The sequence below is a fragment of the Vicinamibacterales bacterium genome, assembly GCA_036496585.1.
Taxonomy (GTDB): Bacteria; Acidobacteriota; Vicinamibacteria; order Vicinamibacterales; family 2-12-FULL-66-21; genus JAICSD01.
This window is the reverse complement of sequence record DASXLB010000010.1, coordinates 1-87,955: the sequence shown is the minus strand read 5'-3', so window position 1 is coordinate 87,955 and position 87,955 is coordinate 1. Positions and strand designations below refer to the sequence as shown.

Annotated in this window: 75 protein-coding genes; 30 read left to right on the top strand and 45 right to left on the bottom strand. The window is 68.1% G+C overall.

Going from position 1 to position 87,955, the window contains the following annotated elements; translation table 11 throughout:
- Positions 1 to 1,330 (top strand): ABC transporter permease (locus VGI12_03400; protein HEY2431694.1); only part of this gene is annotated, 1,330 nt, incomplete at its 5' end.
- Between the two features lie 114 nt (positions 1,331 to 1,444).
- Here VGI12_03400 and VGI12_03395 read toward each other — a convergent pair.
- Both VGI12_03395 and VGI12_03390 read right to left on the bottom strand, forming a co-directional pair.
- The gene (locus VGI12_03395) at positions 1,445 to 2,017 is read right to left on the bottom strand and encodes a hypothetical protein (protein ID HEY2431693.1); all 573 of its coding nucleotides are present in this window, start codon (positions 2,015 to 2,017) and stop codon (positions 1,445 to 1,447) included.
- A 103-nt stretch (positions 2,018 to 2,120) separates the two neighbouring features.
- Complete coding sequence (locus tag VGI12_03390) at positions 2,121 to 2,930, bottom strand: hypothetical protein (GenBank protein HEY2431692.1); 810 nt, start codon at positions 2,928 to 2,930, stop codon at positions 2,121 to 2,123.
- 126 nt (positions 2,931 to 3,056) lie between these two features.
- On the opposite strand from VGI12_03390, the gene VGI12_03385 reads away from it, so the two are divergent.
- Positions 3,057 to 3,557, top strand: coding sequence for an isoprenylcysteine carboxylmethyltransferase family protein (locus VGI12_03385; protein HEY2431691.1), 501 nt, complete (start codon positions 3,057 to 3,059; stop codon positions 3,555 to 3,557).
- Between the two features lie 84 nt (positions 3,558 to 3,641).
- The gene (locus VGI12_03380) at positions 3,642 to 3,968 is read left to right on the top strand and encodes a hypothetical protein (protein ID HEY2431690.1); all 327 of its coding nucleotides are present in this window, start codon (positions 3,642 to 3,644) and stop codon (positions 3,966 to 3,968) included.
- On the opposite strand, the gene VGI12_03375 is transcribed toward VGI12_03380, so the two are convergent.
- From VGI12_03375 to VGI12_03360, 4 genes are read right to left on the bottom strand one after another with little or no spacing between them, the layout of a single operon-like run.
- Positions 3,965 to 4,501: a spore coat U domain-containing protein gene (locus VGI12_03375; protein HEY2431689.1), complete on the bottom strand. Its 537-nt coding sequence runs from the start codon at positions 4,499 to 4,501 to the stop codon at positions 3,965 to 3,967. The genes VGI12_03380 and VGI12_03375 overlap by 4 nt on opposite strands.
- Positions 4,489 to 6,822 (bottom strand): fimbria/pilus outer membrane usher protein, encoded by a 2,334-nt coding sequence (locus VGI12_03370; GenBank protein ID HEY2431688.1) that lies wholly within the window; start codon positions 6,820 to 6,822, stop codon positions 4,489 to 4,491. The genes VGI12_03375 and VGI12_03370 overlap by 13 nt, the downstream gene beginning before the upstream one ends.
- A gap of 3 nt (positions 6,823 to 6,825) precedes the next feature.
- A complete protein-coding gene (locus VGI12_03365; GenBank protein ID HEY2431687.1) occupies positions 6,826 to 7,587 on the bottom strand; it encodes a fimbria/pilus periplasmic chaperone in 762 nt (253 codons plus the stop codon).
- 11 nt (positions 7,588 to 7,598) lie between these two features.
- Positions 7,599 to 8,153 carry a spore coat U domain-containing protein gene (locus VGI12_03360; protein ID HEY2431686.1) on the bottom strand — a complete coding sequence of 185 codons (555 nt, stop codon included), beginning with the start codon at positions 8,151 to 8,153 and terminating at the stop codon, positions 7,599 to 7,601.
- 145 nt (positions 8,154 to 8,298) lie between these two features.
- Between VGI12_03360 and VGI12_03355 the strand changes: the two genes are divergently transcribed.
- A complete protein-coding gene (locus tag VGI12_03355) occupies positions 8,299 to 9,870 on the top strand; it encodes a TldD/PmbA family protein (protein HEY2431685.1) in 1,572 nt (523 codons plus the stop codon).
- A 4-nt stretch (positions 9,871 to 9,874) separates the two neighbouring features.
- A complete protein-coding gene (locus VGI12_03350; GenBank protein HEY2431684.1) occupies positions 9,875 to 11,218 on the top strand; it encodes a metallopeptidase TldD-related protein in 1,344 nt (447 codons plus the stop codon).
- An 88-nt stretch (positions 11,219 to 11,306) separates the two neighbouring features.
- Here VGI12_03350 and VGI12_03345 read toward each other — a convergent pair whose 3' ends face one another.
- From VGI12_03345 to VGI12_03330, 4 genes are all read right to left on the bottom strand, one after another.
- On the bottom strand, positions 11,307 to 12,848 hold the full coding sequence (locus tag VGI12_03345) for an amidase (GenBank protein HEY2431683.1): 1,542 nt from the start codon (positions 12,846 to 12,848) through the stop codon (positions 11,307 to 11,309).
- A 48-nt stretch (positions 12,849 to 12,896) separates the two neighbouring features.
- Positions 12,897 to 13,568 (bottom strand): response regulator, encoded by a 672-nt coding sequence (locus VGI12_03340; GenBank protein HEY2431682.1) that lies wholly within the window; start codon positions 13,566 to 13,568, stop codon positions 12,897 to 12,899.
- A gap of 160 nt (positions 13,569 to 13,728) precedes the next feature.
- A complete protein-coding gene (locus tag VGI12_03335) occupies positions 13,729 to 14,079 on the bottom strand; it encodes a hypothetical protein (GenBank protein HEY2431681.1) in 351 nt (116 codons plus the stop codon).
- A 19-nt stretch (positions 14,080 to 14,098) separates the two neighbouring features.
- On the bottom strand, positions 14,099 to 16,213 hold the full coding sequence (locus tag VGI12_03330; protein HEY2431680.1) for a thioredoxin domain-containing protein: 2,115 nt from the start codon (positions 16,211 to 16,213) through the stop codon (positions 14,099 to 14,101).
- Between the two features lie 29 nt (positions 16,214 to 16,242).
- On the opposite strand from VGI12_03330, the gene VGI12_03325 reads away from it, so the two are divergent.
- Positions 16,243 to 17,001, top strand: coding sequence for an ABC transporter ATP-binding protein (locus tag VGI12_03325; protein ID HEY2431679.1), 759 nt, complete (start codon positions 16,243 to 16,245; stop codon positions 16,999 to 17,001).
- 2 nt (positions 17,002 to 17,003) lie between these two features.
- Positions 17,004 to 18,689 carry a hypothetical protein gene (locus tag VGI12_03320; protein ID HEY2431678.1) on the top strand — a complete coding sequence of 562 codons (1,686 nt, stop codon included), beginning with the start codon at positions 17,004 to 17,006 and terminating at the stop codon, positions 18,687 to 18,689.
- Between the two features lie 359 nt (positions 18,690 to 19,048).
- Here the strand turns inward: VGI12_03320 and VGI12_03315 are convergent, their stop codons facing one another.
- From VGI12_03315 to VGI12_03295, 5 genes are all read right to left on the bottom strand, one after another.
- Entirely contained in the window at positions 19,049 to 19,954 is a 906-nt protein-coding gene (locus VGI12_03315; protein HEY2431677.1) for a YihY/virulence factor BrkB family protein, read from the bottom strand.
- 242 nt (positions 19,955 to 20,196) lie between these two features.
- Positions 20,197 to 20,574, bottom strand: coding sequence for a YtxH domain-containing protein (locus VGI12_03310; protein HEY2431676.1), 378 nt, complete (start codon positions 20,572 to 20,574; stop codon positions 20,197 to 20,199).
- 19 nt (positions 20,575 to 20,593) lie between these two features.
- Positions 20,594 to 20,986, bottom strand: coding sequence for a hypothetical protein (locus VGI12_03305; GenBank protein ID HEY2431675.1), 393 nt, complete (start codon positions 20,984 to 20,986; stop codon positions 20,594 to 20,596).
- Positions 20,987 to 20,996: 10 nt separating this feature from the next.
- On the bottom strand, positions 20,997 to 21,248 hold the full coding sequence (locus tag VGI12_03300) for a hypothetical protein (protein ID HEY2431674.1): 252 nt from the start codon (positions 21,246 to 21,248) through the stop codon (positions 20,997 to 20,999).
- A 156-nt stretch (positions 21,249 to 21,404) separates the two neighbouring features.
- Complete coding sequence (locus tag VGI12_03295; protein ID HEY2431673.1) at positions 21,405 to 22,805, bottom strand: sigma-54 dependent transcriptional regulator; 1,401 nt, start codon at positions 22,803 to 22,805, stop codon at positions 21,405 to 21,407.
- A 102-nt stretch (positions 22,806 to 22,907) separates the two neighbouring features.
- Between VGI12_03295 and VGI12_03290 the strand changes: the two genes are divergently transcribed.
- Genes VGI12_03290 through VGI12_03270 form a run of 5 tightly spaced genes read left to right on the top strand, consistent with a single transcriptional unit; the run spans position 22,908 to position 28,080 of the window.
- Positions 22,908 to 24,515: a carboxyl transferase domain-containing protein gene (locus VGI12_03290; protein HEY2431672.1), complete on the top strand. Its 1,608-nt coding sequence runs from the start codon at positions 22,908 to 22,910 to the stop codon at positions 24,513 to 24,515.
- A gap of 16 nt (positions 24,516 to 24,531) precedes the next feature.
- Positions 24,532 to 25,314, top strand: a complete 783-nt coding sequence (locus VGI12_03285; GenBank protein HEY2431671.1) for an enoyl-CoA hydratase-related protein — start codon at positions 24,532 to 24,534, stop codon at positions 25,312 to 25,314.
- A complete protein-coding gene (locus tag VGI12_03280; GenBank protein HEY2431670.1) occupies positions 25,293 to 26,780 on the top strand; it encodes a biotin carboxylase N-terminal domain-containing protein in 1,488 nt (495 codons plus the stop codon). The genes VGI12_03285 and VGI12_03280 overlap by 22 nt, the downstream gene beginning before the upstream one ends.
- Complete coding sequence (locus tag VGI12_03275) at positions 26,777 to 27,160, top strand: biotin/lipoyl-containing protein (protein ID HEY2431669.1); 384 nt, start codon at positions 26,777 to 26,779, stop codon at positions 27,158 to 27,160. The genes VGI12_03280 and VGI12_03275 overlap by 4 nt, the downstream gene beginning before the upstream one ends.
- A gap of 17 nt (positions 27,161 to 27,177) precedes the next feature.
- Positions 27,178 to 28,080, top strand: coding sequence for a hydroxymethylglutaryl-CoA lyase (locus tag VGI12_03270; protein HEY2431668.1), 903 nt, complete (start codon positions 27,178 to 27,180; stop codon positions 28,078 to 28,080).
- Positions 28,081 to 28,097: 17 nt separating this feature from the next.
- On the opposite strand, the gene VGI12_03265 is transcribed toward VGI12_03270, so the two are convergent.
- The 3 genes from VGI12_03265 to VGI12_03255 all read right to left on the bottom strand — a co-directional run bounded on the left by VGI12_03265 (position 28,098) and on the right by VGI12_03255 (position 30,818).
- Positions 28,098 to 29,249 (bottom strand): PHP domain-containing protein, encoded by a 1,152-nt coding sequence (locus VGI12_03265; GenBank protein ID HEY2431667.1) that lies wholly within the window; start codon positions 29,247 to 29,249, stop codon positions 28,098 to 28,100.
- A 69-nt stretch (positions 29,250 to 29,318) separates the two neighbouring features.
- A complete protein-coding gene (locus tag VGI12_03260; GenBank protein ID HEY2431666.1) occupies positions 29,319 to 29,723 on the bottom strand; it encodes a response regulator in 405 nt (134 codons plus the stop codon).
- Positions 29,724 to 29,747: 24 nt separating this feature from the next.
- Positions 29,748 to 30,818: a hypothetical protein gene (locus VGI12_03255; protein HEY2431665.1), complete on the bottom strand. Its 1,071-nt coding sequence runs from the start codon at positions 30,816 to 30,818 to the stop codon at positions 29,748 to 29,750.
- Positions 30,819 to 31,326: 508 nt separating this feature from the next.
- Between VGI12_03255 and VGI12_03250 the strand changes: the two genes are divergently transcribed.
- Genes VGI12_03250 through murJ form a run of 3 tightly spaced genes read left to right on the top strand, consistent with a single transcriptional unit; the run spans position 31,327 to position 34,650 of the window.
- Positions 31,327 to 31,629, top strand: coding sequence for a hypothetical protein (locus tag VGI12_03250; GenBank protein HEY2431664.1), 303 nt, complete (start codon positions 31,327 to 31,329; stop codon positions 31,627 to 31,629).
- Positions 31,629 to 33,092, top strand: a complete 1,464-nt coding sequence (locus VGI12_03245) for a M20/M25/M40 family metallo-hydrolase (protein ID HEY2431663.1) — start codon at positions 31,629 to 31,631, stop codon at positions 33,090 to 33,092. The genes VGI12_03250 and VGI12_03245 overlap by 1 nt, the downstream gene beginning before the upstream one ends.
- A complete protein-coding gene (murJ, locus tag VGI12_03240) occupies positions 33,082 to 34,650 on the top strand; it encodes a murein biosynthesis integral membrane protein MurJ (GenBank protein ID HEY2431662.1) in 1,569 nt (522 codons plus the stop codon). The genes VGI12_03245 and murJ overlap by 11 nt, the downstream gene beginning before the upstream one ends.
- 7 nt (positions 34,651 to 34,657) lie before the next feature.
- On the opposite strand, the gene VGI12_03235 is transcribed toward murJ, so the two are convergent.
- The gene (locus tag VGI12_03235; protein HEY2431661.1) at positions 34,658 to 35,083 is read right to left on the bottom strand and encodes a response regulator; all 426 of its coding nucleotides are present in this window, start codon (positions 35,081 to 35,083) and stop codon (positions 34,658 to 34,660) included.
- 248 nt (positions 35,084 to 35,331) lie between these two features.
- Here VGI12_03235 and VGI12_03230 point away from each other — a divergent pair, with 248 nt between their 5' ends.
- From VGI12_03230 to VGI12_03215, 4 genes are all read left to right on the top strand, one after another.
- Positions 35,332 to 36,555 carry a Xaa-Pro peptidase family protein gene (locus VGI12_03230; protein ID HEY2431660.1) on the top strand — a complete coding sequence of 408 codons (1,224 nt, stop codon included), beginning with the start codon at positions 35,332 to 35,334 and terminating at the stop codon, positions 36,553 to 36,555.
- A 64-nt stretch (positions 36,556 to 36,619) separates the two neighbouring features.
- Positions 36,620 to 37,417, top strand: a complete 798-nt coding sequence (locus tag VGI12_03225) for a prolyl oligopeptidase family serine peptidase (GenBank protein HEY2431659.1) — start codon at positions 36,620 to 36,622, stop codon at positions 37,415 to 37,417.
- A 37-nt stretch (positions 37,418 to 37,454) separates the two neighbouring features.
- Positions 37,455 to 39,977, top strand: a complete 2,523-nt coding sequence (locus VGI12_03220) for an ABC transporter permease (protein ID HEY2431658.1) — start codon at positions 37,455 to 37,457, stop codon at positions 39,975 to 39,977.
- A 59-nt stretch (positions 39,978 to 40,036) separates the two neighbouring features.
- Positions 40,037 to 41,026 (top strand): hypothetical protein, encoded by a 990-nt coding sequence (locus tag VGI12_03215; protein HEY2431657.1) that lies wholly within the window; start codon positions 40,037 to 40,039, stop codon positions 41,024 to 41,026.
- Between the two features lie 48 nt (positions 41,027 to 41,074).
- Here the strand turns inward: VGI12_03215 and VGI12_03210 are convergent, their stop codons facing one another.
- Genes VGI12_03210 through VGI12_03190 form a run of 5 tightly spaced genes read right to left on the bottom strand, consistent with a single transcriptional unit; the run spans position 41,075 to position 47,307 of the window.
- Entirely contained in the window at positions 41,075 to 42,205 is a 1,131-nt protein-coding gene (locus VGI12_03210; protein ID HEY2431656.1) for a hypothetical protein, read from the bottom strand.
- 18 nt (positions 42,206 to 42,223) lie between these two features.
- Positions 42,224 to 43,579 (bottom strand): ATP-binding protein, encoded by a 1,356-nt coding sequence (locus VGI12_03205; GenBank protein ID HEY2431655.1) that lies wholly within the window; start codon positions 43,577 to 43,579, stop codon positions 42,224 to 42,226.
- 4 nt (positions 43,580 to 43,583) lie between these two features.
- Positions 43,584 to 44,252, bottom strand: a complete 669-nt coding sequence (locus VGI12_03200) for a response regulator transcription factor (protein HEY2431654.1) — start codon at positions 44,250 to 44,252, stop codon at positions 43,584 to 43,586.
- 9 nt (positions 44,253 to 44,261) lie between these two features.
- Positions 44,262 to 44,741, bottom strand: a complete 480-nt coding sequence (locus VGI12_03195) for a hypothetical protein (GenBank protein ID HEY2431653.1) — start codon at positions 44,739 to 44,741, stop codon at positions 44,262 to 44,264.
- Positions 44,742 to 44,757: 16 nt separating this feature from the next.
- Positions 44,758 to 47,307, bottom strand: a complete 2,550-nt coding sequence (locus tag VGI12_03190; GenBank protein HEY2431652.1) for a TonB-dependent receptor — start codon at positions 47,305 to 47,307, stop codon at positions 44,758 to 44,760.
- Between the two features lie 114 nt (positions 47,308 to 47,421).
- Here VGI12_03190 and VGI12_03185 point away from each other — a divergent pair, with 114 nt between their 5' ends.
- From VGI12_03185 to VGI12_03170, 4 genes are read left to right on the top strand one after another with little or no spacing between them, the layout of a single operon-like run.
- A complete protein-coding gene (locus VGI12_03185) occupies positions 47,422 to 47,808 on the top strand; it encodes a response regulator (protein HEY2431651.1) in 387 nt (128 codons plus the stop codon).
- A 22-nt stretch (positions 47,809 to 47,830) separates the two neighbouring features.
- Complete coding sequence (locus VGI12_03180) at positions 47,831 to 49,042, top strand: TolC family protein (GenBank protein HEY2431650.1); 1,212 nt, start codon at positions 47,831 to 47,833, stop codon at positions 49,040 to 49,042.
- Positions 49,039 to 50,175 carry an efflux RND transporter periplasmic adaptor subunit gene (locus VGI12_03175; GenBank protein HEY2431649.1) on the top strand — a complete coding sequence of 379 codons (1,137 nt, stop codon included), beginning with the start codon at positions 49,039 to 49,041 and terminating at the stop codon, positions 50,173 to 50,175. Before VGI12_03180 ends, VGI12_03175 begins: the two co-directional genes overlap by 4 nt.
- Positions 50,172 to 53,204, top strand: a complete 3,033-nt coding sequence (locus VGI12_03170; GenBank protein HEY2431648.1) for an efflux RND transporter permease subunit — start codon at positions 50,172 to 50,174, stop codon at positions 53,202 to 53,204. Before VGI12_03175 ends, VGI12_03170 begins: the two co-directional genes overlap by 4 nt.
- Before the next feature lie 54 nt (positions 53,205 to 53,258).
- Here the strand turns inward: VGI12_03170 and VGI12_03165 are convergent, their stop codons facing one another.
- From VGI12_03165 to VGI12_03125, 9 genes are all read right to left on the bottom strand, one after another.
- On the bottom strand, positions 53,259 to 55,769 hold the full coding sequence (locus tag VGI12_03165; protein ID HEY2431647.1) for an ABC transporter permease: 2,511 nt from the start codon (positions 55,767 to 55,769) through the stop codon (positions 53,259 to 53,261).
- Between the two features lie 83 nt (positions 55,770 to 55,852).
- Positions 55,853 to 56,836, bottom strand: coding sequence for a VWA domain-containing protein (locus tag VGI12_03160; GenBank protein HEY2431646.1), 984 nt, complete (start codon positions 56,834 to 56,836; stop codon positions 55,853 to 55,855).
- A 14-nt stretch (positions 56,837 to 56,850) separates the two neighbouring features.
- Complete coding sequence (locus VGI12_03155) at positions 56,851 to 57,834, bottom strand: hypothetical protein (GenBank protein ID HEY2431645.1); 984 nt, start codon at positions 57,832 to 57,834, stop codon at positions 56,851 to 56,853.
- Positions 57,831 to 58,691: a DUF58 domain-containing protein gene (locus VGI12_03150; GenBank protein HEY2431644.1), complete on the bottom strand. Its 861-nt coding sequence runs from the start codon at positions 58,689 to 58,691 to the stop codon at positions 57,831 to 57,833. The genes VGI12_03155 and VGI12_03150 overlap by 4 nt, the downstream gene beginning before the upstream one ends.
- A gap of 14 nt (positions 58,692 to 58,705) precedes the next feature.
- Positions 58,706 to 59,722 carry an AAA family ATPase gene (locus VGI12_03145; protein HEY2431643.1) on the bottom strand — a complete coding sequence of 339 codons (1,017 nt, stop codon included), beginning with the start codon at positions 59,720 to 59,722 and terminating at the stop codon, positions 58,706 to 58,708.
- A gap of 53 nt (positions 59,723 to 59,775) precedes the next feature.
- Positions 59,776 to 60,765, bottom strand: a complete 990-nt coding sequence (locus VGI12_03140) for a VWA domain-containing protein (protein HEY2431642.1) — start codon at positions 60,763 to 60,765, stop codon at positions 59,776 to 59,778.
- Positions 60,766 to 60,787: 22 nt separating this feature from the next.
- A complete protein-coding gene (locus tag VGI12_03135; protein HEY2431641.1) occupies positions 60,788 to 61,336 on the bottom strand; it encodes a hypothetical protein in 549 nt (182 codons plus the stop codon).
- Positions 61,337 to 61,457: 121 nt separating this feature from the next.
- Complete coding sequence (locus tag VGI12_03130; protein ID HEY2431640.1) at positions 61,458 to 64,268, bottom strand: PIG-L family deacetylase; 2,811 nt, start codon at positions 64,266 to 64,268, stop codon at positions 61,458 to 61,460.
- Between the two features lie 229 nt (positions 64,269 to 64,497).
- Positions 64,498 to 67,461, bottom strand: coding sequence for a TonB-dependent receptor (locus VGI12_03125; protein ID HEY2431639.1), 2,964 nt, complete (start codon positions 67,459 to 67,461; stop codon positions 64,498 to 64,500).
- Between the two features lie 38 nt (positions 67,462 to 67,499).
- On the opposite strand from VGI12_03125, the gene VGI12_03120 reads away from it, so the two are divergent.
- Positions 67,500 to 68,033: a hypothetical protein gene (locus VGI12_03120; GenBank protein HEY2431638.1), complete on the top strand. Its 534-nt coding sequence runs from the start codon at positions 67,500 to 67,502 to the stop codon at positions 68,031 to 68,033.
- A 15-nt stretch (positions 68,034 to 68,048) separates the two neighbouring features.
- On the opposite strand, the gene VGI12_03115 is transcribed toward VGI12_03120, so the two are convergent.
- Positions 68,049 to 68,210, bottom strand: coding sequence for a hypothetical protein (locus tag VGI12_03115; protein ID HEY2431637.1), 162 nt, complete (start codon positions 68,208 to 68,210; stop codon positions 68,049 to 68,051).
- A 155-nt stretch (positions 68,211 to 68,365) separates the two neighbouring features.
- Here VGI12_03115 and VGI12_03110 point away from each other — a divergent pair, with 155 nt between their 5' ends.
- Complete coding sequence (locus VGI12_03110) at positions 68,366 to 69,556, top strand: ATP-grasp domain-containing protein (GenBank protein ID HEY2431636.1); 1,191 nt, start codon at positions 68,366 to 68,368, stop codon at positions 69,554 to 69,556.
- A 44-nt stretch (positions 69,557 to 69,600) separates the two neighbouring features.
- Here VGI12_03110 and VGI12_03105 read toward each other — a convergent pair whose 3' ends face one another.
- A complete protein-coding gene (locus VGI12_03105) occupies positions 69,601 to 70,083 on the bottom strand; it encodes a GNAT family N-acetyltransferase (protein ID HEY2431635.1) in 483 nt (160 codons plus the stop codon).
- A 77-nt stretch (positions 70,084 to 70,160) separates the two neighbouring features.
- Here VGI12_03105 and VGI12_03100 point away from each other — a divergent pair, with 77 nt between their 5' ends.
- From VGI12_03100 to VGI12_03090, 3 genes are read left to right on the top strand one after another with little or no spacing between them, the layout of a single operon-like run.
- On the top strand, positions 70,161 to 71,726 hold the full coding sequence (locus VGI12_03100; GenBank protein ID HEY2431634.1) for a carboxylesterase family protein: 1,566 nt from the start codon (positions 70,161 to 70,163) through the stop codon (positions 71,724 to 71,726).
- A 6-nt stretch (positions 71,727 to 71,732) separates the two neighbouring features.
- Entirely contained in the window at positions 71,733 to 72,662 is a 930-nt protein-coding gene (locus VGI12_03095) for a Nif3-like dinuclear metal center hexameric protein (GenBank protein HEY2431633.1), read from the top strand.
- Entirely contained in the window at positions 72,659 to 73,444 is a 786-nt protein-coding gene (locus VGI12_03090; GenBank protein ID HEY2431632.1) for a Nif3-like dinuclear metal center hexameric protein, read from the top strand. Before VGI12_03095 ends, VGI12_03090 begins: the two co-directional genes overlap by 4 nt.
- Before the next feature lie 15 nt (positions 73,445 to 73,459).
- On the opposite strand, the gene VGI12_03085 is transcribed toward VGI12_03090, so the two are convergent.
- Positions 73,460 to 75,019, bottom strand: a complete 1,560-nt coding sequence (locus tag VGI12_03085) for a nucleoside hydrolase-like domain-containing protein (GenBank protein ID HEY2431631.1) — start codon at positions 75,017 to 75,019, stop codon at positions 73,460 to 73,462.
- Between the two features lie 60 nt (positions 75,020 to 75,079).
- Positions 75,080 to 77,200 (bottom strand): PQQ-binding-like beta-propeller repeat protein, encoded by a 2,121-nt coding sequence (locus tag VGI12_03080; GenBank protein ID HEY2431630.1) that lies wholly within the window; start codon positions 77,198 to 77,200, stop codon positions 75,080 to 75,082.
- Here VGI12_03080 and VGI12_03075 point away from each other — a divergent pair, their 5' ends adjacent.
- The gene (locus VGI12_03075; GenBank protein HEY2431629.1) at positions 77,201 to 79,411 is read left to right on the top strand and encodes a GDSL-type esterase/lipase family protein; all 2,211 of its coding nucleotides are present in this window, start codon (positions 77,201 to 77,203) and stop codon (positions 79,409 to 79,411) included.
- Positions 79,412 to 79,465: 54 nt separating this feature from the next.
- On the opposite strand, the gene VGI12_03070 is transcribed toward VGI12_03075, so the two are convergent.
- From VGI12_03070 to VGI12_03055, 4 genes are all read right to left on the bottom strand, one after another.
- A complete protein-coding gene (locus VGI12_03070) occupies positions 79,466 to 79,876 on the bottom strand; it encodes a hypothetical protein (GenBank protein HEY2431628.1) in 411 nt (136 codons plus the stop codon).
- 36 nt (positions 79,877 to 79,912) lie between these two features.
- Complete coding sequence (locus VGI12_03065) at positions 79,913 to 81,448, bottom strand: sulfatase (GenBank protein ID HEY2431627.1); 1,536 nt, start codon at positions 81,446 to 81,448, stop codon at positions 79,913 to 79,915.
- Entirely contained in the window at positions 81,445 to 82,020 is a 576-nt protein-coding gene (locus VGI12_03060) for a DnaJ domain-containing protein (GenBank protein ID HEY2431626.1), read from the bottom strand. Before VGI12_03060 ends, VGI12_03065 begins: the two co-directional genes overlap by 4 nt.
- Before the next feature lie 79 nt (positions 82,021 to 82,099).
- Complete coding sequence (locus tag VGI12_03055; GenBank protein HEY2431625.1) at positions 82,100 to 82,801, bottom strand: hypothetical protein; 702 nt, start codon at positions 82,799 to 82,801, stop codon at positions 82,100 to 82,102.
- Between the two features lie 117 nt (positions 82,802 to 82,918).
- Here VGI12_03055 and VGI12_03050 point away from each other — a divergent pair, with 117 nt between their 5' ends.
- Positions 82,919 to 83,518, top strand: a complete 600-nt coding sequence (locus VGI12_03050) for a hypothetical protein (GenBank protein HEY2431624.1) — start codon at positions 82,919 to 82,921, stop codon at positions 83,516 to 83,518.
- Positions 83,519 to 83,951: 433 nt separating this feature from the next.
- Here VGI12_03050 and VGI12_03045 read toward each other — a convergent pair whose 3' ends face one another.
- The 4 genes from VGI12_03045 to VGI12_03030 form a co-directional block, all read right to left on the bottom strand.
- Positions 83,952 to 85,295: a hypothetical protein gene (locus VGI12_03045; GenBank protein ID HEY2431623.1), complete on the bottom strand. Its 1,344-nt coding sequence runs from the start codon at positions 85,293 to 85,295 to the stop codon at positions 83,952 to 83,954.
- Positions 85,292 to 86,104, bottom strand: a complete 813-nt coding sequence (locus VGI12_03040) for a hypothetical protein (protein HEY2431622.1) — start codon at positions 86,102 to 86,104, stop codon at positions 85,292 to 85,294. Before VGI12_03040 ends, VGI12_03045 begins: the two co-directional genes overlap by 4 nt.
- Positions 86,105 to 86,557: 453 nt before the next feature.
- Positions 86,558 to 87,235, bottom strand: a complete 678-nt coding sequence (locus VGI12_03035; protein ID HEY2431621.1) for a carboxypeptidase-like regulatory domain-containing protein — start codon at positions 87,233 to 87,235, stop codon at positions 86,558 to 86,560.
- A gap of 2 nt (positions 87,236 to 87,237) precedes the next feature.
- Entirely contained in the window at positions 87,238 to 87,615 is a 378-nt protein-coding gene (locus VGI12_03030) for a response regulator (protein HEY2431620.1), read from the bottom strand.
- Positions 87,616 to 87,955 lie beyond the last annotated feature (340 nt).

Sequence of the window (87,955 nt, the reverse complement as noted above, 5' to 3'; positions counted from 1 at the left end):
TCCCGCGCTGAACGTGCCGGCGCTGACGATCGCGGTCTCGTCGCTCCTCATCGCGCTCGTCGTCTTCGGCCTCGAGCCGGCGATTCAGCTGACGCGCACGCTCGACGTTCGCGGCGCGCTCGCCGGCGGATCGGCCGCCGGACCGCAGCGCGGCCGGCGCCAGCGGCTTCTCCTGCGGTGGCAGGTCGCCATCGCGGCCGGGTTCTTCATCATCGCCACCATGTTCGTGAAGTACTCGATCGCGGAGGCGCGCCATGATTCCGGCATCGACCTGGATCGAATCGGGGTCGCCGTTCTCAATTTCGATACGCCGGAGTGGAACGAGCCGCGCGCACGGCGCATGTTCGATCGGGTACTCGACGAGCTGCGGCGCGATCCGTCGGTCGAGGCGGCCTCACTGTCGAGCGGATTGCCCTTCGGCGTGCCGAGTACGCTGCGTCTGTCCATCTCACCGCTCGAACAGACGAGCGGCGCGCGAATGGACCCGCAGGTGATGACGGCGATCGCCGGGGCGCCCTCGATGTTCCGGACGCTGGGGGTAAAGATCCTTCGTGGACGCGGTTTCGACGATCGCGACGGGCCGGCCGCGCCGCGCGTCGTGGTCCTGAGCGAATTCACGGCACGGCAGATCTTCGGTACCGCTGACGTCGTCGGGCGCGAGATGGCGGTCGGCCAGACGCGGCCCACGACGGCCACAATCGTCGGCGTTGCGGCCGATACGGACGTGGGCCGTATCTTCGCTGATCCGCGGCCACTGGCCTACGTGCCGCTGACGCAGCACTACCAGCCGCTCATCACGGTCGTCGCGCGGGCATCCGGATCGGTGACGAATGCGGTGGGCGCGATGCGCGAGGCCATCAGGCGCGCCGATCCGGACGTGGCGGTCGACACCATCGGGACGGGACGATCGGTGCTCGCCGGACCGTTTCAACTCTTGCGCGGGCTCGGCATGACGGCGATCGGCCTCGGCGCGATCACGCTGCTTCTCGCCATGGCGGGCCTCTACGGTATCCAGTCGCATATCATCGCAAACCGCACGCGGGAATTCGGCGTGCGGATGTCGTTGGGGGCCACCGCCGGACAGATCAAGCGCATGGTGCTCGTGGACGGCTATCGCCCCGTCCTCGACGGGCTCATCTTCGGGTTGTCGATTGGCCTCGTCGGCCGGGCGATCGCGCGCGCGTATCTCGAGCTGGACGTCGCCATCGTCGATCCGTGGATGCTGGTGGTGACGCCGATTCCGTTGATCTGTGCCGCGTTCTTTGCCTGCTACCTGCCGGCCCGCAGGGCCGCGGCGGTCGATCCCAACGTAGCGCTTCGCAGCGAATAGCCACGCCGGTAAGGAAACCCGGAGGACATTTGACGAGTCTTCGTCGGCTTCGAAAAGTCGGCTGAGCCCGAGATGATCCCATTTCCTTCGGCTTCGAGCCCCGGCGGCCCGCCTCTACAAACCGGCAGGGAACGCGTACACCGGCGGAGGCACGAACGGCGCGCCCACTTCGATGGTGATCTGGGTGTGTGCGCCGAGCACGATGTTGCGAGGGTTGCCGGTAAAGCTCTTGCCGTCGACGAACGCCCGCACTGTTCCAGTTAGACCCGCGACGTTGCGTCCATCGAGCGGCTGGCCCCAGATGTCGAAGAATTGGCCGAGCGTGTACGTCCGGCTGTCCGGCGACTCGACGTGGATGATGCCGGTCGCGTCGTGCGTGTGCAGCCAGTAGATGCCCGCACCCATTCCGACGAAGCCGTTGTTCACCTGAAACGGCTGGACGATACCGATGCCGTAGGGGATCGCGATCTGCTGTCCTTTGTAGAACAGCGACAGGTGCGCGTGGACGTGGACCTGCAGCATCTCGCGCGACGAGCCCTCGATGCCGTCGATCGTCTGTCCCTTGCCCCCGGTCGGCGTGTCGCCAGGATCGAACTTCGTCGCGCCAGTCTGGGTCGCCTGGACGATCGGAATGGGACCACCCTGAGCAAGGACGGCCGTCGCCATGCCGCACAGCGCGGCAGCCATGAGGATCCCTCGCCCGTCAGCCGTCATTTACAGATCATTGGAGATGGGCGGCGGGTTCGTCAAGACAAGGCCCGATCGTGAATCGTTGACGACGAGATTTCGTTCACCGCCTCGGCGTCCGTCGCGCGGCCTCGACACAGTCGGTCGGAGTCACGAAGGCGCTCCCATCCTCGTGGGCGAAATGCTGCCAACCGATGCCCAGGCAGTCGAGTTCACTCACTGGTACCGTCCTCGCCGGTTGCAGGGAGTACGCCCTCATCTCTCCCGCCAGGGTAGTTGACAGCAACTGAGACCGTTCTTCCAGGTAGGTGCCGTGGTGCTCGCCGACGTCCTGCACGATGCCGATCCCCTGCGTATACCAGATATCCCGGAAGAAGCCGGCGCCCTCGTGCGCAGACGCGTGGTACGTCCGTGCTCCCGCGACGCCGAACGGATCGCCTGCGACGGCTCGGACGTGCCAGACCGCCTCCAACGCCGGGGACGTCGCAGCCGACTGCCCCCACGTTCCCCCGGCGGCCATCGGGAAACACAGACTCGGGGTGTCTTCCCCGTCGGCACCCCGATACGTATCTCCATCCCGATACAGACAATTCTCATGAATCAGGATCCGTTCGACGGGCCGAAGGCGGGTCGTCGCATCGTTCTCGGCGAGCCATCCATTGAGCATCTCGTGGTCGTACGCCCGCACGTGTTCGACGATCATCGTCCCGTCCGCCACGTCGGTGACCGCGTCGATCGTCTCCTCCGTCTTCCAGCGCTCGATCTTCGGGTCCGCCATCCCGTGTTCGCCGGCGTCGAACGCTGCGTGCTGATACACCCATCGGTTTCCCACGGCGACGGGGAACCAGGCGCGCACGACAGGCGACGGCGGCGGAGCGCCGGCACCGGCCATCAGCCCCAACAGCGCGGCCACGAGCGGGATTCGCCACATACAACTCGCCCTCCGAGTTCTGTTGGACACCGCAGACGCCATTTGGTGTCGAGCCGTCTTCGCATCGCGTGAGGACTATGATGTGGTCGTCTCTCGAGGGGGCAAACCATGCTCAAGCAAGTCCGGCTGGACGAGGTTGCCAAACCGTTGCGGCCGCTCCTGCGAATTCCCGTGCCGTGGGTATTCGTCCTCGCCTACCTGATCGGCGCAGGCCTGGAGCACGTCTGGCCCGAGCACCTCGGTAAGGACGTCAACGGGAGCGTCACTTCCGGCGTTGGGGCGGTGATCTTTGCCGCCGGGGCGCTGACTGCCGGCTGGGGCCTGATCACGTTTCACAGGGCTCGGACTACGACGGTACCCGGCGAGTCGTCTGCGCGGCTGGTCACGTGGGGCCCTTATCGCTTCAGCCGCAATCCGATGTACGTCGGGTTGACGATCGCGTACGTCGGTGAGGCGTTTCTCCTCCGGCAGGTCTGGCCTGTTCCTCTCCTGACCGTCGTACTGGCGTACGTGAACTGGGCCGTGATTCCAATCGAGCAGGCGCGGCTGACCGACGTATTCGGCGAGGAGTACGTGGCCTATCAGCGCCGAGTCCGGCGCTGGCTCTAGGCGGCAACATTTCGCCCAGATCATCACCGTCTGTGCCCGCGCGCGCGGAGCGAGATCGACCCGACGGCGCGCTACAATACCCGCATGAAGTTCGTGCTGTCCGCGACCGCGTGTCTCGGCCTCGCGGCCGCCACGGTGTCGGCCCAGACGACGGCGGCGATGAGCGTGGGCGCGACGGTCCTGCCGCACTGCCGCGTCAGCGTGATCGACGCACCAGCTGCTGGACAGCCTCCGGCGGTGACGGCGTCGTGCGGCGCGTCGAGCCTGCACGTGCTTCGCGCGAGCGCCGGTGGCCGATCTCTGGCGCCGATCGTGGGTCGCCACGCGCGCGCCGGCGGCGACGCCACGTTCCTCGTCTCGCGCGATATGGCCACCGACGGCCGCACCGTCGTCGTGACACTGGATTTCTAGAAATCCAGCGTCACGATGATCTGATCGAGATAGAAATCCGCCGACACGTCCTGCGCCGGGAAGACCCGCCCGAAGACCGGGACGATCACTTCATGATTGTTGGGCTGCGCTGCCGCCATGTAGACCTGTGTGCCGCTGGTGCCGTCGCCCCAGATCTGCCCCCGCTGCGCGTCCAGATACAGATTGTAGCGGAGCCTGTCGCGTCCTCCCGACATGTAGCGGTCGTAGCCGCCGCTGCCCCCGGAGCCGAGCGAGATCTGCACGTTGATGGCACTCCGGAGCTGGCGGTTGAGGCTCCCGGTCGTCCGAGCGCTCGTGCCGTTGAAGCCAACGAAACAGCGATACGCGATGCGGCCTTCGACGTCGAGCGGCGCGTCGTTGACCGGATCGTAGACGCCGAATGCCATGATGCTGACGCCGTTGAGCGCGCAGGTCTTGTTGGAGTCGGCAGCCGCCGCCGGCGTGAACAGCGACGCGGCAAGGCCGGCCGCGACGACGAGCGCCAGACCCCGGCGGTCGCTCAGGATCCACATCGCAGCGTCCCCAGTTGCTGGACGAGCGCCGAGGTCGCGATCGCGTTGAGCTCCACCTCGCACGAGCGTCCCTTGTAGGTCACCGTCGCCATGTGATGACCGTCGGGCAGGTCGAGAAAGAACGTGCCGTCGGCGTTGAGCGGCGACTCGACGCGCCTTCCCTCGACCTCGACGACGATCGCGCCGAACGCCGGGACCACCTCCTCGCCATCGATGGTCATCCGGATCGATCCGACGCGCCCCTGCACCCGCGCGGTCGCGAACTTGACGTAGGCCGCGCCGCGAAACGCGGGTGCGACGAATTGCGCGGTCACCGGCACGCTGTACGCAAACGGGATGTCGGCCTCTGACAGGCTGATGCGGTTGGCCAGATACGGCAGCAGTCGCGGGACGAGCAGGCGGCCGCCGCCGTTGGTGCGCCCGACGTCCACGTTGTCGGACTGGATGCGCACCCCCTTGAGCCCGGGGATCTCGACGACCGCCACGCTCTGGTCGAGCTCGCGCGCGAAGAACAGGCCGCCTCGCGTCGCCACGATGCCGCCGGCGAGTGTGGCCGAGCCGGTCTGCGACGCACCGCCTTGCGTGGCGTCGTAGGTCACCGTCATGTGATTGAACGGCGTGTTGACCTCGAACTGGCCGCTGGCCGTTCCCGTGTCGAGATCCGATCCGGTCACCCGAAACCCGTAGCCGACGCCAACGGGCAGCGGGCGATCGAGACTGGCGTATGTCGAGGGCGGCGAGCCCGGCACGCTCGAGTAGGTCACACTCGCGGTCGTCTGCCGGCCGATGGCGACGTTGACGCCCGCGAAGCCATCCCACTGCGTCGTGCCGCGGACGCTGGTCCGGGTCGCAGAGGTGATGAGCTGGGTGCGTCTGGTCAATCGGAGTGTCAGGCGCAGCGATTGTGATCCGCTCGGCACGATCGTGTCGTCGAAACTGCCGTCAGGCCGCGTGAAGCCGAATACGCCGGCCGGCGATCGCTCGGCGGTGATGGTGTAGTTCAGACTGCCGATCCTGAAGAGCGGCACGCCCGCCGACGCCTGGTAGAACTCGGGCGTGCTGGCGCTCCCCGGTGTCAGCGACAGGTTGGCAAAGCCGGGCGCGTAATACTGTGCCGTCGCGCCGAGCGTCAGCCTTGGGCTGGCAAACGCGTAAACGCCATAGAAGGCCAGCCCCTGATGGCCGTCTCTCGAATCGCTCGCCCATGCGTGCAGGTCCGCCTCGCCGAGACGCGCCAGCCGTATGTTCAGAGTCGGTCCCCCGGCGGCGACGCCCTCGCGGCCCTCCGCTTCGAACCCGGCGGTCAACCAGTTGGTGAGACCGGCGCGGTGATACCCCGTCGCTTCCAGGTCCGTATAGACCGGCGTCTCGCCACTGTCGTCGCGCTGCCAGCCGGCCGCATATTGGTAGTCCTGCTCCCCACGCGGCAGGACGCCGGTCGCCAGGTAGATGCTCGAATCGAACGTCTGCTGCCGTCCAAGCCGGTCGCGCACGACGACCTGTACGTCGCCGAGTCCCGAATTGAGAGGCAGCCGATCGAGACGGTAGGGGCCGGGTCCGATCGGCAGGCGGCGCACCAGGGCGCCGTTGACATAGATCTCGACGTCGGACGGCGCGGTCGCCGTGCCGCGGACGGTCGGGGCCGCGTAGCGATAGAAGTACGGATCGAGCGAATAGTCGCGTCCGAAGGCGGCGCCGGCGAGCGTTGGCGCCGAGCCGAGCGGCGTGGAGGCGGCGACGATGTCTCCGAGCTGCCAGCGCTGACGCCTCGACACGGCATCGACAGTGAGCGTCGTCAGGCCGCGCCCGACGACGCCGTCGGGATACGCGGTAAAGGCCGAAACCATCGACGTGTTGCCGAACAGCTCGAATCCCGCCTCGCCGAAGCCGCTCGTGCCCGCCTCCTGGTCCCAGGTGGCGCTGTAGTTGATGAACGCGCTCGGGCTGTGCGAGATGATCAGGTCGGCCGGCCGCTGGTACTGGAGCTCGACGTGGGTCTCGGCGAAGAATCGCGGAGCGGCGGTGACGTGGATCTCGACGTTGGCGCGATCGAACACGGCCGTGATGTCGGGCTCGAGCGAACTCAGGAGGACGTGCGCTTCGCCAAATAGCGTGTCGCGGCGTCCCTCGAAGCCGTGCAGGCCTGCCTGTTCGAGCACGGCGACCGGCAGCCAGATGCGGTCGCCGTCGACGACCACCAAAGCGGTGCCTTTCGGCACGTCATTGACCACCAGCGCTGCGAACGCCCGCTGCGGCTGGCCGCCGGACGGTGACAGGCTCGTCCACACGAGGCAGGCAGCCACCAGTACGCCGGCCGCCACGGGCTACGGCGCGCAGGCGCCGGCCGGCACGTCGGCACGCGACGACAGCATCTTGTCGTGCGCGTAGACCTCGACCTCGACGAATTTCATCGGCCGGCACTGCGCGGGTTTGAACGTGTACTGCCACGTGCGGGTCTTGCCGGCCAGGACATACCATCCGGGCAGCGACTCCTCGAAGACCGGCTGGTCGGGCCCCGACATGCCCCGGATCACGATGCTGTCGACCATGGCATGAGTAGTGCCCGTATTGGCGAGCGCCACCGAGACGATGTGGTTGGCAATCGTCACCGAGTCGATCTTGCCGCTCAGCGTGGATTTCGTCGGCTCGACGAAGACCGGCACACCGATGCGCGTGCGGACATTCACCTGGTTGGCGTTGGCTGGCTTGACTTCACTCGGCAGTTCCTCGATGAGTAGCCGGTAGGCCTTTTCGACAGTGCCCTGGGCGGCGGTGGCACCGACACGAATCCGCTGGGTCGAATGCGCCTTGAGCGTGACGAGCGGCGGGAAGATGACCAGATCGGTCGTCGCCGTGAGCTGCATCGTGCCCGAGATCGGCTCCTGATCCCAGGCGAACCCCTTGATTTCGAAGCGAAGATCGTTCGCGCTGGTATTGCTCAGCGTCAAGACCGCATTGTTCGAGGCGGCATTGAGCTTGATGAGAAGGGGGTCTACCGAAAAGGTGGACTGCGCACTCCCCCAGCGCGACGCGGCGAGGATCATTGCCAAGGCCGCAATCGCCGTGGACAGCTGTCGGTGGGTCATCGAGACTTCCTTCAGAACTGCACGGTGACCAGGATCGTGTCCTGGTAGGTGCCCTGGGTCACATCCTGGCTGCCAGTGACACGGCCGTAGACGATGAACTGCCGCGGGTCGCGCGACGGCGCGGTGCCGCCGTCAAGCTGTTCGAAGGCGCCGTCGCCCCATCGCTGGGTCCGTGAGGAATCGCGGTACACCTCGTACTGGAGAAACGTCGCGGGCCCACCGGTCATGCGCCGCGTCCGGCCCTGGGCATTCGATCCGTTGTCCATGGCGATGGTGACGGCCGTCCCCTTCGTGCACGCCACACTGAGCGTGGTCTGGGCGTCGAGGGCCGCGGTGGCGTTGGCCGACACCGGGTCGTAGTCGCCGAACGCGAGCGGCTGCGCCGCGATCGTGCACTTGCGGACGACGTTGGCGTTCACCTGCATATTCGCCGACGTCTGGCCGCCGCTGCCCCCGCCGGCTTGCCCGCCCGGCGCCTGGGCGAGGGCGAGCGTCGCCACGCCCGCCGCGATCGCAAGGCCGCCGGCGGCCGCGGTCAGGCGCCGGCCAAGAGAGCTGGTGCTCATGTCCGCACGGTAGTCAGGCCGGCTGAGTCGGTCTATGCACTTTCGGCACGCCGTTCACCGCCCCGGCGTTCATCACTGTCTTCTGGCGCCGCCGACGCCGCGGGTGCGTCATCTGGCCTATGATGGCGTCCGCGAGGACCGCCCCATGATCCATCGACGCGATTTCGTCCAGTCCATGCTCGCCCTCGGCGCCGCGACCACGTTGCGCCCGGCGGCCGAGCTCTTTGCCGCACCCGCCGCGCTCTTTGCGGCACCCGATGGCGAATTGAAAGGACTGGCCGACGCTGCCCTGGCCGCCGCCAAACAAGCCGGCGCCTCATACGCCGACATCCGCATCAACCGCTATCGCAACCAGTTCATCTTTACCCGCGAGCGCAAGGTCCAGAACATCGTCAACACCGAGGATTTCGGCTTCGGGGTCCGGGTGATCGTCGACGGCACGTGGGGCTTCGCGAGCAGCAGCGTCGTCACGAAAGACGAAGTCGCGGCGGTGGCGCGCCAGGCCGCCGGGATCGCCCGAGCCAACCGCGCCATCAACACCGATCCGGTGCGCCTCGCGCCCGTCGAGTCCTACCCGGACGTCGAGTGGAACACGCCGCTGACGAAGGATCCGTTCGCCGTGCCGCTCCAGACGAAGATCGATCTGCTGATGGAGATCAACGACGCGGCGCTCAAGGTGAAGGACGCCAGCTTCGTGTCGGCGTTCATGCTGTTCGTGAACGAGAAGAAGTTCTTCGCCTCGAGCGAGGGCTCCTGCATCACGCAGTCGCTGGTCCGCTCCTACCCCACTTTCACGGTCACCTCGGTCAACCGCGATACCAACCGCTTCTACGACCGCAACTCGCTGAGCGCGCCGATGGCCGCCGGCTACGAGTACATCGAGAGCCTGCCGCTCGTCGAAGAGGCGCGCGTCGCCGCCGAAGAAGCCGTGGCGATGCACAAGGCGAAGACGGTCGTCCCGGGTCAGAAGACGCTGATCCTCCACCCGTCGAACCTGTGGCTGACGATCCACGAATCGGTCGGCCACCCGACAGAGCTCGATCGCGCCCTCGGTTACGAAGCGAACTTCGCCGGCACCAGCTTCCTCACCACCGAAAAGCTCGGCAAGTTTCAGTACGGCTCCCCGCTCGTCACCATCATCGGCGACAAGACGCAGGCGCGCGGTATGGCGACCTGCGGCTTCGACGACGACGGCGTGAAGACGACCAGCTTCCCGATCATCAAGGAAGGGCTGTTCGTCGACTACCAGACGACGCGCGATCAGGCGCATCTCATCAACGAGAAGGCCTCGCACGGCTGCAGCTACGCCGACAACTGGTCGTCGATCCCCTTCCAGCGCATGCCGAACGTCTCGCTGCAGCCCAGCGAAAAGGCGGTCAGCGAGCAGGACATCGTCGGCGCGACCGAGGACGGCATCTACATCAAGGGGGACGGCAGCTACTCGATCGATCACCAGCGTTACAACTTCCAGTTCAGTGGCCAGACGTTCTGGGAGGTGAAGAAGGGCAAGATCACGTCGCAGCTGCGCGACGTCGCCTACCAGTCGAACACGCCCGAGTTCTGGAAGTCGCTCGACATGCTCGGCGGCCAGGCGACATATCAGCTCGGCGGCGCGTTCAGCGACGGCAAGGGGCAGCCGGTGCAGAGCAACTCCGTGAGCCACGGCTGCCCGATCGCGCGGTTCGCGCGCGTGAACATCCTCAACACCGAGCGGTGATCCGATGATCTGGACACAAGAACAGGCCAAGGCGCTGATCGATCGCGCGCTGTCGATTAGCAAGGCGGACGAAACCGAGGTGACGCTGACCGGCGGCGACCGCGCCAACGCGCGATTCGCGCGCAGCAGCGTGACGACGTCGGGCGCCTCGTCGGGCTACAGCCTGGCGATCCAGGCAAAGTTCGGACAGAAGGCCGGCACCGTGACCGCCTCGGAATTCTCCGACACGGCACTGCAGCGCGCGGTGAGGAACGCCGAGGAAATCGCGCGCCTGTCGCCAGAGAACCCCGAGGCGATGCCGTTCCTCGGGCCGCAGACCTACGCCGACGTGCGCACCTATTTCGAAGACACGGCGGACGCGACGCCAGAGTGGCGCGCCGGCGCCGTCAAGGCGGCGCTCGACGCGGCGAAAGAGAAGCAGGTCGACGCCGCGGGCTTCGTCGAGACCTCGGCCCAGATCCAGGCCGTCGCGACGTCGAAGGGACAATTCGGGTTCGGCCGCTACACCGCGGCCGACTACAACCTCACCGCGCGGACGCCCGACGGCGCCGGCTCCGGCTGGGCGTCGAAGTCGTATAACGAGCTGCGTCTCCTGCAGCCCGCCACGCTGGCCGCCGCCGCGATCGACAAGGCGGCCCGCTCGCATAGCCCCACCGCGATCGAGCCGGGCAAGTACACAGTAGTCCTCGAGCCGGCCGCGATGGCGGACCTCGTCGCCAACCTGGCGTTTGCCGCCGACGCGCGGCAGGCCGACGAGGGGCGCAGCTTCTTCTCGAAGAAGGGCGGCGGCTCCCGCCTGGGCGAAGCGGTCGTCAACGAGAGGGTGACGATCTACTCGGACCCCGCGCACGCACTGGCCCCGGCGATTCCGTTCGACGGAGAGGGACTGCCGCTCGTACGGCTCACCTGGATCGACAAAGGCGTCCTGAAGAACCTCTCCTACTCGCGCTACTGGGCGCAGAAACAGGGAAAAACCGCCACGCCGCAGCCCGGCAACCTGATCATGGAAGGCGGCACCTCGACCATCGACGAGCTCATCGCGGGCGTCGCGCGCGGCATCCTGGTGACACGGTTCTGGTACATCCGCGCGCTCGATCCGCAGACCCTGGTCTTCACCGGCCTGACCCGCGATGGGCTGTTCCTGATCGAGAATGGCAAGGTGACGCGCCCGATCAAGAACATGCGCTGGAACGAGAGCCCGATCTTCGCGCTGAACAATCTCGACGCGATGACGCCGGCCGAGCGGACGGTGAGCGGCGAAGGGGTGGGGGGCGCGGGCTTCTCGATCGTCTGTCCGGCGGCGCGCATCCGCGAGTTCACGTTCTCGTCGGGATCCGACGCGGTTTAGCGGCGAGCTGCAGCAGACCTGATGTCTGGGCCCAGGCTCCAGCGATCCGTGCGCAGCGCACCTATCGCGCGGATCCGGGCTCGGCGTCCTACTGGGGTGCTCCGACAGCGGATGCCGTGAGCCCCGGCGCGCGGCGGTGATGTGTCGCCTGCTCGTAGGCATACGCCAGCCCGATCAGCTTCGCTTCCGAACCCGCGGTCCCGATGAACGACATCCCCACCGGCAGCCCGAACGCCTGCCCCGCCGGCACCGTGATAGACGGATAGCCCGCGACCGCGGCCGGCGTCGAGCTGGCGCCCGTGAAATGGTCGCCGTTGACCAGATCGGTCGTCCAGGCCGGCGACCCGGTCGGCGCGACGATGGCGTCGAGGCTGTGCGCGCCCAGCACGCGGTCGATGCCCTGCGCACGCGACAGGAGCCGGCACTGCGCCCGCGCCGTCCGGTAGGCTGGCGACGTCAGCGGTCCCTTTTTCTCCGCGCCGACGAACTGGTCCTGGCCGAAGTACGGCATCTCGCGGGCCCGCTCGCGCTCGTCGAACGCGATCAGATCGACGAGCGAGCGCACCGGTGATGCCGGTCCGCGCGCCACCAGGTACTTGTCGATGTCAGCCTTGAACTCGTAGAGCAGCACGTCGTTCTCGCACGCATCCAGCTTCGCCGCGTTGGGAATGTCGGCCGGGTCGACGACCACCGCGCCGGCCGCCTTCATGTCGGCAATGGCCTGGTTGACGAGCGCATCGGCCGCGGCGCTGTAGCCGAAGTACAGCTTGCGGGCGACGCCGATGCGCGCCCCCTGGAGCGCGCCGGCCCGCAGCGCATCGGCATACCGCCCGCCGCCGCGCGGCATGCGCTCCGCCATCGCGTCGAGCAGCAGCGCCGCATCCGCGACCGTGCGGCCCATAGGACCGGCGGTGTCCTGACTGTGGGAGATCGGCACGATGCCGGCCTGGCTCACCAGCCCGACGGTCGGCTTGATGCCGACGAGCCCGTTCGCGCCGGACGGGCAGACGATCGACCCGTCGGTTTCCGTGCCGACGCCGATCGCCGCGAGGTTGGCGGCGATCGCGGCTCCCGTACCCGAACTGGATCCGCACGGGTTCCGATCGAGCGCATACGGGTTCTTCACTTGTCCACCGCGCGCGCTCCAGCCGCTCGTCGAATGCGTGGATCGGAAGTTCGCCCACTCGCTCAGGTTCGTCTTTCCGAGCAGCACCACCCCCGCCTCGCGGAGCCGCACCACGAGGGCGGCGTCGTGCTGCGGCCGGGTACCCTCGAGCGCCAGCGATCCGGCGGTCGTCAACATACCGTCGGCGGTATCGATGTTGTCCTTGATCAGCACCGGAATGCCGTGAAGCGGGCCGCGTGTTCCGCGGGCCCTGCGTTCGGCGTCGAGGCTGTCGGCGATCGACAGCGCGTCGGGATTCACCTCGATCACGGCGTGCAGTCCCGGACCCTTCCGGTCGATCTCCTCGATCCGCCGCAGGTACATCTCGGTCAGCTGCCGCGAGGTATATCGGCCCGCGGACATCCATTCCTGCAATTGCGCGGCGGTCGCTTCCTCGAGCGGAAACGACGGGGGTGTCTGCACCACGGCGGCAGCTACCAGGACGAGTACGGCGCGCTTGATCATGGCGCCGCTAGCCTAGCGCACTTCCCGCGCGCGCAACCTCGCGCCGCGCTAGGCCGTCAGCCGATCGACAATCGCGCGCCAGGTCCGCGCCGACGGCGTGTGGTCCGCGGCCAGCGTCGCTCCGCACACCGTCCCCGACGCGGTCGGCTGCGTCTGGATCCACACCGGCTCGAGCTGCAGGCGCAGCCCGATCCCGGACACTTCGACGTCGAACGGATTCGGCAGCGGCGCCTGATCGGGCAGTTCGAGCCGCAGGCCGCCGTATGACACGTCGACCACCGCCGCGGGACGTCCGTCCGCCGTGACCCGGAAGCCGCCCACCACGCGCTTGCGCGGCCAGCGGCGCGGCCGGCGCACCACGTTCAGGAGCGCTGTCGTCTTTGCCAGGAAGTCGGCCGGGCGGATCGGCTTGCGTACCAGCTCCGCGCGATAGCGATGCGCCTCGAGCTCGATCATCGGATCGTCGTAGCCGGTGATGATCATCACCGCCATCTCGGGATGGTCGGCGCGCGACTGCATCACCAGGTGCAGGCCGTTGAACGCCCGCACCCGCACGTCCGACACGAGCAGATCGAACGGGCTGAGCCCCAGCAGCCGCTTCGCGGCGTCGTAGGTCGCCGCGCCGGTGACCAGATGCCCGGCGTCACGGAGCAGTTCGACGATGCCGCCCAGTGCGTGATCGTCGTCGTCCAGGACGAGAATTCGATATGGCAGTTTCATGAGCGGGCAGGAGCATCCCTGACGGGTTCGGTTGTCGGTTCCCGGTTCAAAAGGGGTGCCGCGCACGGATCGAGAAAAGACGGGCAATTCCGGGCGGCCGTCCTGAGCGACCGCGCGGTTCTGTGATCGGACTGACGCTCGTGGTCTGTGGAGAGCGCGGTCAGTGAATCGTCGGGCCCGGAGGCGCAGCGGCGGCGAGGACGCGGCGGATCAGCGAGTCGAGTCGTGCGTGTTCGATTGCGAACGGACCCGCGACCGCCGCCCCCATCGGAATCTCGATCGCAATCACCACCTGTGCGCCGACCGGCTCGACGATCCAGCTGAAACCGCGCAGCGCCACGTAACGCTCTCTGCTCGACGGATGCTTGGCGCGATCGATGGCCAGCAGGACCTGCTTGAGCACCGATTCGACGTCAGCCTCACTCCACAGGGACGGGTCGACGCCGAGCTCGAGCCGCACGGTCGTGGCGACGTTCTGCTCGCGAAGGACGATCTCGACGTCGAAGGTCATGACCGATCAGTCGCGTTGTTCATGACGGGGCCAGTTCCGCTTCGAGCGCATCGACGGTGGTGACGGGCGCGCGACACGCGAAATCACGGCACACGTAGGCGGTCGGCTTTCCCTCGATGGTGTGCATCGCCGCGACGAACGGCAGGGCGGCCCCCAGCGCCGCCTGCGACGCGGGGGACACCGGAACCGCGATCGCAAACGGCAGGTGACGCCGCGCGACCACCGATTCGAGCGCGCGCCGGCCGTCAGCATCGCCAAGCAGCACGATCTGCATGGCCCCGGCGTGCCAGGCCGACAGGGCCGCCAGCATCATCGGGATGGCTCGCGCGGCGCGCCCGGCCTTCGCGCCATACCGCCCGAGCGTGCGCCCGGCTCTGGCGATGATCGCCTCGTCGCCGCTGAGATGCGCCAGCACGATCAGGTTGTGGACCGACACCGAGCTCGCCGACGGCTCCGCGCCGTCGTAGTCTTCCTTCAGACGCAGCAGCACGGTCGGGTCCAAGCCAGTCGTGCTGAACCATCCGCCGTCGCGATCGTCCCAGAACAGTTCGTCCTGGCGGGCCTGCAGCACCCGGGCCCATTCCAGCCACCCCGCCTCGCCGCCGGCTTGAAAGAGCTCGAGCAGGCCCCAGATCAGGCAGGCGTAGTCCTCGGCATAGGCATCAATCGAGGCATCGCCGTCGCGATACCGCCGCAGCAGCGTCTTCGTTTCCTCGATCCACAGGCGCGAGCGGATGAATTCGGCGGCCCGCTGCGCCGCCGCCAGCCACTCCGCCGCCTGCGGACGGTCCGGCAGCGTTCGCGCGGCCCGGGCAAAGGCGGCGATCATCATCCCGTTCCACGAGGTCAGCACCTTGTCGTCGAGGTGCGGCCGAGGGCGCGCGACGCGCGCGTCGAACAGCACCTGCCGCGCGCAGCCGAGCGTGGCGACGATGGCGTCGGCGCTCGTCCCTGTCCGGGCGGCGATGTCCTCGATCGGCTCCGATGTGTAGAGAATGTTCTGTCCGGTGAACTCTCCGTGCGGATCTTCGGGTGCGTTGCCGCCATCCTCGATGCCGAACCGGGCGCGCACCAGCCCCGCGGCGTCGCCGAGCAGTGCGTCGATCTCATCGCCGCGCCAGACGTAGAACGCCCCTTCCCGCTTCGGGCCTCCCTCCGCCGGGCTGCTGTCGGCGTCCTCGGCCGAGTAGAAGCCGCCCGCCGGGTCGCGCATATCGCGCCACACGTAGGCGAGCGTGTCTTCCGCAACGGCGGCGAAGAACTCGCTGCCCGCCGCCTGCGCCGCCTCGAGGTAGGCGAGCACCAGCTGCGCCTGGTCGTAGAGCATCTTCTCGAAGTGCGGAACGCGCCAGTTGCCGTCGACCGAATAACGATGGAAGCCGCCGCCGACGTGGTCGCGCATCCCGCCGAGCGCCATCGCCCGGAGGGTCTCGGTCGCCATCAGCAGCGGCGCGTCCGCGCCGGTGCGCGCGTGCTCGCGCAGCAGGAACAGCAGCTCGGAGGGGCGCGGAAACTTCGGCGCGTCACCGAATCCGCCGCGGCGGCGATCGAACGCCGACTGATACTGCTCGACCCCCTCGCTCAAGGCGGCAGGGCCGGCCACCGTCGACTCGGCGGCGGTGCGGCCGTCGGCGCCGGCGACGGCGCGCAGCCGGTCGAACAGCTCGGCCGACGCGTAGTCGATGCGGGGACGATCGTGCGTCCAGACCCGCGTGATTTCGGCAAGCAGATCGAGAAAGCCCGGACGCCCCCAGCGCGACGCCGGCGGAAAATACGTCCCGCCGTAGAACGGCTTCAGTTCGGGGGTGAGGAAGACGGTCATCGGCCAGCCGCCCGCGCCCGTCGTCGACTGGACGAATGTCATATAGACGCGGTCGACGTCGGGCCGTTCCTCCCGATCGACCTTGATCGACACGAATCGCTCGTTGAGCGCCGTCGCGACCTCCGCGTTCTCGAACGACTCGTGCTCCATCACATGGCACCAGTGGCAGGTCGAATAGCCAATCGACAGGAAAATCGGCCGGTTTTCCTGTCGCGCCCTGGCGAACGCCTCCTCGCCCCAGGGATACCAGTCGACCGGGTTGTTCGCGTGCTGCAGCAGGTACGGACTGCGCTCGCGTGCGAGGCGGTTCATCCGTTCATGCTGTCATACAATCCTGCGTCATGGAATTCGCCGTCGAAACGCACGGCCTGGTCCGCGTCTTCGGCGCCAAGCGCGCCGTCGACGGCATCGACCTGCGGGTGCCGGCGGGCAGCTTCTACGGGTTTCTCGGTCCCAATGGCGCGGGCAAGTCCACCACCATCAAGTGCCTGACCGGCCTGCTGCGGCCGACCTCCGGCGACATGCGCATCCTCGGTCTCGATCCCGAGGCGGCGGCGGTCGAGATCAAGCGGCGCGTCGGCGTCGTACCCGAGGACCTCGCGCTGTTCGATCGCCTGACCGCCGCCGAAACCCTCAACTTCGTCGGCCAGGTGCACGGCATCCCGGCCGAGACCTTCAAGACACGGTCGGCCGATCTGCTGTCGCTGATGGATCTCACCTCGGCCTCGACGACGCTGGTGGCCGACTTCTCGCACGGGATGAAGAAGAAACTCTCGCTCGCGACGGCGCTGCTGCCGGCGCCGCGGCTGCTCTTTCTCGACGAACCCTTCGAGGGGATCGACGCGGTCGCGTCGAGGCAGATCAAGGAACTGCTGCATGCGTTCATCGGCCGGGGCGGCACGGTGTTCCTGACCTCGCACATTCTCGAGATCGTCGAGCGGCTGTCGACGCACATCGGCGTCATCGCCAACGGACGGATCGTGGCGCAGGGCTCGATCGAAGAAGTCCGGTCCGGCGTCCACGGCCACGGCACGCTCGAAGAGATGTTCATCGAGCTCGTCGGCGGGGAGCGGCCGGCGGCGGATCTGAACTGGCTCTAGCGATGATGCGCATCTTCCGCGCCTTCGTCTGGATGCGCCTGCGGGTGCTGGTCAACTCGCTGGAGCAGACCGGCGCCCGCGACACGCTCGAGCGCTTCAATGTGGCGACCGAGAAGCTGGGGTCGATCATCGCCCTCGTCCTGCTGATTCCGTCGACGCTCGGGCTCTTCGTGCTCGGCATGTCAGCGGGGTTTTTCCTGGCGCAGGGCCACGCGTTCGTCACGCTGACGATCGTGCGCTACTTCCTGATCGCGGTCACCGTCGTCGCGCTCGTCGGTCCGATCATGCTGCCGTTGCGCGACAGCGGCAGCGTTGTCCGCTATCTGCTGCTGCCGATTCCGCGGCTCCAGTTGTACCTCGCGCAGATGGCCGGCGCGCTCGCCGATCCGTGGATTCTGCTCGTCGTTCCCCTCGCCGTGCTCGGCATCCCGATCGGGCTGGCCATCGGCCTCGATTTCGTGGCTGCGGCGCTGGCATTCGCCGCCGCCGTCGCCTTCCTGATTTTCGCCGCCGGCCTGACGTCGCTCGTGACGTCGGTGATCCACCTGCTGCTGCGCGATCGGCGCCGCGGCGACATCGTGATGTTCGTGCTCGTCTTCACGATCCCGGCGATGGCGCTGCTGCCGCAGATGCTCGTGCGCGAGAGCCGCGGCCCCGGCGGACGCCAGCTCACCAGGGCGGAACGGCGCGCGCTGCCGCCATCGGCGGTCGCCCAGGGAACGCTGCGGCTGGCTCCCTACCTGCCGTCGGAGATGTACCGGCGGACCGCCGCCGGCGCCGTCAGCGCACCGGCCGGGGCGCTGGTGCCGCTGGCCGAGCTCGGCGCGATCGCGCTCTTCGTACAGGCAGCGGGGTTTGCCGCGTACCGTCGCGTGCTCGACATGCCGGTGTCGTTGAGCGTGCGGCGCGCCGGCTCGTTCGGCGGATTGTGGAACCGCGTCGTGCCAGGCCTGTCGCCCGGCGCCTCGGCGGTGGCCTTCACCCAACTGCGCCTCGCGCTGCGCACGCCGCGCGGCCGCGCCACGATGGCGACGCCGTTGCTGATGCCGCTCCTGTTGGGTGTCGTCGCGTCCCGCCGCGGCGGCATGGCGATTCCCGGCGTGTCAGGAGACCATGGACTCCCGCTCGCAGCGGCCGGGGTGTTCGCGTCGATCCTCGCGCTCCTGCCGCTGGCGATGAACCAGTTCGCGATCGATCGCGCCGGCTTCACGCGCCACATGCTTTCGCCGATCAGCGTCGGCGAGATCCTCGCCGGCAAGGCCGCCGGCAACGCGATGATTGCCGCCATGCCGGCCACGCTCTGCGTCATCCTGACGGCGATCGTGTTCGGTATCGAGCATCCGCTGCTCTGGCTCTCGCTGCTCCTAGCGTTCGCCGCGACCTACGCGGTGCTGTCACCAGTGGCCGCGGCCCTGTCGGCACTCCTTCCGAAGGCTGTCGATCTCAACAGCATCGGCAGCAATGCACACCCTGGTGCGGGCGTGCTCGGCATGCTTTCGTTCGCGCTGTCCGCGGCCCCGTCCATCCTCCTGACCCTCGTCACGATCAACTGGCTGCGCCGCCCCGAGCTCGTCCCGGTGGTGCTGCTCGTCTGGCTGGCGATAGCCATAGGCGTCGGCTACCTGCTCTTCATTCCTGTCCGCCGTCTGGTCGCCAGTCGCTGCGAAACACTAGCGCAGTACTACTGAGCGGCTCGACCGGCGGCGCGAGGGTAACGCACGCACCAGGGCTCCACCGCTGAGGTAACCGACGACCACGGGCTGGGTAGCGCACTGCTCACCAGCCTTGCGGTCTGGGCCACAGCGGGCATTTCCCGGCCGTTTCGAGGCGTTACGCGCTGGCATCCAACATGCTCTTATGAATGGTGTCCGGCGGCCGCAAGGCAACCGGGCCCGCCGCTCCGGTGTTCCGCCGGAGCAACCGCCCCGCCTTTACAGCCTGCCAAAAGGCTACAGGGAGTGTCTTCGGACCTCCCTGTCCTGCCGTACGGCCCTTGGGTAAGACGCCTCACAGATGAACGCAACGCAACAGGCGGTTGACCCGATATCTAGACGCGTGGTGTGGGCGCGGCGGGAATGTCGTCGGGACGATGACGGCGCAGACGGGCATTGGCGGCTGTGACTTCCACGCCATAGAGCAGGAGCACGGCTGAGATGTAGATCCAGATCAGGAACACCACGACCGCGGCAATCGAGCCGTGGATGTGGCTGAAGCGCGAGAGATCGCGCACGTACCACGAGAACCCGGAGAGCGCGCCTCGCCACAGCAGTCCGGTGACCACGGCGCCCACCCAGACATCGCGAAACCGGACCGTCGCGTTGGGCACGAAATAGTAGATGAGCCCGACCACGGCGATGAACAGCCCGGTGCTGGACCACCGGACCGCCACGTGCTGCAACACGGTGAAGATCTTCGGCGAGTGGATCGCGACGTTGGCGAACCATCGGGCTTCGAACAGGTTGATCGCGCTCGTGAGCAGCAGCCCGATGAGCAGCAGCACGCTGGCACAGACCAGCATCGTGAAGGCGATCAACTTGTGACGGAGATAGCTCGGCGTCTTTTCCACCCCCCAGGCATGGTTGACCGCCGAAGTAATCGCCCCGAACACGCCCATCGCGGCCCAGATCATCAGCAGCGAGCCGGCGATGCCCAGCTGGACGCGCGCCGCCTGCATCGAGACGAGCTGCGTGGTGACGAAGTCGAACTGGCGGGGAAAATAGCGCAACACGAAGTCGAGGATCTTCGCGCGGTCACCCGGGTCGGAGGTGACGCTGCCGATAATCGACAGCAGCAGCAGAAAAAACGGGAAGAGCGACAGCAGCGCGTAGTAGGCGATCGACGAGGCAAACGTCAGATCGTAGCTGCCGTACACGCCCAGCCCTCCCCGCCAGATGGCAAGAAGGGTGAGGCGGACCTCCGCGTAAAGACGCAGCGAGAGCCGCCGCGGAATCACGGGGCTATCTTACCGACACTCCGTCTCGCGGAACCGACGCATCCCAGGCGTCGCGCACCATCGTGGCGGCGAACACGGCGAAGGGCCCGCTGGCGTAGGTCCTGGCCAGACGCCAGGCAAGGCGTCGCAACGACGGCGAGCGAAGAACGACGACGGCTGCGCCGACCGCGGCCGCCGTCAGAATCACGTTCGCCGTAGTCCGGGCCTGTCCCTCGGTCATGAGCGGCCCAGTCGGTCCCTGCCTAAGCGCCGTAGGTGTTGCCACTGCCGGTGGACCCGCTGCTGGCGGAGGGCTGGCTGCTGCCTGCGGGAGTCGATCCGGTGGTGCCCTGCGAGGCCATGTTGTTGACGGTCGAGCGGGCGCGATCATAGGCGTCGCGGCCGCGGTCCATCATCTGATTGACCTTCTCGCTCGCCTGGCTGTAAGTCTGGTCGGCGGCGTCGCGGATGCGGCCGGTGCCGTCGGAGATGGTATTCCCGAGCTGCGACCGCAGTTCCGAACCCGATTTCGGAGCAAACAACATCCCGAGCCCGGCGCCGAGCACCGTGCCGGCCAGCAGACCCATCAAAAACGAACCGCCGCCCTCTTCCCGTTCGAACCGATCGTATTCGTACGCCATGAATCCTCCTGTGGAATCGCTATGCGTGAGACTCGCGGTGAAGCAGCGAGATGATCACGGCGCGCACGCCGCGGACCACGCCCACCGCCTGGTTGACTTTGTCGAAGACGCCGGCGCGGACGCGCGTCGCCGTCTCGTCCACCCGATGGATGGTGCCGGTGACCGCCTCGTCGACGCGCTCGGTCTGGTGCGCGACCCTCGAGGTGACGGTCTTGACGTCGACCAGAATGGCGTCGACCTTCTCCCGGATGGGGGCAATCTGACGCGCCTCGAGGTCGTGGACGACCGCCAGGAGACGCGCATAGACCAGGTAGCCGCCTATCGCGAACCCGATGAGCAAGAGGGCTTCGAGAATGCTCAGGCCTGCCATGATCCAGAGGGGGGTCGCGAGAGAGCTGATATCTCCGCTCATCATCCCCCCTTTATGCCGACCAGCGGCCCTGCGGGGCGCCCGCAGCCACGTCGTTCAACGACCGCCACCCCTCGTTCGCCGCACTCCGCGCCTTCTCGACCGTACCGCGCAGACTGTGCAGCTCGCGCATGAAATCGTCGAGTTTGGGTTCGATCTGGCTGCGGACGTGCCGGCCCTTCACGGTCAGATATAGCCAGCCCCACACGCCACCGGCAATCGCTCCGAGCACGGTTGCGGTCAATACACGGGATCGTTCGTCCACATCTTCCTCCTTGGGCCCTCCCGGGCGCGACGCGCGCGCTCGGGTTTCATCAGGAGTGGTGTATCAAGCGGTATGCCAAGAAGAATGTGGAAATGTGGGGATGTGGAAGTGTTCAGATTTCCACATCTCCACATCTCCACATTTCCACATTCCGCATCAGGCCCCCGCCGCCCGCCGGGCTTTGCTACCGTCCTGGATCTCGTGCTTCTTCATCTTGCTGTAGAGCGTCGGCCGGTAGAGGCCGAGAATCTGCGCTGCTTCCTGTTTGTTCCAGTTCGTGCGCTGCAGCGTCTGGACAATCGCCATCTTCTCGATCTCGGCCAGGGTGCGATGCGGCGGGACGACGAACTCTGTCGTCGTCGCGCTGTCGCTGCGCAGTGACTCGGGCAGGTCGTTGACGGTGATCTCCTGCCCCTTGGCGACCAGCACGCCGCGCTCGATGACGTTTTCCAGTTCGCGGACGTTGCCGGGCCAGCGATGCCGGATGAGCACGTGGTACGCCGCCGGGGCAATCGACTTGACGTTGCGCTGGTGGCGCTGCTTGTATTTCTCGAGGAAGTGCTCGCAGAGCAGCGGAATGTCCTCGGTGCGCTCGCGCAGCGGCGGCACCCGCAGGGTGATCGTGTTGATCCGGAAATAGAGATCCTCGCGCAGCTTGCCGTCGCGCAGCGCCGCGTCCAGATCGATATTGGTCGCGCAGACGAGACGGAAGTCGACGCGGACGATCCGGTCGCTGCCGATCGGCCGGTACTCGCGCTCCTGCAACACCCGCAGCAGCTTCGTCTGCAGGTAGGGCGGCATCTCACCGATCTCGTCGAGCAGCAGCGAGCCCCCTTCCGCCATCTCGAACAGGCCTTCCTTGTCGTTCTGCGCCCCGGTGAAGGCCCCCTTCTTGTACCCGAACAGCTCAGACTCGATTAGATCCTTCGGAATCGCCGCACAGTTGATCTTGATGAACGGTCCCTTGGCGCGCTTGCTGTTGTAGTGAATCGCGTTGGCGATGAGCTCCTTGCCGGTGCCGTTCTCTCCCTGGATGAGGATGTTGGCGTCGCTGCCCGCGACGCTCTCGACCAGCTCGAGCACCTCGTGCATCTTCTTGCTCTTGCCGATGATGTTGCCGAAGCGGAACTGCCCCTCCACTTTCTGCTTCAGGAGCATGTTCTCGCTGAGCAGATCGCGGCGCTCGATCGCGCGCTCGAGCATCTGCAGCAGCGTATCGGGCTCGATCGGTTTCTCGACGAAGGAGTGCGCGCCCGCCTTCATCGCCTCTACCGCCTTCGGCACGCTGCCATGGCCCGTCACGACTATCACCTCGGTGTCGTTATGGGTCTGCTTGAAGCGGCGCAGCAGCTCCAGCCCGTCGATGTCGGGCAGCATCATGTCGGTGATGACGACGTCGGGCTTCCAGGTCTTGAATATCTCGTCGCCGCGCGTGCCGATCATCGCCGTGCGGACCTCGTAGCCCTCGTGCTCGAGCAGGATCTTCAGCCACTCGATCATGGCCGGCTCGTCGTCCACTGCGAGAACACGATATTTCTTGCGACTGAGTGTCGTCATACCAACGACGAATATATACACAGATCGCCCTGAGTGTCCAATTAACAGACATTTGTCCTGATTTGCTTCACAGCTATAATTCCGCATGGCGTTGAGCCTCTGATGGATCGTCTTCCCACCCATGTCGACGTCGGGACTGCGGACTTCCGTCGCAACCGCGACCGCATGGCGGCGCTCGTGGCAGAACTGCGCGAGCGAACGGCCCAGGCGCGGGTCGGCGGCGGGGAGAAATACATGGAGCGCCACCGGGCTCAGGGGAAGCTGCCCGTCCGCGAGAGGGTCGATCGGCTGCTGGACCCGGACTCCCCGTTTCTCGAGCTGTCGCCGCTCGCCGCCTGGGAGCTCTACGACCACGACGCGCCGGCGGCCGGCGTCGTCACCGGCGTCGGACGCGTCGCCGGGCGCGAAGTGCTCATCGTCGCCAACGACGCCACCGTCAAGGGGGGCACCTACTATCCGTTGACCGTGAAGAAGCACGTGCGCGCGCAGGAGATCGCGCTGCAGAACCGGCTCCCCTGCGTCTATCTCGTCGACTCGGGCGGCGCCTTCCTGCCGCTGCAGGCCGAGGTATTCCCCGATCGAGACCACTTCGGACGGATCTTCTTCAATCAGGCGCGCATGTCGGCGGAGCGGATCCCGCAGATCGCGGTGGTGATGGGATCCTGCACGGCCGGCGGCGCTTACGTGCCCGCGATGTCGGACGAAACGATCATCGTCCGCGGCACCGGCACGATCTTCCTGGGCGGACCGCCGCTCGTGAAGGCTGCGACCGGCGAGGAGGTCACAGCCGAGGAACTCGGCGGCGCCGACGTGCACACGCGGCTCTCGGGGGTCGCCGACTACTTCGCCGAGGACGACGGGCACGCGCTCCGGATCGCACGCACCGTCGTCGGCACGCTCAACACCGTCAAGCGGCTGCCGGCCGACGTGGCCGCGCCGGAGGATCCGGCCTACGATCCCGCCGAGATCTACGGCATCGTCAGCGCCGACACGCGCCAGCCGTACGAGGTCCGCGAGATCATCGCCCGGCTGGTGGACGGCTCGCGCTTCGACGAGTTCAAGGCGCGCTACGCCACCACGCTGGTCACCGGCTTCGCGCGGCTGCACGGCCTGCTGGTCGGCATCGTCGCCAACAACGGCGTGCTCTTTTCCGAATCGGCGCTCAAGGCGACACATTTCATCGAGCTGTGCAACCTGCGCGGCGTGCCGCTCATCTTCCTGCAGAACATCACCGGCTTCATGGTCGGCCGCCAGTACGAACGGGGCGGCATCGCCAAGGACGGCGCCAAGATGGTGCACGCGGTGGCCAACTCAGTGGTGCCGAAGTTCACCGTGGTGATCGGCGGCTCGTTCGGCGCGGGCAACTACGGCATGTGCGGCCGCGCCTACGAGCCGCGCTTTCTCTGGATGTGGCCCAACTCCCGCATCTCGGTGATGGGCGGTGAGCAGGCGGCCGGCGTGCTGGCGACTGTCAAACGCGACCAGCTGGCGCGCCAGGGTCAGACGCTCGGTCCCGAAGAGGAAGCGGCGATCCGCGATCCGATCCTCGAGAAGTACGATCGCGAGGGTTCGCCGTACTATTCCACGGCGCGGGTGTGGGACGACGGGATCCTCGATCCCGCGGGGACGCGTCAGGCGCTGGCGCTGGGGCTCTCAGCAGCGTTCAACGCGCCCATCCCGGACGCGCGATTCGGCGTGTTTCGCATGTAGCCAGGCGGGCCACTGTATGACGCTACTCGTCGCTGAAGACGGACCGGTCCTGCGCGTCACGCTCAACCGGCCCGACGTGCGCAACGCGTTCGACGAATCGCTCATGGCCGAGCTGACCAGCTGGGCGGAGTCGGTAACGGCCGACGGCCAGGCCCGCGTCGCGGTGCTCGCCGGCGCCGGCAAGGCGTTCTGCGCTGGCGCGGATCTGACGTGGATGTCGAAGATGGTCGGCTACTCGCGCGACGAGAACGTCCGCGACGCCCGCATGATGGCCCGGATGTTCGCCGCGCTCGACGCACTGCCCATTCCGCTCATCGGGCGCGTCCACGGCGCGGCGCTCGGCGGCGGCGTCGGCCTGGCCGCGGTCTGCGACATCGTCGTCGCGGCCGAGGATGCGATGTTCGGGTTCACCGAGGTGAAGCTGGGGATCCTGCCCGCGGTCATCGCGCCGTACGCGCTCGCCAAGATTGGCCGGTCGGCCGCGCGCGAACTCTTCCTGACCGGCGCGCGATTCTCGGCGGCCCGCGCGCGGGAGGTCGGCCTGGTGCATGCGATCGGCGATGCGGCCGAGATCGATCGCATCGTCGCCAAATACGTCAACGATCTGTTGACCTCGGCTCCGCGCGCGGTGGCCGCCGCCAAGGAGCTGATCGCCGCGGTCGCGGGGGCGGACCGCACGGCGGCTGCCGAACTGACCGTCAATGCCATCGCCGACCGGCGGGTTTCGCCGGAAGGCCAGGAAGGCATGCGCGCCTTCCTCGACAAACGCATTCCGTCATGGCTGTCCGGCGGCTCCTGATCGCCAACCGCGGCGAAATCGCGCTGCGGATCGTGCGAGCCTGCCGCGAGCTCGGCGTCGAGACGGTCGCGGTGTATTCCGATCCGGATGCGACCGCGCCGCACGTGCGCGCCGCCGACTTCGCGGTGCGCGTCGGACCCGCGCCCGCAGCGGAGAGCTACCTGCGGATCCCGGTGATCCTCGACGCCGCGGCGTCGACGGGGGCCGACGCGGTCCATCCCGGCTACGGGTTTCTGTCCGAGCGCGCCGCGTTCGCGCGGGCCTGCGAGGCGGCGGGATTGATCTTCGTCGGGCCGCCGCCGGCCGCGATCGACGCCATGGGCTCGAAGATCGGCGCACGCCGGCTGATGGAGGCGGCAGGGGTCCCCGTCGTGCCCGGCCGAACCCCCACCGACCAGGGCGACCCCGGGATCGCGGCAGCCGCGAACGAGATCGGGTTTCCCGTGCTGATCAAGGCGTCGGCCGGCGGCGGCGGCAAGGGGATGCGCGTCGCGCGCGAGGCCGGCGCGCTGGCCGAGGCCATTCCCTCGGCGCGGCGTGAGGCGCAGGCGGCGTTTGGCGACGGTACGCTCTACGTCGAACGGCTGGTCGAGCGACCGCGCCCCGTGGAGATCCAGGTCTTCGCCGACGCGCACGGACACGCTGTCCACCTCTTCGAGCGCGACTGCTCCGTGCAGCGGCGGCACCAGAAGGTGATCGAGGAGAGCCCGTCGACGGCGCTCACGCCGGCCTTGCGCGCGCGCATGGGCGAGGCGGCAGTCGCGGCGGCCCGCGCCTGCGGCTACGTCAACGCGGGCACGATCGAGTTCCTGCTCGAAGGGCAGGGCGACGCGGCACGGTTCTATTTTCTCGAGATGAACACGCGACTCCAGGTCGAGCATCCGGTCACCGAACTGGTCACCGGCACCGATCTGGTGCGCGCGCAGCTGCACGTCGCGGCCGGCGGCGATCTGCCGTGGACCCAGGCCCAGCTGACGCAGCGCGGCCATGCGATCGAGTGCCGCGTCTACGCCGAGGATCCGGCGGCTGGCTTCCTGCCCCAGGCCGGCCCGCTGCTGCTCTACCGGGAGCCGTCGGGACCAGGTATTCGCGTCGACAGCGGCGTCGAAGAAGGGGCCGAGGTCCCGGTGCAGTACGACCCGATGCTGGCGAAGCTGACCGTCGCCGCCGACACGCGCGACGGCGCGATTGCGCGCGCTATCGCGGCGCTGCGATCGTTCCCCGTGCTCGGCGTGCGGACCAACATCCCGTTCCTCATCGCGGTGCTCGCGCACCCGGCCTTCGCCGCCGGCGCGATCGACACCGGCTTCATCGACGCGCACCTGACCGATCTGCTGCGCGTCCCTGAACCGTCGCCGGCCGTCCGGGCCGCCGCCGCGTTCGCGCGGACAGCCGGCCGTCCCTCGTCGCCGCTGGCGCCGCCCGCCGCGGATGCGTGGGCGGACTTGCGCGGGTGGGGACGATGAGCCTGACGGTCACCCGTGGCCCGGCCGCCGGCGAGCTCCTCGTGCGCGACGGCGATCGGACGCAGCGGATGTTCGTCGTGGCCGTCGGCGAAGTCACGTGGGTCTTCGATCGAGGGGACGTCTATCGTCTGGAGGACGAAGCGGCGCCGCGCCGGACGCAGCCCACCCACGCGTCGCTGACCTCGCCCATGCCCGCGACGGTGATCGGCATCAACGTCTCTGCGGGCGACCAGGTCGAGGCGGGACAGACGCTGATTGTGCTCGAAGCGATGAAGATGGAGCTGCCGGTGCGCGCGTCCGGCGAGGGACGCGTCCGGGCCGTGCACTGCAAGGTCGGCGATCTGGTGCAACCGGACGTCAGCCTGATCGATCTCGAGTGACGCGTGGAACGATAGAGATGCGCCAGCTGCCCAGCCACGTTCGGATCGTCGAGGTCGGCCCGCGCGACGGGCTGCAGAACGAGGCCGCGCCGATCGCCACCACCGACAAGATCGCCTTCGTCGATCGCCTCGCCGACGCTGGGCACGCGGCAATCGAGGTGTCGGCGTTCGTCAGCCCGACCTGGGTGCCGCAGATGGCCGACGCCGCGGACGTGTTCGCGGGGATCCGCCGGCGGCACGGCACGACCTACTCGGCGCTCGTGCCCAACCTCGCGGGACTCGATCGCGCGATCGAGGCGCGCGCCGACGAAGTGGCGATCTTCGCGGCGGCGTCGGAGTCGTTCAGCCGCCGCAACATCAACCAGACGATCGCGGAATCGCTGCGCCAGTACACCGGGGTCTGCGCCAGGGCGCGGGACGCGGGGCTGCGGGTGCGTGCCTATGTCTCGACGGCGTTCGGGTGCCCGTTCGAAGGCGAGGTGTCGCCGGACGCCGTGGCCACCGTGAGCGCGGCGCTGGTCGAGATGGGCGCCTACGAGGTGGCGGTCAGCGACACGATCGGCATCGCGCACCCGGCGCAGGTGCCGCGGCTGCTCGACGCGGTTACGCGCCGCGTCCCTCTCGAGCGGATCGCGCTGCACTTCCACGACACGCGCGGCACCGCGCTCGTGAACGTCCTTGCCGCGCTCCAGCACGGCGTGGCCGTCTTCGACGCCTCGGCCGGCGGTCTGGGCGGCTGCCCGTATGCGCCGGGGGCCACCGGCAACCTCGCGACCGAGGATCTCCTCTACATGCTCGACGGCTACGGCATCCAGACCGGCGTCAACATCGACGGCGTGCTCGCCGCGTCGCGCGCGCTCGAGCCGCGGCTCGGTCATCTCCTCGCTTCGCGCTACGCCGCGGCGGTTCGCCACCGCTGAAACGATCGCGGCTCACCTCAGGCGCGCGGTCGATCGGCTCGCGTCCCGGCGCGCCTCGAATCCAGCCACGCGTCGAACGTCGGGTCGTCCCAGCAGTTGACCACGCGCTCGGCCGGGATCGCGGCGACCCGGGCGATCGCGATCGCATAGTCGGTGAACGCGAACTCGGAAAGGCTGTGCGCGTCGCTGTCGAGCGCGAACAGGCAGCCCTCGGCGGTGGCGATCGCGGCCAGCTCGTAGTCCACATCCTGCCGGTACCAATTCCCGTCGATCTCGATCGCCACGTCGCGCGCCGCCGCTTCGCGGAAGACGCGCCGCCAGTCGGCGGTCACGCCCGGCCGGTTGTTGTACATGCGTCCCTGGGGGTGGCCCAGTATGGCGACGCCTGGGAGCGACACGGCGCCCAGCATACGCGCGGTCTGGTCGGCGCCGGAACGCAGCGCCGAGTGGGGCGACGCGATCACGTAGTCGAAGAGCGGGCGTTCGTCAGCCTGCAGATCCAGAGAGCCGTCGGCGAGAATGTTGGCCTCGACCCCCTTGTAGACGCGTACGCGGCCGGCCAGCTCCTCGTTGAGCGCGTCGATCTCGCGATGCTGCCGTCGAACGGCGTCCATGCTCATGCCCCGCGCGATCGGCAGCCCATACGAATGGTCGGTGACGCCGATCCGTCTCCAGCCGAGCGCGGCGGCACCTTCCGCCAGCCCCGCGATCGTTTCGACCCCATCGCTCCAGGTCGAGTGCATCTGCAGGTCGCCGAGATACCGGGCGCGCGACACCACCGATGCCGGCAGCCGCGCGTCCATCGCCAACCGCATGGCATAGCGGCTCAGGTACGCGCGGCGGAACCGCCGCCGCTTCTCCACCTCAGTCCGCCGCGGCGAACTCTCGACCGCGCGGTCGACGGTCGGCGAGGCGCCGGTCTGCACCAGTTCGACCGCCACGCGCTCTGTCGCCGCGCCCACGCACGGGATTTCGCGGAAGGTGCCCTCGGCAATCAGATCGGCGATCGGCCGATCGATACCGGCCGCCAGCGCTTTCGCCGCGCGCTTGTAGCCGAAACGGCTGCGCTCGTTCGGCTGCAGGAGCGCGAGATCCTGCAACAGGCTCGCGGCGGCGATGTTGAGATCACCGCCGATCTGATCTTTCAAGTTGGTCCGTCTCACGCCCACATGAGTGCCTCCTGGACCGCCGGCTCGCTGTTCGCGCCGGTCGACCAGCGCAGCAGCAGGCCGCGGCCGCTACGCGTTTTGCTGGCGGCGCGCCGCGGCAATCAGCTCATTCAGCGTCGTGATGAGGTCGCCGCGATCGCAGGGCTTGGGCAGAATTGCGTCGCAACCGGCGCGGTCGGCGCGGGAGGGATCCTGCGTGAATGGACCATAGCCCGTCACGGCCAGCACCGGCACCGAGGCGGTCCACGGGCCGTTCTTGATGCGGCGTGTCAGCTCGTAGCCGTCGATGCCCGGGATGTCGAGGTCGGTGAGAATCGCGTCCGGACGGAGTTCGACTGCGCGCTCGAGCGCCTGCAGGCCGTTGTGCGCCGTTTCCACCCGGAAGCCGGCGTCGCGCAACCAGTCGGCGAACAGTAATCGCCCGTCGGGATCGTCTTCTACGAGTAGGACCAGAGCAGGCTCGCCCGCGGACACGAAAGCACTCCCGAGATCAGTATATCAACGCGTCTTCGGCGGGAGTCCGACGAGCGCGAGCCGGTCGCCCTGCGGGCTGACAGCCAGTCGCGAGACGCTGCGCAAGCCCAGCCGTGAAAGATCCGCCACGGGCGTCCACGCCGCGTCGCCGCGCCGCCAGGCGAACAGCTCCTCGTCCTTCGCCATCAGCAGCGTGCCGTCCGGCATCCACGCGAGGTCCGCCTCGCGGCTGCCGGCGACCGACGGCGTCAATGCGGTGATCGCGCCGGTTGCCGGATCGAGTTCCTTGACGACGAGCGTCGTGGTCTCACCGGCGCGTTCCCGCTGCACGAAGCTGATATGACGGCTGGGACCGGTCCCAGGCATGCGCAGAATCGAGCGCCCGACATCGGTCGCAACGACACGCGCCCGGCCGGTCCGGGTGTCGCCGAGCTGAAGCGTCGCGGGAGCGCGGTTGGCTCCGAGCACGAACAGCGCGAGCGTCTGATCGTCGGCCCACGCGTGATACCCGACCGGCTTGACGTCCGGCAGGATCACGTCCATCTGGATCGTTGGGCCATCCGGCGTGATACTGGCCAGCCGCTGCGTCCCATCCGCCTCGACGCGCACGACCGAAAGCCGCCGACCGTCGAGCATCGGCGTCGGCGAGTACTCGCTCTCGGGCGTCTGGGTGACGCGGACGATCGCCTGCGACGCGAGGTCGTAGCGGAAGATGTCGGTCTGCGGCGCGCCGGAACCGCCGCTCAGCGCCGGTGACGGGCGCATCGACGTGAACAGGATCGATCGGCCATCGGACGAAAAGAACGGCTGGTTGTCGTAGCCGGGGTTGTTGGTGATGTTGACCGCGGTGCCGACCGTGACCCGCCCGTTCTCGCGGGTCAGCGGCGCCAGGTAGATTTCCGCATCGGGAGGAGGCGGCGACGCGGGCGACGACTGCTTGGGCGCCCCTTCCGAACCCGGCCGCGCCGGTTCTTTCAGGACGTCCGGCCGGCGCGCCCCCATCTGATCGCCGGCCAGCATGGCATCGACGGCCACGCCCCGATACCCCGCCGGCAAACCCAACAGCAGCGCGGTCACCGCGAGATACGCCTTCATGGGCGGAGTATAGTCCTCGGCGATCCTGCCCGGCGGCGCACCGTCACCCAGGTGGCATGATCTGAAGCGCCTCTGGCTGGTCATAATAAGGAAGTCCATGGTCATCGCCTCGATCGTCATCGCCGCCGCCGCAGTCGCGGCGGCAGATCAGGCTGTCGAGCGGCAGCACCTGGCGACGATCCACGGCGCAGGAGATCGACGGCGGGGTCCTGGCGGAGATTACCTGGGACAAGGGTGTCCTCCTGATGCAGGGGGCGGTCGCCAATCCGGACGGATGGCGGTCGGGCCGGTAGATTGCGATCCCCGCGGTAGCCCCGTGATGAACCGAAGCCCGAGAGCTGCCGCGTGCGCGCGCGAGTGACAGTGCCCGAGCCGCGCGAGCGAGAACGACGGCCGACCGACGCGAGCGAGAACAACGAGCGAGCCACGCGAACGGAGCGCGCCGGCGAAGCGGCGCGCGAGAGCGCGTGCAGGGGAGTCCGAGGGGCGAAGCCCCTCAGTAAATAAAATGACTACTAACGGACCGAAGAGCGCCTACGAGCTCGCCATGGAGCGGCTCAAGAAGAAGGACGCCGAACAAGGCGTCGTCGAGCAGAAGCTCACCGACGAGCAGAAGGCGGCGATCGGCGAAGCGCGCTCGATCTACGAGGCCCGCGTCGCCGAGCGGCAGATCCTGCACCGCGACAAGCGGCTGACCACATTCGAGCCAGCCGAGGTCGAGAAGATGGAGGAGGAATACCGACGCGACATGGATCGCTTCGCGAACGATCGCGACGCAAAGATTCGCCGCATCCGCGAGGAGACGAAGTAATGCAGCGAGGGTGGCTCGCGGCCGCCGTGTTCGCGGTGGCCGGGGTTACGGTGCTGGCGCAGGCCGACACGCTGGCGCGCATTCGCGAAGAGGCCCATACCCGGTCGCAGGCGCAGGTCTACTTCTCGACGCTGACCGACGAGTTCGGTCCCCGCCTCGCCGGAACGCCTGCCTACAAGCGGTCGGCGGATTGGGCGCTGTCGCGGATGAAGGAGATCGGGCTGGCGGATCCGCATCTCGAGCCGTGGCGGTTCGGGCGCGGCTGGGTGCTCGATCACCTCGTGGTCGAGATGGTGGAACCCAGGTACATGCCGCTCATCGGTTATGCCGAGGCCTGGTCGCCCTCGACCAAGGGGGAGATCGTGGCGACGCCGGTCATCATCGGCGGCCGTTCCGCCGCCGACGTGACGGCGATGAAGGACACACTCGCCGGCGCGATGGTGATGACGTCACCCGACGCGGCGTTCATCCGCGAGGATCGGCCGCAGCCGACGCAGTCGGACGCAGCCGTCCGCATCGGGCAGCCGGCACCGGTGCTGCCGCGCGGCAATCCGGCCGAGACGCGCGCGATCGGCGACGCCATACTCGCGGCAGGTCCGGCGGTGACGATCCGCACGAGCGAGGGGGAACACGGCACCGTGTTCGTGCTCGGTACCGATCGCGGCGATCGGGGCGTGCCGTCGATCGTGCTCGCCGGCGAACACTACAACATGGTCGCGCGGATGGTGCGACGCGGCATCCCGGTCAAGCTGCGCATCAACGTCCAGGCGCACTACGTCACCGACGATCTCGACAGCTACAACGTCGTCGCGGAGCTGCCCGGCAGCGATCCCGCGCTCGCCTCGCAGATCGTGATGCTCGGCGCGCACCTCGATTCATGGCACACCGGCACCGGCGCCTCCGACAACGCCGACGGCGTCGCCGTCATGCTGGAGTCGATGCGGATCCTGAAGACGCTCGGGCTGCAGTCGAAGCGGACCATCCGGGTCGCGCTGTGGGGCGGCGAGGAAGAGGGGCTGCTTGGTTCGAAGGCCTACGTGGCCAGGCATTTCGAGGGAGACGCCAACAAGGCGGCCCGCGACCGTCTGTTCCTGTATCTCAACATCGATCCGGCGACGGGGCCGATCTACGGGTGGTACATGCAGGACAGCGAACCCGCCAAGGCGCTCTTCGACGGCTGGCTGGCACCCCTGAAGACCGACGGCGCGCGCCGCAACGTCATCGCGGGCATCGGCAACACCGATCATCTCAGCTTCCGCGCCGCCGGCCTCCCCGGCTTCAACCCGATCCAGGAATACAAGGACTACGACGTCCGGATGCACCATACCAACGTCGACCTGTACGAGCGCGTCAACGAGAAGGACCTGCAGCAGAACGCGATCGTCATGGCCTGGTTCGCGTGGCAGGCGGCCAACACCGACCAGCCGATTCCGCGTCCAAGTCCGGCGGCGAGTGGCCGGTAGTCGCGCCGCGGCGCGTCCGCGCGTCCGGGCCGGCGCCGATGCGCTGGTGGCCGCCGGCATCCTCGCCAGCCGCCTGTCGGGCCTGGCGCGGACGACGATCTTTTCGTATTTCTTCGGCCTGCAGTCCGACGCCGCCGACGCGTTCAGCGCCGCGGTGCGCATCCCCAACCTGCTGCAGAACCTCTTCGGCGAAGGGGCGCTCTCGGGCTCGTTCATTCCGATTCACGCCGGGCTGCGCGCGCAGGGGCGCGACGCCGAGGCGGCGCAGACGGCGCGAACCGTATTCGCACTGCTGATGCTGCTGATATCCGTGCTGGTGCTGCTCGGCATGCTGACGGCCCCCTGGCTGACGCACGCGATCGCCGGCGGTTACACCGGCGCAAAGTACGAGCTGACCGTCCGGCTGGTGCGGATCCTGTTCCCTGGCGCCGGCATGCTGGTCGCGGCGGCGTGGTGTCTCGGCGTGCTGAACAGCCACGGAAAGTTCCTGCTGTCGTACGCATCGGGAATGGCCTGGAATGCCGGCATGATCGGCGCCCTCCTGCTCTTCGGCCCCGACAGCCGGCTCCATCTCGATCATCTCGCGGTCATGCTCGCCTGGGGATCGGTCGCCGGGAGCGCGCTGCAGTTCGCCGTGCAGGCGCCGGTCGCGTTCGGGTTGTCGCGGGGCGGCGGCGTCGCCCTCTCCGACCCCGTCCGCCGGGCGATCCGGGATTTCTTCCCGGTCCTCGTCAGCCGCGGCTCTGTGCAGATTTCGGCCTACATCGACCAGTACATCGCCAGCTTTCTGCCGACCGGCGCGGTGACGGGCCTGACCAACACGTCGATGATCTACACGCTGCCGGTCAGCCTGTTCGGCATCTCCGTGTCCGCCGCGCAACTTCCCGCCCTGTCACGCGACGCCGCGAACGCCGACACCGCCCGGCTGCGCGAACGCATCGACGTCGGCCTGGCCCGCCTCGCCTTCTTCGTGGTGCCGTCGGCGGTCGCCTTTGCCGCGGTGGGCGACGTGATCGCCGGCGTGCTGCTGCAGCACGGCCGCTTCAGCGCGGCCGACTCGCGGATCGTCTGGACCATGCTGGCGGGCTCGGCCATCGGCCTCGTCGCGTCGACGCAATCGCGTCTCTATTCGGTCGCCCACTACGCGCTCGGCGACACGAAAAAACCGCTGCGGTTCGCGCTCGTCCGCATTGCGTTCGTGAGCGTACTCGGCTGGATCTCCGCGTTCTACGTGCCGCGATGGCTCGGCCTCGCCGCCATCTCGGGCGCCGCCGGCCTGACCGCATCGGCTGGCTTCGCCGGCTGGATCGAGTTCGCGCTGCTGCGGCGGAGCCTCAACCAGCGCATCGGCCGCACCGGCATTCCCGCCACGCGGATGCTCGTGCTGTGGGCATCGGCCGCCGCCGCCGCGGCGGTGGCCTGGGGCGTCAAGCTCTCCCTGCCGTGGAGCAGCCCGCTGATGCGCGGCGCCGTGATCCTGTCGGCCTTCGGTCTGACGTATCTCGCCTGCGCGGCGCTCGCCGGCGTCGATGTGATGCGGCAGTTCCTGCGCGACTGATGCCCGATCACCGGCCGCTGTTCATCACGCCGAAATAGATCGCGCGGCCGACGGCGTCGAGCACGACCTGCTGGGTGAGCGGCTTCTGCAGGATCGCGAAGACGCCCAGTCCGTCGAGCTGCCGCAGCCTCACGGGATCGGCGATCCCCGTCATGACGACGACGGCCGGGCGTACGCTCGCCGCCTGCAGCATCCGGCAGAGCGCGAAGCCGTCGGGCGGCGGCAGGATGAGATCGAGCAGGACGAGGTCCGGCCGCTCGGCGACGGCCGCCGCCATCGCGACCCGTCCGGTGGTCGCCGTGCTGACCAGATACCCGGCGTCTTCGAGCCAGGCGGCGACGAGGCCGACGAGCTGATCGGAGTCGTCGACGACCAGGACGCGCGACGCGGCGCGGGCGCCCCCCGCCAGGGTGCCGGATCCGATGGACGTCATCCAGACGCGGTTACAAGTCTCGCACTGGTAAAACGCACGGGCGTCTTCGTGCCCGGCGGGCGTGGTGAGAATGCCGCAGCGCGGGCAAAGAATGTCCGTCACACGACGCCTTTGAAATGACGGTGCATTGCGGTGCGACGCCAGAACGGAACCGTGAGCCTGGGGTACTCGATCGACAGCAAGAACGACGCCGCCGTCGATTACACTGTCGTCGCATGCTGAGCCGCCGTACATTTGTACAGTCCTCGATGCTCGCCGCGCTGGCCGCGCCACAGATTCGCAATCAAGGCGGGACCAACGTCCCTGCATCGATCGCGGCGCTGAAGCCGCTCCCCGGCCCGCCGCCGCCGATTACCGACGACGAACGCCGCGGACGAATCGCGAAAGCCCAGCGGCTGATGAATGAGCGTGGCATCGGCGCCCTCGTCCTCGAGGGCGGCACGAGCCTGCAGTACTTCGCCGACGTCCGCTGGGGGTTGAGCGAGCGTCCGTTCCTGCTCGTCATGCCAGCCAAGGGTGAGCTCGCCTACATCGCGCCCGCATTCGAGGAGCAGCGCGCGCGCGAGGTGATCAGGTTCTCGACCGACGTCCGCGTGTGGCAGGAAGACGAAGATCCGGCCGCGCTCGTCGCCGGCATCCTCAAGGATCGCGGCGTCTCGGCCGCCACGATCGGTCTCGAGGAGCGCGTCCGCTTCTTCATCGCCGACGCGCTGGCCCGTGCGCTGCCTGCGTCGAAGCTGGTGCTGGCGACGCCGGTGACTGCCGGCTGCCGCATGGTCAAGTCGCCGGCCGAGATCGCCAACATGCAGTACGCGATGAACATCACGCTCACCGCGTTCAAGGCTGGCCTCGCGACGCTGAGAGAAGGCATGACGCAGGGAGAGCTGGCGTCGAACATCACGGCCGCCTATCGCGCGATGGGCGCGAACGGCGCCGTCTCGGTGTCGTTCGGGCAGTACACGGCGTTTCCCCACGGCAGCATCGAGCCGCAGCGCCTCACGCCTGGCGACGTCGTCCAGATCGACGATGGTGTCACCTGGAACGGGTATCAGTCCGACATCACGCGCACGATCGTGTTCGGCACGCCGACCGCACGACAGGTCGAGGTGTGGAACGTCGAGAAGCGCGCCCAGGCCGCCGCGTTCGCGGCCGCGCAGGTTGGCGCGACCTGCGAGTCGGTCGACGCCGCCGCGCGCAGGGTGATCACTGACGCCGGCTTCGGTCCCGGCTACAAGGTGCCGGGTCTGCCGCACCGCACCGGCCACGGCATCGGCCTCGACGGACATGAGTGGACGAACTTCGTGAAGGGAAACACCACCAGGCTCGAGCCGGGCATGTGTTTCAGCGACGAGCCGATGATCGCGATCTACGGCGAGTTCGGTATCCGCCTGGAGGACTGCCTCCACATCACGGCAGACGGCCCGCGCTGGTTCACCCAGCCGAGTCCGGCCATCGATCAGCCGTTCGCGTAGTCGCGGATCCTTGCTGGCGGACGTGCGCAGCCGCGCGTAGCGTCGAATTTAGTATTGTATCGACATGAAATTTGTAGGCCTGGTCGCCGTGGCGTCGCTCCTCGCGTGCGCACCGGCGCCGCTGCCCTCGCACTTCGTCGACGGCGACGTCCGGCTCGCGTTCACGCTCGACCTGCCGCCCGGCAAGGGTCCCTTCCCCGCGATCGTCATGGGCCACGGCTCGGGACGCGTCAGTCGCGACCAGCTCGGGTGGGCGTCGCGCCACTTCACCGAGCTGGGGTTCGCGGTCCTCCGCTTCGACAAGCGCGGCGTCGGCGAATCGACGGGTACGTTTGTCTTCGTCGGCACGCGCGACAGTCCGTGGGTCTTTCCACAGCTGGCCAGCGACGTCGCGGCCGGCGTGAGATTCCTGCGAACGCGCCGTGAGATCGACGCGAAGCGAATCGGACTGTTCGGCGCGAGCCAGGCGGGCTGGATCCTGCCGCTCGCCGCGCAGCAACTCGGCGGTGTCGCTTTCATGATCCTGTGGTCCGGGCCCGTCTGCAGCGTCGGTCAGGAGATGTTCTACAGCGATATCGTCGAGAACACGTCGCGTCCGGTCGCCGACGGCAACGACGCGATGCCTCGCTTCCACGGCAACTCCGGATTCGACCCGGTCCCGGTCCTCGCGTCGAGCGAGACGCCATCGCTCTGGCTGCTGGGCCTCGACGACCACAGCATTCCGGTCCAGACGACGCTGGAGAACCTCGCGCGTCTGAAGGCGGGGGGACGTCCATTCGAGTGGCATACGTATCAGGGGCTCGACCACCAGCTGGCGCCGAGTGTGTGGGGGGACGTCGCCCGCTGGGTGCGCGCCCGATAATGCCAACCTTCGCCGTCCACACTCCGTCAAAGACGTAATGAGCCGCCTGACCGACGTCCGCCTGGCCCTGCGCGGATTCCGCCGCAATCCGCTCTTTGCCACCGTCGCCATCCTGTCGCTGGCCCTCGGCATCGGCGCCAATACCGCGATCTTCACCCTCATCGACCAGATCCTGCTGCGCAAGCTGCCGGTGTCGCATCCCGAGCAGCTGGTGATGCTGTATCAGCAGGGGCCGCACAACGGCAGCAACATGGGCTCGCGGATGCACTCGTATCCGCTCTACCAGGATCTGCAGCAGAAGGCCGAGCCGCTTGCGGAAGTCAGCTGCCGCCGGCTGTTCGAGGCGTCGGTCGCGATCGACAACTCGACCGAGCGGGTCGACGGCGAACTGGTGTCTGGCAACTACTTCACCATGCTGGGGGTCGGTCCGGCGGCCGGACGTGTCTTCAACTCGAGGGAAGACGACCAGGTCTATCGCGGGCACCCGGTCGCGGTCATCAGCTACGGGTACTGGGAAAGCCGGTTCAACAAGGCCCCTGACGTCATCGGCAAGAAGATCCGCATCAACGACTATCCGATGACGATCGTCGGCGTGTCACGGGCCGGATTCGCCGGGCTCGATCCTTCGCGCTCGCCGCAGATCCGCGTCCCGGTTCTGATGATGCCGGTGATGATGCCCGAGTGGAGCTGGGTGCACATGGACGACCGCCGGACCCGTTGGGTACAGGTGTTCGGACGTCTGAAGCCCAACTACACCGTGCAGTCGGCCGCCGCCCCGCTGCAGGGCCTCTTCACCCAGGTGCGCGCCTACGAGATGACGCTGCCGGCCGCCAAAGACTGGTCGAAGTACTCGCGCGAGCAGTTCATGAAAGGACGCCTGCTCGTCACGCAGGCCGACCTCGGCTATTCGCCGCTGCGCAACGACTTCTCGACGGCGCTCATCGTGCTGATGTGCATGGTCGGCCTGGTGCTGCTCATCGCCTGCGCCAACGTCGCCAATCTCCTGATCGCGCGCGCCTTCGCGCGCCAGAAGGAAATCGCGCTCCGGCTGTCGCTGGGCGCCTCGCGCGGCCGTCTCGTGCGCCAGCTGCTCGCCGAATCGCTGGTGCTCTCGGCCGCCGGGGGAGCATTCGGGCTCGGTGTGGCATTCGTGCTGACGCGGTCGCTCCTCTCCCTCATTCCGGCGGGCGATCAACCGCTGCTCATCACGCCGCACCCCGATGCGCGCATCCTCGCGTTCACGCTCGGCCTCACGTTCCTCACCGGCATCGTGTTCGGCCTGCTGCCGGCGCTACGCGCCAGCCGTCCGGATCCGTGGACCACGCTCAAGGACACGATGGGATCGATCGCCGGCGCCGGCGGATCGCTGTTCCTGCGCAAGGGGCTGGTCACCGCGCAGGTTGCGCTGAGCTTCCTCCTCCTCTTCGGCGCCGGGCTGTTCGTGCGCAGCCTGCAGAACCTGAAAACGACCGACACGGGCGTCCAGCTCGACAACCTGGTCTCGTTCCAGATCTCGCCAGCCTTGAGCGGCTACACCGACCCGCGTGGACAGTCGTTCTACCTGTCCCTGCTCGAGCGCCTGCGTGCCGCGCCCGGGATCAAGTCGGTCGGACAGGCGACGGTCGCGATCCTGTCGGGCGACGAGTGGGACAGCTCGATGGCCGTCGAGGGGCACACCGCGAAGGACGGCGAAGACATGCAGGCGTTCATGAACGCGCTCTCGCCCGACTACTTCAAGACGATGCAGATCCCGATGCTCGAGGGGCGAGACTTCAAGGAGAACGACGCGCAGCCGGGGTCCGAGGACGGCGACAAGAACTGGCACGGCGTGGCCATCGTCAACCGCCGCTTTGCCGAGCACTTCTTCCCGAACCAGAGCGCGCTCGGCAAGCGCGTCGGCTGGGGCGGCGGCCCGAAGTCGAAGCTGAACATCGAGATCATCGGCGTCGTCGGCGATTCGCTCTACGAAGGGCCGCGCGAAGGCGTCCACCGCCAGGTGTTCATCCCCTTCTACGGCAAGAGCGGTTCGGTGCTCTACCTGCGCACGCTGGCGTCGTCGGCCGCGACCTACGGCCAGGTGCGGAACGAGGTGCGGCAGCTCGACCCGAATATCCCGATCTACGGCATGAAGACCGTCGAGGCGCAGCTCGACGAGACACTGCTGACCGATCGCCTGATCGCGATGCTCTCGGCCGGCTTCGGCCTGCTGGCGACGCTGCTCGCCTCGATCGGTCTCTACGGCGTGATGGCCTTCGTCGTGGCGCGGCGGCGGAAGGAACTCGGCATCCGGCTGGCCCTCGGCGCCCAGCCCAGCTCGGTGATCTGGATGGTGATGCGCGAAGTGCTCCTTCTGTTGGCCATCGGCCTCGCCGTCGGAATTCCGGCCGCCATGGGGCTCGGCGGCTACGTGGCGAGTCAGCTCTACGGCATCAAGGGCCATGACCCGGTGATCGCGGCGTGGACGGTGGTCCTCCTGACCCTCGTCTCGGCCCTGGCCGGCTTCATCCCGGCCGCACGCGCAAGCCAGATCGATCCGATTCTCGCGCTGAGAACGGAGTAGCGCTCATTCATCCTCCTGTCATCTCGCTTCTTTCACGATAGCGGGAACAAGGAGACGACATGAAAGCGATCCCACTCGTCCTGGCCCTGGCGGCCGTCGCCGCACAAGGCCCCTACAAGATCACGCAGACTTTTCCCGTCGGCGGCGACGGCGGCTGGGACTACATCGTGCCAGACCCGCCGAGTCACCGCCTCTTCATCGGCCGCAGTGACCGCGTGATGGTCGTCGACCAACGCGACGGCAAACTTCTGGGAGAAGTGACCGGCATCAAAGGGGCGCACGGCACCGCCATCGTCGCCTCGGACGGGCACGGCTTCGCCACCGCGGGCCAAGGCAAGGCGATCGTGATGTTCGACCTGAAGACCTACAAGACGCTCGGGACGATCCCGGCGGCTGAAGACGCCGACGCGATCATCTACGACGAGGCGTCGCATCGCGTCTTCTCGTTCAACGGGGACGCGCACTCCACGACCGTCGTCGATCCCAAGGCCGGCACGTTGATCACCAACCTGGATCTCGGCGGCAAGCCTGAATATGGGGCGTCGGCGGGTGACGGCCGGATTTACATCAACCTGACCGACACCGGCGAAGTCGTCGAGGTGGACGCCAAAGCGGCGAAAGTCCTGCGCAAGTGGCCGACGGCGCCGTGCAAGAACCCCGTGTCGATGGCGATCGACACGAAGAACCATCGTCTCTTCAGCGGCTGCCGCAGCGGCGTGATGGCGGTGTCGGATTACCAGGCAGGCAAAGTCGTCGCGACCCCGGCGATCGGGACCGGCGTCGACGGCGCCGGCTACGATCCCACCTCGGGCGAAGCCTTTGCGTCGAACGGCGAAGGCACGTTGACGGTCATCCACCAGGACACGCCCGACACCTACAGCGTGACGCAGACGCTGACGACGCAGCCCGGCTCGCGCAACATGGGTCTCGACCCGACGACGCACCAGATCTTCCTGGCGGCAGCGAATTTCGGTCCGGCGCCGGCCAGCGGCCGCGGCCGCGGGCCGATGCAGGCCGGGTCGTTCAGCCTGCTGGTCGTCGCGAAGTGAACGGGCGGCGCCCCTCGACGAAGAGGATGCCGGGGGGCGCCGACGGCGTCATTTACCGATCATCAGGATCGTGAACGAGCCCGGAATCGCCGGCGCGCGTCCGCCGCGTCCCGCGGGAGTGCCCGGGGCGGGCGGCGGCGCCGGGCCGCGTTCGTCGGCCATCGCAAAGACGTGGCCGGTCTTCGTGTCGAGCGTGATCGTGCGCGCGCCATTCATCGTCTGAAGGTTCTGCTCGACCTCGAACGCCGTCGGGCTCTTCTCCTTGACGACGGTGAGCGTGCCGTTGCCGTGCGTGCTGAACGCTTCCATCGTGTCGGGATTGAAAACGGCGCCATCGGATCCGCCGGCGAGCGGCAGCGTCGCGAGGATTCTGCCGTCCTTCGCGCTCAGGATCACCATCGTCGGCTGCGGCGCCTGTCCCTGCGCCGGCGTCATCGACGAATTGCCACAGGCGACGAAGAGCACGCCGTTCTTCGCGTCGAGCGCCAAGCCGTTACAGCGCCCGCCCTTTTCCGCGAAATCGTAGTGGGCGGTGGTTTTCATCGCCTTCACGTCCACGACGGCCACGTTCGACTCGGCCTGCATGACGACGTAAAGCGTGCCCTTGCCGTCGGAGACAGCCTGCTCCGGCGTGCCACCCAGATCAATCGTGCCGGCGACGGTGCCGTCCTTCGCGTCGATGACCAGCGCGTTCTTGGTGGGATGGCTGAAGACGTAGGCGCGATCGTTGAAGCTGTCGCAATAGATACCATCCGGACCGAAGCCCTCCGGGATGTCGATCTTCTTGATCAGCGTCAGCGTCTTCGTGTCGAACATCGAGATGGCTGGCCGGCTGCTCGAGAATCCGTGGCCGGTGTTCGGGCAGACGGCGACACCGTTGCCGCCCGTGTCGGGGATCTCGCCGGCCTTCTCGAGCGTGTCGAGGTTGTAGGCGGCAATCCGCGCGACCGCCGCCGGCACCGCCGGTGTCGTGTCGGTGGCCGGCACTTCAGGTCGCGCGCCACGCGGGATGTAGAGACGACGGCCTGCGGAATCCGCATAGATGTAGTCCCAGCCGCCTTCGCCGCCGACCCTGGCGGTCTTCAGTACTTTGTACGGTCCGTCGCCAGACGGCTGAGCGAAAGCGCCCGCCACCGCCCATGCCACTGCGAGTGTTACGACGCCTGCGAATCGTGCCATCTCAATGCTCCTTCATCATCATGGAATCGTTGCCGCGAACACGCTGCCCCGGGCGTCGCTCTTCAGCAGCTCGAGCTGCCCGCCGTGCGCCTCGGCGATCCAGCGGGCGATCGCCAGTCCGAGACCGGCGCCGCCGGCGGCGCGGGCCGGATCGAGACGCACGAACCGCTCGAAGATGCGCTCGCGATCCGCGGGCGGGATGCCGGGGCCGCTGTCGGTGACGCGGATGCTGACGCCGCGGCGCGCCTCGACGACGGCGACCTCGACGCTACCACCGCTCGGCGTGTAGGCGATCGCATTGCTCAGCAGGTTGCCGATCAGCCGCCGCAGCAGCGTCTCGTCGACGACCACGCTGACCGGCTGCGCCTGCGAGGCGAGACGAATGCTCTTGGCGGCGGCGGTCGCGGCGAATTCACGGACGCAGTCGAGCACGACCGCGTCGAGATCGACCTCGGCGCGGACGATCGGATAACCACCGGCATCGGCGCGCGCCAGCACCAGCATGTCGTCGACGAGCCGCGCCAGCCGCGTCGTCTGCTGCCCGACGACGGCGAGCGCGTCACGGTACTCGGCGTCCTCGCGCCGCGGCTGACTCAAGGTGACGTCGGCGACGGTGCGCAGGATCGACACCGGCGTGCGCAGCTCGTGCGACGCGTCCGCCATGAACCGGCGCTGCGTCGCCAGCGCCAGGCCGAGCCGATCGAGAACGAGGTTGAAGGAGCTCGCGACGGCGTCCAGTTCAGGACCGGCGTCCGGGACGGCGAGCCGGTTGTCCGGCGTCCGCCCGGTGATGTCACGCGCCTGGTGCGCGATCGCCTCGAGCGGCCGCAGGCCGCGCCGGCCCAGCCACCAGCCGCCGGCCGCGGCGATCAGCATGACGAACGGCACGCCGAGCGCGCAAGCCTTGACGAGCGCCCGCCACTGCTCTTCGATCTCGCTGAGCGGCGCTGCGATGACCACGCTGAAATGCGCGCCGTCCGATCCTCCGGCGCGGACCATCACGCGCCAGGGATGGCCGTCCGACCCCGTCACCGTGCGGACCCCTGCGCCCGGCTGCTGAAAGGCCGGGACCAGCCAGCTGCCGACGCCTCCCACCAGCTTCGTGCCGCCGGCGTCGAGCACCGCGGCCTCGTAGTTTCGCTGGCGGACCACGCCGACCATCTCGTGCGCCGCCTCGTCGAGCGTCGCGTGCTCGGCCAGCTCGGCGTCGACGACGTTGACGGCGGCGATCGCAAGCGCGCGCAGCGAGTCGTCCGCCTGCCGCACCATCAGGCGCCAGTGCAGCCACAGCACGGTGGCGGTGAACAGGACGAGCGCCAGCAGCAGCAGCGCCGAATACCACAACGTCAGCCGGGTGCGCAGCGAGATCGCCATGGCGTCAGAGCAGCTGATAGCCCTGGCCGCGGCGCGTCCGGATCGCCGACGTCGTTCCGGGCTCGTCGAGCTTGCGGCGGAGCCGCTGGATGTAGACGTCGACGACGTTGGAGAACGGATCGTAGTGCTCGTCCCAGACGTGCTCGGCGATGTCGGCGCGGCCGACCACTTCGCCGACGTGGCGCGCCAGGTATTCGAGCAGCGCGTACTCGCGGCTGGTGAGCGAGATCTCCTCGCCTCGCCGGAAGACGCGCCGGGCCGGCAGGTCGATGGCGATGTCGCCTGCCTCGAGACGGGCGGGCGCGAGCGGCCGCCGATCGCGGCGGGTCAGCGCGCGCAGCCGCGCCAGCAGCTCACGAAAGTCGAACGGCTTGGTCAGGTAGTCGTCGGCGCCGGCATCGAGCCCCTCGACGCGCGCCTCGATCGCGTCGCGGGCGGTGAGCATTAGCACCGGCACGTCGGAGCCTGACGCGCGCAGCTCGCGGCATACCGACAGGCCGTCGCGGCCCGGCAGCATGACGTCGAGCACGACGGCGTCGTAGTCGTTCTGCTGACACTGCATCGCCGCCGAGGTGCCGTCGGCGGCTACGTCGACGGCGTAGGTGGCCTCCCGCAACCCCTTGGCGATGAAGCGCGCCGCGCTCGGTTCGTCTTCGACGAGCAGGATGCGCATGGGTGCAGCTTAACCCTTCGCGGGCTTGCCCTGGGCGTCGAGCGTCACCGACGTCTTCTTGCCGCTCTTGTCCCTGACCGACGCTTCGTAGGAGGTCACACCGTCGCGGGAGACGCTCTCCAGCTTGAGCACGGTCCCCTTCTGCTTCAGGGTGTCCTGTACCGGCGCCGGCGCGGAGCCGATCGCGATCTCCTCTTCGACCTCGATCACCTTGCCGGCCGGGTCGACGAGCAGATCGCGAGATTTGCCGTTGACGATCGTCTCGACCTCATACTGCGTCTGGCCCTTCTCCGTTTCCTTCGAGACGCCCTTCAGCGTCGCGCTCTTCGTCTCCGCCTCGATGGTGGCGCGAACCGGAGCCGGGTACTTCGACAGATCGATCTTGGCGGCGGGCCTGGCCTTCGGCGGCGGCGCCTGTGCCTCGATCGCGAGGCCATGCCCCAGCAACAGCGCCGCCACGGCGGCGACAACCGCGAACTTCGGTGTCATTTCTCTGCTCCTCTGCTCAGAAGTGGAATTCCGCTGACAGTTGAATGCGGCGCGGCGGCTGCGCGGCGATCGGCTGGCCGAACAGCGGCGACGTCAGGGTGCCGACGTAGCCGACGTAGTTGACGTGGTTGAGGATGTTGAAGGCGGAGACGCCGACCGACCAGGCCGGCGCGTCGTCCCCCTTCTTCCCGGTCAGCGCGAACTCGCGCGTCCACTTGACGTCGACCGATGCGTAGCCCGGTCCGTCGAGCGTGTTGCGGCCGACGCCGGACGGCCGCGCGTTGGTCTGGCCGGTGCTGAACGGATCGGTCCCGGTGCGCAGCGAGTACGGACGCCCCGAGAGCAGCGAGACGGCGATGCCGAGATGCAGCCAGTCGCCGCCCTTGACCTGGAGCAGGCCTTCCAGGTGATGCCGCTGATCGAAATCGGCGCGGCCGTATTCGCCGGGGAGATCGTAGTTGTTCGCCGGCAGCGCGTTGATGCCGCTGGTGTCGTTGTGGGCCGACGAGAACGTGTACTGCAGGTTGCCCTGCAGCCGCGGCAGCAGGCGTCCGCTGGCCAGGACCTGCAGCGAGTGCACCGTCTGCCGCCCGGTCGATTCGATCTGGCGCACCTGGCCGAGCGACGGATCCGGCCGCGCCAGATACGACGGCGGCGGCGGCGCGTTGACGTCACGCGAGCGGAACAAGTCCACGCCGCGCGACCCGAGATAGGTGACGGCGAGGCTGCTGCCCTTGCGCAGCTGCCGCTCGACGCCGCCACCGAACTGAACGGTGTAGGGCGTGCGGAGGCCCGGCGCGAGCGTGACGATGCTCGGCGGCGTCCCGTCGGCGCTGACGCCCGCGAACGGATCAGGGTAGGCGGGGTCGACGATGATGTAGCGCTGCAGCCGGTTCTCGCGCGAGCGCAGCACCTCGTGGATGGCGCTGTCGCCGGCGCGGTCGTAGAAGATGCCGGCGCCGCCGCGCAGGGCCGTCTTCTTGTCCAGGGCAAGAGCCGCCGACAGGCGCGGCGCGACGTTGTTGTTGTCGGTAAATATGTTCTGCCAGTCGTAGCGCAGGCCCGGCGTCACGGAGAAGCGGTCGCCGACCGTGATTTGATCCTGGACGAATGCCCCGAACACCTTCTGCAGGAACGCCAGGTTGCCGTCGCCGCGCTGCTGCACGAACGACAGCGGCACGCCTCGGCTGTAGTCGTCGAGGCTCGAGAACGTGAACGTCCCGGTCCGATTGGTTCGATCGTCGTAGCCGCGGCGGCTGAAATCGGGAATGGCGAAGCCCCCCTTGATGAGATGCCGGCCGTGCAGATACGTCAGGCTTTCGGTGAGGTTGAAGTGATACTCCGACGTGCTCTGGTCCGCCTGGGCGCCGCCGCCGGTGAAGGCATCGAGCACCGTGATCCGCGCCGCGGGATTGAGGCTGGCGGTCGAGGTGATCTCGCGGCCAAGCAGCCACCGGAACTCGTTCAGCAGCCGCGGTGTGATGATCGAACGTGCGCCGATAATCACCTGCTCTTCGTCGCCGTGGTCGTTGGTGCCGGCCTCGGCGAGCGTCGTGCCGCCGACGCTTTGATTGCGACCGTCGTTCACCTCGGCGGTGACCCGCGCGAAGAACGTGTTGTTCTTGCCCTGCTGATGATTGAGCGATCCCGACACTTCAGTGCCGGTCGTGGGGGCGGCGACGATCTGGTTGATCAAGCCGGCGGGTCCCGCCGCGTAGACGATCGACTGCAGGTCGAGCGCGCGGCGCTCAATGGTGAACAGGAACGAGCTGTGCCTACCGTCGGCCACGGGGCCGCCCAGCACGCCTTCATAGATGCGCCGCTGCTCGGGCGGCGTCGTCGGCGCGAACGGGTCGCGCGCGTTGAGCGCCGAGTCGCGGAACGTGAAGTCGAACGACCCGTGATAGGCGTCGGCGCCGGCCTTGGTCACCACCTCGATCCGGCCGCGGCCGGGACGCGGAAACTCCGACGAGTACGGATCCTGGTTGATCTTGATCGACTGGATGGCCGACGGCGAAACGCCGATGGTGCGTGCCTCCATGCCGTCGACGACGAGCGTCGCGCCGCCGCTACCGAGCGACGACGCGTCCAGAAAGCGCGACAGCGTCGCGACGACGTCGCGGTCGAAGACGGGGATGTCGCGGATGTCCGAGTCCGTCACGCCGACCGCGTCGCGATTCCTGGCGGCGGAGGCGGCAATCACATCGTCGCCGGCGTTGACGGAGACTTCCTGGGGCACCGAGGCCAGCTCGAGAGTGATCGCCAGCGGGGCGGGCGGACGGGTGCCCCCCAAGCGCGCCTGGACGGCACCGGGCTTGAATCCCTCGAAGCGCGCGCGAACGACGTAGGAGGCGCGCGGCAACCGGTCGAACCGGAAGGCGCCGGCGGCGTCAGTGGAAGCGGTGGCGACGGTCGCCCCGGCCGCGTCGAGCAGCTCGACGGCGGCGTTGGGGAGGACGGCGCCGGTCTGGTCACGGACCACGCCCCGGAGGGTGCCGTCCGGTTGACCAGAGAGCCCGGCGACACTGATCAGGAGCGCAGCGATCAGGGTAACCGGGTGCGGCATCGCCAAAACTATGCCGCAGCGGACATGACAGCGTAGTGAACGTCGGCTGTCATCATACGTTCATTGGCCGGTGGAGAGGATGGAGACCCATGCCGCGTAGTAAGATTCGCCCGAATGAGCGACACATCTCTCGAACGCCGGCGTCACTCCGACCGGCGAGACAACCCGCGCGGCGGACGGCGGCCGGAAGACTTGCAGGGCTACGCGCCCCTGGTGCTGGTGGCAGACGACGACGCGAACAGCGGGGCGCGCTGCGTGGCGATCCTCGCCCGTTTACGCTTCGCCGTGGCTCCGGCCCACTCGGTCGACGAAGCGGTCAAGGTGATGACGTCCCTGCACCCCACCCTGATCGTGGCGCGGCTCAAGGACGAGGCGGCGCTGCGCGCGCACATGGCGACCGACCCTGCGCTCGGCGACATCCCGATGGTGACGCTGACGCCAGAGAACGATGCCCCGCAATTGATGATCGAAGAGATCCGCCGCGCCCTGCGCGGAAAGTGATCGGAGCGGACGTCCGGTGAGGATGCCGCTCGTCGCCGTGGTCGGGTTCCTGTCGGCGGCGGTTCTTCAGGGACAAGCGCCGGCGCCGGCCGCCGCACTGTCCCTGGCGGACGCGCTGGCGCGCGCCGCGGACGCCAGCCCGGCCGCGGTGGCGGCTCGGGCGGCTCGGGCCATCGACGTCGCCGGGCTCGACGTGGCCCGCCAGCGCCCGAACCCCGATCTCGCGTTCGAGTACGACAAGGAGACGCCACACTGGGCGTTCACCGGAACGCTGCCGCTCGAGATCTCGGGCAAGCGGCAACGCCGCCTCGACCTGGCCAATGCGACGCTCGCCGTGACCGACGCGGAGACCGCGCGCATCAATGCGGACCTGCGTGCCGACGTCCGCCGCGCCTACTTCGAGGCAGTCGCCGCCGAACGCCGCATCACCATCGCCCAGCAGCTCGAACAGCTCGCCACGCGCGCGCGCGATGCCGCGCAGGAACGGTTCCAGACCGGCGCGGCGCCGCGGCTGGAGGCCCTGCAGGCCGGCCTGACGCTGGCGCAGGCGAGCAACGAGGTCGGCGCCGCACAGGGAGACGCCACGGCGGCGCGCGCCGAGCTGAATGCGCTGCTCGCCTACCCGCTCGACGCCGTCCCCGCGCTCACCGAGCCGCTGGAGTCGGCGCCGCTGCCGACGCTCGAGGCGGCGACGCAGCAGACGCTCGCCGGCAACGCCGAGCTGCACGTGCTGCAGACCCAGATCGAGGAGGCCCGCGCGCGCGCCAGCCTGACCCGCGCGATGCGCCGTCCAGATCCCTCGGTCATGGGCGCACTCACCTACGACGCCCCAGGCGAATTCACCACTGGCTGGCGGCTTGGAGCCAACGTCGCGCTGCCGATCTTCACGACCGGGAAAGCCGACGTCGCCGCGGCCGACGCCACCGTCCACCGCGCCGAAGCGGATCGCGACGCGCGGATCGCCGCCATCACCGGCGCCGTCGCCTCGGCGCTCAGCCGTGCCGCCGCCGCCAAGCGAACCGTCGATCGCTATCTGAGCGAGATCCTGCCCGCCTCGCAGCAGGTGGAACAGATGGCCGACGAGTCGTACCGCGCCGGCCAGACCGGCCTGCCGGCCTACCTGCAGACCGTCCAGGCGGCGCGCGACGTGCGCCAGCGCGCGCTGCAGGCCGGACTCGACTATCAGCACGCGCTGGCCGATCTCGAACGCGCGATGGGAACGCCGATCAAATGAGAACGACCGCCCTCGTCATCGCTCCTGCGCTGCTCTTCTGGAGCTGCACGAAACCGGCCGTCGAACAAGTCGAGACGAAGGCGGCCGCGCCGGTCACGACCGTGACGCTCGCGCCGCAGACGCTCGCAGGCGTCGTCTCGGCCACGGGCGTCGTCGCCGCCGCTCCGGGCGCCGACTGGACGATTACCGCCCCCGAGCACGGCCGCATCGCCGAGATGCCGAAAGCCGAAGGCGACCGCGTCCAGACGGGCGACCTGCTCGTGCGATTCGACATTCCGTCGCTCCACACCGATGTCGCGACACGGCGAGGCGAGGTGGCAACCGCGGAAGCCCACGTCCAGAACGCGCAGGCTTCGGTCACGCGCCTGACGACGCTGGTCCAACATGGGGTCGCGGCGCAGAAGGAGCTCGAGGACGCGCAGCGCGACTTCGCCGAAGCACAAGCCGCGGTTGGGCAGGCACAAGCCGCGCTGCAGAACGCCGGCGCGATCGAAGCGCGGACGGTCGTGCGCGCCACGTTTCCTGGCGTCATCGCCAGGCGCGCCCACAATCCAGGCGACATCGTCGACGCCTCCACCAGCGACGTCATCCTCCGCGTCATCGATCCGAACAAGCTGCAGGTCGTGGCGTCGGTCGCGATCGCCGATCTGGCGCGCGTCCAGATCGGCCGCCCGGTGCAAATCGCCGTGCCGGGCGCCGACGACCCGGAAGCGGGCAAGGTGCTGAGCCGCCCCGCCGTGGTGGATCCGACCGGCGTCTCCGCCGACGTCCGCATCTCGTTCGTCACCGCGACGAAGCTGGCGGCTGGCACGCCGGTGCGCGTCGAGATCGTCGCCGAGCAGCGCCAGGACGTGCTCGTCGTGCCGGTCGAGGCCGTGCTCCACGAGGATGACGACTCGTACGTCATGGTCGCCGGGGCCGACAAGAAGGCGCACAAGCGAAAGATCACCACAGGGTTGACCACACCAACGCAGGTCGAGGTGACGGCAGGCCTCAAGGCGGGCGACGCCGTGATCGTCAAGGGACAGCAGGAGCTGCCCGACGGCGGCGACATCGCATTGGCCGGCGCGAAAGACGACGACAAGAAAGGCGACGACAAGAAGGACGACAAGAAGGACGAGAAGGGGAAATGAACCTCGCGGCCTTCGTCGAGCGCTACGGGCGCGCGATTGTCGTCATCACCGGCCTGCTGGCTGCTGCCGGCCTGTATTCCGCCTTCCAGCTGCCGAGCGACATCTATCCCCCGCTGGTCTTTCCGCGCGTCGCCGTGATCGGCCACGCCGGCAGCCTGCCCGCCAAGACGATGATGCTGACGGTGACGCGGCCCATCGAACAGGCGCTGCTCGAAGTGCCTGGCATCCGCCGCGTCCGCTCGAAGACCTTCCGCGGCTCGACCGAGATCTCGGCGCAGTTCGACCCGGCGACCGACATGGTGCTGGCGCTGCAGCAGGCGCAGGGCCGCATCGCCGAGGCCCGATCGTCGTTGCCGCCCGACCTCGATCTCACGGTCGATCGTCTGACGCCCTCGGCGTTTCCATTCCTGAGCGTGAACCTCACCGGCGGCCTGCCGGCCGCGGATCTCTACGATTACGGCTTCTACGTGATGCGGCCGGCGCTGTCGCGCGTGCCCGGCGTCGGCAACGTCGAGGTCCTCTCGAGCGATCAGCCGGAAATCGAGGTGATCGCCGATCCCGCCCGCTTGACCGCTGCCGGCCTGACGATCGGCAACGTCGCCGACTCGCTGCAGGCGGCCAACGCCCTCGCGCCGGTCGGACGCTACGCACAGGGCGGGCTCCTCCATCTCGTCCTCGCCTCTGGCATGTGGAAAGGGATCGAAGACATTCCCGCCACACCCCTGGTGGTCAAGGGGGGCACGACGATCCGCGTCGCCGACGTCGCGACGGTCGAGCGCGGCGCACCCGACCGCATGTCGCTGGTCAGCGGCGACGGCAAGGTCGCCGCCAATATCAGCATCTCGCAGCAGATTGGCGCCAACATCCTCGACGTGCGCGCCGGCGTCGAGACCGTGCTCAACGATCTCGCCAAGTCGCTGCCGAGCGGGCTGACGATCTCGAAGACCTACGACCTCGCCGAGTTCGTCACCGAGGCGATCGTCAACGTCCGCGACGCCATCCTGATCGGTGCGGTTCTCGCGGTCATCGTGCTGCTGGTGTTCCTGCAGGACTGGCGGCTGACGTTCGTCGCCTCGGTGACGCTGCCGCTGACGATCATGACGACGTTCCTGGTCATGCGCTGGGTCGGGCAGACGATCAACGTCATGTCGATGGGCGGCCTCGCGGTCGCCATCGGGCTGGTCATCGACGACGCGGTGGTCGTTGTCGAGAACATCTACCGGCACCTCGATCGCGGCGAGCAGCCGGCCGCGTCGGTGGGCCTGGCGATGCAGGAAATCATGGCGCCGGTCGTTGGATCGACACTGACGACCGTCGTGGTGTTCCTGCCGCTCGGCATGCTGTCGGGCGTGGTCGGCCAGTTCTTCAAGTCCCTGTCGATCACGCTTGCCGCGGCGGTGCTCATTTCGCTCGTGCAGGCCCTGACGCTGATCCCGCTGCTGGCCCGCATCGCGGCGCGCCGCCGCTCGGGCACGGCGGAGAAGCCGCCCGCACACGAAGCCGGCCTGCTCGAGCGCACGTACTCCCGGACGCTCGATTCGACGATGCACCGGCCCGCGCTCGGGCTCGTCGTCGCGCTGGTGCTCGCCATCGCAGGCGGTCTCCTCTTCATGCGGCTCGGCACCGGCTTCCTGCCAGAGGCCGACGAGGGGGGCTTCGTCATCGACTACAACGCCCCGGCCGGCACCGCCCTCGACGAAATCGACAAGGACGTGAAGAAGATCGAGGCGATCCTGCACGACACGCCAGACATCGCGGCCTACACGCGACGGACCGGCACCGAGCTGGGGCTGTTCGCGACGGAGCAGACCAAGGGGGACATCCTCGTCCGCCTCAAGCCGCCGAAATCGCGCCGATCGGCTGACCAGGTAATCGAGGAGCTCCGCGGCAAGCTGACCGAGACCGTGCCGGCGTTCGACATCGAGTTCGTGCAGCTGTTGCAGGACATGCTCGGCGATCTCGAGGGGGCGGCCGAACCCGTCGAGGTGAAGGTGTTCGGCGACGATCCCGACACGCTCGCCGACATCTCCGAGCAGATCGAGAAGATGGTCGAAGGCACCAAGGGTGTCGTTGACGTGGTCGGGGTGCGCCGCGGCAACCCGGAGACAACGTGGCAGTTCGATCGCGCCGCGCTCGGGCGCCTGGGGCTGTCGATCACTCAGGCGTCGGAGCAGCTCAGCGACGCGTGGCTGGGGGACGTCAAGACCGAACTGCGCCTGTCCGATCGAACCATCCCCGTCCGGGTGCGCTACCCGGACCTTTATCGCCTCGATCCGGCGCGGATGGCGACGACGACGATTCGCGCCGACGACGGACGGGCCGCGCCGCTCAGCGCGCTGGCACAGCCGACGACCACTGAAGGGGAACTCATCCTCGACCGCGAGAACCTGCGGCAGATGGCGCTCGTCACCGGCCGCCTCGAAGACCGCGACCTCGGCAGCGCCGTGGCCGAGATCAAGCAGAAGCTCACGACGCTCACGCTGCCGGTCGGCTACAGCACGGAAGTCGGCGGCCAGTACGAGGCGCAGCGGCAGTCGTTCCGGGAGCTGCTGACCGTGTTCGCGATCGCGGCGTCGCTGGTCTTCGTCATCCTCGTCGTGCAGTTCCGCCGCTTCCTGCCGGCCGTGCTGATCCTGCTCGCCGCGCCACTGTCGCTCGGCGGCGCGTTCGCGCTGCTGCTGCTCACCGGTACCGTGCTCAATGTCTCGTCGGCGATGGGTTTGATTCTGCTGGTCGGGCTCGTGGTGAAGAACGGCATCGTGCTCATCGACTACGCCCACCGCCTGCGCGACGAGGGACGTCCGTTCACCGAATCGCTCGAGATCGCCGGACGAGTGCGGCTGCGGCCGATTCTGATGACGACGTTGTGCACGCTCTTCGGCCTGCTGCCGCTGGCGCTGGGACTGGGCGCCGGCGCCGAGCTGCAGCGGCCGCTGGCCATTGCAGTGATCGGCGGCCTGACCTTATCGACGTTCGTGACGCTCTATCTCGTGCCGCTGGCGTATCGGGCGCTGTCGCGCGCGGCGTAGCGGCGGGGCCTCGGCTTTTCGTCGCTCAGACGAGTGGCGAGGGCGCGTCGGCTCTCACTCGGCTCTCAACGCGATCATCGGATCGACGCGCGTCGCCCGCTGCGCCGGAACGAGGGTCGCCACCAGCGACACGAGAGTCACGAGCGCGGTCACCGAACCGAAGGTCAGCGGATCGTGAGCGCTCACGCCGAAGAGGATGTTCTGCACGGCGGAGCCAAGCGCCGTGGCAAGCGCGAACGCGGCGCCGAGCCCGAGCGCGAGCCCGACGGCGAGCTGAACGGCCCCCTGACGCAGCACCATCTGCAGGATGCGCGTGTAATGCGCCCCGAGCGCCATCCGCACGCCGAACTCCTGCCGCCGCTGGTTGACCGAGAACGACATGACTCCGTACATCCCGACCGCGGCCAGCAGCATCGCCACCGCGCCGAACGTCGTGAACATCATCGCGATGATCCGGTTCTGGCCCACGAATCCCGCGATCTGCGTCTGGGGCGTACCGACGAAGTAAAGCGGTAGGTTGGCGTCGACGCCCGCGATCTCGCGGCGCAGGTGCGTCGCCAGGCCGTCGGCACGCTGCCCGCCGCGCGGCTTGAGCACGATCGTCGCGAACTGGGCAACGAAAGGCCCCGGCTGCACCGGTCCGAACGGATTGGCATAGAAGGGCACGTAGAAACCGGTCTCGTCCACGCCGGGATTGTTGAACGGTCCAAGCATGCGGATCGTCGTGACCACGCCGACGATCGCGCGCCAGGGACCGAACTGGCGGCCGTTGCCGGCGACGGTCCGGAAGTGGCGCCCGAGCGGGCTTTCGTTGCCGAAGTGTTTGTGCGCGAACGCGGCATTGACGATGGCGACAGGCTCCCGTGCGTCGAGATCGTCCCGCGTGAAGGTGCGCCCCTCGAGCAGCTTCTGCCCGGTCACGCTGAAGAAACCACTGCTCACCTGCTCGAAATTGGCGTTTGGACGATCGCGGTTCTCACGATAGGTCCGGCCCTCGATCTCGATCGGGCCGTTGCCCGCGAACACCATGCGGAACCGGTTCGTGAGCCCGACCGCCTCCACCTGCGGGTCCGCCTCGAAGTGCCGGACCAGCCGCTCGTAGAAGATCTGGCGCGACTCGGGCGTCGGGTAGTCTCCTTCCATCAGGCCCATCCGCGCCGAGAGCAGTCCCGACGTGTCGTAGCCGTAGTCGATCGTCTGCTGCTTGGTGATCGACCGCATCTGCAGCAGCGACCCGACGAGCAGCACGCAGGTCACCACGATCTGGAAGACCACCAGCCCGCGGGACAGCAGCGAGACGCTGCGGCTCGTGTTTCCGCGGCCGGCGTCGCGCAGCACCTCAACGGCGTTGGCGCGGGACGACAGCAGCGCCGGCAACAGGCCTGAGACGACCGCCGCCGCCAGCGTCGAGAGCACGGTAAAGGCGAGCACCCTGCGGTCGATGTCGAACGTAATCCACGACGGCGGCGGATTGTCGAGATTCCGGACGGTGGCGCCGAGCCAGTCGGTCGCGCCGTAGGCCAGCGCTACCCCGACGACGGCGCCGATCCCCGCGATCAGCAGGCTCTCGGTCAACATCTGCCGGACGATGCGCCCGCGCGAGGCGCCGAGCGACGAGCGCACCGCCAGCTCCTTGGCCCGCAGCGTCGCCCGCGCGAACTGCATGTTCATCACGTTGACGCAGGCGATGAGCAGCACGCCGACGCAGAAGCCCAGCATCGTCCACATCGTGCCGCGCAGCGCCGCGCCCGTGAAGACGTTGAGGAGCGGCTGCACCTGGCCGGTGTTGAACGACTTGTTGGTTTCGGGATACGCGGCGGCGAAGCGCCGGGCGAGCGTCGTCGCCTCCGCGTTCGCCTGGTCGAGCGAGACGTCCGACTTGAGCAGCGCCAGCACCGACGGATTCACCGCTGCCGGATCGTTGCGCTGCTTGGGCGGGAACTCGCTGTAGAGCGGAATCCAGATCTCTTCGTTGGTCGGGAAAGCGAAGCCCTTTCCCATGACGCCGATCACGGTCGCCGGTTTGCCGTTGATCCGGACGCCCTTGCCGACGATGTCGGCGGCGCCGCCGAAGTCGCGCTGCCAGATGCCGTAGCCGATGATTGCCACCTTGCCGGCATTCGGCTGGTTGTCGGCGCCGGTGAAATCGCGGCCCATCATCGGCGACACGCCGAGGATCCGGAGAAAGTCCTCCGTCACGTAGGCGCCCGTGTACCGCTGCGGGTGGCCGTTGACGGTGACGTTGACGGTCGAGCCGTTCAGATAGGCGGCCAGCGCGTCGTACGAGCGCTGCCCCGGGCGCAGTTCGTCGAAGTCCATCGACGAGACCTGGCCGTTGACTCCGAAGAACGTGGCCGTCGAGGGGTCGATGAAGTTGAGGCTGACGAGCCGCTCGGCGTTGGGGAACGAAAACCCGCGCAGCATGACGCCGTTGACGACACCGAACATGGTCGTCACAGCGCTGATCCCAAGCGCCAGGACAAGCACCGCCAGCGCGCAGAAGGAGCGTTCCTTCACCAGCACACGAAGGCCGATCCGGATGTCGCGGAGGAGCGTGTCGGGCATGATCTGACTTAGACGACACAGCGGTCCCGCAGTTCATCCCATCGGTTGCGGGACCGGCGTCTGCGGCCCATTCGGGCCGGAAATCACGTTTGATCGATGAAATACGGCACGGCGCGCAGCGCGAGCGCGGCGGCGAGCGCGACCAGCGCCGGCACGGCGAACCACTCGTAGACCGGCACGTCGCGGACGTAGACGTGACTGACGAGCAGCCCCTTCTCGATCTGATCGATGGTGCGGGAGGCGGCCTGCAGATCCCGCTCCGAGTCGGCGCTGAAATACCGCCCGCCCGCGTCGGCGATCGCCGCGATCAGCATCTGCACCGCCGGCTTCTCCTTCACGTCGCGCTCGAGGTCGACGCCGACCATGTGGACGCGGATGTCGGCCGCCCTGGACTCCTGCAGGACGTCGACCGGCTCGCGTCCGCGGTTATTCTCGCCGTCGGTGAACAGCACGATCACCTGGTGCCCACGCGAGTCTTTCGTCGCCTGCCGCGACAGCACGTAGTTCGACAGCGCCAGGCCGTCGCCAATCGCGGTCTGCCCTTCGCCCTGCAGGATCTTGTCGTCGATCAGATCGACGTAATGCAGCAGGTACTCGTGGTCGAAGGTCAGAGGACTGATGACGTAGGCGTTGTCGGAAAAGACCACCAACCCGATCCGATCGTCGCGGCGGGTGCTGACGAACGTCCGCACCGCCCCCTTGACGGCGTCCATCCGCGTGCGGCCGGTCGGCTCGATTGGTAGATTCGGGTGCTGCCCCGACCCCATCTCCTCCTGCATGCTCGAGGACAAATCGATCAGCAGGACGATGTCGAGGCCGCGCGACTGCAGATCGGCCTGCGAGTACGGAATCACCGGCTGCATCACCGCCAGGCTCGCGCAGGCGGCGGCTACCGCCAGCGCGGCAAATGGCAAGCGCCGCAGCGGCGACGCGCGGTGGCGGAAGCGACTCAGGGGCGCCGTCGCGGTGAAGGCAGCGAACCGCCACCGTACGCGCCATCTCATCAGCGCGACGACCGAGAACGCCGCGGCGAGCCAGATGCCTGCGCCGGGATAGAGAAACCGCATGATGACGTCTGGCGTCAGCGTCCCGAGAGCACCTGCTCGGCCGTCGCCAGCGCATCCCGGCAGGCCGCCTCCGACAACACCGCCGAGGCCGGCTGATAGCGCGCCTCGTCGCAGGTCCGCAGCAGCGACACCACCGTCTCCCTCGGGAGGCGCCCGCCGCGTGCCGCCAGAGCCGCGCCAATTTCGTCGGCGGTCAACGCCGGCGCCGACATGCGCGCGTGCGATGCGACGTAACCGCGAATCGCCGCGCTGATCTCGTCACAGGCGCGCCGGCGGTCAGCCTCCGTCGACACATCCATGGTCCGCAGCCGCTCGAGCGTGGCGCGCTGATCCTGCTTGATCTGCCGCGTCGAACGGCGCGCCGGCCGCGCAGCGGTCCGGCGGCGCAGAGCAGCGGCTAAGACCACGAGCGCCGGCGCGAGCGAGAGCACGACGAGCGCCACGCCGAACTGCGCCGCGCGGCCATAGAGCACACGGCGCGGCGCCGGGGGCCGGCCGTCGCGGACCGCGACGTCTGGCTGGTTCTCGGGCAGCGTGCTTCGGAAGGCCAGCACCGCCCCCGGCACCTGAACCTCCCCCGCCGGAGCGATGTCCTGCAGGCGCTCCCCCTGCCGCCGCGCGTAGTAGCGCACCGCGATCGGCTCGATCGCCGGGGCCGGCGTGTCGACGCGGTAGGTCGTCAGCACGTAGCGGAACCGGTGCGTCGTTCGATCCGAGGCGTCGGTCGCCGCCGAGCTGTCGCTCGACACGACCTCGAGGCCGTTGAGCCGCAGCTTCTCCTTGGCCAGATCGTCGAGCAGGATGTCGACGCCGGGAGCACACACGATCTCGACGCTGTAGACGACGCGGTCCGCAATCCAGACGGCCGTTCGATCTACCGCCGCGGCCGCGCGTGGCGCGGGCACCTGCGCCGGCGCCGCCGACTGGCCCCGCGCCGGCTCCGTGATCAGCACGGCCATCGACGCCGCACACAACAGGGTCGCGGCAGTCCGCTTCACGCCTTCCTCCTGGCAAAGAGCGACAGCACCGGCAGAACCGGGCTGGCGTCGGTCGGCACGAACACGTGATCCATCGGCACGCGATAGAACGACCGCGCCAGCGCCGCGCGCCGCGCCGACGCCGTAGCCGCGAATTCGGACCGCGCGGCGCCGCTCAGGCCAACCGTGACGCGCCGCCCCGACTCGATGTCGCGCAGCTGGACGTAGCCGGCGCCTGGCGGCAGCGACCGCTCGGCACGGTCGTCCGGGACGACGGCGATGAGATCGTGACGCGCGGCGAGCTGTGCGATCTCCGGGCTCTCCAGCACGGCGTCGTCGGTGACGAAGTCGGAGACGATGAACACGACGCTCATCCGCTTCAACGACCTCGACAGCTCGCGGATCGCGGGAATCATCAGCGTCCGTCGCGACGCCGGCTCGAGAGCCCACGCCTGCTGCAGCACGTTCCAGGCGGCGCCGCGCGTCCGCTTCGGCCTGGTCGCGAACAGCACCCGATCCGAGAAGGCCATGAAGCCGGTGTTGATCTGGTCCGAGATCGCCGAGAAGAGAATCGAACCGGTGATGTAGGTGAGCGCCTCTCGCTTGGAGTAGGCGCTCGAACCGAGCGACATCGATCGCGAGACGTCCATCACCACCATCACGTTCATCTCGCGCTCGGCATGCGTGTGCCGCACGAACGGCGCTCCGAGCCGCGCCGTCACATTCCAGTCGATCCGCCGCACGTCGTCGCCCGGCCGGTACGGCTGATGCTCGTCGAAGTCGAAACCTGGCCCCCGCAGCGGACTCTGGTAGGCGCCGACCCGCTGGTTGCGGATCTTCCGTCCCGTCTCCACCTCGATGTAGCGGAGCTCGCGCATGACGTGCTCGGGAATCATGGGATCGGCACCGCCGACAGCAGGTCCGCCAGGATCGCGTCGGCATCCACTCCTTCGGCCTGCGCCCGAACGGTCCGGACGATCCGGTGGCGCGTCACGTCGCAGAAGATCTCCTTGACGTCGCCAGGCAGCACGTGACTGCGGCCGTTCAGGAACGCGTTGACCCGGCATAGCGCCAGCAGGTGCTGATAGGAACGCGGCGAGATGCCGAGCATGAGCATCTCCTTCAGCTCGCCGCGCCCTGCCTCGCCCGGGTCGCGGGTCGCGCGGCCGAGACGGACGATGTAGTCGAGGATCTTGTCGTCGACGTAGACCGTCGCCTGGATGAACTCGCGCAGCACATTGACGTCCGACGGCGACACGCGGCGCTCGATGGTGGTGGTGGCGAGCCGCGATTGCAGCATCTGCACCTCTTCGGCCGCCTCGGGATAGCCGACGCGGAGCATCATCGAAAACCGGTCGAGCTGTGCTTCCGGCAGCGTATAGACGCCTTCCTGCTCGACCGGGTTCTGCGTCGCGAGCACCCAGAACGGATCGTCGAGCGGGAACGTCGTGTCCGCCAGGGTCACCTGCCGCTCCTGCATCGCCTCGAGCAGCGCACTCTGCGTCTTCGGCGTCGCGCGGTTGATTTCGTCGGCCAGCAGGATGTTGGTGAACACCGGGCCCTGCTCGATGCGGAACGACGCGGTCCTGGCGTCGTAGATTCGGGTGCCCAGGATGTCGGCCGGCAGCAGGTCCGGCGTCAACTGCACGCGCTGGAACTTCGCCGAGATCGCCTGCGCCAGCGTGGTCGCGGTGAGCGTCTTGGCCACACCGGGGACCCCCTCGAGCAGCAGGTGGCCGCAGCCCGTGCGAGCCTTGCCGCGCGAGGCGGCGAACGGAATCGCGGCAAACAGCGCCGTCAGCATGCGGCGGATCAGCGTGTGCTGGCCGACGATGACCTTGCCGATCTCCTGTTCCAGTGCCGCGACGATCTCACCGGCGGCCCGCGCATTCAACTGATCGTGTTCCATTTCCCTCTGAGCGGCTTCGCTCCTCAGACGCCCCTACACGCTCGCGCGCGTGATCACAGGACCAACCACAGCCCGGCGATCGCGACCGCCGCCGCGGCCAGCGCAAACGGATACAGATCGCGATACTCCGTCGTCGTGCGCCAGCCGACCAGTCGCCGCTCGCCCTGCTCGATCTCCTGCAGCGCCCGCGTCAGATCGCCGCCGGTGCGGGATCGCAGGTAACGGCCGCCGGAGACGGAGGCCAGGGTGCGCAGCGTCGCTTCGTCGAAGCGCGTCCGCACGATGCGGCCCGCCTCGTCACGGAGCGGCGCCTCCTTGCCGTCCGGCTGGATCTCCGGCACCGCCACTTCGTTGTCGGAGCCGATGCCGATGCTGTTGATGTGATGCCCCTCCTGTCGGTAGACGGCCAGCTGGCGGCTCAATTCGCCGCCATAGTCTTCGCCGTCCGAGAGCAGCACGAAGATCTTGCGGGTGCGCCGATCGTCCTTCCGCGCAACCTCGAGCGCATTCTTGAGCGCCGCGCCGATGTTGGTGCCGAGCAGCGTCTGCGGGTCGCTCTCGATCCAGTCGAGATAGAACGCAACGGTATCGAGATCGCGGGTCAGGTACGAGAGGATCACCGACGTGCCGGCGAAGCCGACGAGTCCGACGCGATCGATGTTCTCCGGCTTGTTGCGCAGGAAGTTGCGGATCTCGCCGGTGGCGCGCGAAAAGCGTGACGGACTGATGTCGTGTGCGCGCATCGACGCCGACCGATCGAGCATGATCACCAGGTCTTCCCGCTCGAACTGCGGCAGGGTGGTGGTCAGTTGTGCCTGCGGACGCAGCAGCGCCATCACCAGCGCGCCGCCGGCGGTCAGCGCGAGCAGCGCCAGGCCGGCGTCCCGCCACCACGTCGAACGCCTCGACAGCGCCAGGAACCGCGGCGGAATCGCGGCACGGCCGCGCTGCCGCGCGACGTAGAGCGCGCGCACCGTGCAGCAGGCCGCGAGCAGCGGCAGCAGCTGCCACCACGGAGCGTATTCCGGCCGGAGAAAACGCACTAGCGGGCCGCTCTGCCCTTCATCAGCCGACTCGCCGCGGCGTCTTGACGCCGGGCTGCGGCGGCCGGAGCAGTTGCATCATCTGCTTCGGCGGTGTCTTCGGATCCTTGCGCAGCTCCGCCGCCAGCCGGGTCGTCAGCTCGAAGTTGTACTTAGTGTCCCAGTCGTCGGGCGCCGCTTCGATGGCCTTGCGGAATTCGTCTTCGGCGCGGCCGAGCCACCCGAGGCGCGCGTCGGGCTGCGGTTCGACCATCGCTTTCTGGAAGAACGCGCTGGCGGCCCAGAAGCTCGGCGACGCCGCGGCTGGGGCGCGCTGCGAGAGGTCGATCACCTGGTCGAAGCGCTTCAGGCGGTAGAGGGCGGTGAGATGGTTCGCGAGCACCCGCGCGTACTCGTCGACCGTCAGCTGCCGCACGGCCGGAACGGCGTCGAACCGCGCTTCGGCGAGCGTGTAGGCGGCGATCGCCTGCTCCAGCCGTCCGTCGGCCAGCGCCGCGTCGCCCTCCGCGACGGATGCCGTCCAGCGGGAGTAGCCGATGAGGGCGAGCCCTGCCGCAAGCAGCAGGACCACGATCGTTGAGGTTATCGCGCGTGTCATCGCAGAGGCCGGGGTTACCGCTGCCGCGGCAGCGGTAAGTCTATCGCGAGACGACGATCGTGGTGCGGACGTCCGCACCACGGTTCGTCACACCTTACCGGGAACCGATCTTCACCGGCGCCTCGGGTGTCTTCCCCAGGCTCAGCAGGTTGGCCAGCAGCTGATACGCACCGTCGGTGCCGGCCGGCAGCTGACGCCAGAGGCCGAGCCCGATATAGATCCACCGGCCCTTCCCGATCTTGCCCTCCACCAGCGCCCCCAGCTTGACGCCGGGGTTGTCGGCGAACGAGTCGACCATCGAGACCAGATCGGTGTACTTCGGATCCTTCTCGCCGAGGAAGTACAAGCCGCGCTCCTGGACCCAGCCGCTCCACGCCTGCGGCCCGATCCGGTTCGGACGGGTGAAGACCGGATCTTCCTTCTGCAGGATGTCGACCGGCACGGTCTCGTCCGACACCCGCTCGTTGCTGACGCGCGCCGGGAACGGACCGTACTGCTGCTGGTTGAACTCCATCTTGTTGTACTGCACCAGCACGGTGCCGCCGCGCTCGGCGTAATCGAGCAGACGCTTGTTGTAGGCCCGCAGATCGTCGCGCCGCTCGTAGGCGCGGACGCCGGTCATGATGACGTCGTATTTCGACAGGTCGCCCCACGCCAGCTCGTCGCGGTCGATGAGGCTCAGCTTCGCGCCGAGCTGCTCGATCGCCGGCGGCACCTGATCGCCGACGCCGACGATGTAGCCGACGTGCAGGCCCGGCGCCGTCTTGACGTCGATGACCTTCACCGCCGTCGTCGCCGGCTTGATCACCTGCCGCCGCTGCACGTGCGGATACTCGATCTCCTGATAGCCGTCGCTGAACGTCTGATCGCCGGTGACGCTCGAGGTGACGACCGCGGTGACGGGATATTCGCCGATCTTCACGGACGCCGGCGCGGTGACCCGAAAGCGGGCCGAGAGCGCCTCGTCCTCGTGGGCGAAGTCGATCGGCGCACTCGCCGGGGCGACGCGCCATCCCGCCGGCAGGCGCAGCGTCACGGCTGCTTTCGCCGGTCCTTTGGTGCCGTTGGTGACGGTGACGTAGATCTCACGATCGACGGCCTTCGCCTCTGCGGCGGTCTTCGCCGCCGGAATCACCGCCAGGCCCGGCGACACCTTCACCGAGAAGGCCGGGACGACGCTGAGCTCCATGCGCTTGTCGCCCAGATAGATGTCCTTCGTGTAGCGGAACTGAATCGGCACGTTCCTGGTGACCTCGACCGTCCCCGCCTTCACGTGGTAGGTCGCGCGGAACGGCGACGGCGCGAACGCGATGCCGAACGGCACGTTTGGATCGAAATCGTTGCGCGCGAGGTTCGCGGAGTGCTTCCAATAGTTGTCGTGGAAGTACGGCTCGGTCGGCTTGACGTCCTTCGGCACCTGCAGATCGGCGTTGCAACCGTAGAACCCGCTCTTCGCCGCCGGGCCGGGAGCGCAGCTGGCGGCAGCCGCGAAGCCGGCCACGTCCACTGCCGTGACGGCGACATCGGCGGCGCCCCGGTTGATGGTGACGAACGACGCTTTGATCGGCTGCCCGGCGATGATCAGGCCGTCGTCGGCCAGCGCCTCGAACGTCAGGCCGTGCGCCGCGATCACCGCGTCCTCGTAGTTCCGCTCTTTCTGCGCGAGGCGGAACTCGATCTCGTATTTCGCATCGTCGGAGAGCCCCATCGAGGCGAGCTGCCCGCGCAGCGAGCGGACCGCCGTCAGCCCTGCCTCGATCGGCGCCGCGGTGGCGGCGTCGTCGCCGCCGTCGAACGCCTGTTGCGCGCGTACCGCCTGCTCCGAGATTGCCGCGAGCCCGCTCGTGAGCGCGGCCGGCGGGTTGGCGCCCGCGTATGTCGCGATGCCCGCGAGGGAGACGTCGATGCCGTCGAAGAGCGACGTCTCGTCCTTCTCCATCTGACCGGGAATCGTGGTGTCCATCAACTGATAGTTGGCGGTACCGCCCCCGCCGCCGAACCCGCGGCCGCCGAACTGGACGCCGGGGATCGCCGGCACGCCGCCGGTGCCCTGGCACTTGTGATTGGTGCGGGCGTCGGCGCCGATGTCGGCGTAGGTGCGGCCCAGCAGCTCGTCATAGGCGCCGGTGTTGATCCGCGCCAGCCGCGGCCCCGCAGGCGCCGCCGGCTGTCCCGCCGCAGCCGTCTGCGGCGGCCCCTGCGGAGGCGGACCTCCGCGGTTGCCTCGTCCGCCGATCACGCCGCGGCCGCCGGTGAAGTAGAGCTTTCTCGGCTGCCAGGGGCGCAGGCCTTCCTTGACCTGCTCGGGATACTTCGTGGGATCGCCGGCGGCCTTGTAGGCCTCGCGGGCGAGGATCGTCGTTGCCTCGTGCGCCCGGTCGCCGCCGCCGCCCTGGATGTTCATCGTCAGGAACACGTCCGGACGGAAGGTGCGGATCTGGCGGACGAAGTCGCCGACGGTCTGCTCGTGTCCCCACTTGTCGATGACTTCCTGCGGGCTGAATGAGTAGCCGTAGTCGATGGCGCGGGTGAAGTATTGCTCGGCGCCGTCGATCCGGTGCGCGGAGAGCAGTTCCGACGTCCGGAGCACGCCGATGTCGCGGAAGAGCTCAGGCCCGATCTCGTTCTGCCCGCCTTCGCCGCGGTTGGTCTGCAGATCGATCGAGCGCAGCCCCTTGCCGTGCGTGTAGAGCGCGAAGAGCGGGTTGTGCTCGTCGTCTGGATGCGCCGCCGACTGCATGAACGTCCCCGAGACGTTGAGCTTTCGGATGGCCAGGCCGAGCGCGACATGGCCGCTCTCGGCCGAGACGACCGAGTACGCCATGCGGTTCTGGGCGCTGGGAGCGGCCGCGGCGACGAGCGCCGCGGCGAGACCGAGAGGGAGGGAGGAGCGGAGGAGGGTCATGAGCAAGGTGCTAAGGGTGCTAAAGGTGCCAAGGGTGCTGAGGGTGCTGGTGCTAAGGGTGCGAAGGGTGCTGGTGCTAAAGGTGCCGGTGCTAAACGTGCCGGTGCCAGGATGCTTTGGCGCTTGCAGCACCCGCACCCTTAGCACCAGCACCCTTCGCACCCTTAGCACCAGCACCTTTAGCACCGTTGGTACCGTTTGCACCCCTAGCACCGACACTATTCCCTCTTTAGAATCTGACTTTGAATCCGAGCTGGAACTTGCGCTGCTCGAATCCGCCCGGGTTGACGAAATCATACGGGTCGACCGGAATCGCCGCCGTCGGGTTGCCGGCTGCGTCGGTGACGGTCGTGGTCGTGATCGACGACATCTGCACCGTGTTGAAGACGTTCTTCAGTTCGGCGATCACCTCGGCGCGCACCGTGCCGCGGATCGGCAGCATGCGTGTGTAGCGCATGTCGACGTTCTTGCGCACCGGCAGATACAGCGAATTGCGGTCGACGCCGATCGGACGATCGCTGCTCGTCGCATCCTTGTTGAGGTCGGTCGCGGCCAGGATGTTGGCAGGCAGCCCGCTGTTGAACTGCAGAAGCACGCCAATCTGGTTGTTGCTGAGCAGCCCGCGCACGAACGCGTTCGACGAGTGGCTCGTCGTCTCATAGACGATGTTGCCGTTCAGGCTGTGGCGCATGTCGAGCGGGTTGGGCCCCTCGTCGCGCTTCAGGTTGCTCGGATCCGACGGACCCGCCTCCGCCTGCACCGTCAGCTGCGTGCGCAGCGGCGTATCGTCCGTGCCCTTGCCGAACGAATACTGGACGTTGAAGCTCAGGCCGCGCGAGAAGCGCTTGTCGGCCTGGAAGGTGACCGACTTGAAGTCCGACTCGCCGACTGACTGCACCTCGAAGATATGGTTGAAGCGCGGGTCGATGCGTGTCGCCGCGCTCGCCGTCGTGTTGTAGATCGGCCGTCCGTCGGCCAGCACGCCGGTCGGATTGGTCAGGTTGATGTCGTTGACGACCGGCAGCTGGGAGCCCTTGGCGTACATCACCGCGACCGACGTCGTGAAGTCGTGGCCGAGCGCCCGCTCGACCTGCGCGCTCGATTGCCACGTGTGGCCGACATCGAAGTTCGAGTTGACCGCCCACGGCGACTGCTGCGCCACCGATCCGCTGGTCACGCCAGCGGGAAACGCCGGCGCGCCAGCCGTCGAGCCGCTGAACGTGTAGACGGGCGCGGTCGGCGAGCCCGAGAGCTGGAGCGCCTGCTCGTAGCCGCCGAGGATCGGCTGGTCGTACATGATGCCGGTGCTGGCGCGCAGGACCGTCTTCTGGTCGATCGACCACGCCGCGCCGATGCGCGGACCGAAGTTGTTCTTGTCGGTGTTGAAGCTCTGAGTCTGGGCCAACGGCGCCCCGGCAAGGCCGGCCGGGTACTTATACAGGTCGTAGCGGATGCCGTAGAGCAGCTTCAACGAGGGGCGCAGCTGCCAGTCGTCCTGCACGAAGGTGCTGAAGACATTCGAGGACATGTTGAACGACAGGTTGCCGGTGATCTGCGACATCGACGTATATCCGAACGGCGCCGCGCCGCTCTCCGCGGCGTTGTAGGAGTCGACGGTCGGGAAGGTGTAGAGAAACTGCGGCGCGCTGGTCCGCTGATCGTAGATGTGCTGGTAGTCGAAGCCCACCTTGTAGCTGTGGGCGCCGCGCAGGTAGGTGAAATTGTCAATCAGCTGCGTGATGTCCTGCTTGAAATCGAAGCCGGCGTTCCCCTGGCCGGTCGCGCTCCACGGACCGCCGAACGCGATGGACGGACTGCTGATCGTGATCGCCGGTCCGGTGCCCGAGTCGGCGTTGGCGACCGAGCTCTGATGCCGGTGCGCGTACTGAAAACGCGCCTCGTTCAGCTTGTTGCTGCTGAACGACGAGACCAGCTGCGCGGCCGTCGAGTCCATCGCGTCGAGGAAGTCGGTGGCGCGCTCGAGCGTCGCAGTCCCGCCGCCGCTGTTGTACGGCGCGTCGTTGTGGAACTGGATCCAGCGCGCGGTCAGCCGCGTGCCCGGCGACACCTGGTAGTCACCCTTGCCGATCTTGAACTTCGCCGTCTGCACGTTGGGAGCCGCGGCCGGCTGCGGATCGACGCCGACCGACGCCACCACCGACGGCGACACCGTGATCAGGCTCGTCGACGACAGGTCGCGGCGCGTCTGCTCCCAGCCGCCGTAGAAGAACAGCTTGTTGCGGATGATCGGCCCACCGACGTCCGCCGTCCCCGTGTCGACCCGCGTCGCCGGCTTGAGGTCGGACTCCGACTTGCCCGACGCCGCAACCACCGAGTCGAGCGACGGACAGCTCTTCGCCGCCGTGGTGCTGCCGCAGCCGAAGAAGAACGGAAACGCGCTGAACGGATTGCGGCGGAACAGATAGCTGCTTTCGCCGTGGAAGGCGTTGGTGCCAGACGGAGTCACCGCGTTGAAGACCATCCCCATCGTCTGGCCGAACTCCGGCGCGAAGCCGGTCGTCACGACCTTGACTTCCTGGATCATCACCTCCGACATCGGCAGCAGGCGCAGACCCGCGCGATCCTTCTCGGTGTTGGTGTTGCCGTCGATCATGTAGTTGATGCGCATCGAGGCGCCGTTGGCCGCCAGGTGGGGCACGCCGAATTCGACGTTCTCGGTGCCGGTGACGCCTGGCTGCACCAGCGCGAAATTGTAGGGATTACGCGCGACGAGCGGGAGGTTCTTGACCTCTGTGGTGCTCATCGTGTGCCCGATGTCGATCCGCGCCGTGTTCAGGGCCGGCGAGTCCCCGGAGACGTTCACCGTCTCGCTCACCTGGCCGACGCTCATCTGCGCGTTCACCACAGCCGTCTCGCCGACCGAGAGCGTGATGCCGGTCTTCTCGGCGCGCTTGAACCCCTGCAGCTCGGCCGCGATGCGGTAGGTCCCGAGCGGCAGCAGCGGCGCGCGGTACAGTCCCTTATCGTTGGTGATCACCGTCTCGGTCGTCCCGGTGTCGAGATTGGTGATGGTCACAGAGACGCCGGGCAGTATGCCGCCCGATGCGTCGGTAACCGTGCCTTCAATACTGCCGTTGGTCGCCTGCGATTGCGCGAACGCCGCCGCCGGCGTCAGCCCGAGCAGCGCGAACAACGCCAGCGCCGCCGCCGTGGCTGGTTTCCGTCGAAACATGTGGTCTCCTCCTGAGCAGCTCAGGTTAGCATGGGCGGATGACCCTTCTGGCCGCCGCTCTCATCATGACTCTCGCCGCCCCGTCCGGGATCCAGACGACGGGCGGGTCGCTGGCGTTCACTGCCCCACCCGCGTGGCACACCCGGCCCGCCTCGAGCAGCATGCGGGTCGCGGAATTCACAGTCCCGCGCGCGGCCGGAGACAGCGAGGACGCTGAGCTGGTCATTTATTACTTCGGGACGGGCGCCGGGACGGTCGACGCCAACATCGAGCGATGGATCGGCCAAATCCAGCCGGCCAGCGGAGCGCCGACCGCCGCCGCGGCGAAGCGGACCACGCAGACGGTCAACGGCCTCACGGTGACGATGGTGGATGTCTCTGGGACCTATGTCGCGGAAGTGCGGCCGGGCGCCACGGAGCATTTCAACAAGCCCGGATTCCGGCTCCGCGCGGCCGTCGTGGAGACGCCGCGCGGGCCGTACTACGTCAAGATGACGGGGCCAGCGAACACGATCGGAGCCGCCGACGACGCGTTCGCCGCCCTGGTGGCGTCGCTACGCTTCGTCCCGTAAGCGGCCGACGCGCCGCTACCCGCGCCCGACGAGCGCCGCGATGATGACAATGACGATGACGGCGACGATGATGCCCGTCCACATACCGGCCTTGAAGATCCCCGCAATCGCGGCGCAGCCGGTCAAGGTAACCGCAATCAGAACCACGAGCAGGATTCGCGTCAGCAAACTCAGCATTAGCCCTCCATCCGAAAACCTCATTTCATAGATCGTGCCGGGGTAATCGGGGGATCGGGTGATCGGATCACCGTCGGATCCCGACCACCGAATGGGGTAATCTGCCGTCCACGCGATCACCCGATCGCCAGATCACCCGATCACCCGATTCCCCAATGCCCCTGACCCTGCTCTGCGTCGCCACCTACCGCAAGGGGGACGAATTTCTGCGCGAAGCAAGGCGTCAGGGGTGCCGCGTACTGCTCGTGACCGACGAAACGCTGCGCGAGGCGGATTGGCCGCGCGAGGCGATCGACGGGACCTACTACGTCCGCCGGGACATGCCGGACGCCGACATCCGGAAGGGCGCTGCCTATCTCGCCCGGCACGAGCGGCTCGACCGGATCGTCGCGCTCGACGACTTCGACGTCGAACCGGCGGCGATGCTGCGCGAGCATCTCAACGTCCCGGGCCTCGGACAGACCGCAGCCCGCGGGTTCCGCGACAAGCTCGCCATGAGGGTGCGCGCTCGCGCCGCCGGCATCGCGTGTCCGGACTTCGTGCACCCGGTCAACGAGGAGGCGCTGCGCGAGTGGACGTCGCGCGTTGCGCCGCCGTGGGTGCTCAAGCCGCGATCCCAGGCGGCGGCGATCGGCATCCGCCGGATCGGCAGCGGCGACGAGCTTCGCGAGGCGCTCGACACGCTCGCCGACGATCGCGCCGAATTCCTGCTCGAGCGGTTCGTTCCGGGCGACGTGTTTCACGTCGACTCGCTGGTGTTCGGCGGCCGCGTCGTCTTCGCGACGGCCAGCCGTTACGGGATGCCACCGATGGCGGTGGCGCACGAAGGAGGCATCTTCGTCACGCAGACCCTCGACGACCGCGACCCGCTCGTCGTCGCCCTGAAAGAGCTCAATGCCCGGCTGCTGGCGGCGTTCGGGCTGGGCCGAGGCGCGTCACACACCGAGTTCATCCGCGCCGAGGACGGCCGACTCCGCTTTCTCGAGACCTCAGCGCGCGTCGGCGGCGCCTACATCGTCGACGTCGTCGCAGCGGCCACCGGCGTCAACCTGTGGCAGGAGTGGGCAAAGATCGAAATCGCCGGCGACGGCGGGCACTACGATCCACCGGTGTCGGGGGAGAAGTGCGCGGGCATCGTGTTGTCCCTGGCGCGGCAGGAATGGCCCGACCTGAGCGGCTACGCCGAGAGCGAAATCGTCCAGCGCGTGAACAAGCGGCACCATGCGGGCCTGATCGTCGCCTCGCGCGACGCGGCGCGCGTGCAGCACCTGCTCGAAACATATCGAACGCGGTTCTCGACGGAATTCCACGCGTCGGCGCCGCCGCCCGCGCGCGCCACCGACTGATCCGGTGCAACGCCTGGCCAGCGCCGCTGAATGATGGACGGCCGTCAGGTGGACTGTCCCGGCGCAGGCAGATCGAACACGTAGCGCGGAAGCGTGCGATCGCGCGCGCCCGGCATTGGCGCCGGCACCTCGCCGACATGGCGGGCGCCAAGCTTTTCGTAGAAGCCGGTCGCGGACGGGTCCGAGAGCAGTTCGACAGTCCGCCCCCGCTGCGCGCCGGCGGCCTGCAGCGCCTGCCGCACGAGTTGGGTGCCGATGCCGCCGCAGTGGAGCGCAGGCTCGACCCAGACGTGCTCGAGCATCCAGCGTGCGCCCCGATCCTCGAGCGCGCACATCCCGACAATGACGCCGTCGCGCTCTGCAACCCAGACGTCGTGCATCTCGACGTAGCCCGGCAGGATGGTGAGCTGCGCGTCCCATTTCCGCATCCAGCTCGCCGGGTAGCCCCAGTGCGCCTTGGCGCGATGCGCCAGGTCGGTCAGGGCGTCCGCGTCGTCACCGGTGGCGGGACGCAGGGTAGCCTGCACGTCCGGAGGTTATCACCAGCCGCGACCCGACCCGACGCACGGAAACACCGGCCGCGAATCCGGGTAGTATGACCTCCGTGAAAGTACTCGCCGCCTCCATCCTGCTCGGCGGTGCGCTCGCGCTCGCGGCGGCCCCGCCCCACGCGTTGACCACCGTCCGGATCGCGGAAGGGTCGCTCGCGGGAACGCTGTCGGCCGACGGCGCGGTCGCGGCGTTCAAGGGGGTGCCGTTTGCGGCGCCACCGATCGGCGCGCAGCGCTGGCGCGCGCCGCAGCCGGCGGCGGCGTGGCAGGGCGTTCGCAAGGCGGACGCCTTTGGCGCCACCTGCACGCAGAACATCGTCGAGGCGCGCAAGCCATGGACGTCCGAGTTCATGGCGCACGGTCCGACGGCCGAAGACTGCCTGTATCTGAACGTGTGGACTCCCGCCGCGGCGGCGGGTGAACGGCACCCGGTTTACGTGTACATCCACGGGGGGGCGAACACCGAAGGGTCGGGTTCGGTGCCGGTATATGACGGCAGCGGCCTGGCATCGAAGGGGCTGGTGGTCGTCACGATCAACTACCGCCTCGGGGCATTCGGGTTCCTCGCCCATCCCGACCTGACGCAGGAGGCGTCGTATCACGCCTCGGGGAACTACGGTCTGCTCGATCAAATCGCGGCGGTGAAGTGGGTGAAGGCGAACGCGGCGGCGTTTGGCGGCGATCCGGCGCAGATCACGATCGCCGGTCAGTCGGCCGGCGCGTTCGGCGTGCGCAATCTGATCGTCAGTCCGCTTGCCAAGGGGCAGTTCCAACGCGCGATCGCTGAGAGCGGCGTCTCGCTCGGCGGCTTCGGGGCCTCGCGCACGCTGGCCGACGCCGAACAGGACGGCGTGCGCTTCGCGCGCGCCAAGAACGCCGCGTCGATCGCCGAGCTGCGCGCGCTGCCGACGTCCCAGATCGCCGCGCCGCCGGTCGGCGGCGTGCCGATCCGCTGGGGCACCATCGTCGACAACTACGCGCTGCTGGCGGCCGAGGCCGACGCGCTCGCGAGCGGCGCCTACAACGACGTGCCTGTGCTGGCCGGCATGAACCGCGACGAGGGCGGCGCCGTTCCGCAGCCGACGGTCACCGGCGAGGCGTTTCGAAAGCAGGCGGCACAGCGCTATGGCGACCGCGCAGCGGAATTCCTGAAGCTCTATGGCGCGGCGTCCGACGACGAGGCGCGCGCGGCGCAGAACGCGAGCGCCCGCGACATCTCGCGCGTCACGACGTCGATGTGGATGTCGGTGCGCGCCGGCACTTCGAAGACCGCGGCGTACACGTACTTCTGGGATCACACGCTGCCCGGCCCCGACGCCGCGCAGTACGGCGCGTTCCACACGTCGGAAGTGCCCTACGCGATGAACACGCTGGCGTTCTCCAATCGCCCGTTCACCGCCGACGACACGCGCATCGCCGACACGATGTCGTCGTACTGGGCCAACTTCGCCGCGCACGGCGATCCCAACGGCACGGGCCTTCCCCGCTGGCCTTCCGTGGCGGAACGGCCGGACGCGACGATGAACCTCGGCGACACGTTCGCGCCGATCCCGCTCGCCGGCAGCGTGGACAAGCTCGCGCTGCTCCGCGCGCTGCTCGCGCCGAAACCGCGCAGCTAGCCGCCGATGCCGTCCCAGCCGACGCGGCGGGCATTCCTGGCGACGGCAGCCGCCGCGGCAGTCGCCGCCAACCTGCGCAGCGCCCGCGCCCAGGGCGATGGCCTGACCGGCCAAGGCGATGGCCTGACCGCCGCGCAGGTGATCGATCAACTTCAGAAACGCGCCGGGGTGCCGTGGCGTGAGGGCGACGTCGACGGCATCAAGGCCGGAACGGCCGAGACGCTCGTTACCGGCGTGGCGACCACCGTGATGGCCACGGCCGACGTACTGCGCCGCGCCGCGGCAACCGGCCGCAACTTCATCGTGACCCAAGAGCCGACCTTCTATACCGGCGCCGAGGATGGAGGCGGCCGCGCCGGCGATCCCGTCTATGCGGCGAAGAAGGCGCTCGTTGACGACCATCACCTCGTGGTCTGGCGGTTCAGCGAACACTGGAACGCGCGCAAGCCGAGCGAGCCGGTCACCGCGCTCGCCAACGCGCTGGGTTGGAGCGCGTACGGCGTGGCCGACGCCGACGCGATTTACAGCATTCCCGAGACGCGGCTCGACGCGCTCATCGAGCACGTCCGGACGAAGCTGCACGCGCGCGGCGGCCTGCGCTGGCTCGGCCCGCCAGACATGCGCGTGCAGACGGTACTGTTGAGCCCCGGGACGACCGATCTCGCCTCCACCGTGGCGCGGATGCCGCGCGCCGACGTCATCCTCGCCGGCGAGCCGCGCGAATGGGAAGCGGTGCCCTACGTGCTCGACGCGCGCCCCCGGAAGGGGCTGCTGGCCGTCGGCCGGATCCTGTCGCTCGAGCCCAGCGCCGCCGCATGCGCGGCGTGGGTGCGCTCGGTCGTACCGCAGGTGCCGGCCGAAGCGATCGTCGTCGGCGATCCGTACTGGAGCGCGGCCGCCCAGTCCGATCCCGGGGTGCGGGAGGGGGTGTCGTGACCGCGCAGGAGGTCGTGACGCGCATCCAGCAGGCGCTGGCGGCCGACGGGATCGCCTGGCGCGAGCCGACCGTCGACACGTTCAAGGCGGGACGACCCGAGACGTCCGTCCGGGGCATCGCGACGACCGGGATGGCGACGCTCGACGTGCTCCACCGCGCGGCGGCGGCCGGACGCAACTTCGTGATCACCCACGAGCCGACGTTCTACAACCACCTGGATCAGACCGCGGCGCTCGAGGCAGATACCACCTATCAGGCGAAGCTCGCCTTCATCGGCGATCAGAAGCTGGTGGTCTGGCGATTCCACGATCACGCGCACCGGATGCACCCCGATCCGCTCGTGGCCGGCTCGGCGCGCACCCTCGGGCTCGCGCAGTACGTCTCGCCGAGCGAACGCGGCATCTACGTCGTCCCGGAGACGACCCTGCGCGCGCTGGCAGCCGATATCGCCAAGCGTCTTGGCGGCCGGGCGATTCGCGTCTGCGGCGATCCTCAGATGAAGGTGACGCGGATCAGCATGGGGCCCGGCTACGGCGTACCGGCGCTGACGCAGGCCATCGACGTGTCGATCGGCGGCGAATCGCCGGAGTCAGGCGGCAACGCCGAGTACGCGCTCGACGCGCACGCGCTGGGCCGTCAGCGCGGGGTCATCCTGCTCGGCCACATGATGTCGGAAGACTGGGGCATGCGCGAAGTCGCCGACTGGCTGCATCGCATCGTCAACGGCGTACCGATCGAGTGGCTCCCGGCCGGCGAGCCCTTCGGCCCGCCGCGCGCATAGATCGCGGCGCCGCGTTCACCGTATCGTCAGGATCACCCGCCGGTACGACGTCAGCGACGGCGAGCCATTGTCCTCGACCGCGAGAATGACGTGCGACGTTCCGGGGACGCGCGGCGTCACGGTGACGCGTGGGGTGGACGCATCCGCGAGCGTCACGCGTGCGGGTGGATCCTTCGGGCCGCCTTCCGGCGCCGACGGGATGCCGCCTTCCTCGTGCGTCCCGCCGCCGCCAATCGCCACCTCCCGGCCCGTCGCGACCGGCCGGCCCGGAATGCCCGTGCCCGCCTCCGGATAGAAGAACCAGCGGTACGACAGCGCATTGCCGTCCGGATCGCGGGTCGCGGAGGCATCGATCGTCAGCGGCACGCCCGCCTTCGCCTCGATCGCGATTGGCGCGTGGCCGCCGACGCCGTTCACGACGACGACGGGGTTGTGGTTGGCGGACTTCGCGTCCTTGATCGTCCAGTCCATGCGCGCGGCAAAGTCGTGCTGGAACGCGTCGCGCCATCGCCAGATGGTCGCCTGATCGCTCGTGTAGATCCGCCCGTCGGTGCCGGTGACCGTGTCGCGCGAGCTGTCGCGGCCGGGGTACGAATCGCCCCCCTGCGTCCAGAACGGCCGGGGCTCGCCCGACGGCGTGCGCCAGACGTAGCGTCCGCCCCAGCCGCCGTAGGCGGGACTCATGAAGCTGTCGAGGCCGTTGTCGATCAGGCCGAGAAACGTCGGGGTGTCACCCTCGTGAATACAGCACGGCAGCGGGTAGTGCATGCCGAGCGGTCCTTTGGCGCGGATGTTGGCGTTGACCCACGCGTCGGTGAAGGTCGTGAAATCGGCGCCGGGCGCGTTCTTGTAGAAGCGGTCGCCGCTGATGCCCGTCCATGTGGCCGAGTAGTACTGCTCGCCGTCCTGCGTCGACGGCGTCGCGATGTAGTGCAGGGACGGAAACTCCCGGCGGATCCACGGGCCCGCATCGTCCTGATCCGAGATCGTGTAGACGCGCAGCTTGGCGACGAGCCGATCGAGATCGGCGGACGGACGTGAGGTACGGGCCTCGAGGAGCGCCTGCGCGAGCGTGTTCGTTCCGCCCCAGGCGAGCACCCACAGCGGCCGCGGATCGGGCTTGTCGGCGGCCCGCAGGATGAGCGCCGCGCCGTCCGACATCTTGCCTGGACCGACCGCGGCCATGCCGTACGAGGGTTGTCCTGAGACGATCACGCCGCGCAGCGCGCCCGGATCGGGAAAGCCCGGCTGGTTGGCGAGCAGCGACGGCCGCACTTCCGCATAGGCGTCGACGACCGTGCGGATCACGTCAGGACGCACGCGCTGCCGCATCCACGTGGAGGTCGCCGCCACCAGCCCCTCGACGTCGAACTGATTCGAGTAGACCAGGAAACGCACCATCGACATCTGGTCGTCCGGCTCGTTGGCGATGTCGGTCATGACGACGATGCGCTGTTTCTCGACGTAGGGATCGATGCGCGAGGCGATGGGATCGGGCAGCTGAGGCGCCTGCGCGAGCGGCCGAACGAGCGCCAGCCCCAGGCCGGCCGCGACGATGGCGACGCGATTACGCATGATCGACGAGAACGTATCACGCACCCGGTCGCGCGGCGCAGCGCGGGACGGCCCGCGGCATCATTTCGGCCGGGCGAAGGCGACGTAGATCCCGCCCGGACCGCCTTGCGGCGACTTGCCGCCGCCGGCGGCCACGACAATGAATTCGCGGCCGCCGCTCTCGTAGACCGCGGGCGTCGCGTTGCCGGAAGACGGCAGCACATATTCCCAGAGCAACGCGCCGCTCGCCTTGTCGAATGCGCGGATCTTGCGGTCATGGTTGGTGGCGGCAATGAACACGAGGCCGCCGCCGGTCACCACGGGGCCGCCGTAGTTTTCGCTGCCGGTCGCCTTCAGGCCGAGTGCCGCCAGTTCGGGATACTCGCCAAGCGGCACCTTCCACGCGTACTCGCCTGAGTTGAGATCGATCGCGCTGAGCGTGCCCCAGGGTGGCGCCACCGCCGGATAGCCGTCGGGATCGAGGAATTTCTTATACCCGGTGAAGCGATAGTCGCTGTTGATCAGCGGGTGTACTGCACCGCTGGCGGTGGATGGCGCCCCGGCCGGCGTCACGGGAGTATCCTCGCCGGTCAACACGTACTGCACGATCGCGTTGACGGCGGTCTGTTCGAGCGCCGGAAACGCCGGCATCCGGCCGGCTCCCCGCCGCACAGTGTCGACGATCTCCGAGAAGGCTCGGCGATCGCGAATCCCGATCAGCGTCGGGATCTGTGGCGGCGTGCCAGCGCGATCGTCGCGATGACAGAGTCCGCACTGCTGCTGATAAAGCCCCTTGCCGCTCTGCCCTCCGGTGCCCGGCGCCAGCTGCCCCGTCCACGCCAGATCGTTGGCGTTCACGTAGTAGAGGCCGGTCTCTGGATCGAAGGCCTGCCCGCCGTACTCGGCGCCACCGTCGTAACCCGGAAACACGACCGTCGGCTTGTCGATTCCGAACGGGACGAACTGGCCGTCGCTGCGCATCCCCTTGAACGCGTCGATCGCCCATTGCCGCGCCGCCGGCGTCCGCGTCGTCAGCATGTCGGCGGTGAGGCGCTGGCGCGCGAACGGCAGCGGCGCGAGCGGCAGCGGCTGCTCGGCGGCCGCACGCTCCCCCGGCACCGTACTCGCCGGATAGCCGCGGTATTCGATCGGAAAGAGCGGCGTGCCATCGGCACGATCGAACAGGAACACATAGCCCTGCTTGGTCGCCTGCGCGACAGCCGCGACGCGGCGTCCGCCGCGCGTCACCGTGACCAGGCTCGGCGGCGACGGCGGGTCGCGGTCCCACAAATCGTGGCGCACGAACTGGAAGTGCCAGAGGTGCTTCCCTGTCGCCGCGTCGAGCGCCAGCAGGCAGTTCGCGTAGAGATCGTCGCCGAGGCGATCGGCGCCGTAGAAGTCGGTCGCCGCCGAGCCGGTCGGCACATAGACGATGCCGGTGCTCTCGTCGAGCGCCATGCCGGGCCAGTTGTTGGCGGCGCCGCTGTATTCCCAGGCGCGCGGCGGCCATGTCTCGTATCCCGGCTCGCCCGGATGCGGAATGGTGTGGAACGACCAGCGAAGCGCTCCCGTCCGGACGTCATACGCGCGAATATCGCCGGGCGCCGTCGGCAGCGCCTCGCCCACCCGGCCGCCGACGATCATCAGATCCCGGTAGACCACGCCCGGCGTCGTGAGCCGCACGCCCTGGGTCTTCGGATCGCGTCCGAGGTTGTCGCGTAGATCGATGCGGCCGTCGCGGCCGAACGTCGTGATCGGCTTGCCGGTCGCCGCGTCGAGCGCGTAGATGAAGTTGTCGACCGCGGCGAACACCCGTCGATCGGAGCCGCTCGTCCAGTACATGACGCCGCGGTTCGGTCCGACGCCCTTGATGCCCGGATCGAACGTCCACAGCGGCGTGCCGCGCGCCGCGTCGATCGCGAACGCCTTGTGTGTCGGCGTATAGCCGTACAGCACGTCGGGCGCGCCCCCGACCCCTGGCACAACGACTGGCTGGGTCTGCATTGGGCCAGGCTCGCCGGTGTCGTACGACCAGGCCACCGCGAGACTCGACACGTTGCTCCGATCGATCGCGGTCAGCGGCGAGTAGCGAATCTGCTCCGGACCGCCGCCATAGCCCCACTCCCCCGGCCCCTTCGCATCGTGCGCCGCGACGATCGCGGCCGCCATCGCGACGGCAAAGACAGATAAGATGCGGGGCATATGCGCGCAGAATACCTCGTCCGGACGTTCGTGCTGATCGCGGCCGTGAGTGCGGCGCCGGGCGTCCTCGGCATCGGGGCCGCCCAGCAGGGTCCGCCGCCACCGCCTCCGTTCGACGCCGCAAAGGTGCCCGCCGGCATGCCGATGCCGAAGACGTGGACCGCGGCCGAGGACCACCAGAACATGATGGAGCAGCTTGGCATCACGAAGCTGCGCCCAGGCCCGAGCGGCAACGATCAGGCGCCCAACCACGCGAGCTACGACGAGGCCACCGCCAATCCGTATCCCGATCTGCCCGACGTGCTCACGCTCGAGAACGGGAAGAAGGTCACGACGGCGGCGGTGTGGGAGCAGGAGCGGCGGCCGGAGATCGTCGAGGACTTCGATCGCGAAGTGCTTGGTCGCGTCCCGAAGAACGCCCCGAAGGTCGTCTGGACAGTGACGGGGTCGGAAAAGACGACGCTGGGGGGCATGCCGGTGCTGGTGAAGAAGCTCACCGGCCGCGTGGACAACGCGAAGTTCCCGGCGATCGACGTCAACATCGAGGCCGGGCTGGTGACGCCGGCCGACACCAGGACGCCGGTGCCGGTCATGATCATGTTCGGCGGCGCGTTCCTGCTGCCGGGATGGACACCGCCGCCGGGAGGCCGCGGCTTCGGCGCGCCCCCAGCCAACGCCGCCGCTTCCGATCTGCCCGCCACGCAGCAGCTCATCGCCGGCGGCTGGGGCTACGTCGCGCTCAACCCGACCAGCGTCCAGGCCGACAACGGCGCCGGCCTGACGCGCGGCATCATCGGGCTGGTCAACGCCGGACAGCCGCGCAAGCCCGACGACTGGGGCGCCCTGCGCGCCTGGGCCTGGGGAGCATCGCGCGCGCTCGACTACCTCGAGACCGACAGCACCGTCGACGCGAAGAAGGTCGGCATCGAAGGCGTGTCGCGCTACGGCAAGGCGGCGCTCGTCACCATGGCCTACGACCAGCGCTTCGCCGTCGTGCTCGTCGGCTCGTCGGGCGAAGGAGGCGCGAAGCTGCACCGGCGCAACTGGGGCGAAGCAGTCGAGAACCTGACCGGATCGGGCGAGTACCACTGGATGGCGGGTAACTTCCTGAAATACGGCACCGACGAATCATCGTTCGGGAAGAAGACGCCGGCGGACCTCCCCGTCGACGCGCACGAGCTCATCGCGCTCTGCGCGCCGAGGCCGACCTTCATCAGCTACGGCGTCCCCGAGAAGGGAGACGCCAAGTGGCTCGATCACCAGGGCAGCTTCATGGCGGCGATCGCGGCGCAGCCGGTGTTCCGCCTGCTCGGCGGCAAGGATCTCGGCAGGACCGACGACTACAAGACCGAGAAGATGCCGCCGGTGAACACCGCGCTGATGACCGGCCAGCTCGCCTGGCGCCAGCACGACGGCGGCCACACCGACGGGCCCAACTGGCGTTACTTCATTCCGTGGGCCGATCGGATGCTGAACTACACGTTCGTCTCGCCGGCAACGCGGCCCGTTCCGCGCGTCGACGCCAATTCCGTGCAGGCGCACAAGGATCTGCTCGACAAGGCGAAGGCCGGCGGTACCGACGTCTACTTCCAGGGGGACTCGATCGCGCGCCGGTGGGGCGCCACCGACTACCCGGACGATCTCGCCAACTGGAAGGAGAATTTCTGGGGCTGGAACGCCGCTGATTTCGGCTGGGGGGCCGACAAGACGGAGCACATCCTCTGGCGCCTGGACAACGGCGAGCTCGACGGCGTCAACCCGAAGGTGATCGTCATCCTCGCCGGCACCAACAACGTCGGCAACCGCCCCGGCGACGCAACGAAGGTCGACGACATCACCGCCGGCGTCACGCGCATCGTCGATCTCTCACGCCAGAAGGCGCCGAACGCGACGATCATCCTGACGGCGATCTTCCCGCGCAACGACAACATGGCAGTGATGCCCGAGATCGTGAAGATCAACGCGAACCTCGCGAAGCTCGCCGACGGCAGGACCATCCGGTTCCTGAATGTCAACGACAAGCTGGCGGACAAGGACGGAAAGCTCTACGACGGGATGATGAACGGCGACAAGCTGCACCCGACGTTGAAGGGTTACCAGGCGTGGGCCGACGCGCTCAAGCCCATCCTGCGCGAGCTGCTCGGTCCGCCGGCCGCCACCGACCACGCGCCACCGCCCACCGGCGATCCGTCGGCGTCGAAGAAGCGGTGAGCAGCCGGCGTGGGTGTCGAACCGGGTCGAACGGCTGAGGCCTCCCGGTAACGGCTACTTCCAGTTGCTGGCGTTCTGGCGGAACCGCGCCGGCAGCTCCGGCTTCTTCTCGGCTTTCGGCGAGGCCGATTCTCCTTCCGCAGCCGCTATCTCCTTCTCGAGGTCGTCGTCGTTGGGCAGGCCGCCGAGCTGATCCACGAAGACCATCGACTGCTGCGACGGGATCTCGAACCTCTTTCCGCACGCCTTGCACACCACCTCGTCGTCGAGCCGCAGCAGATAGTCGCGCAGCTTGGCAAAGCGGGTGCGATCTTCGTCGCGCGCGCTGGGCGGCAGGCGATCCTTCTTGGTGCGGCGCACCCAGCGGATGCTGAACTCACCGGCACGGTGGCATTTGGGGCACGTGAAGTGTCCCTGCCGGGTCTCCGGTTTCTCGTTGAAGAAGGCGCGTTCGTCGAGAGACATGCTCCCATGTTACGCCAAGCCCGCCCGGCCCGGAGCCTAGCGGATGCTGGCGGCAGGCAGATCCTTCCCGATGCCTTCGTCGAGCGGCATCCTGTCGGGCCAGGCGCCGAGCATGATCAGTTGCCGATCGAGTTCGGCATGCAGATCGTTGACTCTGGAGCGGTACCGCGGGTCGTCGATCAGATTGACGAGCTCGAGGGGATCCTCGGTGAGGTGATACAGCTCCGACAGGTGCGGCGTCGCCGAGTTCGGATAGCGGACGTACTTCCACTCTCCGGTACGAAGCGCGCGCACGTTCGGTGTGTACGGGAACTGCTTCTCGTAGTTGTACAGATACGCGAAACTCGTCCGCCAGCCGGCATCGGGCTGCCCCTGCGCCAGCCGCTTCCATGATCGTCCCTGGATTTTCGAACCGATCGGCAGTCCGACGATGTCGAGAATCGACGGCGCGAAATCGGTGGTCAGGATCATCTGGTCGACGACGCGCGGCTGCGACGGGGGCGTCAGTCCGGGATAGCGCACCACGAGTGGCAGCCGCAGCGACTCCTCGTGCGCGGTCCGCTTGTCGACCAGGCCGTGCTCGCCGTTGAGCAACCCGTTGTCGGTCGTGAAGATGAACACGGTGTTGTCGAGCTCGCCGCGCTCCTGCAGCAGCGAGTAGATGCGTCCGACGCTGTCGTCGACGCTGAGGATGACACGCCAGTACGAGCGCACCATCTCCTCGAACGCCGCTACTCCTTCCGGGCTCGCGTCGGGAAAGTTCTTACGGAACTCGAACAGCGGTCCGTAGATGCCGTGCCACGTCGGCATGCGCTGCCTGTACCAGTCCGGTTTGTCGTCGAGCATGAAGGCCGACGCGGGATACGGAACGTGCACGTCGGCAAAGGCGTTCTTGTACTTGTCCTCCGGCACGAAAAAGCTGTGCGGCGCTTTGTGCCCGATCACGATCGCATAGGGCTTGTCGCCGCGGCGGCCGCGGATCCACTGCTCGGCGAGATCGGTGACGATGGTCGTGTAGTAGCCGGGGATGACGTGCCGTTCGCCGCCGTTGATGCGCCACTCGGTGCCGACGTAGACGCCCTGGCCGCGATGCGACGCGAAATAGTCGAAGCCGGGCCGCTTGTCGTCGTTGTTCTCCCCCATGTGGTACTTGCCGACATACGCCGTTTCGTATCCGGCGCGCTGCAGCAGCAACGGCCACGTCTCGGTCTCCGGGGGGAACTCGGTGAAGTTGTTGGTCACGCCGTGCACGTGCGCGTAGACGCCGGTCAGGATCGTCGCGCGGCTCGGCGAGCAGAGCGACGTCGTGTCGAACGTGTTCCTGAAGTAGACGCCCTCCTTGCCGATCCGATCGATGTTCGGCGTCTTCAGCGGGCCGCTGTGCCCCTGCAGGGAGATCGCGTCCCAGCGCTGGTCGTCGGTGAGGATGAAGACGATGTTGGGGCGTCGCGCCGGCGGCGGCGTCCGCGCGCATCCGTTCGCCAGCACCGCCACGGCGGCGAAGGCCAGCAGGCACACACCCAATGGACGGACAGAGATGTGAAAACGCATGTTTCGCGCCAGGTCGATCATTCGCGCGCGCCCTCTTCGGTCGTCGCCGTGAGCCGCCGGCGGAGGCCGCCGCCGCGATTGGCCTCCACGTAGTCGACGCCGTCGGCCGTGATGGTGAGGCGCGACTGATCGTCGCGGGTGACGAACTTCCGCTGGCTCAGGTACCAGAAGGTGAACTCCAGATGCTCGCGCGGCTGTCCTGTGAGCTGCTGAAGGTCGAACGGCGAAAAGGCCGGGTTCGACGGCTCGGCGCGCCGCCTGGCGTAGAGGATCTCGAGGAGCGTACAGCGCATCTGCTGCTCGAGCTCGAAGTCGTCGCTGCTCTTGACCTGCGCGGCGAAGCGCCAGCGCTCCTGACGCAGCCCCTGATGGTGGACGTCGTACTGGGCGCGCTTGTCGGGCACGCTCAGGACGGAATACGCCTCATGCAGAGAGCGGAAGCGCTCGGGATTGCCGGTCTCGGCGTTGTCGGGATGAAAGCGCTGCGCCAGCATCCGGAACACGCGCTGGACCGTGTCGGCGTCGGCGTTCGGGCTGATCTGCAGCGTCTCGTAGTAGTCGGTCGGCGGTTCGTTGCCCACGGTGCTGGCCATGATGCCGGAAGCGCCCGATCGACGCAAACGCGCGCCGGTGGCCGCGCGTCGTCGCGAAGCGCAGCCGAGGCCGCAGTCGCTATCGAGATCCCCTCACAAGGCGAAGGTTGGTGAAGACACCGTCGCTGCCATTGCCCACGAAGAGGCCCACCTGTCCGTTGCCTTCGGCCTGCAGCGCACGGACATCCAGTGCCACAGTGGCGGCATCGCCGACGAATACCTGCACGCGGCCGCTGCCGACGACCACCCGCAGTCTGTTCCACGTGTTCGGGTCGACGGAAGGGTCCACCGCGTGTTCGAACTCGCCTGGAGACTGCGCCCGCAGGCGCCCGTAGTCATTCCCTGGCACCGCGATGTATTGCACGGCGTGCTGCCGACGGTCGGACGACCTGCTGCGGAAGTTGAACGGGCGGAGGTAGATGGCCTCATACGTCTCGTCGTTTCGCCTGTGGAACGCGATTCCGACGAAGCTTTCGGAGTCGATGTCGCGACCGCACACGGCAGTCTCGATCGTGCCGTTCGAGAAATCCGTTCCCTCCAGCCAGATCAGTCCCTCACCGGAGGCGGCCGCGACCCGCAGGCCGGTCCCGCCCGAGAGGACCGTCACCGTGCGGTTGAGGCTCCTCACCCGCCCTGCTGCCAGCCGGTCGCTCAGGCTGATGAACTCGCCGAGCGAGGATGAGCCTCGCTCCGCCCACGACGGAGTCGGCCCGCAATCGGATGGCTTCGACTGGCAGCCGCTCGCCAACGCAGTCGACATCACCAGGATGCCGACCCGCACGACAACCTTCGTCCTCTTGCGCATGGTGCCTCCGGTGCGAATCGCCTACGTGTCTCGATTAGACACCAGGTCCTGCGGGATGAGACCAGCCGGAAGCTTGGTTAGAATCGTCGGCGTATGGCGCGCGCACGGCTCGTGCCGCTCCTGATGCTGCTTGCGGCTGTCCAAGGCGCTCAGGCGCGCGAATTGACCTCGTGCGAGACCAACATCATCTCGGCGACGGTCCTGGCGACCTACTGCAGCCATGCCTCCGGCACTGACGACAACGTCGACTTGATGATCCTGTGGCGCGGCGGTGCAGGATGGTTCAGGCGCGGCATGGGTCGATCCGGCGGCGGTGGATCGCATCTTACCGGTGGCGGCGCTGGCGGGCACGTCTCGGAGTTCCGCTTTTTCGGCGACGTAGAGATCCGGTACGACGCGGACTTCGGCGCGGGTGTCGTGACGATCGGGGCACTGCCGCCGATTGCGCTCCGCACGGTGAATGCGGTGCTGGTCGACGGCGTCGATCGACCGGAGGGCGGGCATGTGCGGCGCGCGCTCAGCGTCGCGCCGCGCGTCACGCTCGGCGGCGATCACAACCTGAAGGTGATCCGATCGTCGCGGGCGCTCATCGCGTTTCTGCAGTGCGACATCCCGATGCCGGCTTCGCCCTCGTCGAGGCCGCAGCCGCCGGTGGTCACGGTGTGCGAGAAGCTCGCCGGCAACGCACGATAGCTGCGCATCCCGGCCCGAGCAGCCCGGTGGTGATACCGCCCGGCCGTTTTGCAGCTGATAAGACCCTCGTTGTAGACTCCAATCAGACGGCCGTGCGATGTGTGCGCCCGTCTGGCGGAGGCAGCGTGATCATGCGCGTTCTCAGGCTCGGTCGAACCATCGCATGGGTGGCCATCGTCGCGGCTCTGCTGCTGGCGCTGACGGGACCACACATTCCGGGGTGGCTCCTGAGCATTGCCATCGGAGGCGCATTCGCGCTGGGGGTTCCCGCAAGCGTGAAGCAGAAGCGTCTGGAACGGGAGGCCGTTCGACGACTCTGGCAGCAACGTCGGCGGATAACGTCAGGCGCGGCGCGCCCGTAATCGCCGTCCTCGCTCTGTCGGCCGATGCAGGAGCCCTTCAGCGGCGTTCCGTCAAACCAGTTCCTGCCTCGTCAGAAGCCGCCGCGGACCAACGCGCTGAACACGATCGTCGGGGCCTGCAGACGGGCGCCCGCGTCGCTGACGAACACGGCACCCGCGATCCTGATCGTCGCGCGCCGCGCGTCTGGCTGACGCGCGACGATGCCCGGCGGAGAGACCTCGAGCGTGACCGTCCCTGAGACCGCCCGCCAGACGGTTTCGACCGGTTTCTCGAACATGACGTCCGTACAGAACGGGTCACGCACCGCCCGCTGATAGACGTGGACCTCGACACTGAACCTGCTGGCCGGCGCGATCTCGAACGTTCCGGATGCGGCTCGACTATCCGAGGCCAGCGGCTCGGGAGAGTTCCGTCTGAGTGCCAGCGCCTCGGCACGATCGGCCGTCCACGCGTAGGCGAATCCCATTTGGCAACCCTCGGCGTCGGCGTACTGCATCCTCGGAGGACGCGTCGGGTCCTGATCTTTTTTCCAGTCGACGCGCCCGTCTGCGGCAGCCCGTGCGGCGTCGCGCGCCTGCCCGGCGCGTTTCTCGGTCAACGTTTCGATGAGGACGGTTCTCGGACCATCAGCCGCGCGAATCGTAACGGCCGGGAGGCCCTGGTCGTTCCGGTGGAAATCGACGAGCGTCCGCGGGTCGACCGCTCCCTGGTCAGGCCGCTCGGGCGACGCCGATCGCAGCAGCGCGCCTTCGCTCGCCACTTGATTCAGCTCGACGCCGGCCACCTCGTACAGGAACCAGTGCAACGTCCACCCCTTGCCGGATGGTTCCCAAAATGCGAGCTGGATGAAATGCTGCGGCGGCGATCCGACCGCGGCCGCGGGCACGTCCGTCTGCGAGAGCGGGAGGAAGAGCGCGCCGCGTGGGGCATTGCGAATCGGGTGTGCGCGCACCTCTGTGCCGTACGTGATCGTCGCGCCTGTGAGCGTCCACTCGACCGTGTGATTGGGCGACAGCAGGAACGTCGCGGGTTCGAAGCGGTGGTCGAGCCCGACCTGCATGGTCACCGCGCACAGGTCTTGCCACGCATGGTCATGCGAGAAGAGCAGCTTCTTGGCCAGCCTGCCTGCGATCTCTCCGAACATGCCGTCCATGGTTGCGATGCTGTAGAGCGCGCAGGCGCGCACCGGATCGGCCGGGACGCCATCGCCTGTTTCGTAGAGCGTTCCAAGAAAAAACGCGGCAGCAGGATCGTTCTGATGCCAGTCCTCGGCGATGGAACGGAGAATGTCGGCGGCGCGCGAGACATCGCCTCGCGCGAGCGCGGCCACGCCATCCGCGACGGTGCTCTGCGCCTCCGCCGTTGACGCCACGAGCACGACGCACAGAGCCGCGAGCGCGGGGCGCACGCTCATTTCGGGTCCCGCCATGGCACCAGGCCCCGCCGCGGCGCATCGCGGCTGCCGACATTCCATTCGACCTCGCCAGCCGAGTTCACGAAGACCCGCACGAGCCGTGCGGCATCGACACCCCCGGGCGGCTGTGGACCGGATGCCGTCATGATGCCGGGGTCCGCCGTGACCGGGAGGTACTCTCCGGCAACGACTTCGTTCAACATCCAACCCAGGCGCCACTGCGACGAGTTGTCGTTCGGATCGCGCCACCACGCAAAGGTATGGAGAAAGTGCCGGCGTCCGGCCGTCGGATGCGTGACGTCGAGCGGCGTGTACAGCGTCGGAAGCGGAACCCAACCGGGTGGAAACCCGCTGGCGATCCGCCGCTCGCTCCCGTTGTAGGTGACGACTATGGCGGTCGCGGTGATGTCGACGCGCTGGCCGGGTCCGAGCGCGAACGACCCGGCGGTCTGTTCCGCCAGCGGAGCGCCAGAACACAGCAGCATCGCGCCGCGCCCCATCTCCTGGCGCATCGACTCGAGGATCTCCGTCGCCGGCAGCGCGAGCGGGTGCGTCGACTTTCCGACGTCCGAAAAGAGCGTGCAGGCGTTGCCGCGATTCGCATCCACGCCGCGGCCCCGGTCGTACAACGTAGCCAGGAGGAACTGCGCGACGGGGTCGGAGCCCGGGCCCTGGCTGAGCGGCCGGAAGATGGCTGCGGCGGCCTTGTAGTCCCCGCGGAACATCGCACGCACGCCGTCTTCGACAGGCGCCTGCGCATGGGCCGTCAAGCGCAGCAGACTCAGAATTGCGATCAGTCTTACAGGCATGGCGTTACGGACCCGGCGGATCGCGCCGGCGGCGGGCAATCCGGCGAGACGGCGTACTGTCTGCAGGACTCAGGCCGCCTGATCGGCCCGCGTGAGCCACGGGGTGTGCCGGGAATTTCAGCCAACCGGCTCCGCCAACACAACACGGCACGCGAAGCGGGGCTACTTTCGAATCAGGTGATCCAAGCGATCGGATCGATTCGTGGAGCAAGATGGTCCGATCTCGACAGCATCCATGCGGCTGCGCCCCATGAGTTGATACACATGCCGACGGCGGCGAACGGAGCATTCATCGGGGATTCGAAAGCGGGCATCGCCAGCAGGCAGACGATCGTTCCTCCAATTCCCATGCAGGCCTGCACGACGGGGCGGCACGGAGGCAGGCTCAGGACAGGAGCGACGCGACGCGCCGGTCCATTTGGCCGATGATACGAACCAATCGGCAACTCAAGGTCAGTTCGTCTGAGGGACAAGCAACAGTGGAGGCGAGGACGTCTCGCCCATAATCCAGGAGACCTCGCCGTCACGGTATCCCGACTTGCTGGCGCGGATCGTGATCGGTCCCCAGACGAGCGGCGAGAAGAACTGGAAGTAGCCGTTCGTGTCCGTCACAGCGGACCGACCCGCGTTATGACCGCTGGTGATGGTCACAGTCGCGCCCTCGATGCCGTCGCTGGGAAAGGACCTCGTCGAATCGCGGACGGCGTCGGTGTAGAAGCAACTGCTTGGGTTGGCGCAGTCGGTCACCATCAGCGGTCCCTCGCCGACGTACACGCGAAGCGACTGGACGACCGCTACGCCGTTGAACTCAGCCCGCACGTCGGCATCGCCCGGTGACACTGAGGTGAATGCACCCGGGCCGGTCACCGCCATGATGTCCGGCGAGCTCGACGTCCACCGGGCTTCAGCGGTCACATCGCGAGAAGTCGAGTAGAGATCGCCCCACGTCGCAATCACGTGCGCCGTAGACGTCGACGTGCCGAAGTGCCAGGTGTTGATTTGCATGGATGACGGAGGACCAACGGCAGGTGGAATTCGCGGGTCGGGTTGGGTCGGCTGCGATCCGCAGCCTTCGGCAGACAAGGTGATCGAACCGACCAGAACAAGACGGACGAACACGGCGCCGGTCATGTTCAGCTCTTCACGGCCGCGCCGCCGCGAGCGATGCAGTCCTGCACGACGTGGAGCAGGCGGTCCGGGCTGACGGGCTTTCGCAGCAGGCAGGCGACGTTGAGGCTATCGAAGTCGCCCGGATCGCCCGTGACGACGATCACCGGAATCTGTCGCGTATGAGCCTGAGCAGCCAGCTCCGCCCGCACCGTTTGCCCGCTGATGATCGGAAGGCCGAGGTCGAGTACGAGCGCGTCGGGCGGGCGGTTATCGATTTGGTGCAGGGCCCGCAAACCGTCGCCAGCTTCCTCCACATCGAAGCCGCCGAACGAGAGCACCTGACGGAACATGCGCCGCAGGTCGGCGTCGTCTTCGACCAGCAGGATGCGCCGACGCGTCACCCGCCGAGGATACAAAAATTAGGGACGGCCTCAAAGCTGAGCCGTGGTGGTAGTCGCTTAGGGTTATGGCTTCAGGCGCTCTCGGAGAATGCGCCGCGCCACCCCGCTGAGCGTCGGCAACTAGAGCGAAACACCAGACAGCAGCACTAGCCTCAAGCCAGGCTTTTGCCGCTCGTTGAAAACTGACCAGGGAATCGCAGTTCTGCTCACCGAAAATTGACCAGGGTGTTCCGATGTCCTGGCAGGCGTGGAGGCCTGCTAGGGATACGAGGTGCACACCCTGGCGATGTACGCGAAAGTCCGCCGAATGCGGTTACGGGACGGCCTGGCGATCAGCGAG

Excerpts from the sequence above, each read along its gene's own strand:
- VGI12_03180 (HEY2431650.1), top strand. The coding sequence starts at position 47,831 with ATGCCGCTCGTCGCCGTGGTCGGGTTCCTGTCGGCGGCGGTTCTTCAG.
- VGI12_03115 (HEY2431637.1), bottom strand. The coding sequence starts at position 68,210 with ATGCTGAGTTTGCTGACGCGAATCCTGCTCGTGGTTCTGATTGCGGTT.
- VGI12_03335 (HEY2431681.1), bottom strand. The coding sequence starts at position 14,079 with ATGACCTTCGACGTCGAGATCGTCCTTCGCGAGCAGAACGTCGCCACG.
- VGI12_03345 (HEY2431683.1), bottom strand. The coding sequence starts at position 12,848 with ATGATCAAGCGCGCCGTACTCGTCCTGGTAGCTGCCGCCGTGGTGCAG.
- VGI12_03365 (HEY2431687.1), bottom strand. The coding sequence starts at position 7,587 with ATGACCCACCGACAGCTGTCCACGGCGATTGCGGCCTTGGCAATGATC.
- VGI12_03185 (HEY2431651.1), top strand. The coding sequence starts at position 47,422 with ATGAGCGACACATCTCTCGAACGCCGGCGTCACTCCGACCGGCGAGAC.
- VGI12_03040 (HEY2431622.1), bottom strand. The coding sequence starts at position 86,104 with ATGCCTGTAAGACTGATCGCAATTCTGAGTCTGCTGCGCTTGACGGCC.
- VGI12_03245 (HEY2431663.1), top strand. The coding sequence starts at position 31,629 with ATGCAGCGAGGGTGGCTCGCGGCCGCCGTGTTCGCGGTGGCCGGGGTT.
- VGI12_03130 (HEY2431640.1), bottom strand. The coding sequence starts at position 64,268 with ATGACCCTCCTCCGCTCCTCCCTCCCTCTCGGTCTCGCCGCGGCGCTC.
- VGI12_03290 (HEY2431672.1), top strand. The coding sequence starts at position 22,908 with ATGGATCGTCTTCCCACCCATGTCGACGTCGGGACTGCGGACTTCCGT.
- VGI12_03110 (HEY2431636.1), top strand. The coding sequence starts at position 68,366 with ATGCCCCTGACCCTGCTCTGCGTCGCCACCTACCGCAAGGGGGACGAA.
- VGI12_03120 (HEY2431638.1), top strand. The coding sequence starts at position 67,500 with ATGACCCTTCTGGCCGCCGCTCTCATCATGACTCTCGCCGCCCCGTCC.
- VGI12_03145 (HEY2431643.1), bottom strand. The coding sequence starts at position 59,722 with ATGGAACACGATCAGTTGAATGCGCGGGCCGCCGGTGAGATCGTCGCG.
- VGI12_03305 (HEY2431675.1), bottom strand. The coding sequence starts at position 20,986 with ATGAGCGGAGATATCAGCTCTCTCGCGACCCCCCTCTGGATCATGGCA.
- VGI12_03320 (HEY2431678.1), top strand. The coding sequence starts at position 17,004 with ATGATGCGCATCTTCCGCGCCTTCGTCTGGATGCGCCTGCGGGTGCTG.
- VGI12_03250 (HEY2431664.1), top strand. The coding sequence starts at position 31,327 with ATGACTACTAACGGACCGAAGAGCGCCTACGAGCTCGCCATGGAGCGG.
- VGI12_03175 (HEY2431649.1), top strand. The coding sequence starts at position 49,039 with ATGAGAACGACCGCCCTCGTCATCGCTCCTGCGCTGCTCTTCTGGAGC.
- VGI12_03160 (HEY2431646.1), bottom strand. The coding sequence starts at position 56,836 with ATGCGGTTTCTCTATCCCGGCGCAGGCATCTGGCTCGCCGCGGCGTTC.
- VGI12_03270 (HEY2431668.1), top strand. The coding sequence starts at position 27,178 with ATGCGCCAGCTGCCCAGCCACGTTCGGATCGTCGAGGTCGGCCCGCGC.
- VGI12_03170 (HEY2431648.1), top strand. The coding sequence starts at position 50,172 with ATGAACCTCGCGGCCTTCGTCGAGCGCTACGGGCGCGCGATTGTCGTC.
- VGI12_03085 (HEY2431631.1), bottom strand. The coding sequence starts at position 75,019 with ATGCGTAATCGCGTCGCCATCGTCGCGGCCGGCCTGGGGCTGGCGCTC.
- VGI12_03235 (HEY2431661.1), bottom strand. The coding sequence starts at position 35,083 with ATGACGTCCATCGGATCCGGCACCCTGGCGGGGGGCGCCCGCGCCGCG.
- VGI12_03125 (HEY2431639.1), bottom strand. The coding sequence starts at position 67,461 with ATGTTTCGACGGAAACCAGCCACGGCGGCGGCGCTGGCGTTGTTCGCG.
- VGI12_03375 (HEY2431689.1), bottom strand. The coding sequence starts at position 4,501 with ATGTGGATCCTGAGCGACCGCCGGGGTCTGGCGCTCGTCGTCGCGGCC.
- VGI12_03080 (HEY2431630.1), bottom strand. The coding sequence starts at position 77,200 with ATGCCCCGCATCTTATCTGTCTTTGCCGTCGCGATGGCGGCCGCGATC.
- VGI12_03035 (HEY2431621.1), bottom strand. The coding sequence starts at position 87,235 with ATGACCGGCGCCGTGTTCGTCCGTCTTGTTCTGGTCGGTTCGATCACC.
- VGI12_03060 (HEY2431626.1), bottom strand. The coding sequence starts at position 82,020 with ATGGCCAGCACCGTGGGCAACGAACCGCCGACCGACTACTACGAGACG.
- VGI12_03380 (HEY2431690.1), top strand. The coding sequence starts at position 3,642 with ATGAAGTTCGTGCTGTCCGCGACCGCGTGTCTCGGCCTCGCGGCCGCC.
- VGI12_03150 (HEY2431644.1), bottom strand. The coding sequence starts at position 58,691 with ATGCGCGAGCTCCGCTACATCGAGGTGGAGACGGGACGGAAGATCCGC.
- VGI12_03275 (HEY2431669.1), top strand. The coding sequence starts at position 26,777 with ATGAGCCTGACGGTCACCCGTGGCCCGGCCGCCGGCGAGCTCCTCGTG.
- VGI12_03340 (HEY2431682.1), bottom strand. The coding sequence starts at position 13,568 with ATGAAACTGCCATATCGAATTCTCGTCCTGGACGACGACGATCACGCA.
- VGI12_03285 (HEY2431671.1), top strand. The coding sequence starts at position 24,532 with ATGACGCTACTCGTCGCTGAAGACGGACCGGTCCTGCGCGTCACGCTC.
- VGI12_03205 (HEY2431655.1), bottom strand. The coding sequence starts at position 43,579 with ATGGCGATCTCGCTGCGCACCCGGCTGACGTTGTGGTATTCGGCGCTG.
- VGI12_03350 (HEY2431684.1), top strand. The coding sequence starts at position 9,875 with ATGATCTGGACACAAGAACAGGCCAAGGCGCTGATCGATCGCGCGCTG.
- VGI12_03225 (HEY2431659.1), top strand. The coding sequence starts at position 36,620 with ATGAAATTTGTAGGCCTGGTCGCCGTGGCGTCGCTCCTCGCGTGCGCA.
- VGI12_03295 (HEY2431673.1), bottom strand. The coding sequence starts at position 22,805 with ATGACGACACTCAGTCGCAAGAAATATCGTGTTCTCGCAGTGGACGAC.
- VGI12_03195 (HEY2431653.1), bottom strand. The coding sequence starts at position 44,741 with ATGACACCGAAGTTCGCGGTTGTCGCCGCCGTGGCGGCGCTGTTGCTG.
- VGI12_03065 (HEY2431627.1), bottom strand. The coding sequence starts at position 81,448 with ATGATCGACCTGGCGCGAAACATGCGTTTTCACATCTCTGTCCGTCCA.
- VGI12_03325 (HEY2431679.1), top strand. The coding sequence starts at position 16,243 with ATGGAATTCGCCGTCGAAACGCACGGCCTGGTCCGCGTCTTCGGCGCC.
- VGI12_03050 (HEY2431624.1), top strand. The coding sequence starts at position 82,919 with ATGGCGCGCGCACGGCTCGTGCCGCTCCTGATGCTGCTTGCGGCTGTC.
- VGI12_03230 (HEY2431660.1), top strand. The coding sequence starts at position 35,332 with ATGCTCGCCGCGCTGGCCGCGCCACAGATTCGCAATCAAGGCGGGACC.
- VGI12_03385 (HEY2431691.1), top strand. The coding sequence starts at position 3,057 with ATGCTCAAGCAAGTCCGGCTGGACGAGGTTGCCAAACCGTTGCGGCCG.
- VGI12_03220 (HEY2431658.1), top strand. The coding sequence starts at position 37,455 with ATGAGCCGCCTGACCGACGTCCGCCTGGCCCTGCGCGGATTCCGCCGC.
- VGI12_03280 (HEY2431670.1), top strand. The coding sequence starts at position 25,293 with ATGGCTGTCCGGCGGCTCCTGATCGCCAACCGCGGCGAAATCGCGCTG.
- VGI12_03075 (HEY2431629.1), top strand. The coding sequence starts at position 77,201 with ATGCGCGCAGAATACCTCGTCCGGACGTTCGTGCTGATCGCGGCCGTG.
- VGI12_03070 (HEY2431628.1), bottom strand. The coding sequence starts at position 79,876 with ATGTCTCTCGACGAACGCGCCTTCTTCAACGAGAAACCGGAGACCCGG.
- VGI12_03360 (HEY2431686.1), bottom strand. The coding sequence starts at position 8,153 with ATGAGCACCAGCTCTCTTGGCCGGCGCCTGACCGCGGCCGCCGGCGGC.
- VGI12_03255 (HEY2431665.1), bottom strand. The coding sequence starts at position 30,818 with ATGAAGGCGTATCTCGCGGTGACCGCGCTGCTGTTGGGTTTGCCGGCG.
- VGI12_03210 (HEY2431656.1), bottom strand. The coding sequence starts at position 42,205 with ATGGCACGATTCGCAGGCGTCGTAACACTCGCAGTGGCATGGGCGGTG.
- VGI12_03200 (HEY2431654.1), bottom strand. The coding sequence starts at position 44,252 with ATGCGCATCCTGCTCGTCGAAGACGAACCGAGCGCGGCGCGCTTCATC.
- VGI12_03355 (HEY2431685.1), top strand. The coding sequence starts at position 8,299 with ATGATCCATCGACGCGATTTCGTCCAGTCCATGCTCGCCCTCGGCGCC.
- VGI12_03215 (HEY2431657.1), top strand. The coding sequence starts at position 40,037 with ATGAAAGCGATCCCACTCGTCCTGGCCCTGGCGGCCGTCGCCGCACAA.
- VGI12_03045 (HEY2431623.1), bottom strand. The coding sequence starts at position 85,295 with ATGAGCGTGCGCCCCGCGCTCGCGGCTCTGTGCGTCGTGCTCGTGGCG.
- VGI12_03095 (HEY2431633.1), top strand. The coding sequence starts at position 71,733 with ATGCCGTCCCAGCCGACGCGGCGGGCATTCCTGGCGACGGCAGCCGCC.
- VGI12_03395 (HEY2431693.1), bottom strand. The coding sequence starts at position 2,017 with ATGGCTGCCGCGCTGTGCGGCATGGCGACGGCCGTCCTTGCTCAGGGT.
- VGI12_03190 (HEY2431652.1), bottom strand. The coding sequence starts at position 47,307 with ATGCCGCACCCGGTTACCCTGATCGCTGCGCTCCTGATCAGTGTCGCC.
- VGI12_03165 (HEY2431647.1), bottom strand. The coding sequence starts at position 55,769 with ATGCCCGACACGCTCCTCCGCGACATCCGGATCGGCCTTCGTGTGCTG.
- VGI12_03330 (HEY2431680.1), bottom strand. The coding sequence starts at position 16,213 with ATGAACCGCCTCGCACGCGAGCGCAGTCCGTACCTGCTGCAGCACGCG.
- VGI12_03310 (HEY2431676.1), bottom strand. The coding sequence starts at position 20,574 with ATGGCGTACGAATACGATCGGTTCGAACGGGAAGAGGGCGGCGGTTCG.